108 protein-coding genes, 1 tRNA gene and 1 pseudogene (2 of these 110 only partly in view) are annotated in these 110,891 nt (G+C 69.7%); 29 read left to right on the forward strand and 81 right to left on the reverse strand.

Going from position 1 to position 110,891, the window contains the following annotated elements; translation table 11 throughout:
• From VGU03_RS04060 to VGU03_RS04095, 8 genes are all read right to left on the reverse strand, one after another.
• On the reverse strand, window positions 1–1,078 hold the 5' portion of the coding sequence (locus tag VGU03_RS04060; protein ID WP_327478840.1) for a chemotaxis response regulator protein-glutamate methylesterase. Its footprint begins 20 nt before the window's first position; the window shows 1,078 of its 1,098 coding nt (coding positions 1–1,078); its start codon is at window positions 1,076–1,078; its stop codon lies beyond the left edge, outside the window.
• 145 nt (window positions 1,079–1,223) lie between these two features.
• Window positions 1,224–1,874, reverse strand: a complete 651-nt coding sequence (gene cheD, locus VGU03_RS04065) for a chemoreceptor glutamine deamidase CheD (RefSeq protein ID WP_327478841.1) — start codon at window positions 1,872–1,874, stop codon at window positions 1,224–1,226.
• Window positions 1,871–2,743: a protein-glutamate O-methyltransferase gene (locus VGU03_RS04070; RefSeq protein WP_327478843.1), complete on the reverse strand. Its 873-nt coding sequence runs from the start codon at window positions 2,741–2,743 to the stop codon at window positions 1,871–1,873. Before VGU03_RS04070 ends, cheD begins: the two co-directional genes overlap by 4 nt.
• Before the next feature lie 2 nt (window positions 2,744–2,745).
• Window positions 2,746–4,473 (reverse strand): methyl-accepting chemotaxis protein, encoded by a 1,728-nt coding sequence (locus VGU03_RS04075; protein ID WP_327478845.1) that lies wholly within the window; start codon window positions 4,471–4,473, stop codon window positions 2,746–2,748.
• 12 nt (window positions 4,474–4,485) lie between these two features.
• Window positions 4,486–4,989 (reverse strand): chemotaxis protein CheW, encoded by a 504-nt coding sequence (locus tag VGU03_RS04080; protein WP_327478847.1) that lies wholly within the window; start codon window positions 4,987–4,989, stop codon window positions 4,486–4,488.
• Between the two features lie 498 nt (window positions 4,990–5,487).
• A complete protein-coding gene (locus VGU03_RS04085) occupies window positions 5,488–7,452 on the reverse strand; it encodes a chemotaxis protein CheA (RefSeq protein WP_327478849.1) in 1,965 nt (654 codons plus the stop codon).
• A gap of 24 nt (window positions 7,453–7,476) precedes the next feature.
• The gene (locus VGU03_RS04090) at window positions 7,477–7,839 is read right to left on the reverse strand and encodes a response regulator (protein ID WP_327473095.1); all 363 of its coding nucleotides are present in this window, start codon (window positions 7,837–7,839) and stop codon (window positions 7,477–7,479) included.
• 18 nt (window positions 7,840–7,857) lie between these two features.
• On the reverse strand, window positions 7,858–8,172 hold the full coding sequence (locus VGU03_RS04095; protein WP_327478851.1) for an STAS domain-containing protein: 315 nt from the start codon (window positions 8,170–8,172) through the stop codon (window positions 7,858–7,860).
• Between the two features lie 187 nt (window positions 8,173–8,359).
• Here VGU03_RS04095 and VGU03_RS04100 point away from each other — a divergent pair, with 187 nt between their 5' ends.
• The 5 genes from VGU03_RS04100 (at window position 8,360) to VGU03_RS04120 (ending at window position 12,238) form a co-directional block, all read left to right on the forward strand.
• The gene (locus tag VGU03_RS04100; protein ID WP_327478853.1) at window positions 8,360–9,517 is read left to right on the forward strand and encodes a flagellar hook-length control protein FliK; all 1,158 of its coding nucleotides are present in this window, start codon (window positions 8,360–8,362) and stop codon (window positions 9,515–9,517) included.
• Entirely contained in the window at window positions 9,514–9,771 is a 258-nt protein-coding gene (locus VGU03_RS04105; RefSeq protein ID WP_327478855.1) for a flagellar biosynthesis protein, read from the forward strand. The genes VGU03_RS04100 and VGU03_RS04105 overlap by 4 nt, the downstream gene beginning before the upstream one ends.
• Before the next feature lie 152 nt (window positions 9,772–9,923).
• A complete protein-coding gene (locus tag VGU03_RS04110) occupies window positions 9,924–10,565 on the forward strand; it encodes a c-type cytochrome (protein ID WP_327478857.1) in 642 nt (213 codons plus the stop codon).
• Window positions 10,562–11,476, forward strand: a complete 915-nt coding sequence (locus VGU03_RS04115; RefSeq protein ID WP_327478859.1) for a c-type cytochrome — start codon at window positions 10,562–10,564, stop codon at window positions 11,474–11,476. The genes VGU03_RS04110 and VGU03_RS04115 overlap by 4 nt, the downstream gene beginning before the upstream one ends.
• A 129-nt stretch (window positions 11,477–11,605) precedes the next feature.
• A complete protein-coding gene (locus VGU03_RS04120; protein WP_327478861.1) occupies window positions 11,606–12,238 on the forward strand; it encodes a DsrE family protein in 633 nt (210 codons plus the stop codon).
• A gap of 80 nt (window positions 12,239–12,318) precedes the next feature.
• Here VGU03_RS04120 and VGU03_RS04125 read toward each other — a convergent pair whose 3' ends face one another.
• From VGU03_RS04125 to VGU03_RS04365, 49 genes are all read right to left on the reverse strand, one after another.
• Window positions 12,319–12,822, reverse strand: coding sequence for a type IV pilin protein (locus VGU03_RS04125; protein ID WP_327478863.1), 504 nt, complete (start codon window positions 12,820–12,822; stop codon window positions 12,319–12,321).
• Window positions 12,823–12,830: 8 nt separating this feature from the next.
• A complete protein-coding gene (locus VGU03_RS04130) occupies window positions 12,831–16,547 on the reverse strand; it encodes a pilus assembly protein (protein WP_327478865.1) in 3,717 nt (1,238 codons plus the stop codon).
• A gap of 15 nt (window positions 16,548–16,562) precedes the next feature.
• Window positions 16,563–17,078, reverse strand: coding sequence for a pilus assembly PilX family protein (locus VGU03_RS04135; protein WP_327478867.1), 516 nt, complete (start codon window positions 17,076–17,078; stop codon window positions 16,563–16,565).
• On the reverse strand, window positions 17,075–18,154 hold the full coding sequence (locus VGU03_RS04140) for a PilW family protein (protein ID WP_327478869.1): 1,080 nt from the start codon (window positions 18,152–18,154) through the stop codon (window positions 17,075–17,077). The genes VGU03_RS04135 and VGU03_RS04140 overlap by 4 nt, the downstream gene beginning before the upstream one ends.
• Complete coding sequence (gene pilV / locus VGU03_RS04145; protein ID WP_327478871.1) at window positions 18,151–18,642, reverse strand: type IV pilus modification protein PilV; 492 nt, start codon at window positions 18,640–18,642, stop codon at window positions 18,151–18,153. The genes VGU03_RS04140 and pilV overlap by 4 nt, the downstream gene beginning before the upstream one ends.
• Window positions 18,643–18,653: 11 nt before the next feature.
• Window positions 18,654–19,223, reverse strand: a complete 570-nt coding sequence (locus VGU03_RS04150; protein WP_327478873.1) for a GspH/FimT family pseudopilin — start codon at window positions 19,221–19,223, stop codon at window positions 18,654–18,656.
• Between the two features lie 532 nt (window positions 19,224–19,755).
• A complete protein-coding gene (locus VGU03_RS04155) occupies window positions 19,756–20,217 on the reverse strand; it encodes a chemotaxis protein CheW (RefSeq protein WP_327478875.1) in 462 nt (153 codons plus the stop codon).
• Between the two features lie 31 nt (window positions 20,218–20,248).
• Window positions 20,249–21,292 carry a flagellar motor protein MotD gene (motD, locus tag VGU03_RS04160; protein ID WP_327478877.1) on the reverse strand — a complete coding sequence of 348 codons (1,044 nt, stop codon included), beginning with the start codon at window positions 21,290–21,292 and terminating at the stop codon, window positions 20,249–20,251.
• A complete protein-coding gene (locus VGU03_RS04165; RefSeq protein WP_327478879.1) occupies window positions 21,289–22,029 on the reverse strand; it encodes a flagellar motor protein in 741 nt (246 codons plus the stop codon). Before VGU03_RS04165 ends, motD begins: the two co-directional genes overlap by 4 nt.
• A gap of 1 nt (window position 22,030) precedes the next feature.
• A complete protein-coding gene (locus VGU03_RS04170; RefSeq protein ID WP_327478881.1) occupies window positions 22,031–23,989 on the reverse strand; it encodes a chemotaxis protein CheA in 1,959 nt (652 codons plus the stop codon).
• A gap of 12 nt (window positions 23,990–24,001) precedes the next feature.
• Window positions 24,002–24,643 carry a protein phosphatase CheZ gene (locus VGU03_RS04175; protein WP_327478883.1) on the reverse strand — a complete coding sequence of 214 codons (642 nt, stop codon included), beginning with the start codon at window positions 24,641–24,643 and terminating at the stop codon, window positions 24,002–24,004.
• Window positions 24,640–25,047 (reverse strand): chemotaxis response regulator CheY, encoded by a 408-nt coding sequence (locus tag VGU03_RS04180; RefSeq protein ID WP_327478884.1) that lies wholly within the window; start codon window positions 25,045–25,047, stop codon window positions 24,640–24,642. Before VGU03_RS04180 ends, VGU03_RS04175 begins: the two co-directional genes overlap by 4 nt.
• Before the next feature lie 91 nt (window positions 25,048–25,138).
• Complete coding sequence (locus tag VGU03_RS04185; protein WP_327478886.1) at window positions 25,139–25,906, reverse strand: RNA polymerase sigma factor FliA; 768 nt, start codon at window positions 25,904–25,906, stop codon at window positions 25,139–25,141.
• Window position 25,907: 1 nt separating this feature from the next.
• Complete coding sequence (locus VGU03_RS04190) at window positions 25,908–26,834, reverse strand: MinD/ParA family protein (RefSeq protein WP_327478888.1); 927 nt, start codon at window positions 26,832–26,834, stop codon at window positions 25,908–25,910.
• A 14-nt stretch (window positions 26,835–26,848) separates the two neighbouring features.
• Window positions 26,849–28,300: a flagellar biosynthesis protein FlhF gene (gene flhF / locus VGU03_RS04195; protein ID WP_327478890.1), complete on the reverse strand. Its 1,452-nt coding sequence runs from the start codon at window positions 28,298–28,300 to the stop codon at window positions 26,849–26,851.
• Window positions 28,301–28,492: 192 nt separating this feature from the next.
• The gene (gene flhA / locus VGU03_RS04200) at window positions 28,493–30,586 is read right to left on the reverse strand and encodes a flagellar biosynthesis protein FlhA (RefSeq protein ID WP_327478892.1); all 2,094 of its coding nucleotides are present in this window, start codon (window positions 30,584–30,586) and stop codon (window positions 28,493–28,495) included.
• Between the two features lie 12 nt (window positions 30,587–30,598).
• Complete coding sequence (gene flhB / locus VGU03_RS04205; RefSeq protein ID WP_327478894.1) at window positions 30,599–31,735, reverse strand: flagellar biosynthesis protein FlhB; 1,137 nt, start codon at window positions 31,733–31,735, stop codon at window positions 30,599–30,601.
• Window positions 31,736–31,742: 7 nt separating this feature from the next.
• Complete coding sequence (gene fliR / locus VGU03_RS04210; protein ID WP_327478896.1) at window positions 31,743–32,525, reverse strand: flagellar biosynthetic protein FliR; 783 nt, start codon at window positions 32,523–32,525, stop codon at window positions 31,743–31,745.
• A gap of 9 nt (window positions 32,526–32,534) precedes the next feature.
• Entirely contained in the window at window positions 32,535–32,804 is a 270-nt protein-coding gene (gene fliQ / locus VGU03_RS04215) for a flagellar biosynthesis protein FliQ (RefSeq protein WP_327478898.1), read from the reverse strand.
• A gap of 73 nt (window positions 32,805–32,877) precedes the next feature.
• Window positions 32,878–33,690: a flagellar type III secretion system pore protein FliP gene (gene fliP / locus VGU03_RS04220; RefSeq protein ID WP_327479043.1), complete on the reverse strand. Its 813-nt coding sequence runs from the start codon at window positions 33,688–33,690 to the stop codon at window positions 32,878–32,880.
• A gap of 17 nt (window positions 33,691–33,707) precedes the next feature.
• Window positions 33,708–34,094: a flagellar biosynthetic protein FliO gene (gene fliO / locus VGU03_RS04225; RefSeq protein WP_327478899.1), complete on the reverse strand. Its 387-nt coding sequence runs from the start codon at window positions 34,092–34,094 to the stop codon at window positions 33,708–33,710.
• A gap of 32 nt (window positions 34,095–34,126) precedes the next feature.
• Window positions 34,127–34,462 carry a flagellar motor switch protein FliN gene (gene fliN / locus VGU03_RS04230; protein ID WP_327478900.1) on the reverse strand — a complete coding sequence of 112 codons (336 nt, stop codon included), beginning with the start codon at window positions 34,460–34,462 and terminating at the stop codon, window positions 34,127–34,129.
• Window positions 34,459–35,472: a flagellar motor switch protein FliM gene (gene fliM / locus VGU03_RS04235; protein ID WP_327478901.1), complete on the reverse strand. Its 1,014-nt coding sequence runs from the start codon at window positions 35,470–35,472 to the stop codon at window positions 34,459–34,461. The genes fliN and fliM overlap by 4 nt, the downstream gene beginning before the upstream one ends.
• A 13-nt stretch (window positions 35,473–35,485) precedes the next feature.
• Window positions 35,486–36,004 carry a flagellar basal body-associated FliL family protein gene (locus tag VGU03_RS04240; RefSeq protein WP_327478902.1) on the reverse strand — a complete coding sequence of 173 codons (519 nt, stop codon included), beginning with the start codon at window positions 36,002–36,004 and terminating at the stop codon, window positions 35,486–35,488.
• 424 nt (window positions 36,005–36,428) lie between these two features.
• On the reverse strand, window positions 36,429–37,436 hold the full coding sequence (locus VGU03_RS04245; protein WP_327478903.1) for a flagellar hook-length control protein FliK: 1,008 nt from the start codon (window positions 37,434–37,436) through the stop codon (window positions 36,429–36,431).
• 77 nt (window positions 37,437–37,513) lie between these two features.
• On the reverse strand, window positions 37,514–37,945 hold the full coding sequence (gene fliJ / locus VGU03_RS04250) for a flagellar export protein FliJ (protein WP_327478905.1): 432 nt from the start codon (window positions 37,943–37,945) through the stop codon (window positions 37,514–37,516).
• The gene (fliI, locus tag VGU03_RS04255) at window positions 37,942–39,285 is read right to left on the reverse strand and encodes a flagellar protein export ATPase FliI (protein WP_327478907.1); all 1,344 of its coding nucleotides are present in this window, start codon (window positions 39,283–39,285) and stop codon (window positions 37,942–37,944) included. Before fliI ends, fliJ begins: the two co-directional genes overlap by 4 nt.
• A complete protein-coding gene (locus VGU03_RS04260; RefSeq protein ID WP_327478909.1) occupies window positions 39,282–39,890 on the reverse strand; it encodes a FliH/SctL family protein in 609 nt (202 codons plus the stop codon). The genes fliI and VGU03_RS04260 overlap by 4 nt, the downstream gene beginning before the upstream one ends.
• Window positions 39,890–40,894, reverse strand: coding sequence for a flagellar motor switch protein FliG (fliG, locus tag VGU03_RS04265; RefSeq protein ID WP_327478911.1), 1,005 nt, complete (start codon window positions 40,892–40,894; stop codon window positions 39,890–39,892). Before fliG ends, VGU03_RS04260 begins: the two co-directional genes overlap by 1 nt.
• A 6-nt stretch (window positions 40,895–40,900) precedes the next feature.
• Window positions 40,901–42,580 (reverse strand): flagellar basal-body MS-ring/collar protein FliF, encoded by a 1,680-nt coding sequence (gene fliF / locus VGU03_RS04270; RefSeq protein WP_327478913.1) that lies wholly within the window; start codon window positions 42,578–42,580, stop codon window positions 40,901–40,903.
• A gap of 62 nt (window positions 42,581–42,642) precedes the next feature.
• Entirely contained in the window at window positions 42,643–42,966 is a 324-nt protein-coding gene (gene fliE, locus VGU03_RS04275) for a flagellar hook-basal body complex protein FliE (protein ID WP_327478915.1), read from the reverse strand.
• A gap of 198 nt (window positions 42,967–43,164) precedes the next feature.
• On the reverse strand, window positions 43,165–44,589 hold the full coding sequence (locus tag VGU03_RS04280; protein WP_327478917.1) for a sigma-54-dependent Fis family transcriptional regulator: 1,425 nt from the start codon (window positions 44,587–44,589) through the stop codon (window positions 43,165–43,167).
• Between the two features lie 374 nt (window positions 44,590–44,963).
• Entirely contained in the window at window positions 44,964–45,518 is a 555-nt protein-coding gene (locus VGU03_RS04285; protein WP_327478918.1) for a PilZ domain-containing protein, read from the reverse strand.
• 87 nt (window positions 45,519–45,605) lie between these two features.
• A complete protein-coding gene (locus tag VGU03_RS04290) occupies window positions 45,606–45,911 on the reverse strand; it encodes a flagellar protein FliT (protein WP_327478919.1) in 306 nt (101 codons plus the stop codon).
• Entirely contained in the window at window positions 45,908–46,327 is a 420-nt protein-coding gene (fliS, locus tag VGU03_RS04295; RefSeq protein ID WP_327478921.1) for a flagellar export chaperone FliS, read from the reverse strand. Before fliS ends, VGU03_RS04290 begins: the two co-directional genes overlap by 4 nt.
• A gap of 11 nt (window positions 46,328–46,338) precedes the next feature.
• The gene (fliD, locus tag VGU03_RS04300) at window positions 46,339–47,736 is read right to left on the reverse strand and encodes a flagellar filament capping protein FliD (protein WP_327478923.1); all 1,398 of its coding nucleotides are present in this window, start codon (window positions 47,734–47,736) and stop codon (window positions 46,339–46,341) included.
• A gap of 60 nt (window positions 47,737–47,796) precedes the next feature.
• The gene (locus VGU03_RS04305) at window positions 47,797–49,215 is read right to left on the reverse strand and encodes a flagellin (RefSeq protein ID WP_327478924.1); all 1,419 of its coding nucleotides are present in this window, start codon (window positions 49,213–49,215) and stop codon (window positions 47,797–47,799) included.
• Window positions 49,216–49,431: 216 nt separating this feature from the next.
• Complete coding sequence (flgL, locus tag VGU03_RS04310) at window positions 49,432–50,622, reverse strand: flagellar hook-associated protein FlgL (protein ID WP_327478925.1); 1,191 nt, start codon at window positions 50,620–50,622, stop codon at window positions 49,432–49,434.
• Between the two features lie 11 nt (window positions 50,623–50,633).
• Window positions 50,634–52,505: a flagellar hook-associated protein FlgK gene (gene flgK, locus VGU03_RS04315; RefSeq protein ID WP_327478926.1), complete on the reverse strand. Its 1,872-nt coding sequence runs from the start codon at window positions 52,503–52,505 to the stop codon at window positions 50,634–50,636.
• Between the two features lie 117 nt (window positions 52,506–52,622).
• A complete protein-coding gene (flgJ, locus tag VGU03_RS04320; RefSeq protein ID WP_327478927.1) occupies window positions 52,623–53,720 on the reverse strand; it encodes a flagellar assembly peptidoglycan hydrolase FlgJ in 1,098 nt (365 codons plus the stop codon).
• 17 nt (window positions 53,721–53,737) lie between these two features.
• Complete coding sequence (locus tag VGU03_RS04325) at window positions 53,738–54,805, reverse strand: flagellar basal body P-ring protein FlgI (RefSeq protein ID WP_327479045.1); 1,068 nt, start codon at window positions 54,803–54,805, stop codon at window positions 53,738–53,740.
• Between the two features lie 188 nt (window positions 54,806–54,993).
• Window positions 54,994–55,674, reverse strand: a complete 681-nt coding sequence (gene flgH / locus VGU03_RS04330; RefSeq protein ID WP_327478928.1) for a flagellar basal body L-ring protein FlgH — start codon at window positions 55,672–55,674, stop codon at window positions 54,994–54,996.
• Window positions 55,675–55,678: 4 nt separating this feature from the next.
• Window positions 55,679–56,464 (reverse strand): flagellar basal-body rod protein FlgG, encoded by a 786-nt coding sequence (flgG, locus tag VGU03_RS04335; protein ID WP_327478929.1) that lies wholly within the window; start codon window positions 56,462–56,464, stop codon window positions 55,679–55,681.
• Between the two features lie 18 nt (window positions 56,465–56,482).
• Window positions 56,483–57,223, reverse strand: a complete 741-nt coding sequence (gene flgF, locus VGU03_RS04340; RefSeq protein ID WP_327478930.1) for a flagellar basal-body rod protein FlgF — start codon at window positions 57,221–57,223, stop codon at window positions 56,483–56,485.
• Between the two features lie 21 nt (window positions 57,224–57,244).
• On the reverse strand, window positions 57,245–58,465 hold the full coding sequence (gene flgE / locus VGU03_RS04345) for a flagellar hook protein FlgE (protein ID WP_327478931.1): 1,221 nt from the start codon (window positions 58,463–58,465) through the stop codon (window positions 57,245–57,247).
• Window positions 58,466–58,499: 34 nt separating this feature from the next.
• Window positions 58,500–59,150, reverse strand: a complete 651-nt coding sequence (locus VGU03_RS04350; RefSeq protein ID WP_327478932.1) for a flagellar hook assembly protein FlgD — start codon at window positions 59,148–59,150, stop codon at window positions 58,500–58,502.
• Between the two features lie 9 nt (window positions 59,151–59,159).
• Window positions 59,160–59,582, reverse strand: coding sequence for a flagellar basal body rod protein FlgC (flgC, locus tag VGU03_RS04355; RefSeq protein ID WP_091339302.1), 423 nt, complete (start codon window positions 59,580–59,582; stop codon window positions 59,160–59,162).
• A complete protein-coding gene (gene flgB / locus VGU03_RS04360) occupies window positions 59,582–59,986 on the reverse strand; it encodes a flagellar basal body rod protein FlgB (protein ID WP_327478934.1) in 405 nt (134 codons plus the stop codon). Before flgB ends, flgC begins: the two co-directional genes overlap by 1 nt.
• Before the next feature lie 198 nt (window positions 59,987–60,184).
• On the reverse strand, window positions 60,185–61,114 hold the full coding sequence (locus VGU03_RS04365) for a chemotaxis protein (protein WP_327478936.1): 930 nt from the start codon (window positions 61,112–61,114) through the stop codon (window positions 60,185–60,187).
• A 218-nt stretch (window positions 61,115–61,332) separates the two neighbouring features.
• On the opposite strand from VGU03_RS04365, the gene VGU03_RS04370 reads away from it, so the two are divergent.
• The 5 genes from VGU03_RS04370 (at window position 61,333) to VGU03_RS04390 (ending at window position 65,565) form a co-directional block, all read left to right on the forward strand.
• Window positions 61,333–62,637, forward strand: coding sequence for a methyl-accepting chemotaxis protein (locus VGU03_RS04370; RefSeq protein WP_327478937.1), 1,305 nt, complete (start codon window positions 61,333–61,335; stop codon window positions 62,635–62,637).
• Window positions 62,637–63,332, forward strand: a complete 696-nt coding sequence (gene flgA / locus VGU03_RS04375) for a flagellar basal body P-ring formation chaperone FlgA (protein WP_327478938.1) — start codon at window positions 62,637–62,639, stop codon at window positions 63,330–63,332. Before VGU03_RS04370 ends, flgA begins: the two co-directional genes overlap by 1 nt.
• A 97-nt stretch (window positions 63,333–63,429) precedes the next feature.
• Window positions 63,430–63,756 carry a flagellar biosynthesis anti-sigma factor FlgM gene (gene flgM, locus VGU03_RS04380; RefSeq protein WP_327478939.1) on the forward strand — a complete coding sequence of 109 codons (327 nt, stop codon included), beginning with the start codon at window positions 63,430–63,432 and terminating at the stop codon, window positions 63,754–63,756.
• Between the two features lie 7 nt (window positions 63,757–63,763).
• Window positions 63,764–64,213 (forward strand): flagellar protein FlgN, encoded by a 450-nt coding sequence (locus VGU03_RS04385; protein WP_327478940.1) that lies wholly within the window; start codon window positions 63,764–63,766, stop codon window positions 64,211–64,213.
• Window positions 64,214–64,302: 89 nt separating this feature from the next.
• Entirely contained in the window at window positions 64,303–65,565 is a 1,263-nt protein-coding gene (locus tag VGU03_RS04390) for an EAL and HDOD domain-containing protein (protein WP_327478941.1), read from the forward strand.
• A 39-nt stretch (window positions 65,566–65,604) separates the two neighbouring features.
• Here the strand turns inward: VGU03_RS04390 and VGU03_RS04395 are convergent, their stop codons facing one another.
• The 7 genes from VGU03_RS04395 to rsmD all read right to left on the reverse strand — a co-directional run bounded on the left by VGU03_RS04395 (window position 65,605) and on the right by rsmD (window position 71,518).
• A complete protein-coding gene (locus VGU03_RS04395) occupies window positions 65,605–66,654 on the reverse strand; it encodes a TMEM43 family protein (protein ID WP_327478943.1) in 1,050 nt (349 codons plus the stop codon).
• Window positions 66,651–67,517, reverse strand: a complete 867-nt coding sequence (locus VGU03_RS04400; protein WP_327478945.1) for an MBL fold metallo-hydrolase — start codon at window positions 67,515–67,517, stop codon at window positions 66,651–66,653. The genes VGU03_RS04395 and VGU03_RS04400 overlap by 4 nt, the downstream gene beginning before the upstream one ends.
• A gap of 269 nt (window positions 67,518–67,786) precedes the next feature.
• A complete protein-coding gene (gene ggt, locus VGU03_RS04405) occupies window positions 67,787–69,511 on the reverse strand; it encodes a gamma-glutamyltransferase (RefSeq protein WP_327478946.1) in 1,725 nt (574 codons plus the stop codon).
• The gene (locus VGU03_RS04410; protein WP_327478947.1) at window positions 69,508–69,768 is read right to left on the reverse strand and encodes a YfhL family 4Fe-4S dicluster ferredoxin; all 261 of its coding nucleotides are present in this window, start codon (window positions 69,766–69,768) and stop codon (window positions 69,508–69,510) included. Before VGU03_RS04410 ends, ggt begins: the two co-directional genes overlap by 4 nt.
• Before the next feature lie 120 nt (window positions 69,769–69,888).
• On the reverse strand, window positions 69,889–70,386 hold the full coding sequence (locus VGU03_RS04415) for a hypothetical protein (RefSeq protein WP_327478948.1): 498 nt from the start codon (window positions 70,384–70,386) through the stop codon (window positions 69,889–69,891).
• Window positions 70,379–70,912: a pantetheine-phosphate adenylyltransferase gene (gene coaD / locus VGU03_RS04420; protein ID WP_327478949.1), complete on the reverse strand. Its 534-nt coding sequence runs from the start codon at window positions 70,910–70,912 to the stop codon at window positions 70,379–70,381. Before coaD ends, VGU03_RS04415 begins: the two co-directional genes overlap by 8 nt.
• A 30-nt stretch (window positions 70,913–70,942) precedes the next feature.
• On the reverse strand, window positions 70,943–71,518 hold the full coding sequence (gene rsmD / locus VGU03_RS04425) for a 16S rRNA (guanine(966)-N(2))-methyltransferase RsmD (protein ID WP_327478950.1): 576 nt from the start codon (window positions 71,516–71,518) through the stop codon (window positions 70,943–70,945).
• On the opposite strand from rsmD, the gene ftsY reads away from it, so the two are divergent.
• The 10 genes and pseudogenes from ftsY (at window position 71,487) to VGU03_RS04475 (ending at window position 80,251) form a co-directional block, all read left to right on the forward strand.
• Window positions 71,487–72,782: a signal recognition particle-docking protein FtsY gene (gene ftsY / locus VGU03_RS04430; RefSeq protein ID WP_414655929.1), complete on the forward strand. Its 1,296-nt coding sequence runs from the start codon at window positions 71,487–71,489 to the stop codon at window positions 72,780–72,782. The two genes, rsmD and ftsY, sit on opposite strands and share 32 nt — an antisense overlap.
• A 12-nt stretch (window positions 72,783–72,794) precedes the next feature.
• Window positions 72,795–73,844, forward strand: a complete 1,050-nt coding sequence (locus tag VGU03_RS04435; protein ID WP_327478952.1) for an AsmA family protein — start codon at window positions 72,795–72,797, stop codon at window positions 73,842–73,844.
• Entirely contained in the window at window positions 73,841–74,902 is a 1,062-nt protein-coding gene (mutY, locus tag VGU03_RS04440) for an A/G-specific adenine glycosylase (RefSeq protein ID WP_327478953.1), read from the forward strand. The genes VGU03_RS04435 and mutY overlap by 4 nt, the downstream gene beginning before the upstream one ends.
• Window positions 74,903–75,036: 134 nt before the next feature.
• Entirely contained in the window at window positions 75,037–75,315 is a 279-nt protein-coding gene (locus VGU03_RS04445; protein WP_327478954.1) for an oxidative damage protection protein, read from the forward strand.
• Window positions 75,316–75,384: 69 nt separating this feature from the next.
• Window positions 75,385–75,460: transfer RNA gene (locus VGU03_RS04450), tRNA-Phe, on the forward strand.
• Between the two features lie 150 nt (window positions 75,461–75,610).
• A pseudogene (locus VGU03_RS04455) lies at window positions 75,611–75,826 on the forward strand (phosphoglycerate dehydrogenase); the annotation flags it as partial.
• A gap of 1,045 nt (window positions 75,827–76,871) precedes the next feature.
• A complete protein-coding gene (locus tag VGU03_RS04460) occupies window positions 76,872–77,786 on the forward strand; it encodes a hypothetical protein (RefSeq protein WP_327478955.1) in 915 nt (304 codons plus the stop codon).
• A gap of 228 nt (window positions 77,787–78,014) precedes the next feature.
• A complete protein-coding gene (gene chrA / locus VGU03_RS04465; RefSeq protein WP_327478957.1) occupies window positions 78,015–79,412 on the forward strand; it encodes a chromate efflux transporter in 1,398 nt (465 codons plus the stop codon).
• Between the two features lie 296 nt (window positions 79,413–79,708).
• Window positions 79,709–79,918 carry a hypothetical protein gene (locus VGU03_RS04470; RefSeq protein WP_327478959.1) on the forward strand — a complete coding sequence of 70 codons (210 nt, stop codon included), beginning with the start codon at window positions 79,709–79,711 and terminating at the stop codon, window positions 79,916–79,918.
• Window positions 79,919–79,927: 9 nt separating this feature from the next.
• On the forward strand, window positions 79,928–80,251 hold the full coding sequence (locus VGU03_RS04475; protein WP_327478960.1) for a lipocalin-like domain-containing protein: 324 nt from the start codon (window positions 79,928–79,930) through the stop codon (window positions 80,249–80,251).
• Window positions 80,252–80,255: 4 nt separating this feature from the next.
• Here the strand turns inward: VGU03_RS04475 and VGU03_RS04480 are convergent, their stop codons facing one another.
• Both VGU03_RS04480 and VGU03_RS04485 read right to left on the reverse strand, forming a co-directional pair.
• Complete coding sequence (locus VGU03_RS04480) at window positions 80,256–81,119, reverse strand: LysR family transcriptional regulator (protein ID WP_327478961.1); 864 nt, start codon at window positions 81,117–81,119, stop codon at window positions 80,256–80,258.
• A gap of 147 nt (window positions 81,120–81,266) precedes the next feature.
• A complete protein-coding gene (locus VGU03_RS04485) occupies window positions 81,267–84,860 on the reverse strand; it encodes a hybrid sensor histidine kinase/response regulator (RefSeq protein ID WP_327478962.1) in 3,594 nt (1,197 codons plus the stop codon).
• Between the two features lie 136 nt (window positions 84,861–84,996).
• Here VGU03_RS04485 and lexA point away from each other — a divergent pair, with 136 nt between their 5' ends.
• The 4 genes from lexA (at window position 84,997) to VGU03_RS04505 (ending at window position 90,892) form a co-directional block, all read left to right on the forward strand.
• Window positions 84,997–85,596: a transcriptional repressor LexA gene (gene lexA / locus VGU03_RS04490; protein WP_327478963.1), complete on the forward strand. Its 600-nt coding sequence runs from the start codon at window positions 84,997–84,999 to the stop codon at window positions 85,594–85,596.
• A gap of 124 nt (window positions 85,597–85,720) precedes the next feature.
• Window positions 85,721–86,392, forward strand: coding sequence for a translesion DNA synthesis-associated protein ImuA (gene imuA, locus VGU03_RS04495; RefSeq protein WP_327478965.1), 672 nt, complete (start codon window positions 85,721–85,723; stop codon window positions 86,390–86,392).
• A 10-nt stretch (window positions 86,393–86,402) separates the two neighbouring features.
• Window positions 86,403–87,806, forward strand: a complete 1,404-nt coding sequence (locus tag VGU03_RS04500) for a DNA polymerase Y family protein (protein ID WP_327478966.1) — start codon at window positions 86,403–86,405, stop codon at window positions 87,804–87,806.
• Window positions 87,803–90,892: an error-prone DNA polymerase gene (locus VGU03_RS04505; RefSeq protein ID WP_327478968.1), complete on the forward strand. Its 3,090-nt coding sequence runs from the start codon at window positions 87,803–87,805 to the stop codon at window positions 90,890–90,892. Before VGU03_RS04500 ends, VGU03_RS04505 begins: the two co-directional genes overlap by 4 nt.
• A 135-nt stretch (window positions 90,893–91,027) precedes the next feature.
• On the opposite strand, the gene VGU03_RS04510 is transcribed toward VGU03_RS04505, so the two are convergent.
• Complete coding sequence (locus tag VGU03_RS04510) at window positions 91,028–91,690, reverse strand: UdgX family uracil-DNA binding protein (RefSeq protein ID WP_327478970.1); 663 nt, start codon at window positions 91,688–91,690, stop codon at window positions 91,028–91,030.
• Window positions 91,691–91,800: 110 nt separating this feature from the next.
• Complete coding sequence (locus VGU03_RS04515; protein ID WP_327478972.1) at window positions 91,801–92,676, reverse strand: LysR substrate-binding domain-containing protein; 876 nt, start codon at window positions 92,674–92,676, stop codon at window positions 91,801–91,803.
• Window positions 92,677–92,770: 94 nt separating this feature from the next.
• Between VGU03_RS04515 and VGU03_RS04520 the strand changes: the two genes are divergently transcribed.
• Window positions 92,771–93,805 (forward strand): YeiH family protein, encoded by a 1,035-nt coding sequence (locus tag VGU03_RS04520; protein WP_327478973.1) that lies wholly within the window; start codon window positions 92,771–92,773, stop codon window positions 93,803–93,805.
• 12 nt (window positions 93,806–93,817) lie between these two features.
• On the opposite strand, the gene VGU03_RS04525 is transcribed toward VGU03_RS04520, so the two are convergent.
• On the reverse strand, window positions 93,818–94,678 hold the full coding sequence (locus tag VGU03_RS04525; RefSeq protein ID WP_327478975.1) for a class I SAM-dependent methyltransferase: 861 nt from the start codon (window positions 94,676–94,678) through the stop codon (window positions 93,818–93,820).
• A 34-nt stretch (window positions 94,679–94,712) separates the two neighbouring features.
• Window positions 94,713–95,402, reverse strand: a complete 690-nt coding sequence (gene tsaB, locus VGU03_RS04530; protein ID WP_327478976.1) for a tRNA (adenosine(37)-N6)-threonylcarbamoyltransferase complex dimerization subunit type 1 TsaB — start codon at window positions 95,400–95,402, stop codon at window positions 94,713–94,715.
• Window positions 95,403–95,553: 151 nt separating this feature from the next.
• On the opposite strand from tsaB, the gene VGU03_RS04535 reads away from it, so the two are divergent.
• Window positions 95,554–97,002 (forward strand): DHA2 family efflux MFS transporter permease subunit, encoded by a 1,449-nt coding sequence (locus tag VGU03_RS04535; protein WP_327478977.1) that lies wholly within the window; start codon window positions 95,554–95,556, stop codon window positions 97,000–97,002.
• 38 nt (window positions 97,003–97,040) lie between these two features.
• Here the strand turns inward: VGU03_RS04535 and VGU03_RS04540 are convergent, their stop codons facing one another.
• On the reverse strand, window positions 97,041–97,364 hold the full coding sequence (locus tag VGU03_RS04540; RefSeq protein ID WP_327478979.1) for a hypothetical protein: 324 nt from the start codon (window positions 97,362–97,364) through the stop codon (window positions 97,041–97,043).
• A gap of 187 nt (window positions 97,365–97,551) precedes the next feature.
• Here VGU03_RS04540 and VGU03_RS04545 point away from each other — a divergent pair, with 187 nt between their 5' ends.
• Window positions 97,552–97,836 (forward strand): 2-hydroxyacyl-CoA dehydratase, encoded by a 285-nt coding sequence (locus VGU03_RS04545; protein WP_327478981.1) that lies wholly within the window; start codon window positions 97,552–97,554, stop codon window positions 97,834–97,836.
• Window positions 97,837–97,903: 67 nt separating this feature from the next.
• Here the strand turns inward: VGU03_RS04545 and VGU03_RS04550 are convergent, their stop codons facing one another.
• The 4 genes from VGU03_RS04550 to VGU03_RS04565 form a co-directional block, all read right to left on the reverse strand.
• Window positions 97,904–98,674 (reverse strand): isocitrate lyase/phosphoenolpyruvate mutase family protein, encoded by a 771-nt coding sequence (locus VGU03_RS04550; RefSeq protein ID WP_327478983.1) that lies wholly within the window; start codon window positions 98,672–98,674, stop codon window positions 97,904–97,906.
• A 148-nt stretch (window positions 98,675–98,822) separates the two neighbouring features.
• Window positions 98,823–98,978, reverse strand: a complete 156-nt coding sequence (locus VGU03_RS04555) for a hypothetical protein (RefSeq protein ID WP_327478985.1) — start codon at window positions 98,976–98,978, stop codon at window positions 98,823–98,825.
• A gap of 79 nt (window positions 98,979–99,057) precedes the next feature.
• Window positions 99,058–99,888 carry an AraC family transcriptional regulator gene (locus tag VGU03_RS04560; protein WP_327478987.1) on the reverse strand — a complete coding sequence of 277 codons (831 nt, stop codon included), beginning with the start codon at window positions 99,886–99,888 and terminating at the stop codon, window positions 99,058–99,060.
• A 132-nt stretch (window positions 99,889–100,020) separates the two neighbouring features.
• Window positions 100,021–100,173, reverse strand: a complete 153-nt coding sequence (locus VGU03_RS04565; RefSeq protein ID WP_327478989.1) for a hypothetical protein — start codon at window positions 100,171–100,173, stop codon at window positions 100,021–100,023.
• A 129-nt stretch (window positions 100,174–100,302) separates the two neighbouring features.
• Here VGU03_RS04565 and VGU03_RS04570 point away from each other — a divergent pair, with 129 nt between their 5' ends.
• Window positions 100,303–101,160: a helix-turn-helix domain-containing protein gene (locus VGU03_RS04570; protein WP_327478990.1), complete on the forward strand. Its 858-nt coding sequence runs from the start codon at window positions 100,303–100,305 to the stop codon at window positions 101,158–101,160.
• Between the two features lie 202 nt (window positions 101,161–101,362).
• On the opposite strand, the gene VGU03_RS04575 is transcribed toward VGU03_RS04570, so the two are convergent.
• Window positions 101,363–103,300: an ATP-dependent DNA helicase gene (locus tag VGU03_RS04575; RefSeq protein WP_327478991.1), complete on the reverse strand. Its 1,938-nt coding sequence runs from the start codon at window positions 103,298–103,300 to the stop codon at window positions 101,363–101,365.
• A 93-nt stretch (window positions 103,301–103,393) separates the two neighbouring features.
• Between VGU03_RS04575 and VGU03_RS04580 the strand changes: the two genes are divergently transcribed.
• Entirely contained in the window at window positions 103,394–103,783 is a 390-nt protein-coding gene (locus VGU03_RS04580) for an MAPEG family protein (RefSeq protein WP_327479047.1), read from the forward strand.
• Window positions 103,784–103,837: 54 nt separating this feature from the next.
• On the opposite strand, the gene VGU03_RS04585 is transcribed toward VGU03_RS04580, so the two are convergent.
• The 5 genes from VGU03_RS04585 to VGU03_RS04605 form a co-directional block, all read right to left on the reverse strand.
• Window positions 103,838–104,359 (reverse strand): tetratricopeptide repeat protein, encoded by a 522-nt coding sequence (locus VGU03_RS04585; protein ID WP_327478992.1) that lies wholly within the window; start codon window positions 104,357–104,359, stop codon window positions 103,838–103,840.
• A gap of 2 nt (window positions 104,360–104,361) precedes the next feature.
• Window positions 104,362–106,674, reverse strand: coding sequence for a penicillin-binding protein 1B (gene mrcB / locus VGU03_RS04590; RefSeq protein WP_414655930.1), 2,313 nt, complete (start codon window positions 106,672–106,674; stop codon window positions 104,362–104,364).
• Window positions 106,675–106,994: 320 nt separating this feature from the next.
• The gene (locus VGU03_RS04595; protein WP_327478997.1) at window positions 106,995–107,822 is read right to left on the reverse strand and encodes an SDR family oxidoreductase; all 828 of its coding nucleotides are present in this window, start codon (window positions 107,820–107,822) and stop codon (window positions 106,995–106,997) included.
• Window positions 107,823–107,832: 10 nt separating this feature from the next.
• Window positions 107,833–109,581: a hypothetical protein gene (locus VGU03_RS04600; protein WP_327478998.1), complete on the reverse strand. Its 1,749-nt coding sequence runs from the start codon at window positions 109,579–109,581 to the stop codon at window positions 107,833–107,835.
• A gap of 75 nt (window positions 109,582–109,656) precedes the next feature.
• Window positions 109,657–110,891: the 3' portion of a bifunctional (p)ppGpp synthetase/guanosine-3',5'-bis(diphosphate) 3'-pyrophosphohydrolase gene (locus VGU03_RS04605; RefSeq protein ID WP_327478999.1), read on the reverse strand. 880 nt of this gene lie beyond the right edge of the window; only the last 1,235 of its 2,115 coding nucleotides appear in the window; the start codon falls outside the window, past its right edge — the gene reads right to left on this strand; the stop codon is at window positions 109,657–109,659.

Genomic DNA, 110,891 nt, shown 5'->3' on the forward strand with positions numbered 1-110,891 from the left:
CGCTGTCGATGGGTTGGCGCGCGAGCCTGAGCAGGCGCGCGGCGATCTGGTCCAGCGGCAGCGCCTCGCGGGCCGCGCCGAGCTTGAAGGCGGCGCCGGGCATGCCCCACACCACCGAGGAATCCTCGTCCTGCACCAGGGTGGCGGCGCCGGCCTGGGAAAGTTCCAGCAGGCCGCGCGCGCCGTCGTCGCCCATGCCGGTCAGCAGCGCGGCGATGGTGGCCTTGCCCACGCTCGCCGCCATCGAGCGGAACAGCACGTCCACGCTGGGCTTGTGGCGGTTCACCGGCGGGCCGTCGTGCAGGCGGCAGACGTGCCTGGCGCCGTCCCACATCACCAGCAGGTGCTGGCCGCCGGGCGCGATGTAGGCATGCCCCTGCTGGATCGGCTGGCCGTCGCGCGCCTCGCATACGCGCATGGCCGAGCAGCTGTCCATGCGTACGGCGAACGGCCCGCTGAAAGCCGCCGGGATGTGCTGGGTGATCACGATGGGTGGCGCGTCCGGCGGCATGGCTTCGAGCACCACGCGGATGGCCTCGGTGCCGCCGGTGGAGGCGCCGATGGCGATGATCGGGCTGCCACCGCGTGTGCCGGCCGACTGCGACAGCGGCAGCACGGCGTCGGCCGACAGCCGCGGTGCCACGTCCAGCTTGCGCACGGCCGTGCGCGAGCGCGGCCGGGAGCGCGCCGCGGCCTTCACCTTGGCGCAGATGTCGTGCGCGCTGTCGGCGAAGGTGCTGGCCAGGTCGCTGGAGGGCTTGGTGAAGAAATCCACCGCGCCCAGTTCCAGCGCGCGCAGAGTGACGTCGGCGCCCTGCTCGGTCAGCGAGGACACCATCACCACCGGCATCGGCCGCAGCCGCATCAGGTTTTCCAGAAAGGTCAGCCCGTCCATGCGCGGCATCTCGACGTCCAGCGTGAGCACGTCGGGATTCAACTGCTTGATCTTGTCGCGTGCGATCAGCGGATCCGGCGCGGTGCCGACCACCTCGATGCCCGGATCGGAGGCGAGCATGGTCGACAGGAGCTTGCGCACCAGTGCGGAATCGTCGATTACCAGAACGCGCACGCTCGTCATTTCTTGCTTCTCTCGGATTCGGGGATGGGCTGCTCGCGGCCCGCCCGGTCGTCATTCCCGCAAAAGCGGGAATCTCTTGCCCTGATGCACAAGGCGAAGTGGATTCCCGCTTTCGCGGGAATGACGCCGGGGAGCAGGACGCGCTCTAGAACAGCTCCACCTCTCCCTTTATCGGATCGTTTGCCAAACGCTTGAGGTAGTACCGTTCGCCGTCGACCAGCGCCGCATCGCGCGTGCCGCGCAGCTGGCGCACGCGCACCTTGCCGCTGGCGGGAAAGAACTGGACCTGGCGCGGGTACACGTCGCCCAGGTCCGAGGCCGCCACGTCCAGCTTCTCGGTGGCCAGGTAGCGCTCGACGAACTCGATGTTGCGCCGGCCGATGTCGGTCATCTGCGCCAGCACGCGGCCGCCGCCGAACACTTTCACCTCCAGGTCCTGGCGCTGGCCGCCGGCCTTGAGGATGGCGTTGATCAGCTGCTCCATCGCGTCGGAGCCGTAGCGCGCGGCGCGGCCGATCGCGGCCGACCAGCCATCGCGCTCGCCGACCGGCTCGGGCAGCATGAAGTGATTCATGCCGCCTACGCGCCGGCGCTTGTCGCGGATGCAGGCGGCGATGCAGGAACCGAGCACGGTGGAGATCATCTCCTCCTGCGTGCTCACGTAGTACTCGCCGGGAAGCACCTTGGCGGTCACGCATTGGTGGGTCGGATCCCAGAACCTGCGCAGATGCTCGAAACCGGGTAAGGCGGGTGCGATGGCCTGGCGGAAGGGCAGGCTCGCGACAACCTGGGTCATGCGGTCTTTTTCCGGTAGATGGTGCGGCCGATCAGTTCGAACTCGTCGGAGAGACCGTGCATGGATTCGGAATGGCCCAGGAACAGCGGGCCACCCGCGGGCAGCAGCCGGGCGAAGCGCTGGAACAGCTTCTGCTTGGTCGGCTGGTCGAAATAGATGATCACGTTGCGGCAGAAGATCGCGTCGAACGGTCCCTGCATCGGCCACTCGTGCAGCAGGTTGAGCGGCAGGATGGTGGTCAGCTCGCGCAAGCGCGGATGCACGCAGGCCAGGCCCGCGTACTCGCCTTCGCCGCGCAGGAACCACCGCCGGCGCCGCTCCTCGCTGACTCCCTCGATGCGCTCGAGCGGGTAGACGCCTTTCCGGGCCGTGGCCAGCGCCGCAGGCGAGAGGTCGGTGGCGAGGATCTTGGCGTCCACGCTGCGGCCGCAGCGTTCCAGCGCCTCGGCCAGGACCATGGCCAGCGAGTAGGGCTCCTCACCGCTGGAGCAGCCGGCCGACCAGATACGCAGGCGGTCGCCCTCGCGGCGCTTCTGCTCCAGCCAGCGCGGCAGCAGCTCGCTGGCCAGCGCCTCGAAGTGATGCACCTCGCGGAAGAACGCCGTGACGTTGGTGCTGATCGCGCTGGCCAGTTCGCCCAGCTCGCTGTCCGGATCGCTGCGCAGCAGCTCGCAATAGGCGCCGAAGCTCTTCATGCCCAGCGCGCGCAGGCGCCGCACCAGACGCCCCTGCACCAGCTGGCGCTTCTGCTCGCTGAGCGCGATGCCGCAGTGCTCATAGACGAAACCGCGCAGGAACTGGAAGTCGCCGTCGCCGAGCACCGGGCCGGCGAGGCCGGCCACACTGTCCTGGTCGGCGACCGCGCTCATGCTCAGAACTCTTTCCAGGCGCCCGCGTCGGCCACCGCGGCGACCGGCTCGGCCGCGCGCGCCCGCAATGGCGTGGTGTTGCGCACCGCGGCGAACACCGCCTCGGCCTCGGCCACCACCGTCGAACGGGCCTGCGCCGGAGCGGGAGCGGCCGGCGCCGCGTCGCCCTCGAGCCTGAAGAACGCCACCTGGCGGGCCAGCTCGCCGGCCTGCTCCTGCATGGCGCGGGCGGCGGCGGCGGCTTCCTCGACCAGCGCGGCGTTCTGCTGGGTCATCTCGTCCATCTGCGAGACGGCGTTGTTGACCTGGTCGATGCCGGCGGACTGTTCCTGGCTGGCTGCGGCGATCTCGGCGACGATGTCGGTGACCTTCTTGACGCTGTCGACGATCTCGGCGAGCGCCTTGCCCGACTGGTCGACCAGCTCCGAGCCGGTGCGCACCTTTTCCGCGCTGTCGTTGATCAGCGCCTTGATCTCCTTGGCCGCGCCGGCCGAGCGCTGCGCCAGGTTGCGCACCTCGGTGGCGACCACCGCGAAGCCGCGACCCTGCTCGCCTGCGCGTGCCGCTTCCACGGCCGCGTTCAGCGAAAGCAGGTTGGTCTGGAAGGCGATCTCGTCGATCAGGCTGACGATGTCGGAAATCTTGCGGCTGGAGGCGTTGATCTCCTTCATCGCCACCACCGCCTGCGAGGCCACCTCGCCGCCGCGCTCGGCCTGTTCGCGGGCGCCGCGGGCCAGCTGGTTGGCGTGGCTGGCGTTCTCGGCGTTCTGCTTGACGGTGGAGGTCATCTCCTCCATCGAGGAAGCGGTTTCCTCCAGGCTGGAGGCCTGCTCCTGCGTACGCTGGGACAGATCGTCGTTGCCGCGGGCGATCTGCTGGGCGGCGGTGCTCACCGCGCCGGAACCGTGGCGGACCTCGCCGACGATCGCCGAGAGGCGCTCGTCCATGGTGCGGAAGGCTTCCAGCAACTGGCCCAGCTCGTCGTTGCGCTTGACCTCGATGGCGTGACCGAGCTTGCCTTGGGCGATCTCGCGGGCGATGCGGCCGGCGTAGGTGAGCGTGCTGATGATCGAACGGCTGAGCGAGAGCGCCATGAGGACGGCGATCAGCAGGCCGGCGGCAAGCGCGCCGATGCTGATCGCTCGGATGATCCCGAAGCGTGCCACCTGGGCCTGATAGGTGTCCCGCGCCTCCTCACCCTGCATCTCGATCAGCTTGCTCAGCACGTCCAGGCGCATGAGCATCAGGGGCCGCACTTCCATTTCCAGCACATCACGTGCGCCGGCGTCGTGCTGGGCGAGAGCATCGGACATGTCCTTCATCGCGGCCACGTAGTCCGACTCTTCGGCCATGTACTTCTTGTACTGCGCGGCGACCTTTTCGCTCTTGGGGAAGGCCTCGAACTTCTTCTTCGCATCGGCGAAGGACTTCTCGTAGGTCCCGTGCTCGGCGATCTTCTGCTGGAGCAGGGCGGGGTTGTCCACGTGCGAAGCGGCCTCGCCCAGGACGATGAACTGCATCAGCGACGTCGAGCGCATCACGGCCGCCGTCTGCGCCGGCAGGATCTCCTGCTCGTACATCGCGGCCATGCCCTTGTTCTGCATCTGCATCGAGCCGATACCGATGATGGCGCCGGCAACGAGCATGGCCATCAGCATGCCCAGTACCAGCCGAAGCCGGTTGCGCAAGGTCAGTGCGGGAATCTTGAACTTCACTTTCGGGAGTTTCATCGGTCGGTCCTGTCAGGCCACGGCTTTAACGTCGACGGCCGCGGGCAAGGCGGCTTCCAGCATCTGCGCGTCCTGCGGCTGCAACAGCTTGTCCACGTCGAGCAGGAGCACCATGCGCTCGCCGAGGGCGGTCAGTCCCTTGAGGTATTCGGTATCTACGGTGGTGCCCATGTCCGGCACCGGGCGAATCTGGTCCGCTTCCACGTCCAGCACGTCGGAGACCGCATCCACGACCACGCCGAACAGTCGGCCGGCCACGGTCACCACGACCGTCACCGTGGTCGCGGTGTACTCCTCGCGCGGCAGTCCGAAGCGCAGGCGCAGGTCCAGCACCGGCACGATCGCGCCGCGCAGGTTGAGCACGCCCAACACGTAGGAAGGCGCCTGCGGAATGCGGGTCACCGGCGTCCAGCCGCGGATCTCGCGCACCGCGAGGATGTCGATCCCGTACTCCTCGGCGCCCAGCCTGATGGTCAGTTGCTGCACCGCGAGCGTGGCGTTGGTTTCTTCGTGCATGGGAGCTGTTACCTGGGATGGCGGACGCCTCGGACGCGTCCTCTTCGTTCAAGGATGTCGGCGTCCCGGGCCGGAACTTGAGCCGTGAGCCCGTCCCGGGCGGGACCGACCCGGACCACGCCGGCGCCCCCGGGCGCTCCTGCGCCCTGTCGGGGGCCATGGCCACGGCGAGGCGCGCGGAAACCGTCCGGGGCGGCGCCCGGGATGCCTCGGCCGCCCGTGGCGCAGGCCGCGCCGCCGAGACGGAAGTCCCGCACCGCGCCGCGGCGCAAGCCTCCTCGACCAGCGAAATGCTCCTGGCCGGGAAAGACCGTCGTTGCCCTTGGCGATCTGCTGCGCCGCCTTGCTCACCGCCGTCGAGCCGCGTTGCTGGCCACCGGCCGCGCGCTGGCGGAAGGGGGCGGCGATGGCCACGGCCGACTCGCCTTCATGGCGCATCGTGTATCGCCGGGCGCCGGCCTGCCGAAGGCAGCCGGTCCGCGGTCACGCCAAGGCGGCTCAGGCCGCCTTGCTGCGGCGGGCCAGGCGGGTCGCGCCGGCCACGTCCACGATCAGCGCCACCGAGCCGTCGGCCAGGATGGTCGCGCCGGAGACGCCCTGTACGCGTCGGTAATTGGCTTCCAGCGACTTGACCACCGCCTGCTGCTGGCCGACCAGCCCGTCGACGAACAGTCCCACGCGGCCGCCGTCGCCCTCGACCACGATCAGCAGGCCATCCTCGATCGCCTGCCGGGCACCGGCGCAGCCAAACAGCTGATGCAGGCGCAGCAGCGGCAGGTATTCGCCGCGGAAGCGGAACAGCTCGCCGCCGCCGGGCATCGTCCTGAGGGCGTCGGCCTTCGGCTGCACGCTCTCGACGATGGACACCAGCGGCACGATGTAGCGCTCCTCGCCCACCGCGGCGGTGAGGCCGTCGATGATCGCGAGCGTGAGCGGCAGGGTGATGGTGAACACGCTGCCCTGCCCGGCCTTGCTGCGGATGGTCACCGTGCCGCCGAGGTTGGCCACGTTGCGGCGGACCACGTCCATGCCCACGCCGCGGCCGGAAACGTCGGTGGTGACCGCCGCGGTGGAGAAGCCCGGCTGGAAGATCAGCTCGGCCACCGCCTCGTCGCTCATGCCCTCGCCGCTCTTGACCAGCCCGCGCTCGATCGCCTTGCGCACGATCGCGTCGCGGTTGAGGCCGGCGCCGTCGTCGGACACCTCCACCACGATGGTGCCGCCGCGGTGGAAGGCGTCCAGCTTGAGCGTGCCGGTCTCGTTCTTGCCGGCGGCGCGGCGCTTCTGGGGCGACTCCAGGCCGTGGTCGATGGCGTTGCGCACCAGGTGCACCATCGGGTCGCCGATCTTCTCCAGCACCGTCTTGTCCAGCTCGGTCTGCTCGCCGTGCAGTTCGAGCTTCACCTGCTTGCCGAGCTTCTGGCTCAGGTCGCGCACCAGCCGCGGGAAGCGATTGAACACCGAGGCGATCGGCAGCATGCGGATGCCCATCACGCTTTCCTGCAGCTCGCGCGCATGGCGTGCCAGCTGGGTCAGCCCCTGTTGCAGCAGCGCCACGCGCGAGGGGTCGAACTCCTCGCGGAAGGTGTCGAGCATGGCCTGGGTGATGACCAGCTCGCCTACCAGGTTGATCAGGCCGTCGATCTTGTCGATCGCCACGCGCACCGAGCTCGATTCGGCATTGGCCTCGCGCGTGCCGCGCGCGGCCGCCTCGGCGATGCTGGCCGGCGCCGGCGGTGCGGCTGGCGTCACCACGGCGCTGGGCCTGGGTTCGATGGCCAGGTCGCACTCGTCCTCGACCCAGTCGAATACCGCTGCGATGTCTTCGCGCCGGACCGGCGCCTTCAATTCGATCGACCAGCCCAGGTGGCATTGCGCCGGATCGAGTTTGGCCAGCGTCGGCAGGCGCGACAGGTCGGCCTCGACCACCAGCTCGCCCAGCCCGGCCAGTTCGCGGATCAGGCGCAGCGGATCGTTGCCGCCGGCGAGCATGCCCGCGTGCGGATGGAAGCGGATGATCCAGGCCTCGGCCTGGTCGCTGGCGCGGCGCCCCTGCGCGGCAGGCGCGGGCGCGGCCCGCCCCATCATCGCCGCCAACTCGCCGCGCACGCCGTCGGAGGTGGCGTCGTTGAGCGGCGCCCCGGCCTTGGCGCGGTCGAACATGCCGCGCAGGCAGTCCACCGAGCGCAGCAGCAGCTCGATGATCGGCTTGTCGATGGCGCGCTTGCCGCCGCGCACCTCGTCCAGCAGCGACTCGGCCTCATGGGTGAAGGAGGCCATCTCCGGGAAGCCGAAGGTGGCCGCGCCGCCCTTGATTGAATGGGCCGCGCGGAAGATGGTGTGCACCAGCTCCCCGTCGCCGCCCTCGTCCAGCGCGAGCAGCGAGGATTCCATCGTGTCGAGCCCTTCCAGGCTCTCCTCGATGAAGACTTGTTGGAACTGCGCCAGGCCGCCCGTGCTCATCGCCTACTCTCTCTGCTCTTCGGATCAGCCGAGCACGCGCTTGACGGTGGCCAGCAGCTGCTCCGGGTCGAACGGCTTGACCAGCCAGCCGGTGGCGCCGGCGGCCTTGCCTTCCATCTTCTTGTCCGTGTGCGACTCGGTGGTCAGCATCAGGATCGGCACGCCCTTGTAGTTGGGCCGCGTGCGCAGTTCGCGCACCATGCTGATGCCGTCCATCACCGGCATGTTGACGTCGGCCAGCACCAGGTCGAAGCCATTGGCCGAAGCCGCGTCCAGCGCGAGCTGGCCGTTCTCCGCCTCGGTCACTTCGTGGCCGGCCCCGCGCAGGGTGTAGGCCACCATGCCGCGCATCGAAGCCGAATCGTCCACCGCAAGAATCTTTGCCATCGTCTTTCCTCGTTTGCGTTACGCCGGCATCGCTGCCGGAAGATCCAATGCCTTGACCAGGCCCAGCGTGTCCGCCGCCTCGCACAAGGTCGCGCTGGCGCCGCGCCAGCTCACCGCGCAACCGCGCGCGAGCGCCTCGCGGCGGAACAGCGTCAGCAATTGCAGCGCCGCGGTATCCACGCGTTCGACCGCGCGGCCGTCGATCCGGGTCGCCGGTGCGTCCAGCGCACCGAGCAGATCGCCCAGCAATGCCGTCTGTGCCGCCATGCGGCAGTCCGCCGGCAGGCCGATCTCGACCGTGGCCGGCGCGCCGTGTTCTCGTTTGCTGCCCATGCTTGCCTCCGCTACGTACCGGCCCCTGCGTAGGGCTTTATCGGCGCGATGCCGGGGGGCTTTAGCCGGTTTCAGCGATGGCCCGCCATCCGCGCATGGCCGCCGCATTCAAGTTATCGTCCGCCCGGCCGATGCCTTTACCGACTGCACGGAACCGGCCCTTCCCGGCCGGCAGGCAGGAGAGCGCGTGATCATCCAACCCACCAGCCTCGCCGCGATGACCTGGGCGGGTGCCGCCTCCGGCACCGCCGCGGAAAGCTGGCGCGTGGGCGCCATGCTGTCCGCGCGCCCGCTGGGCATGGGCGAGCAGGGCCGGATGGTGCTGCAGATCGGCGCGCTCACGGTGGAAGCCGATCCGCTGGGCATTCCGCTGCCCTCGCAGTTCCAGGTGCGCGTGCTCGCCATGGGCAACCCACCATTGCTGGAGATCATCGCCGGCGCGGGCGCCGATCCACTGGTACAGCGCGCCCTGCGCGAACGCCTGCCGCAGCAGAACGGCTATGCGCCCCTGCTGGCCACGCTGGGCGCACTGGCGCAGCGCCCGGTGGTGCGCCAGTTGCCGCCGGAGGTGCGTGCCGCGCTGGCGTTGCTGGACCAGGGCGTGCGCACGCCGCAGGACCTCACCCGCGCCGACGGCTTGCGTGAAGCGATCGCGCGCAGCGGCCTGTTCCTGGAATCCGAGCTGGCCCAGCCGCGCGCCAACCCGCTGCCGCTCGGCGAGGAGGACTTCAAGGGCGTGCTGCTGCGCCTGGCGGCCCTGCTCGACCGCCAGCCGCGCCTGCCTGCCCACGTGCCGGCCAGCGGCGCCGACACGCCGCCGCCGCTGCGCCAGCGCGGCCTGCAGGCGCAGCCGCGCGCTCCCCTGCCCCTGCCGTTGGCCGAAGCGCCGACCGAGGATGACGTCGGCCAGTTGCTCGCCCGCCTGCGCGGCGACGTCCATGCCGCGCTCGCCCGGATCGAAATCGCCCAGCTCGACGCCGCCGCGGCACAGGCGTGGATGATCGAGATTCCCCTACAGGGCGCGCACGGCCGCGACGTGCTGCAGATCCACCTCGAACATGGCCAGGACACGGAGGCCGGCGGCCACACCTGGACCCTGGGCTTCGCCCTCGACCTGCCCGCGCTGGGCCCGGTGCAGGGCGAGCTGCAACTGCGCGACCTGCGCCTGAACGTGCGCCTGTGGGCCGAGCGCAGCGCGACTACCGAGCGGCTCGAACGCCAGTTCACCCCGCTGCGCCAGCGCCTTGCGGCCAGCGGCCTGCAATTGGACCAGCTGAGCTGCCAGACCGGCCTGCCGCAGGGCCACGGCCAGGCCAGCGCGCTGCTGTTGAAGGCCACCGCGTGAACCCCGGCCTTCCTGCGCCGCAGCGCCGCGTCACCCTGCGCCTGGCCGGCCCCGAAACCAGGACCGCCCCGCTGCCGCCCGAGGCGCTGGAGCTATTGCTGGCCCGCGCCCGCGCGCTGGGCCTGTCGCTGCACCACGACCCCCAGGTCGCCTCGATCCTGGCTACCCTGCGCCTGCGCGACGACGTGCCGGTGCTGCTCTACGCGGCCGCCGCCGCGGTGCTGGCCAGCGTCTACGACGCGGCGCAAGAATAGGCCGCCAGGGCGCGGGGGCGGCAATCGCTGCTCGTCCGGCAAGGCGGCTGTCAGCGCGAAGTCAGGACGCTCCTGACGTTTCGTCCACGTCGCGTTCGCTATTTGTCGAGCCCGGTGTTCCAGGGGACGAACTTGCGATGTGCAGCAGAGGCATGAGGCGTCTGGCGGTGACCGCTTGGTCCGTGCTGGCGTGTCCTTTGGTGGCGCACGCCACGACGGCACAGGCGCTGGCCAGCCAGGGCAACGGCCACGGCGTGCCGGCGTGCCAGTCGTGCCATGGCGCCGACGGCGGCGGCCAGGCGGCTGCGGGATTCCCGCGGCTGGCCGGGCTGGATGCCGCTTACCTGCGCAAGCAACTGGCCGACTACGCTGCCGGCACGCGGCTGCATGCCGTGATGCAGCCGATCGCGCGCGCGCTGTCGGCGGACGAGCGCGCCGCGGTGGCGGGGTACTACGCGCAGCTGCCGGCACCCCGTCCGCCCGCGGCGCCGAAGCTTCCGGCGGACGGACCCGGAGCGATGCTCGCCATGCGCGGCCGGTGGACCGACCGCGTACCCGCCTGCGAGCAGTGCCACGGCCCCGGAGGCATCGGCGTGGGCGCGCATTTCCCGCCGCTGGCCGCACAACCGGCCGCCTACATCGCGGCGCAGCTCACGGCCTGGCAACGGGGCGAGCGCCGCAACGATCCGCTGGAGCTGATGCGGCACCTGAGCCGTGCGCTGAGTGCGCAGGACATCGCCGCCGTGGCGCAGTGGTTCGCCGCACAACCAGCCACGCGCGGCGACACCCCATGACGCGCCTGCCGGCCCTTGCCCTGCTCGCCCTGGCTGCGCTCGGCGCCGGCGTCGGCCATTGGCTGCCGCTGGCCCGTGCCGCCGATGCGCGGCCAGCCGCCGAGGGGCGCCAGCCCGCCTTCGTGCCGCCGCCGGAGTCGGCGATCCCGCCGGGCCCCTATGGCGACATGGTGCGCCTGGGCCGCGAGATCTTCCGGCACACCCGCCAGAACGCGCCCGCCTACGTGGGCAACGGCTTGGACTGCGCCAACTGCCACTTGGACGCCGGTCGGCTGGCCGGCTCCTCGCCGCTGTGGGGCGCCTACGGCATGTACCCGCAGTACCGCAAGAAGAACGGACACGTGAACAGCTACGGCGAGCGCCTGCAGGGCTGCTTCATGTACAGCATGAACGGCAAGGCGCCGCCGCTGGACGACAAGGTGATCGTGGCGCTGGAAACCTATTCCTACTGGATGGCGCAGGGCGCGCCGCTGGGCGTGAAGCTCCCGGGCGCCGGTTATCCGCGCGTGCCCGCGCCGGCCAAGGCGCCCGACTACGCCCGCGGCCAGGCCGTGTTCGACCGCGACTGCGCGCTCTGCCACGGCGCCGACGGCCAGGGCCAGCAGGTCGCCGGCCGCTACGTGTTCCCGCCGCTGTGGGGCAAGGACTCGTTCAACTGGGGGGCCGGCATGCACGAGCTGGACAAGGCCACCGCCTTCATCAAGGCCAACATGCCGCTGGGGCGCGGCGGCATGCTGAGCGACCAGGACGCCTGGGACGTGGCGATGTTCATGGACGCCCACGAGCGCCCGCAGGATCCCCGCTACACCGGCGACCTCGCCGCCACCCGCAAGGCCTTTCACGATACCCCCATGTCGCTCTACGGCCGGCGCGTCAACGGCCACCTGCTCGGCTCGCAGCCCGCACGCTGAGGGAGACGTCAGCCATGCACCTGGCGTCCTACCGGCCAGCCGCGGCCGCCAGCCTTGTCCGGTGCTTCACATACCTTTCCTACACTGGACGGGCGCCTTTCGCAGGCAACCGTTCGAATGGAGGTCGAAATGTCCTACAGCAAAGCCACCGCCATGTCTGATGAGCTCGCAACGTCACCCGCTCGCAAGGTATTGCTGTGGAGCGGTACCGCGCTGTTCCTGCTGGCCGCTTGCGCCATCGCCGTGGTGCTGGCCAACCGCAGTCCGACGCCGGACCCGCGCCTGGCTTACCCACGCATCCAAGCCGCCGGCGGCGTGCTGCCGGTGGGTCCGCACGCACTGATGCCCTCGACCACCACCGACCATCGCCTGTATGTGGACGTGGACGGCGACGGCCGCGAACGCGGCGGCGTCAACGCGCGCCTCCACACCGCCGCCAAGCTGCTCAACCTCTACGCGCTCGCCGGCGTGCCGGACGACAAGGTGCACCTGGTCGTGCTGTTCTACGGCAAGGGCGTGGACCTGGCCCTGTCCGACGAGGCCTACCAGGAGAAGTTCGGCCACCCCAACCCCAACGCCGACGTCATCAAGCAACTCCGCCAGGCCAACGTGTCGATGGTGGTCTGCGGGCAGGCGCTGGGCCACCAGAACTTCGTCACCTCCGACATCCGCCCCGGCATGACGCTGGCGCTCTCGGCCCTGACCGCACGCGAGGAACTGCAGGCCGTGGGCTATGGCGAGGTGCCCAAGGAGCCCGAGTAGCGCTCGCCCGCAGGGCCTGCTGCGCCAGATGACAGCCGGAGGGCCCGTCCGGCGGGCGCCGGGGCTTGTCCGCCCCGTGGCTATTGTTGCCAGCAGGTGGCGGTCTGATCGTTGCCGCCGGCGTCGGACGCCGATTTGACGTTTTCGCTGGTCACGCTGATCGATGCGCAGGTGGTATCCCGCGCCTGCGGCGATCCCGACGCGGGGCTTGCGGTGAGCTTGTACGAAGTGGACAGCGCGCCGGACGTGCCTGCGGCCAGGGCGATCGCGTAGAACCCCCCTGGCGAGGTAGCCGGCAGGGCGTTGCAGCCGGCCGGCGGCGACGTGGAGTTGACCTTGCTGTAGTCGAACGTCTGCGCGTAGCAGCGCTCCAGTATCCCCTGGTCCAGGGAAAACGCCGCGTAGGCGTCGGACCGCCGGCTACGCTGGGCGTAGCGCAGGTAGTTCGGAATCGCGATCGCCGCGAGAATGGCGACGATCGCGACCGTAACCATCAGTTCTATCAGGGTGAAGCCGCGCCGGCCGGGTCTGGCCGTCGGGGCCAGGACCAGCGTGTCGAGGGCGCATGGGGTTGTAGCGGTCATCGTCTGCCTCACTGGATCTGCCACCAGCCGACGCGGCCGGACTTGTCGCCAATGGTCGGTACGGCCTTCAGCCCGTTGGCGGTACTGATGATCTGAAGGTTCGCGCCACTGCCGGTCCGCATGGTCGTCGGGGCGGCCGCATAGGCGTTGGACACGAACACGCCCGTGGGATTCTGCCCGTTCACGGTATTGCCCGGTCCCACGCTGGCGCCGCCGTTGAGCCCGATCGCGGCCCGGGAGAACGGGCCACCGGTGCCGTAGGCCACGTTCATCAGGTAGGACGTCGGCAGGCCGCATATCGAGCCGGTGCCGCCCGGAGGTACGTTGATGGTAAAGAGCACGCCACCGCTTTCCACCTGCGAGTCGGTATACGACCTGGCGCCGCCACCCAGCGGCGTGAGATCGAAATACCAGCCCTCCTGCGGCGACAACGACAGCGTGGCCGGCGGCGGCGAGGGATTGTTGATGGTGATGGGCGAATAGGTCAGGTTGACCGTGTTGTTGCTCGACAGGATCACCGGCGTGCTGGTCGAGCCGCTCGTAAAGGTACTGAGCGACAGGGTCTGTGCCTGCAAGTTGCTGCGCGTGTAGGGCATCGTCGGTGCGGTGCCCGAGGGATAACTGCTCAGGTCGCTGCTGTTGTCCCACACGCCGTAGAAGCTCTGCGGGTTGGTCGTGGTGAGGTCGCCGGTGACGAAGAAGCGCCCTGTGCCGAAGTAGACCATCAGGCCGAGTTCGGTCGGGAAATTGGGATTGGGCGTCAGCGACGGCGTGGAGGTGATGGGCTGCGGGTTGCCCGAGCTGTCGCGTGCCTGGAACAACAGCTTGACGGTCCAGTTGGACGGGTTGGCGTCGCTGATGTTGATGGCCCACAGGTTGCCCTGCAGGTCGCCTGCGTAGGCCATGTCCGCGGGCACGCCCACCAGCCCGCTGGAATTGGCGGCCGCCACGCCCGACAACCCGTTCGGCAGGCTGCTGCTGCAGGCGCTGGCCGGCACGCCGGAGGCCGAGCACAGGTTGATCTTGGCGATCACGCTGCCGTCGGACGCGTTGACGGCATAGAAGATCGGCTGTTCGCTGGCGCTGTTGTAGCCGTTGCCGAACAGCACGGCGAAGCCGTTCACCTTGGCGTTATTCGAGCTATCGGTCACCGTGACGGCATTGGAGCGCACGATGACGGGCGTGCCGTAGCTGAGGCCCATGCCTGCGTCGGTGAATTCCCACTTCACCGCGCTCGCGACACTGGTGTCGGAGGTGAAGCCCGCAGGGTTGGTGACGTCCAGCGCGTAGACGCTCTTGCCGCCGGCGTTTTCCCCACCCACCAGCAAGGTGTGCCAGTTGCCGTCGGAGAGCAGCGCATCGCCCACCTGCGGCGAGCCATCGACGAAGAACTGGTGGTGGTAGTAGTAGAGCGGATCGGTGAGCGCATAGAGATTTCCGAACACCGCGTTCGGGATGAAGGCCATCTGCTCGTTGCCGGTCGCCGCCGAAACCCCGTGGAGCATGCCGTCGTTGGCGCCGAAATAGAGCATCGGCGTGCGGCTGGCGTTGTTGGTCACGAAGGTCTGGTAGGAACCGTCCGGGAAATAGCTGGACGGCGGCCCGACGAAGGCGGGCGAACTGTCGACCACGTCGCCGAGCAGGTGCGCGCGGTTCCGGAACGGGCCGCCGCTGGTCTGTTCCTTCGCGTGGCTGCCCCTGAGGTAGTCGACGCGTATCTGTCCGTTGCTGTCGGAGGGTTGCAGCTGCCCGCGCAGGGTGGTCGAGAGGTTGCTCCACTGGAATGGCACGCCGACCGGCGCCACGGTGCCCGAACTGTCCGTGTGATAGGGATCCCAGGTGGCGATGTTGCGTGCGGTTCCCTGGATGTCCAGTTGGGCCTGCACGCTCCAGGTCGGCGTGCTGCTGATCACGGCGCCGGTGCTGATGCTGTATTCGTCCAGGTCGCCGATCCACGCGTTGCCGGTGGAGGCGCCCGGGGTGAACGTGGCCTGGTAGACCATCGAGTTCGCGTTCAACGAGGTGGAATTGGCCGCCGCGGAGCTCGAGGAACTGTTCTGGCTGGACACGTTGGCCAGGATCGCCTGCAGGTCGGTCACCAGCGCGGCCGGGCTGGTGGCCTTGAAATACTTGTCCGGGCTGGCCGAGGCGGTGCCGCCGGCTACGGCCATCGCCGCCAGCGTGGCAGCCGCCTGCGGGTTCTTGCTGGGGTCGACGCCGGCGCCCAGGCCGATCACGTAGGTCTGGATGCCGGCCTGATTGAGGGCCTGCAACTGGCTGATGGTGTCGGTCAGCGCCTGGTCGTTGGTGGTCTTCAGCGACCCGTCCGTGTTGAACGTGGCCGTGACGCCGTAGCCGCTGGCCGATGCGCTGCCGAGGGGCGGCCAGAGCTTGTTGGCCAGGTCCTGCGTGGGCAGGCCATCGGTGATCAGGACCACGTACTGCTTGGGCTGCGCGCATCCATTGCTGCTGGTGGGCAGGCTGCTTTTCAGCGTCGCCTGGGCGCCCTTCAGCAATCCCGCCAGCGGCGACTGCACGGTCAGCGCCTTGATTTCGCTCGAGGAGCCGCTGTTCGTCTCGGGCTTCAGCGACGGCGTGAAGGCCGCCACCGCCGTATTGACCGAGCTGGTAGTGGGCGACAGGCCCGCCGTGGTCATTTTCACCACGGTAGTGCCGGTGGTGGCCGAGGCGGTGGAATAGAAGCCGAAGCCACGCTCGGCATAGATCACCTGCGTCGAATAGGGAACGTAGCCCGCGTTCGTCGGATTGGTGGAGAAGCCGCCGTTGTTGGGCGAGCTGCTGTCGTAGCCCACCGAAATGCTGCCGCTGTTGTACTGGGCAAGCGTGAAATTGGGCGGGAACGGCGAACTGGGATCGCCACCGCTCCTGTTGTAGGTGTCGAAGACGCCCGACAGCCCACTGGCGTACAGGACGTCGTTGATGCTCGGATCGTCGCTGGAGGCGGCGATCAACATATAGGGGTAGCCGCCGATGGTCCCGCCATACAGGCTGTCGATCGATGAGCAATTGCTCCGGACGCTGGACGAAGCACTGCTGTACTTGTAACAGGGATTGGCGATGTAGCGCGTCCCCAACGGCGGATTCGTGTTCGAGGCCGAAAATTTGAACCCGCCCTCGGGCGACATCAGGTACACCCACGTGGTGTAGGTGGAGGAACTGGGCGCGCTGTAGTCCATCAACGCGAAGTCGGTGCTGGGCATGTACTGCTGCAGGATCGCGCTGATGCCTGCCTTGGCCACGTTGAGCCGGCTGGCGCTGTTGTCGTACTGCGTGCCGCCGCTGCTGGTGTCGTACTCGGCGCCGCTGCTGTTGACGGTATAGGGCGCAAGGACCGTGCTGCTACCGGCCGGTACGGCGCTGCCGGCATTGAGCGGCGGTGTGAAACCGCTGGGCACCGTGTAGTCGACCGGTGAACTGGACGAGCTCAGCGAGGACAGGCCCGTGCTGCTGCCGAAGGCGCCCGAACCGGTCATGATCGCGCCGCTCAGGTCGCCGTCCATCGACTGCGAGTTGCCGAGCGCGAACAAGACCTGTGGATGCACCGGCTGCGCGACGGTCAACGGGATCTGCGAGATCGGCAGTGGCGAGGCGGTCGCCGCGCGGGCGGCCGGCGAAAGGCTCAATGCGCCGCAGAAGAACACGCCCACAGCCGCAACGAACACGGTGTTGAGCGGACGAAGGACGCGGGGCTTAGCGATGGTCATGGCGATGATCCGCAGTCATGGTTTCTGGTAGAGCGCCTGCAGCATCACCACACCGTGGTTACCCGGACCCACGACGCGAGCGGTAATGCGGAAAACCCTCACGACACTGCCGCCCTTGGCGCGGACCGAGGGCAGCATTTCGATCATGTACTTGCACTCGCTGACTGCCGGCACCGAGGCGCCGCACAGCGTGGAAGAAGACGCAAAATTGGACGCGCTCTTCCAGGGCAACGGCTTGCTGGCGCCGTAGTTGCTGGCGTTGAAGAAATACATGCCCCCGGTGTTGCCGTAGTACGCAGACGGCGCCGAGGAAATCGCGCCGCTGTTCAGTCCGCTGATGACGCCGGTCAGTTCGCTCTCGGCGGCCTGCAACGCGATCTGGCTGACCGCGGCGTTGGTGGCCATGCGCGTCTGCGAGCTGATCTGCTCGATGATGAGCAACGACGCGATCGTGAGGACCAGGAGCAGGATCAACACCACCGGAAGCACGATGCCGTCCTGCCGCGGCGCATGCCCGCGCGAAATGCTCATAGCGTGTCGTTCCGGGGGTTGATGGTCATGCTGAACACATGGCGCAGACGCGTGTCGGCCGGCACCGTGATCGCAGCGTTGAGCAGCTGGTAGGTCTGCGGTCCGCTGGGCATGGGCGCGGACCCGAGGGGCCCCTCGACCAGGAAGCCGAGCCTGACCGTGGTGACGGCGGTCCAGTCGGTGACGCCGCTGGCGTCGAAGTACTCGGTCGCCTGCGACGCAGGGCCGGTGCCGTACAGGGCCTTCATGGCGATCACGCCCGGCACCATTTCGGTGACGGTCCAGGTAGCGCCGGAGGCCGCGCCGCTGGCCGGCAGCGTCATCACGCCGCGGAACAGGGCGCTCTGGCCGGAATCGCCCTTGCCCACGAAAAACACGGTCTGCTGCAGCGGAATGATCTGGGAATCCTTCGGATAGGCCGGCGTGCCGTTCGGCCCGCTGCTGAAGGCCAGGCTGGTGCCACTGATGCTGGTGATCTCGAAGGCGGAACTCTTGCCGCAGTCCGAAATGGCCACCATCTGCGGACCGCCGCCGTTAATCTTGCTGAGCTGGCTGACATCGTTGACGAGGATCGGGCTGCCCAGCACGGGAGCCTGTACGCCGATGGGCGAGGCGCCCGGGGCCGCCCCGATCATCGAGATCACGTCGCTGCCCTGCTCCGCACCGCCAGCCTTCACCAGCGAGGCGTCCAGGGTGGGCGTCCAGTCCTTGGCCGTGGTGTCGTTCGCGCTGTTGTCCACGACCTGCGTGGGGACGGTGCCTGTGAAACCCTTCACGCTGCTGGTGGTATCGAAGGTCAGGGGCGTGGCATGCGTGCCGATGTAGGAGACGATGCCGCTGCTGATCGCGCCGCAGCCCACGAAACCCGTGCCGCGCGCCACCGGCGAGATGACCGCCGAAATCGCATTGTCGGCGTCCTGGATCAGCGCCTGCGCGGACGAGTTGCTGTAGACCTGCCGTTCGGCCACGAAGATCACGATTACGCCAGCGGCAACGACCAGGCCGATCGCCATCGCGATCATCAGCTCGATCAGTCCGAACCCCTTTACACGGCGGGTTGTGGGTTTCGCTCTCATAGCACGGTAACCAGCGTGAAGGTCGGGTTTGCCGCGGTCTTGCTTGCGCCGAACGCGGACTGCGCGGGCCGGTCGCTCCATTGCACCAGCACGGTGACCGTGCTGCCTCCGGTTCCGGTGGCGACGCTGACCGAGCCCAATCCCGAGGGAAGATCCTTCTTCAAGCCGGTCTGCCACTGCCAGATGTCGTAGGCGGCCATCTGTGCCGATGTGCAGAGCTTCACGCCACAGTCCGGCGACGGGGCGGTGGTCGACGGCGCGGTCAAGCTGGCCGTATAGGCGCTGGAGGTCTGCGCAGCCACGGCGTTCGCGCGAATGCGATCCACCATGTCATAGGCGTATTGCACGGCCTGCTGCTTGAGGTAGTTCGAGCTGGCGCTGCGGGTAGCCGTGAGCAGGGTGCCGGCGACGCCCAGCATGCCCAGCGAAACGACCACTACCGCCACCAGCACTTCGATCAGGGTGAAACCGCGTTGGGCTCGTTGCATGTTCACACCGCTCAGGGACAGGTCAGCGCCGAGCCGTCGGGCGCGGCGCCGGGAACGGAAGACGACTGGATGTATCCGGTGGCGTTGATCTGCACCGCCCTGGCCTTGGACGCGCCGCGCGAGTCGCACACCACCAGGGTCTCGTTGCCGGTCGTTATGCCCGGCACCAAACCCAGCGCATTGAAGTCGAAAGACGTGCTGCCGTGCACGGCAGTGATGGTCGGCGTCGTCCCCGAGGATTTGAGCGCATGCGTGGACAGCTGCGTCGCCACGGAGGCACTGCTGGGGACCGTGATGGCCTCCCAACCGCTCGCCCAACTGCCGGAGGGACAGGAGGTACCCGTCGGACTGGCGGTTCCGGCGCACAGGGATGCCGGCTGGTCCAGATCCAAAGCCTGATTCCGGGTGTAATGGAGTGCCGCGACCAGGCCGTCGACGAGGCTGTCGCGGCGCCCGTTCATTACGTAGGTTCGCAAACTCGGCAGCGCAATGGCTGAAAGAATGGCGACAATGGCGATTGTCACCATCAATTCGATAAGCGTAAAACCGTAAATCGGCAATCGCCATTGGCGGCCGGGCATTTTCATCGATCCCCCCATTTAATCGACCCAGGCCGGTATCTGCCTTTCTGGGCGCGCCTTTTGCGACCTTGGAGCGCCATGGGCGCCGGTGGCCAGCGAAGGCGGAGTCATTATGCATGGCGGGTACATCGCGACTGCCGACCATTCGTCGGAATTTCGCTACCGCTGGTCGGGCAGGAATTTACGCACGCAAAATCATGGAGGACTCGCGCGAAATTGTTTGCGATTTACGTATTTTCATACGCAAGATCGAATGCCAAGGCGGCCGAGGCTGGCAAGCCCGTTCCAGCGAACAGCATGCGAACCGTGACGTTCGATTCTTCCCCGTCGGAGGTTGCCCAGGGTGGCTTGGCCGGAGGTTCGGTCGTTCCGCCCAAGAGCGCCTCCGCCTGCCGGCGCCTTCCCCCGGCGTCCGCGGGGAAGGATTCGCGCCTTGGGAGCGCCGATACCGGACGTCGCCGGTGTCACGCCCGCCGGAGCGGCGCGGATACGCGTGGCGGCAGCGGAAGGATTCGGCCGCCGTATCGACCGGTCAGGCCGTCTCGGTCTGCGGCAACCGGCACAGGCGCCGTACGTCGAGCAGCGCGACGAAGCCGCCTTTCCACGGCAGCACGCCGGTGACCGGGTCGTCGGTGCGTACCGCGCGCCCGGGCGGTGGCGGGGCGACGGCGACGTCCGGGACGAGCAGTTCGCCCACCGCGTCCACGCGCAGCCCGATCCAGTACGTGGCATGGGTAAGCATCACCACGCGAACGTCCTCACTGTCCGCGTCGCAGGGAGGCAGCCCGAGGCGGCGGCGGCCGTCGAGCACCGGCACGACGCGGCCGCGCAGGTGCCGTACGCCGAGCAGGTCGGCGGCGGCGCCGGGGACAGGGGTCACCTCGCCCATGCGGATCACCTCGCTCACCTGCGCCAGCGGCGCGGCGTAGGCCTGGCCGTCCAGTTGGAAGGTCAGCCAGTGCGCGGCGGTCGAAGAGATGGCCGGAGAAGTCATGGCCTTGAGGCTCCAGGAGGGTGGCGCGGGCTCATTTGCCGCGCTCCGGGGTGACGATCAGCGGGGGCTCGGCGATACGGATCGGGCGGGCCTGCGCGGAAGCATCGCGCGGCGCGCCGGCCTCGAGCAGGTTGGCCGCCGGCAGCAACGCGGTATCGGCCGCGGGCATCGCCGGAGCGGTGGACGCCGCCCCGGCGAGCTGGCCGGCCTGCTCGGCGTCGCCCGAATAGCGCACCGGTGTCGCGTGGTCGCTCAGCACCACCACCAGCACGCGGCGGTTGCGGTTGCGCCCTTCCGCGGTGGCGTTGTCGGCGGCCGGGCGGAACTGCCCCCAGCCGATGATCCCCAGCCGGTCGGGGCTGACCCCGCTCTCGCTGAACAGCCGCGCCACGCTGGCGGCGCGCGCGGCGGAGAGTTCCCAGTTGGACGGATAGACGGCCGTGTTGATCGGCTTGTCGTCGGTATAGCCCTCGACACGCAGCGGATTGCCGAACGGCGCGAGGATGCCGGCGAGGCTGCTCAGCACGGCATCGGCCGGGCGCGAAAGCTGCGCCACGCCGCTGGGGAACAGGATGTCGGTGCGGATCTCGATCTCCAGCCAGTTGGGGTTGCGCCGCACCACCACCTGCTGTTTGTCGATCAGCGGCTGCAGCGCCTTTTCGACCTGGTTCTGGATGCGCGTGAGGTTGGCCTGGCGCTGTGCCTCCTGGGCGGCCTGCACCTCGCGCAGGGTTTCGTGCGGCGCGCGCTGCGCGACCGCGCGCAGCGGCGCCGGACGCAAGGGGATCGGCACCGCGATCGGCGCGGTGGCGGCACCGGGCTGGCCCGGCGGCGTGGCGATGGCCGGGTCGACGTTGTGCGGCTTGGCCCGTTCGGCCGGCATCGGCGCGATCACGTGGCTGGAGCCGTTGAACGCCTCGATGATCGACTCGGACATCACGCGGTACTTGCCCTCGTTGACCACCGACACCGCGTACATCACCACGAAAAAGGCGAGCAGCAGGGTCATCAGGTCGGCATAGGGGATCGCCCACGCCTCGTGGTTGATGTGGTCCTCGTGATGCTTGCGCTTCACGACAGGTAGCCTTGCAGCTTGGCCTCGATCTGCCGCGGGTTGTCGCCCTCGGCGATGCAGACCAGCCCTTCGACGAGGATCTCGCGCATCTGCGTCTGCTTGCGCACCAGGCCCTTGAGCCGCGCGGACATCGGCAGCATCAGCAGGTTGGCCAGCCCGACACCGTAGATGGTGGCGACGAAGGCGGCGGCGATACCGTGGCCGAGCTTGCTCGGGTCGGCCAGGTTCTGCATCACCGCCATCAGCCCCATCACGGCGCCGATGATGCCCATCGTGGGCGAGTAGATGCCGGCGTTCTCGAACACCTTGGCGGCGACCAGTTCGTTGTGCTCGCGCGCCTCCAGTTCCACTTCGAGCACGCCGCGGATGGCGTCGGGCTCGCCGCCGTCGACCAGCAGCTGCAAGCCCTTGCGCACGAATCCGTCGGATTCCTGGTCGATCTGCGGCTCCAGGCCGAGCAGGCCCTGGCGGCGCGAGATCTCGCTCCAGTTGACGATGCGCCCGATCAGGTCGGACGGATGGAACAGCGGCGGCCGGTAGACCATCGGCAGCATGCCCAGCGCGCGCCGCAGCACGGCGCCCGGGGTCTGCACCATCAGCGCGGCGACGGTGCCGCAGAACACGATCACGAACGCGGCCGGATTGATCAGCGCGCCGACGGTCGAGCCCTTGAGGATGGTGCCCACGATGATGACCAGGAAGGCCAGGATCGTGCCGATGAGGCTCACCACATCCATGTCAGCCCGCCGCCCTCAGGGATGGAAGCAACTGCCCGCCCTCGTCGGCGAGGCCTGCAAGGTCGAGCACCAGCGCCAGGCGGCCGTCGCCGGTCACGGTGGCGCCGGCGATGCCGGGCACGCCTTCGAACAGCGGGCCCAGCGGCTTGGCCATGACGTCTTCGCGCCCCAGGACTTCGTGCACCAGGCAGCCCATGCGCTGGTGGCCGATGTGCAGCACCACCACGTGCCGCGCCGGCGCGCCCAGCACGCCGGCCCAGCCGGCCAGGTCGCCCAGCGGCAACGCGCGGCCCCGGTGGTTGGCGACCAGGCGGCCATCGAGCATGCGGTCCTGCCCGGCGGCGAGCTCGAAGACCTCCTCCACGTTGGAGAGCGGCAGCGCGAACAGGCGCGGTCCGACGCGTACCATCAGCACGCGCAGGATCGCCAGGGTCAGCGGCACGGTCAGCTGCAGTTCGCTGCCCTGGCCGAGCCTGGAATGCACCTGCAGGGTGCCGCCCAGCTCGGCCACGCGCGTCTTGACCACGTCCATGCCGACGCCACGGCCGGAGATGTCGGAGATCTGCGCGGCGGTGGAAAAGCCCGGGCGGAAGATCAGCTCGTAGCACTCGCCCTCGGACAGGCGCGCAGCCTGGGCCTCGTCGATGACGCCCTTCTCCACCGCCTTGCGCTTGAGCACCTCGGGATTCATGCCGCGGCCGTCGTCGGCCACGGAAATCACGATGCGCTCGCCTCGCTGGCTGGCCGACAGGCGCACCGTGCCGCGGCGGGACTTGCCCGCCTTGAGCCGCTCCTCGGGCATTTCCAGGCCGTGGTCCAGCGCATTGCGCAGCAGGTGGATCAGCGGATCGGCCAGCGCCTCGACCAGGCTGCGGTCCAGGTCGGTGCCCTCGCCCTCGGTGACCAGGTCCACTTCCTTGCCCAGCTGGCGGGCGAGGTCGCGCACGATGCGCGGAAAGCGCTGGAACAGCCGGCCGACCGGCTGCATGCGCATGGAGAGCACGGCGCCCTGCATCTCGTCGGCGACGCGGTCGAGTTCGGCCGCCGCCTGCGCGAGTGTCTCGTCGCCGCTCTTCTGGGCCAGGCTCTGCAGGCGGTTGCGCACCAGCACCAGTTCGCCGGCGCGATTGACCAGCGCGTCGAGCCGGCCGGTGTCCACGCGCACGCTGGTTTCCGCCGGGGCGGCGGCGCGAGCGGGGGCGGGGGCGGGTGCCGGAGCAGGAGCAGGAGTAGGAGTAGGAGTAGGAGCATGTCCCGATGTCTGCGCGGCGCCGGGCGCGCCGTCCTTGCCGTGCAGGCCATCCAGCAGCGCTTCGAATTCGTCATCGGCGATGGTGTTGCTCGCCGCCGGCGTGGCCACGCCCGGCGCGGCCTTGCCATGCAGGTTGTCCAGCAGCGCTTCGAATTCGTCATCGTTGATCGTGGCCGGTGCGGGCGCCGCCGGCGGCACGGTGCCGGGCGCGGCGGTGCCGTACAGGCTGTCGAGCAGCGCTTCGAATTCACTGTCGTCGATGCTGCCGTCGGCCGGCGGGGCGGCCACGGGCGCGGCCACCGGCGGCGCGGCCGGTGCCGGCGCCGCGGCGCCCGGCGTCAGCCGCTTGAGCAGCGCCGGCGGCGGCATCGCCATGGAGGCGCCGCTGCGCAGCGCGTCCATCATCGCGTTGAGCAGGTCCAGCGCCTCCAGCAGCGCGTCCATCCGGCCCGAGTCCAGCACCAGCGCGCCGTTGCGGGCGACGTTGAGCAGGTCCTCGGCATGGTGGCACAACTGCACCATCGGTTCGATGGCGAGGAAGCCGGCGCCGCCCTTGACCGTGTGGAAGGCGCGGAACACCGCATTGAGCAATTCGGCGTCGCGCGGATTGGCCTCCAGCTCGACCAGCTGTTCCGACAGGCGCTCGACCAGTTCTCCGGCCTCGACCAGGAAATCGTCGCGCAGTTCGGCGTCGAGCGAGGGATCCATCGCCGGTCGCCCTTAGAAGCCGAATTCGCTGAGCAGGCGGTCCGCCTCGTCCTGGCCGGAGATCTTCTCCACCACCGGCGGCGGCTCGCGGCCGGCCAGGGCGCCGGTCAGGTGCACCAGCTCCAGCAGCGAGGATTCGACCGACTCGATGAAGTTGACCACCTTCTTGATACGCTGGCCCGAGAGGTCCTGCCAGGACTGCGCCATCACCATGTCGTTCAGGCCCTCGCGGCAGTTCGCGGCGAAGGCCACGGCCTGGTTGGCCAGCACTGCGGCGGGATCGCCGGGCTTGGCCCAGGCGGCGACCTGCTCGGCGTTCTGCGCCAGCGCATCAGCCTCGGGGCTCATGCGCTCGGCGAAGTCGATGCTGCGGTGGGCGGCCTGCGCGCTCATCTCCAGCACGTCGTTGAGATGCTTGCGCACATCGGCGACGCGGCCAGGCACGCCCTCTTGCGCCAGGTCGTTGCCGAGCCGGCTGACCGCGCCGTGCAGGTCGCGCGCGAGCAGGCCCAGCGCGCGGAACAGGTGCTGCTCGCGCTGGCGCACCAGCGCGTCCAGCGCCTGCTCGAAGGCGGCGCCGTCGGTGCTGTTGAGCAGGTTCTTCAGCTCCGCGGGCATCGGCCCTTCATGGATGGTCGAAAGCACGGCGCTCATGCGCTGGCTCCCGCGGCGGCGATGCGCTCGAAGATCTTGGTGAGCTTCTCCTTGAGCGTGACCGCGTTGAACGGCTTGACGATGTAACCGTTCACGCCGGCCTGCGCCGCGGCGATGATCTGGTCACGGTTGTTCTCGGCGGTGACCATCAGCACCGGCATGCCCTTGAGCGAAGGCTCGGCGCGGATCGCGCGCAGGAGGTCGATGCCGGTCATGTTGGGCATGTTCCAGTCGGTGACCACCAGGTCGAACGGCTGGCTCTTCAGCATGGTCAGCGCGTTGTTGCCATCGTCGGCTTCCTGGATCAGCGGATTGCTGAAGCCGAGCTCCACCAGGAGGTTCCTGACGATGCGCCGCATGGTGGAGAAGTCGTCCACCACGAGGATCTTCATGTTCTTGTCCAACGCTTTTTCTCCGTTGCGAGGGTTGCCGCGAACGCCCGCTTCTTCGTGGCGCCGTCCCTGCCTTCGCAGGAGCGACGTCCGGTGTGTTCTGTCATTGCCGCCGTGATGCCTTCTTCTTCGGTGCCGCCTCGCCGTCGCGCCAGTCGCCCAGCCGCGCGCGCAGGCGCACGATCGCCTGGCCGTGGATCTGGCACACGCGCGATTCGGTCACACCGAGCACCGCGCCGATCTCCTTCAGGTTCAATTCCTGCTCGTAGTACAGCGACATCACCAGCTGCTCGCGTTCGGGCAGGCCGGAGATGCCGTCGATGAGCGCCTGGCGCAGCCCGTCCTGCTCGATGCTTTCCGAGGGCCCGAGGCTGGCCTGGTCGGCCACGTCGAAGGCGGGCGAGCCGTCGCCGTCGTCCGGCGCGGTGAGGCTGAGCAGCCGCGCGCTGGCGGCGTCCGCGAGCACCTGGTGGTATTCCTCGGCACTGATGCCCAACCGCTTGATGATCTCGGCGTCCTCGGCGTCGGAGCCGGTCTCGATCTCGATCTGGCGCACCACCTCGGCGACCTCGCGCACCTTGCGATGCACCGAACGCGGGGTCCAGTCGGTCTTGCGCAGCTCGTCCAGCATGGCGCCGCGGATGCGGATGCCCGCGTAGGTCTCGAAGCTGGCGGCGCGGTCGGTGGCATAGTGCCGCGCGGCCTCCAGCAGGCCGATCATGCCGGACTGGATCAGGTCGCCCACGTCCACGCTCGGCGGGAGGCGGCCCATCAGGTGATAGGCAATACGACGCACCAGTGGCGCGTGCTGACGCACCAACTCATCTGCACTCTGTTTCTGCAGTTGAAGGTATTCCGATGCCACGCTCATCTCACCACCCCGCAGCCGGTACGGCCTGGCCACCGAAGAAAGCGATGCGGTCCAGGCCCGCGCGCGCGGGTTCTTCCCAGTTATCGACCGCACCGGCCAATTGCTTGAATGCCTGCGACGACCGGGCGGCCGGCCACAGGTCCACCACCGCGTTCTGACGGCGGATCGCCTGCTTGAGGCGCTCGTCCTGCGGCACCATGCCGAGGAAGTCGAGCACCACGTCCAGGAAGCGGTCGCTCACCTTGGCCAGCTTCTGGTGCAGCGCGCGGGCTTCGCCCAGGTTGCGCACCAGGTTGGCGACCATGCGGAAGCGGCGCACCCCGAAATCGCGCGAGAGCACCTTGATCAGCGCATAGGCGTCGGTGAGCGAGGCCGGCTCGTCGCAGACCACCAGGATCACGTCGTCGGCGGCGGCCGCGAACATGGCCACGTTGTCCGAGAGGCCCGCGGCGGTGTCCACCAGCAGGTAGTCCGGCGGCCTGGGCAGCTCGTCGAAGGCGCGGATCACGGCGGCGTGCTCGCCGTTGCCCAGCTGTGCCAGGCGGCGCGCGCCGGAGCCGCCGGGGATCACTTTCAGCCCGTGCGGCGCCTCGAGCACCAGTTCCTCCAGCGTGGCGCTGCCGTCGAGCAGGTGGCCCAGGTGCCGCGAGGGCGCCAGGCCCAGCAGCACGTCGACGTTGGCCAGGCCCATGTCGGCGTCCAGCAGCATCACGTCGCGGCCGGCCATGGCCAGGCTCATCCCGAGGTTCACCGCCACGGTGGTCTTGCCCACGCCGCCCTTGCCGCCGGCCACCGCGATCGCGCGGCAACGGCGGCGCGGCGCGCCGAGCTGGACCGCCTGGTGCGGGCGGTGCGGTGCGGGCGGTGCATCGTTTCGGTCGCCCGTGATCGCGTTGAACATGTCTTTCAAGCCCCACGCCTGATTCATTGCAAGGATTCCGCTCATGCCTGGGCCACCATCGTCCCGAAGCGTTCGGCCAGCAGCGCCTCGTCGGCCGCCGGCGCATGGCCTTTGAGTGCCTGCGCGGCGCGGCACACCAGCAGGCGCGCGTCGGCGGCGGCGATGTCCTCGGGCACGCGCTGGCCGTCGGTGGTGTAGTCCAGCGCCAGCCGATGGCGGATCAGCACCGACAGTGCGCCGCCGAGGCTCGGCGCCTCGTCGAGTTTGGTAAGGATGGCCGCGTGCGGCTTGATCGGCAGGTAGGCGCGCACGGCATCCTCCAGCGACTGCGCCTGCGCGTTGGCGGCCAGCACCAGGCAGGCGCGCAGCTCGCCGGCCTCGCGCAGCGCATCGAGCTGCTCGGCCAGGCGCGGGTCGTTGCCGGCCAGCCCCGCGGTGTCGACCAGCACGGTGTGGCAGCCCTTCAGCAGCTGCAGCACCTGGCGCAGGCTGTCGGCGTCGTAGGCCGGGTACACGCGCACGCCGAGCAGGCGGCCGTAGTGTTCCAGCTGCGCCGCGGCGCCGATGCGGTAGTGGTCGGTGCTGACCAGCGCGACCTGCGAGGCGCCGTGGCGCACCACCGCCCTTGCCGCGAGTTTCGCAAGCGTCGTGGTCTTGCCCACGCCGGTCGGGCCGACCAGCGCGGTCACGCCGGCTTCGTCCGAGCGCCCGCGGCCGCTCACCGCCAGGCCGCGGCTCAACATGCCCAGCGGCAGGTAGCGCGCCTGCTCGGGCGTCATCTGCGCCGGCAATTCCTCGGCCAGTGCGCGGGCGACGTCGGCGTCGATGCCCAGGCGGGTCAGTTCGCGCAGCACGCGGGCGTGCATCGGCTGGCGCCGCTCCATGTCGTTCCAGGCGAGGCTGGAGAGCTGCATTTCCAGCATCTCGCGCAGGCTGGAAAGCTCGGCGCGCATGCGCACGGTGTCGGCCGCGGCGCGCTCGATCAGCGGATGCACCGGCGCCGCCTCGGCCGGCGCCTCGGCGGCCGGCTGGCTCTGGGCACGGGCCTCGGCCTGCGCCTGGATTCCCGCCGGCACCCCTTCAGCCTGGGCGCGGGACGCAGCGTGCGCGGAACGCGCTTCCGGGCGTGCCGGCGTCGGCTCCCTTTCCGGAGCAACGGGCCGGGACGAGGCCTTGGCGGCATGTTCGGCCGGCGTCGGACGATTGGCGTGCGCCATCGTTTCGACACGAGCCTCCCGCACCGGCGGCGGAGGCGGCGTGGCCGAAGCGGCGGCGTGCGCCGGCAGTGCCGGCGGCACCGATGCCGGTTCCGGCGCCGCGCCGTGCCGCGCGGCCTCGCGTACCAGCGCCTCGTCGTAGTCGACCGCGGCGATGATCTCGATGCCCTCGTCCAGCCGCCGCGTGGACAGGATCACCGCATCGGGCCCTTGCTCCTCGCGCACTTCGCGCATCGCCTGGCGCATGTCCGGCGCCACGAAACGTTTGATCTTCATGGGCGCGGGCTCCGCGCGCGGGGAACGGCAGGAGAGCGGGGAACGGGGAACGGGGAACGGGGAACATCACCACCGAGGCAGGCATGGGGAGCACGTTCCAACCGAGCGCCCGCAAGCACTCGGCGAACTGCACGTTCCCCGTTCCCTGTTCCCTGTTCCCGCTGCACAAGAGCCATCACGCTTCTCCTAACCTCAACGACCCAGCGCCTGGACAAGCCGCACCCTGCGGTTGTCCGGCACCTCGTTGTAGGCCAGTACGTGCAGGTTCTGTGCCACGTGGCGGGTGAAGCGCGCGAGCCACGGCCGCAGCTGCGGCGGCACCAGCAGCACGGCCGGCTCGCCGCCCATTTCCTGGCGTCGCGCCGCGTCGGCGACGCTCTGCTGCAGGCGGTCGGCCAGGCCCGGCTCCACCGCCGCGCCAGCCACGCCGCCGCCGGCGAGCGAGTTCATCAGGATCTGCTCCAGCTCCGGCGCGAGCGTGATGACCGGCACCTCGGTGCCCAGCCCGGTGATCTCCTGCACGATCTGCCGGCCCAGCGCCACGCGCACGGCGGCGGTGAGCATGCCGGGATCCTGACTCTGCCCCGCGTTCTCCGCCAAGGATTCGACGATGGTGCGCATGTTGCGGATCGGCACCCGTTCGGCCAGCAGGTTCTGCAGCACCTTGACCACCACGCCCAGCGAAAGCCGCTTGGGCACCAGGTCCTCGACCAGCTTGGGCGCCGTCTGCGCCAGGCGGTCCAGCAGCTGCTGCACGTCCTGGTGGCTGATCAGCTCGTGCGCATGGGTCTGCAGGATGTGCGACAGGTGCGTGGCCACCACGGTGGCCGGATCGACCACGGTGTAGCCCAGGCTCTGCGCCATCTCGCGCTGGCCCTGATCGATCCATACCGCCTCGAGGCCGAACGCCGGGTCCTTGGTCTGGATGCCCTGCAGCGGGCCATGCACGCGGCCAGGATTGATCGCCAGCAGCCGCTCGCTATGCACCTCGGCCTCCCCCATCGGCACGCCCATCAGGGTGATGCGGTAGGTGTTGGGACCCAAGTCCAGGTTGTCGCGGATGTGCACCGCCGGGACCAGGAAGCCGAATTCCTGCGAGAGCTTGCGCCGCACCGACTTGATCCGGCCCATCAGCTCGCCGCCCTGGTGGGTGTCCACCAGCGGGATCAGCCGGTAGCCCACTTCCAGGCCGAGCGGATCGACGCTGGCCACGTCGTCCCAGCCCAGTTCCATGCGCTCGGGCGGCACCGCCGCTGCGGCGGCCGGCTCGGCGACGGCCTCGGCCAGCTTCTCGCGCGTCTCGCGCTCGCGCTTGATCATCAGGTAGGCCGCGCCGCCGCAGCAGCCGCCCAGCAGCAGGAAAGCCAGGTTCGGCATACCGGGGATCAGGCCCATCACGCCCAGCACCGCGCCGGCCACCGCCAGCGCGCGAGGCTGGCCGAACACCTGGCCGATCACCTGCTTGCCCATGTCCTGCGACTTGGACACGCGGGTGACGATCACCGCCGTGGAGATCGAGAGCATCAGCGCCGGCACCTGCGCGACCAGGCCGTCGCCGATGGTCAGCAGCGTATAGGTCCTGGCCGCCTCGCCGGCGCCCAGGCCGTGCTGCAGCATGCCGACGAAGAAGCCGCCGATGATGTTGATGAACAGGATCAGGATGCCGGCGGTGGCGTCACCGCGGACGAACTTGGAGGCGCCGTCCATCGAGCCGTAGAAGTCCGCTTCCTCGCGCACTTCCTGGCGGCGCTCGCGGGCCTGTTCCTGGGTCAGCAGGCCGGCGTTGAGATCGGCGTCGATCGCCATCTGCTTGCCGGGCATCGCATCCAGGGTGAAACGGGCGGTCACTTCCGACACGCGGGTGGCGCCCTTGGTGACCACCACGAAGTTGATGATGGTCAGGATCGCGAACACCACCAGGCCGACGGCGAAGTTGCCGCCGATCACGAACTCGCCGAAGGCCTCGATCACCTTGCCTGCCGCCGCCGGGCCGTCATGCCCGTGCAGCAGCACCACGCGGGTGGAGGCGATGTTCAGGGCGAGACGCAAAAGCGTCGCCATCAGCACGACCGTCGGAAAAGCGGCGAATTCCAGCGGCCGCATGACGTAGATCACCGCCAACAAAATGACGAGCGACAGCGCGATGTTGAAGCTGAAGAGCATGTCCAGCAGGAACGGCGGCAGCGGCAGCATGACCATGGCCAGCATGGCCAGCATCACCACCGGCGCGCCGACGCCGCGGCGCCCGAGCTGCTTGAGACTTTCCATTGCGCCTGCGGCGGCCATCTACGCTTCCTCTTAGAGCTTGTATGGGCCCATCAGGTCCGGATCGACCTCGGGCCTGGGCGCCGGCGGCGGCTCGTCGCCGCGTGCCGTCGCCTGCTTCAGCTGGTAGACGTAGGCCAGCACCTGCGCCACCGCCACGTACAGCGAAACCGGGATTTCCCGGCCCAGCGAAGTGGTGGCATACAAGGCGCGTGCCAGCGGCGGGGCCTCGACCATGGGAATGCGGTGGCCATCGGCGACCAGGCGGATCTGCTGGGCCAGCACGTCGACGCCCTTGGCGATCACGCGCGGCGCGCCGGCGCCGCTCTCGTCGTACTTGAGCGCCACGGCGAAGTGGGTGGGGTTGGTCACCACCACGTCGGCCTTGGGCAGCTCCTGCATCATGCGCCGGCGCGACATCTCGAACTGCACCTGACGGATGCGGCCCTTGAGCTCCGGGTTGCCCTCGGTCTCCTTGGCCTCGTCCTTCAGTTCCTGGCGGGTCATGCGCAGGCGCTTGGCGTGGTCGAACTTCTGGTAAAGGGCATCCGCACCGCCGACCAATGCCAGCAGCGCGCCGAACAGCAGCGCGGAGCGCCCCAGCAGCGACATCGCGCGCGCCACGCCCAGGGCCACGTCGGCACGGCCCAGCGCCTGCAGCTCGTCCACCGAATGCTTGAGCAGCAGCGCCAGCGCCGCGCCGATGAAGAGCAGCTTGAGCAGCGTCTTGCCCAGCTCCACCAGGCCGCGCATGGCGAAGATGCGGCCCAGTCCCTGGACCGGGTTCATCCGCTCGAACTTCGGCTGCAGCGCCTGGCCGCTGAAGCTGATGCCGCCCAGCAGCATGGGGCCCGCGAACACGGCCAGCAGCGTGGCCAGCGCCACCGGCGCGACCAGCATCAGCGCCTCGTGCACCGCCAGGCCCAGCACGCGGCCCGGCAGCGCATCGGAGAACAACGCCTCGCGGCTGTAGGAAAGGCCCAGCCGATAGATGATGCGCGCGTGACCCATCGCGCGCTCGCCGCCCGAGAGCAGCGCCGAGACGCCGGCCAGCACCACCAGTGCGCCGGAGAGATCGCGCGATCGCGGGACGTCGCCCTTTTCGCGCGCCTCCCTGAGCCGTTTTTCGGAGGGTTGTTCTGTGCGTTCCTGGTCGTCGTTCTCGGCCATGGGAGAATCAGCCTCCCACCAGCTCGTGCATCAGCGACCAGGCGCTGTCCTGCAGGGTCTCGAACGCCCCGGGCAGCGCGCGCAGGCCCAGCCACAAGGCGATCGAGCCCAGGCACAGGGTGATCGGGAAACCCACCGCGAACAGGTTCATCGACGGCGCCGCGCGGCTGATCGCGGCAAAGCCGATGTTGACCACCAGCAACGCGGTGACCGCCGGCAGCGCCACGCGCACGGCACCGGCGAACAGGTGCGCGCCGAACAGGACCACCGCGTGCAGGCCATCGGCATTGATCGCCAACGGCCCCGGCGGCAAGGTCTGGAAGCTGCCGGCGAGCAGCTCGATCAGCCGCAGATGCCCGTTGAGCGCCAGGAACAGCAGCGTCACCAGCACGGTGTAGAACTGGCTGAGCACCGGCGTGCTGCCGCCGCCGGCCGGGTTGACGATCTCGGCGAAGCCCAGGCTCATGCCCTGCCCCACCAGCTCGCCGCCGAAGGCCACCGCCTCGAACACCAGCTTGAGCACGAAGCCGACCGCGGCGCCCAGCAGGACCTGGCTAAGCATCGTCGCGATGCCGGCCGCGCTCAGCGGATCGATCGCCGCCGGCGCGAGCGGCGCCAGCACCAGGGTCAGCATCAGCACCAGGCCGACGCGGATGCGTGCGGGGATCATCGGCGCACCCAGCACCGGCGCGACCAGGCACAGCCCGCCGACCCGGCCCATCGCCCACAGCAGGCCGCCCAGCCACTGCTCGAGCTGGACGAGGTCGACCGACGCCACGCCGCCCATCATGCGGCCCCGCTACTTGACGGCACCGGGCAGCCCCTCGATGAGCTGCCGCGTGAACTGCACCAGCGTGCGCAGCATCCACGGCCCGGTGATCAGCGCCACCACCGCCATCGCGATCAGCTTGGGAATGAACGACAGGGTCATCTCGTTGATCTGCGTAGCGGCCTGGATCACGCCGATCAGCAGGCCCACGGCCAGCGCGGTGAGCAGCAGCGGCGCCGCGACAAGAATCGCCACGTAGAGGGCGTGCTGGCCGAAGGCGATGACGGATTCGGGGGTCATGGTTCGAAGCTGGGGAATCGGGAATAGTGAATAGGGAATCGGAAGAGCTACGAGCGTCAGTGCCCTTGGCGCGTCATGTGTAGAAGCTCCCTGCCAGCGTGCCGATCAGCAGCGTCCAGCCGTCCACCAGCACGAACAGCATGATCTTGAAGGGCAGCGAGATGATCATCGGCGAGACCATCATCATGCCCATCGACATCAGCACGCTCGCCACCACCAGATCGATGATCAGGAACGGGATGAACAACAGGAAACCCATCTGGAACGCGGTCTTGAGCTCCGAGGTCAGGAACGCGGGCATCGCCACGCGGAAGGGCACGTCGTCCCTGCTCGCGTAGGGCTTCTCCTTGGCCAGCCGGGTGAACAACTGCAGGTCGGCGTCGCGGGTCTGGTCGAGCATGAAGCGCTTGAACGGCGCGCTGGCGGCCGGCAGCGCCTGCTCGGCGGTCATCTGGCCGTCCATGTACGGCTTGACGCCGTCGCCGTAGGCCTTGTTGAACACCGGGCCCATGATGAACATCGTGAGGAACAGCGCCAGGCCCAGCAGCACCTGGTTGGGTGGCGTCGACTGCGTGCCCAGCGCCTGGCGCAGGAATCCCAGCACGATGATGATTCGCGTGAACGAAGTCATCATCAGAAGGATCGCCGGCAGCAGCGTGAGGACCGTCATCAGGCCCAGCAGCTGCAGCGACAGCGTCCAGTTCTTCGCGCCGCCCGGCGCGTCGTGCACGGTCAGCACGGGGATGCCGGCGCCCGCCAGGCTGGGGCTCGCCGGCATCGACAGCGCCGGAGGCGGCGGGGCGGCCTGGGGCGCGGCGAAGGTGACCAGCGGCAGCAACATCAGCGCGAGTGCGAGCCACCAGCGCGCGCCGCGGAACGACATCATTTTCACGACCTGCACTTTCACGACTTGCCTTTCCAGCGCGACAACAGTTGCGCGAAATTCGGAGCGGCCGGCGGCGGAGCCGGCGGGTTGGCGTCGGCCGGCGCCGCGCCCTCGTAAACGTGCAGGGTGCGCATGCCGCCCTGCCCCACGCCGACCAGCAGGCGCTTGCCATCGGCGTCGATCAGCAGCACGCGTTCGCGCGCACCCACCGCCATGGATTCCACGCAGCGGATGCGCCGCCCGCCCGGCAGGCTGCGCGCCTGCAGGCGGCGGCTCATCCAGCCGGCCACGAAGATCAAGGCGATCACCGCGGCCAGGCTGAGCAGCACACGCAACAGCTCGCCGCCGACGTTGATTTCGGCTGAGGAGACCGCTGGCGCCAAGGCGCAAGCCCAGCGCTGCACGTTCCCCGATTCCCGGTCCCCGTTCCCCTGCATCACCGCAGCTTGCGCACGCGCTCGGCCGGGCTGACCACGTCGGTCAGGCGGATGCCGAACTTCTCGTTGATCACCACTACCTCGCCGTGCGCGACCAGCGTGCCGTTGACGAACACGTCCAGCGGCTCGCCGGCGGCGCGGTCCAGCTCCACCACCGAGCCCTGGTTCAACTGCAGCAGGTTGCGGATGCTGATGCGGGTGCGGCCGACCTCCATGGCCAGGGTCACCGGCACGTCGAGGATCATGTCCAGGTTGACGTCGCCGCCCTCGACGGCAAAGCCGTTCAGGGCGTCGGATTCGATGCGGTCTACGACCGCGGCGTCGTTGGCAGTCATGCGCTTTTCTTCTCTGTGAACTCGCCGGACGCGCGCATCTCGCGGCGGCCGACATGGGCCTGGAACTGGATCGCCGTGTGGCCGTTGGCCTGGCCGAAGCGGCCGCGGAACACCGGCACGTCCTCGGCGAAGACGGTGCACAACTCGGGCAGCGTCACCGGGATCACGTCGCCGGGGCGCAGGCCGAGGAAATCGCCGATGGAAAGTTGCGCCTCGAGCAGAAGCGAACTCAGCTCGACCTCGGCGTCGAGCACCTCCTCGTGCAGGTGCTCGGTGAAGCGGTCGTCGCGGTCGGCCAGGTCGCTCTGCACGCCGGCGTCGAGCAGCGTGCGGATCGGCTCGACCATCGCGTAGGGCAGGGTCAGGTGGATCTCGCCGCCGCCGCCGTCGAGCTCGACGTGGAAGCGCGAGACGACCACGGTTTCCGTCGGGCTGACGATATTCGCGAACTGCGGATTGATCTCGGAGTTCAGGTACTCGAACTCCAGCGGCAGCACCGGATTCCAGGCCTCCGTCATCGCTCCGAACAGTTCCGAGAGCATGATCTGGATCACGCGGTTCTCGATCGCGCTGAAATCGCGGCCCTCGATGCGGGCGTGGAAGCGGCCGTCACCGCCGAAGAAATTGTCGATCACGGTGAACACCAGCCGCGGCTCGAACACCACGAGCGCGGTGCCGCGCAGCGGCTTGATCTTCACCAGGTTCAGGTTGCTCGGCACCGCCAGGCTGTGCACGTATTCGGCGAACTTCACCATCTTCACGCCAAGCACCGACACCTCGCAGCTCTTGCGCAGCACGTTGAACACGCCCAGGCGGAAGAAGCGCGCGAAACGGTCGTTGACCATCTCCAGCGTGGGCAGGCGACCGCGCACGATGCGGTCCTGCTGGGTGAAGTCATAGGACTGCACGGCATCGACCGGCAGCGGCTCGTCCTCGCCGGTGGCGACCGAACCGCCTTCCACGCCGTCCAGCAGCGCGTCGATTTCGTCCTGGGAAAGAAGATCGCTCATGGGCGCGATGGCCTCACTGCATCACGAAGCTGGTGAAGTACAGCGCGTCGATGCCGGGCTTGCCGGTGCGCGCCTCGACGATCTTGCGCACCGCCGCCAGCGCGTCGGCCTGCAGCTTCTGCTTGCCGGCGGGATCGCTGAGGATGGTGTAGTCCTGGCGGCTGAACAGCATGACGAGGGCGTTGCGCACGACCGGATCGACGCTCTTGACGGTGTCCAGCGCGGCCTGGTCGTGAGCCATCAGGGTCACGCCGACCTGCAGGTAGCGCATGGCTTCGTCGTCACGGAAATTGACCACGAAGGCGGGCTCGAGCGGCAGGAAGAGCTCCGGCTGCGGCTTGGCCGGCTTGGCCTCGCCGCCGTCCTTGTCGGCCACCGCGGCGCTCTTGTCGTGCCCGCGCATGCCGGTCAGCGCATAGGCGCACACGCCCGACACCGCCAGCAGCGCCACCACCAGGCCGATCACCAGCGGGGAGCGGCGCTTCTTGGCCGAAGCCACGGCTACCGCTACTTCGTCTTCCGTCATTGCCATGCCTTACCTCGATCCGTTTTTTTGTCTGTCGCAACGCCGGGCGCTGCTCTGCCAAGCCCATGTAGCAATCCGCATGCCACGACCGGAGGCCTTGGCCTGGCTAGGTTTGCGGCCGGCGCGGCGCTTTCTTGACGCGCGGCGGCCGGCAGGCGCGTCGCGATCACGGCGGGCGTCCGGAAGTCGGCGCGGGAAGATGGGAATGAGTGGACGACCGCTATTGAGGACTGCGGTGCTCGTGTTTCACAGGAGCCTCCAGGCGAAGGCCGCCCCCTCTCCCCAACCCTTCCCCCGGCGCAGCCGGGGGAGAGGGGGGCACAAGCCCACCTCGCCCTGGACCGCCGCGAGACACAAGCTCCCTCTCCCCCGGCGCAGCCGGGGGAGAGGGTTGGGGAGAGGGGGCGGCCTTGGCTCTAAGGCAGCCAGATCACGCGAACGTATCGAGCATTCCCAGCGCGGCGACCGGGGCACTGGCCACGGCGGCCGGCTCGAGGTCTGTGTCGCTGCGGGCACTGCCCGCTTCACCGCCGCGGGCGCCCTCGCCCTGCTGCTGGCGCTGCCCCACGTCAGCCTGGCCCAGGGTCAGGCCGTGGTGGGCGAGCAACGTGTCCAGCTGTGGCAGCGTCTGCTGCAGGGCGTGGACGGCCGCAGGGTGTTGCACGGCGAAGCTCACGTCGACGCGGTCCTGGTTGATGCTCACCTTGACGTCGAGCGCGCCCAGATCCTCCGGATGCAGGCGGATGCGTGCCTGCTTGACGTCCTGCGAACCCAGCCAGGCGATCTGCTGGCCCAGTTCCTCGTTGAAGGCCGGCGTACCGACCGGGCTGGCGATGTCGAGGCGGTGCGCGGGCGCCGCCGCGACGGGGGCGTTGTCGGGGGTGGCCAGCGGTGCGTTCGCCAGGCCGGCCAACCGGGCGGCATCCAGCGGTGCGTCCTTCTGCTCCGCGGGCTTGGCCAGCATCGGCGCGAGCGCGCCGGTATCCACGCCGACGGCCGGCTTGGCGGCCGTTGCTGCGGCGGCGGCACCGGCCAGCAGCACGAGGGCGGCCGGCGTGGCGCCCGCCTGGGCGCCGGTGACTGCCTTGGCCTGCACATGCGTCGCCGCGGTGGCCTGGGCGAGCGGCTTGGCCGGTGCGGCCTGGCCGATCAGCGCGAGCATCGCCGCCGCCAGCGCGGCGGCATCGGGGTTGACGGGTTCCTTGCTGGACTCCTCGGCCTGCGGCTTGTTGGCCACGGGGGCCTCCGACGCCGGCTTGGACTGCGCCTCGTGGTCGTCGTCGTGCGCGGGAGCGTCGCTCGAATCGCCCTGCTGCTGGCGCGCGGCATCCAGGTGGCGGTCGAAGCGGCGATCGCCGGCGGAGGTCGCCTGGTCGGCGGCCGGCCGCGCCGGCGGCGGCGTGGCGACGGGGTTCACGGCGGCGGTGGTCGCGCTCATGGGCACTTCCTCGGGGTAGCGTCAGGCAACGGGCGTCATGCGGGGACCAGCAAACATCGCGCCAAGCATGTGCGTGGTCAGCGCGCAGGCCGGCGGTACTGCATGCGCTCGTCGACCTGGTTCTGCTCGTGCCGTTCCTCGGCCTTGCGGTCCTGCTCGCGGTAGCGGTCGATCACGTTGTCCAGCGCGGCCTCGCGGGCATGCGCGTCACGCCATTGCGCCCCCGCCTGATCCAGCAGTCGGCGCTGGCGCTCGATTTCCAGCACCTGCTGGGCGATCGCGCGATCGATGCGTTCGACGAATTGCTGGCGGTTCATCAGCGCGGTGGCCGTCAAACCGCCGACGCTCGGCGGTGCGGCGTAGTCCTGGCGGTAGCCGCGCAGCTCGGCGAGCTGGCGCTCGGCCTTGGCCAGGCGCTGCTGCTGCTCGGCCAGCCTGAGCACGGCATCTTCGCTGCGCTGCTTGGCCTGGTCGGCGGCCGGCTGCAGGCGATCGGCGCGCTTGTTCATTGCGCGGCCTCGGCGGCGAGGGCGTTCAGCGCGGCGATGCCGGCGACGAGGTCCATCGGTTCGTCCACTTCCTGCTGCAGGAACGCGCGCAACTTGGGCCACATGACGATGGCCTGGTCGATCTGCGGGTCCGAGCCCTTCTGGTAGGCGCCCACCGCGATCAGGTCGCGTTGCTGGCGGTAGGCCGAGTAGACCTGGCGGAAGCGCTGCGCGGCGCGCTGGTGCTCGCGTTCGGTCACCGCCGGCATCACGCGGCTGATCGAGGCTTCGATGTCGATCGCCGGATAGTGGCCGGCCTCGGCCAGGTCGCGCGTGAGCACGATGTGGCCGTCCAGGATGGCGCGCGCGGCATCGGCGATCGGGTCGTGGCGGTAGTCGTCGCCCTCGGTCAGCACGGTGTAGAACGCTGTGATCGAGCCGACGCCCTCGGCGTCGTTGCCGGCGCGCTCGACCAGCGCGGGCAGCATGGCGAACACCGACGGCGGGTAGCCCTTGGTCGCCGGCGGCTCGCCTATGGCCAACGCGATCTCGCGCTGGGCCTGGGCATAGCGGGTCAGCGAGTCCATCAGCAGCAGCACGCGCTGGCCGCGGTCGCGGAACCACTCGGCGATCGCGGTGGCGTACTGCGCGCCGCGCAGGCGCTTGAGCGGCGGCGCGTCGGCCGGTGCGGCGACGATCACTGCGCGGCGGCGCCCTTCCACGCCCAACGTGTGCTCGACGAATTCCTTCACCTCGCGCCCGCGTTCGCCGATCAGGCCGACCACCACCACGTCGGCGTCGGTGTACTTGGTCATCATGCCCAGCAGCGTGGACTTGCCCACGCCGGAGCCGGCGAACAGGCCCAGTCGCTGGCCGCGGCCGACGGTGAGCAGCGCGTTGATCGCGCGCACGCCGGTGTCCAGCGGGGTGTCGATGGGCTTGCGCTGCATCGGGTTGATCGGCTCGGCCTTGAGCGCGGCGTGCTCGCCGGTGTCCAGCGGGCCCTGGCCGTCCAGCGGCACGCCGTCGGCGCCGATCACGCGGCCGAGCAGGCCGGCGCCCACCGGCAGGCCGCCGGCATGGGCGAGCGGGCGCACGCGCGCGTTGGGCAGTACGCCATGCATCTCGCCGACCGGCATCAGCAGCAGGCGCTCGTCGGCGAAGCCGACCACCTCGGTGTCGAGCTGGCTGCCGTCGGTGGTATCCACCAGGCAGCGCGCGCCGAGCGCCGCCTCGCAGCCCTCGGCTTCGAGGGTGAGGCCGACCACGCGGCGCAGACGACCTTCGACGAAGACCGTGGACGCGGTCTCGGCGCGCTGGCGGCGACGGGCCAGTTGCTCGGTCCAGGCGGCGCGGGTCATGCCTCGTCGCCCAGCACCGCATCGACCATCGCGGCCAGACGCGTTTCCACGCGGCCGTCCAGGCGTGAGCATCCGCTTTCGAGCAGGCAATCGCCGCGCGCGAGCGTCGGGTCGGCGAGCAGCTGCCAATGCGCTTCGGCCGCATCCAGTTCGCGCATCAGCACCAGATCGTCCGGGTGCAGCCGCACCCGCAGCTCGCGGGTGGCGGAGGGCAGCGCGGCGGCGGCCTGGCGCACGGCCCGGACGACGAGTTCCGGGCGCGCGGCCAGCTCGTGCGCGATCACACGGCGTGCGACCAGCATGGCGAGCTGCGCCAGCTCCTGCTCCACCGCCGTGTCCAGCGCATTGAGCGGGCGCGCGGCCTGGGCGCAGATCGACTCCAGCCGCGCCAGGTGCTCGCGCCCCTGCGCGCGCGCCTCGGCCAGGCCCTGGGCCAAGCCGGCGGCATGGCCTTCCTCATGCGCCTGCCGTTCGAGCGCTTCCAGGTCGCTGACGGTGGGATGGGCGGGGGCCTCGGACGGCGTGGGCGCCGACGGCTGACCCATCTGCGGCGGCTCCCAGCGCTGGTACCCGGCGACGGCGTCGCGGTTGAGCACGGCGCTCATCAGACCAGGTCATCCGAGCCGCCGAGGTTGATCTGGCCGGCGTCGGCCAGGCGCCGGGCGATGCCGAGGATCTCCTTCTGCGCCGCGTCCACCTCGGACACGCGCACGGGACCGGCCACTTCCAGGTCGTCGCGCAGCATGTCGGCGGCGCGCTTGGACATGTTGGCGAACATTTTTTCGCGGATCGAGGGCTCGGCGCCCTTGAGCGCCACGATCAGGCGCGGCGAAGGCACTTCGCGCAGCAGCGCCTGCATCGAGCGGTCGTCCAGCTCCACCAGGTCGTCGAAGACGAACATCAGGTCCTCGATCTTGCTGCCCAGGCCCGGGTCGTGGTTGCGGATGGCGGCCATCAGTTCGGCCTCGCGGCTGGTTTCCATGGCGTTGAGGATGTTCGCCGCGGCCTTCAGGCCGCCGACGCTGGCCGACTTGAGCTTGTTGGTGTTGCCGGAGAACTGGCGCTCCATGATTTCATCGAGCTCGTTCAGCGCGTGCGGCTGCACGCCGTCGAGCGTGGCGATGCGCATGATCGCGTCCGAGCGCGTGCGCGCCGGCAGGTAGCCGAGCACCTCGGCCGCCTGGTCGTGCTCCAGGTGCGCCAGCACCAGCGCGATGATCTGTGGGTGCTCCTGGCCGATCATCTCGGCGATGGCGCGCCCTTCCATCCACTTGAGCGATTCGAGCCCCTTGCTGGAGCGGCCCAGCAGGATGCGGTCGATCAGGTTGCCGGCCTTGGTCTCGCCCAGCGCGTTGGTGAGGATCTTGCGGATGTACTCCTCGGTGCCGACGCCGAGCGCGGTCTGGCGGCCCATGTCGTCGTGCAGCTTGGTGAGCACCTGGTCGACCTGCTCACGCGAAACCGAAGTGAGCACGGCCATGGCCTGGCCCACCGCCTGCACGTCGCGCGCGGACAGGTGCTTGAGCACCTCGGCGGCGTCCTGCTCGCCCAGCGTGAGCAGCAGGATGGCGGCGCGCTGGGCGCCCGTGATGTGGGTTTCCTGTTTCATCGACGCTTAACCGCCATCCTCGCCAACCCAATTGCGGACCACCTGGGCGACCTGCCTGGGATCGTCGCTGACCATGCGCCGGGCCAGCCCCACCTTCTGTTCATAGCCGATGACCTGTGTCGGTGCGGCGAGCCGGCTGCGCTCGTCTTCTCCGTCATCGGCCACGCGCACGGAAACCGTAGGCACGCGGCCGGCCGCGGCCAGCGCCGGTTGCGGCGCACCGCGCAGCAGGCCCTTGAGCAACGGGCGCAGCAGGCCGAAGGCGACGATGAGCGCGATCAGCACGCCGATCGCCTGTTTGATCAGGTCCAGCATGCCGGGTCGCTGCCAGAACGGCTGCTGCTCGGGCGCGTCGGCCGAGGGCGCCTGCTGGAAAGCCTGGTTGACCACGCTGACGCTGTCGCCGCGCGTGGCGTTGAAGCCCACCGCGTTCTTGGTCAGCTCGGTCAGATGGGCCAGTTCCTGCGCGGTGAACGGCGTGCTGGTGCTGCCCTTGGGCCCGGCCTCGTTCTTGTTGTCGAGCACCACGGCCACGGTCAGCCGCGCCAAGCGGCCGGCCGGGTCGCTGGTGTGGCTGATGGTGCGGTCCAGCTCGTAGTTGCGGGTGGCGCTGGAGGAACTGTCGCCGCTGTCGGCCTGCGCCGTGGCGGCGGGCGCGGCGGGCTTGCCGCCGGCGTTGGGGTTGGCGGCGGTCGGCTGCGCCGCCATCACCGGCGGCTGGTTGCTGAGCGCGCCGGGCACGCCGCCGTCGGCGGCGCCGCCGTTGCCGCGGCGATCGCTGCTGGTCTGCTCGCTGCGCAGGGCCGGATGGTCGTGGTCGAAGGTCTCGGTGGCCTTTTCGGTCTGGCTGAAATCCAGATCGACGAACACCTGCGCATGCACCTTGCCCGGGCCCACCAGCGGCGTGAGCAGCTGCTCGACGCGCTGGGCGTAGGTATTTTCCATCCGCGTGGCCAGGCGCAGGCGGCTGTCGCCCACCGCGGCGGCGCTGTCCGGGTCGGTGCCGGTCAATAGCTGGCCCTGCTGGTCGACCACCGAGACCTGGCGCGAGTCGAGGTCCGGCACCGAAGCGGCGACCAGGTGCACGATCGCCGCCACCTGGCTCCCATCCAGTTGCCGGCCGGGATAGAGCGTGACCAGCACCGAGGCGCTGGCCTGGCGGTCGTCGCGGATGAAGGCCGAAGGCTTGGCCAACGCCAGGTGCACGCGCGCCGAGCGCACGCCCTGCAGGCTGCCGATGGTGTTGCCCAGGTCCGCCTCCAGCGCCTGCTGGTAGCGCGTGCGCTCGGCCAGGTCGCTCATGCCGAAGGGCGAGTCGGCCTGCGGCACCGAACCGCTGGCGGCGGTGCCCTGCGGCAGCCCCTGCCCGGCCAGGCGCAGGCGGGTGGCCGCCAGCTCCGATGCCGGCACCATGATCGAGCCGCCGTCGTCGCCCAGCTTGTAGGGCGTGTTGGTCGATTGCAGCGCCTGCGTGATGGCGGCGGCGTCCTGCTGGCCCAGGCCTGCGTAGAGCAGGCCCCAATTGGGGCCGCGCGACCACAGCACCACCGCTACGCCCAGCGCCACGGCCGCGGCCATGCCGACCAGCAGCAGCAACTGGCGCGAAGCGGGGCTGCGCGCGAGCTGCTTGAGGTCGAAGCGGTTGGCGGGACTGTCGGTGGTGGTCGCGATGGCGTTGTCGGCCATGGGGAAGAGTCATCCGTAAAACTTGAAGAGGGAAACGCGCGGCCTCTAAAGGCCGGTCGTCGTCAGACCGGCATGTTCATGATGTCCTTGTAGGCATCGACCAGCTTGTTGCGCACTTCGGTCATCGCGCGCAGCGAGAGGTCGGCCTTCTGGATCGCCACCATCGTGCGGCCGAGGTCGGCACCTGCATCGCCGCGCTCGAAGCTGGCGGCCATCTGCCCGGCCTGCTGCTGGGTGTCGCCCACGCTCGCGATCGATTGCTTGAGCAGCGCGCCGAAGTCCGCCGTGGCGGCGGGCGCGGCCTTCAGTGCCGTCTCCGTCGGGCGCACCTGCGCGGAAAGCTGGCGCATCTGGGCGAGCAGGTTGTTGACGTCGATGGTGGTCATGTCGGGATTCCGGCGCGTGGCGGCTTTCGAGGGTGTGATTGCACGAGCTGTGCCATTGAGGGCGGGGAACGGGGAACGGGGAACGTGTGGGTTCAGGCGGAGGCCGGCAGATGCTGGAGGTGGTGCTGGCTGATGCGGCGTTGCCAGGCGTCGCCGCAATGTCGACGTTCCCCGTTCCCCGTTCCCCGTTCCCCGCCCTTACGCCGCCAGGCTGTTCTGCAGCCCGTACTTGCGCAGCTTCTCCACCAGCGTGGTGCGCTGCATGTGCAGCAGCTTGGCGGCGTGCGCGACCACGCCACCGGTGACGTCGAGCGCCTGGCGGATCAGGCCCACCTCGATGTCGGCCAGGTGATCCTTCAGGTCGATGCCGCCCTCGGGCAGCAGGGTGGCGTCGCCGGCATGGGCGGCGGCGTCCATCGTCGTGGGCGCGGCGGCGCCTTCCATCAGCGCCAGCAGCGAAACGCCCGGCGCCTCCTCCACGGCCTGGCGGCCGCGGTATTTCTCCGGCAGGTCGCTGCCGCGGATCTCACCGTGCGGGTAGAGGATGGCCAGGCGCTCGACCAGGTTGCACAGCTCGCGCACGTTGCCCGGCCAGGCGTACTGATGCAGCGCATGGAGCGCGCCGGCGGAGAAGCGCACGCTGGACAGGCCACGGCGCGCCAGGCGCTGGTTGAATTCGTTGATCAGCACCGGCAGGTCGTCCAGGTGCTCGCGCAGCGCAGGCATTTCCAGCGGGAACACGGACAGGCGATAGAACAGGTCCTCGCGGAACTGGCCGCCGGCGATCGCCTGCTCGAGGTTGCGGTGGGTGGCGGCGATGATGCGCACGTCGCAGCGCTGGCTCTTGGTGCCGCCGACGCGCTCGAACACACGCTCCTGCAGCACGCGCAGCAGCTTGACCTGCATGGTCAGGCTCATGTCCCCGATCTCGTCCAGGAACAGCGTGCCGCCCTCGGCCAGCTCGAAGCGCCCCTTGCGCGCGCTGATCGCGCCGGTGAAGGCGCCCTTCTCGTGGCCGAACAGCTCGCTTTCCAGAAGCTCGGCCGGGATCGCACCGCAGTTGATCGCCACGAACGGCTTGTCGCGGCGGGGCGAGCACTCGTGGATGGTGCGCGCGACCATTTCCTTGCCGGTGCCCGATTCGCCCAGCACCAGCACGCTGGAGTCGAACGGCGCCACCTGGCGGATCAGCGCATTGACGCGGCGCATCGGCCCGGATTCGCCGACGAAGCGCAGTTCGCCGCGGCGGCCGCCCAGCAACCGCGCGTACAGGCTGCGCATCACTTCGGCCAGCTGCTCGTAGCGCAGCGGGAACTCCACCATGCCGATGCGGGAGGCGAACGGCGAGCTGGCAGCCGTCAGGCGCGTGGCCCAGGCCGAATCGCTGGCCAGCAGCACCGGCACGTGCCCGGCGGCGTCGCCCAGCAACGCAAACTGGCGCTCGGCCTCGGCCGTGTCGCCGACGGTGCCCACGTAGACGGCGCGCCAGGCGTGGGTCGATTCGTCCGCGGCGATGCAGCTTTCGCCCCGCTGCGGGTGGTAACCGAGGAAGTGCAACGCGGACAGAATGGACTCGGCCCGCGCCTCGTTCGATTCGATCACCAGGAAATCGACCTTGCTCATGTAGTGCCTCCGCTTTGACGCCCAATCCGACGAACCGCCGACCGTCCCGCAGTGTTCGCGATGCTCGATGCCGACTTTCCGTCGTCGGCTGCGCAGAGGAGGGAGCAAGAAGAAGGCCAGCGCAGGGGGCGTACCGCACTGTCCGCGGACGCGTGGATGGCCCTAAAGCGTCACCTGTGAAAAAAATGTCGACGCGCCGTGATGCGCGGATGGTGCAACGGCGACGGTTTGCCGGCGCCATCGGTTCGACGGCGAGTGACCTTGCGTGACACCGCCGCGTCGTCGATCGTCAAACGGACGACGCGCGAGCCTGCAAAAGTGTGAAGCCCTTCACGTGCCGGACGCGGACCAACTCACATGGCCCCAGAGCGGACTCATGCGTTGGCTTGGCGCGCACCTGCCACTTTGCGTCGGTGGTGACGAAACACGAAACGTTCGAGTGACGCAGCGACGCCATCGCCCAGTCCCCGGAAGGCGATGAAGGTGCGGCCGTCACCGAGCCGGCGGTCGACGCGCGCGGGCAGTTCAAGCGGCACGCTGGGACAGGCATCGAAGCGCAGGCGCAGCAGCAGCTCTTCCCCCACGCTTGCCAGGGCATCGGGCACCACGGCGCCGATCGCGTTGAAGCTGAGCTCCTGGCGCGGCGCCAACGCGTCGGCGGACAGCGACAGGCGGCTGACCATATCGATCAGGGCGTTGAGCTTGGCATCCAGCCGCATGAGCTCCTGCATCACCGGGTCATCGTCGTCGGCGTTGTCGGCGCGGCGTTCCTCCAGCGCGGACACGGTGGCGAGCGCGGCGGCATTGCGCTCGGCCAGGCGCTGCGACAGCGCTTCGGGTACCGGCCAGGCAAGCGCCTGGCTGTCCGCATGCCAGCTGCCCTCGCAGGCAAGCCGTTGCTCGAACTCGTTCCAGGCGCTGGCGGTCATGACGGGTTTCCGGCGGGCAGTTGCGTGGACCGTGAGTATGCAAGCACCGGGCCCAGGCCGCCGATCGGGTTCGCCGCAGGATGAACGCTACGGTCCGTCCCGTAGGAGGCATTCACCATAGGCGGCGACGGCACGGGCGCCGTCATGCGCGGCCTGCCACTGCCTGGCCGCCGCATCGCGCGCCTGGACCACCAGGGCCTGCAGTTCGCGGTCGAGCGTAAGCAGTTCGCCGAGCTGGCGCACACCGTCTGCATCCCTGGCCAGGGGTTGCTTCGCCAACGGATGGCGTTGATCTTCCAGCGCGAGGACTTGTTCCCAGTCGCCCGCGCGCGCGGCCTCGAGCATGGCGCACGTCAGCGCCATGGCCAGGGCCAGCGGCTGCGGCGTGCTCATGCGGCGGCGCCGGCGGCGCCGGCGGCGCGGCGCGCCTCCATCGGCACCTGTACCCAGCTGGTGCGGATCTTCTGCAGCAGCGCGCTCACCTCGTCCAGCGCGGCGACGTCGTTGCGCAGGTTGGCGTGCAGCAGGCGCCGGCTCATGTAGTCGTACAGCGCGTCGAGCTGGCTGACCAGCGGGGTCTCCACCGCGGGATCCAGCGCATCGCGCAAGCCGCCGATGATCTCGATGCAGCGCCCGATCACCTCGCCCTTGGCGGCGATCTCGCCGCGCTGCATGTGGCCGCGTGCGGTGATCAGGCGCTCCAGGGCGCCGTCCATGAGCAGCGTGATCAGGCCATGCGGGTCGGCCGACTCCACGCCGCCGTGAGAGCGGATCTGCTGGTAGGCGCTGGCGCCCTGTCCGAATGCCATGGCGTTCTCCGTTACTTCTTGCTCGAGCCGTTGAGCGCGTCGAACTGTTGGGTCAGATAGCTGCTGGTGCTGTTGAGCTTGGCCAACATGGCGTCCAAGGCGTTGAACTGCGCCTGGTAGCGCGCCGTGAGCGCAGCCATGCTGGCGTCCAGGGCGGTTTGCTGGTTGGCCAGGTCGCTCAGCTGCTGGTTGATGTTGCTGGTTCGCGTGCCGAGGATGCCGCTGCTGCCGATCCATCCATCCAGCGGCGTGCCGAACTGCGCGGCGAAACCGCCGGTGCCGCTGAAGAAAGCCTTGACCGTGCCGCCACCGCCGCTCATGGCGGTAGCCAGCTTGCCGCTGTCGAGCTGAAGCGTGCCATCCACCTGCAGCGATATGCCCACCGAAGCGAGCGTGTTGCCGTTGACGGCACCGCCGACGAGCTTGGAAAACGTGCTCTGGATGCCGTTGAGCGTGGCATCGCCAATCAGGGCGCCGGCCGTGCCGCTGGTGGGGTCGTACTGGGTGAGGCTGTTATATATCCCCACGAAACTGTTGTACGTGTTGACGAAGTTGCCGATGGCCGTGGTAGCGGCGGTGGTGTCGTTGGCAACGGTGACGGTCGTCGTGCCGACCGCGGTGAGATTGAGCGTCACGCCATCGATCGCGGTGGTGACCGTGTTCTGCGAACTGCTGCCTGCCAGGCCATCGATGGTGTAGGTGGCGTCCTTTGCGGCGGTAACGACGCTCAGCTTGTTTCCCGTGGTCGCATTCGGATCATAGTTGAGCGCAGCCAAGCCACCGTCGCCGCCGCTGCTGGTCACCTTGAAAACGTTTGCCGTGCCGGTCTGGGTGCTGCTGATGCTCAGGTGCGCACCGTCGGTTCCCGTCACTATCGTGGCGCTGACGCCGGGATTGTTGCTGGCGTTGTTGATCGCGTCGCGAATCGAGGCGAGCGAGGAATTCGTGCTGTCGATCGACAGGCTCATCTGCTGGCTGCCCACGCTGATGGTGAGCGTGCCGGTGCCGAGGTTCGCGGTATCGCTCGCAAAGGCTCCCGACGAGGCTTTCAGTGCCGTGGCCAGCTGCGTCACGTTGACTGAATAGTTGCCGGTGGTCGCCGTGCTGCTCGCGCTGGCGCTCAGCAGGGTGCTGTCGCCCACGCTCGTCTTGCGCACCGTGAACGCGCTGCCGTCGTTGAGCGATGACAACGACGATTGCAGGGCCGAAAGCGCCGCCGTCACCTGGCCCAGGGCGGACAACTGGGTCTGCGCAGAGGCCTTTTGACTGTCGATGGCGCTCTGCTGGGGCGCCCGCTTTGCGGCGACGAGCTGGCTGACCAGGCCGTTTACGTCCAATCCCGATCCAACGCCCGCGGCGGTGAGAATGCCCGAAGTCGGAGTACTGGTGGAGCCGACGGTGACAGCCATGGTCGCAAACCCTCAATGAAGAGGGCGGCCATGTCGCCATGGCCGCCCGATACCGCACTGTTACTGGAGCAGCTTCAGGACGCTCTGCGTGCTGGAGTTGGCCTGGGCCAGAACCGAGACACCCGCCTGCTGCAGGATGTTCGCGCTGGACATGTTCGCGGTCTCGGCAGCGAAATCGGCGTCCTGGATCTGGCTGCGCGAGGCGTCCAGGTTCTGCGAGATCGTCTGCAGGTTGGCGATGGTGGACTGGAAGCGGTTCTGCACGGCGCCCAGGTTGCTGCGCATCGAGCTGATCGTGGCGAGCGCCGCGTCGATACGGTTCATCGTGTCGTTGGCGCCGGCCACGGTCTTGACGCTGGTGGACGCCAGCGTGTTGGTGTCCTTGGTGATGGTGTTGGAAGCGAACCCAAGGTCAGCATAGGCGCCGGTCATGGTGATGTTGTCCGCCGCACTCAGGGTCACGTCGCCCTGGTTGTTCTTCACGATGCCTGCGGCAACGCCGCCGGTGGCACCGCCGCCCAGGGTCTGGGCAATGTTGATGTCGCGGCCGTCGGAGGTGGAGAAGGTCAGGTTGCCGCCGGTGAAGCTGGCGGACACGCCGGTCTGGGTCGAGTACAGGTTGACCTGTGCGGCTACGGCACTGCCGGTGAGCGCGGCGCCGCTGGTGTCCGTGGCGTTGTAGATGCTGACGCCATTGATGCTCAGCGTATAGGTGTTGCCCGCGGCGCCGCCGGTGCTGGTGAAGGCGCCGGTCACGCTGTTGGAGGCGGTCGCGGTCAGGCCAGCCACGCCCGAAGCATTGATCGCGGCGGCCTTGGCGAAGGCGCTGCTGGCGGTCTGGCCGGCGCCGCCGCCGGCGGTGGATGCCCCGATGGAAACGGCCGCACCGCTGCCCACGGCGATGGTGACGCCACCGCTGGTCAGCGCATTGCCGGTGACCGCGCCGCTGGTGGACGTGGCGATCTGGCCCAACTGGTCAGCCCGCGAACCCTGGCTCAGGTTCACCGAGATGGTCTCGCCGACGTTGGCGCCGACCTGGAATGCAGCCTGGCCGAAGGTGCCATCGAGCACGTGGCGGCCGTTGAAGGTGGTCTGGCTGGCGATACGGGTGATTTCCGCCAGGCGCTGCTGCACTTCGGCGTCGAGCGCGGCGCGGTCGCTGTCGGAGTTGGTCGCGTTGGCCGACTGCACCGCCAGCTCGCGGATGCGCTGCATGTTGTTGGTCACCTCGTTCAGCGCCGACTCGGTGGTCTGCGCCAGCGAAATGCCGTCGTTGGCATTGCGCACGGCCTGGTTCAGGCCGTTGATCTGGGTGGTGAACCGGGTGGCGATGGCCAGGCCGGCGGCATCGTCCTTCGCGCTGTTGATGCGCATGCCCGAGGACAGGCGCTGGATGGCGGTGGCCAGCTTGCTCTGCGTCGTGGACAGGTTCTGCTGCGCATTGAGCGACATGATGTTGGTGAGAACGCTCATGACCATGGGAATGTCTCCGTTAGGGTCTTGGGTGCCGTTGGTCGGCGGTGGTAGTCAGCGGGATGCCGATTGGAACACCGCCGCCTCAGACCCTTTTTCGACCCTCACCATGGAAACTTGAGCGGGTCAACTGCTTTTTCTGCATTTCCCTGTTTTGCGCCTTCCGCGCCGCCCCTTCACTTCCGGACGGCGCAAGTCGCGCGGGGGGACCATCGGACCGCATCACTTGAGATAATCGAACAACGACATGTTCTGCAGCTTGCTGAAGGTCAGCTGCGCGGCCTGCAGCGCGGAGCTCTGCAGGCTCAGTTTGCTCACCGCGTCGTAGTAGTTGAGGTCCTGCACGTCCGACAGCGCGGTCTTGTACTGCAGGGTGAGGTCGCCGTTGAGCGAGCCCTGCTGGTCCAGCGCATTCATCCGGGCACCCACTCCCGCGCGCGTCTGCGTGAGCGTGCCGATCGCCTGGTCGAGGTTGGCAAGCTGGCCGCCGAGCGCGTTCTGCATGCCTGCCTCACTCGTGGACTGGCGCAGCGCACCGATGATGCCGTCGAGCGTGTCGAACATGCTCTGCTTGGACGAAGGCGCCACCGCGAAGCTGTCGTTCGTCGCCGGCGTGCCGCTGAAGGCGACCTGCACACCCTTGAAGGCGATCGTGCCGCCCTTCTCCGGATCGTAGGCGCCGCTGCTGACCACGGCGCCGCCGCTATCACGCACCTCGTAGGCGTTGGGCGCGGTGAACACGATCTGGTAGTTGCCGCCATTCCACGCGCTCGGGTCGGTTACGCCGGTGGCACCGGCCAGCGCGCTGCCGGTGTTGCCGGCAGCCGCGCCCACGGCGAAGCTGCCGTTGCCGGTAGGAATGTCCATGAACACCGCGCTGCCCGGATCGCCGGTGGCGACCTGCAGACCGGGGCCGGCCGCGACCATGCGCTGGCCCTGGTCGCCCACATAGCTCACGCCGCCAGATTGCGAGAGGAACGGCACGGCGCCCGTGCGGTTGCCGGCGAAGATGTAGTCGCCCTGCGCATCCTTGCTGTTGGCCATGCCCAACAACTGGCCGCGCAGCTGCACCATTTCGGCGGCGATGTCGTTGCGCGACTCGGCCGTCTGGCTGGGGTTCATGCCCTGCAGCAGCAGCGTGCGCACGCGGCCCAGCACGTTGCCGACCGAGGACAGCGTCGTGTCCTCCAGCCCCAGCCGCGCGTTGGCCGAAGTGATGTTGCGCTGGTACTGGTCGGTGTCGGCGCCAAGATGAGTCAGTTCCACGGCGCGCGTCGCGCCCACCGGATCGTCCGAGGGCTGGTTGATGCGCTTGCCAGTGCCCATCTGCGTCTGGATGCCGGACAGGTCGCCCTGCCGCTCCATCATCGTGTTAACCGACTGCTGTTGCATCCAGCTGGTGGAGACTCTCATGACGGTGGCCCTTAGCTCTTGACCGCGCCGAGCAATGCGTTGAACACGGTGTTGGCGGCGTTGATGACCTGCGCCGACGCCTGGTAGGCCTGCTGGAAGCGCACCAGATTGGCCGCCTCCTCGTCGACGTTGACGCCGCTGACGCTCTGTTGCGCGGCCATCGCCTGGTTGTAGACGGCGGTCTGCGTCTTGGCTGCGTCGTCGGCCAGCGAACCGGCGCTGCCGACCTGGCCGACCAGCTGGCCATAGGCGCCGCCTACGCTGGTCGCGCCGCCATCGAGCACGCCCAGGTTGGCCACCGCGCCGAGCTTGAGCGCGTTTGCGTTGTCGCCGCGCGCGTTGGTGTTGGCCTTCACGGTGAAGCTGTCGCCATTGGCGGGCGCGCCCGAGAGCACGAGGCTCCAGCCGTTGTGCACGACGGGCGTGCCGGCGGTGAAGGTCTGCGCCGGACCACCGTCGATGCTGTAGCTGGTCGGCGAGGAGAACACGATGCTGGAGGCGGTGAACAGGTTCGGATTGCTGCCGTCGGCGACGCTGAGCGCACCGATGGCAGCGTTGCCGGTGTTCGCGCTGGCCGCGCTGCCTACCAGCGGCGCGGCTGCAGCCACTTTGTTCGGATCGGTGATCGCCACGGCTATGCCGCCGGCTGCATTGCGGCTGGGTTGGATGCGGAAGCTGTCGCCGGCGTTGGCGGCACCGCCACCCAGGGTGAAGCTCAGGCCGCCGGCCTTGAACGGATCGGCCCCTGTGCCGGTGCCGGTCATCGCCACCGTAGCGCCGCTGCCGTCACGCAGGCTCCAGGCGCTACCGTCGTAGCTCAGCACGTAGTCCTGGCTGCCGAGCGCGCCGATGTCGCTGATGCTCGCCGTGAGCGTGGCGATGCCGGTATTGCTGCCGGCCGCCTGCACGGCGGGGCCGGCGACGTTGAAAAAGGTGCCGCCGAGCTGGCCGTTGAGGTCCACGCCCTGCGCGTGCTGCGCGTTGAAGGCGCCAGCCAGCGCCAGCGCGGCGCGACCGAGCTGATTCTGCGCGGGGTCGAGCACGTTGCTGCGGAAATCCAGCAGCGCGCCCAGCGTGCCTCCGCCGATGCGGCTGCTCAGCACCGCGCCGGTACCTTTGTCGACCACTTCCAGCCGGGTCGCGTCATAGGTGTTGGCCGCGGTACCCAGGTCGTAGGATTGCGTGCCGCTGACCAGCGCCTGCCCATTGCCGACGAACACGCTCAGGGTACCGTCGTTCTGCGGCGCCACGCTGATGCCGACCTCGCCCGAGAGCTTCTTGATCAGCGCGTCACGCTGGTCGAGCAGGTCGGACGGCTGCTGGCCGGTGGAGGCGCGGATGCGCTCGTTGAGCTTGGCGATCCCCGCGCTGTCGCTGTTGATGGCGGCGACCGTATCGGCGAGTTGACGCTGCACTTGCCCGCCCAGGCTGTCGAACTGGCCGGACAGTGCCTGAAAGGTGCTGGTCAGGCCGCCGGCGCGGGCCAGCAACACGCTGCGGGCGGAGGCGTCCGCCGGGGCATTGGCCACGTCCTGCATCGAGCCGAAGAAGGTGTCCAGCGAACTCTGCAGGTTGCTGCTGCCGGAAAGCTGGTTGTTGAGCTGGCCGGTCAGGCCCTGGTAGGCGTTGGCGCGTCCCTGGGCGGAGGCGGCCGACCACAGCGCGCTGTTGAGGTACTGGCTGTAGGCGCGCTGCACCGCCTGGGTGTCCACGCCAGTGCCGACGTAGTAATTCCCTTCCTGCTGCGGCGCGCGCGCGGCGAAGCTCACCTGCTGGCGGCTGTAGCCGTCGGTGTTGGCGTTGGACACGTTGTGGCCCACGGTGCTCAGGCCCACTTGCGCGGCGAGCAGGCCGGAGACGCCGGTGGAAAGCAGGTCAGCCATGATGATTTCCCGGACGGATGGCACGCGGGCGGGCGGACCGCGGCAAGCGGCCCGGCCAAGACCCGATCGGCGGAATCAGGGCATGCGTCATGCCCCCTTTGACGGCAACTTGGCGTCTCACTTGAACGCCCCCGCATCCAGCGCAGCCAGCGCCTCGCGCATCTGCGGGCTGTTGGCGATGGCGGTGAGCTTGGCCGCGTAGCCCGGATCCGTGGCGTAGCCGCCGCGGCTCAGCGCATGCGCGAAGCCGGCGACGTTCTCGCCCTTGCCCAGTGCCTGCGCGTAGCGCGGGCTGTCGGTGAGCATGCGTGCGTAGTCGGCGAAGGCGTCGGCCGGGCTGGCGTAGGCGCGGAAGTTGTCCCGCTTGCGCACCGCCACGCCGTTCTCGTACTCGAGCGTGGGCACGCTGACCTTGTCGCCGGCCCAGCCACCGCCGGCCTTGATGCCGAACAGGTTGAAGCTGCTGGAACCGTCGTGGCGCTGCGGCAGGTGCTTGCCCCAGCCGGTTTCCAACGCGGCCTGCGCCAGCAGCGCGCGCACCGAGACGCCCAGCTTGGCGGCGGCGGCCTGCGCGTGCGGCGCCATCGCCTGCACGAAGCCGACCGGGTCGCCCGGGACGAACTTGCTGGCCACGTTTACCGCGCCCTGCGCCAGCTGGCCGAGCGTGGCCCGCCAGTCCTTCGCGGCGAGAGCGTCGCTGGTCAGCGGCAGCAGCGCGCCGTCCTGTGCGTCCGCGCCAGAGCCCAGGTTCAGCAAGGCACGGGTGCCCGCCTCGGCGCCCGCGGCAAGCGGGGCGAACAGGCCGGAGACGGCGCCGCCGGGCAGCGCACCGGCAGCGACGCCGGCGAGCAGGGTCTTGTCGTCGGTGGCCGGTGCCGGGGCGGACTGCGCGTCCTTGCCGCCGAGCTGGCGCACCAGCATGCGCGCGATCCCAAGGCCGTTGTTGCCCTGGGACAGCGAGAGCGAAAGCTGCTGGTCGAACAGGTCGCGGTAGGCCTTGCCCTGCTCGCTGTCGCCCACGTCGTTGTCGCCGAAGCTGGCGTTCGCCTCGCGCATCGACTTCAGCATCATCTGGGTGAAGATCGCCTCGAACTGCCTGGCGACCTTCGGCAGCGCCGCCTTGTCGTCGCCCTTGGCCTGCGCGCGCAGCTGGTTGAACCCGGACAGGTCGGTCCAGGTGTCGAGCGCGGGCGTGGCGGGCGTGGCGGGCGTCATGTTTCCGTCGCGTGGAGCTAGATCACGACGAGCTCTGCATGAAGCGCGCCAGCCTGCTTGAGCGCCTGCAGGATCGAGATCAGGTCGCTCGGCGCCGCGCCCACCTGGTTCACCGCGCGCACGATGGTGTCCAGGCTCACGCCCGGGCCGAACTTGAACATGTGCGCGCCGCTTTCGCTGACCTGCACGTCGGAACTGGGCACCACCGCGGTCTGGCCGCGCGAGAACGGCCCCGGCTGGCTGACCTGCGGCTGCTCGCTGATGGTGACCTGGATCGCGCCGTGCGCCACTGCGGCGGCGGAGACCTTCACGTCCGAACCGATCACCACGGTGCCGGTGCGCGAGTTGACCACCACGCGCGCGGGCGCGTCGCCCGGGGTGACGTCGAGGTTCTGGATCATGCCCAGCCAGGCCACTTTCTGCGCCGGGTCCTGCGGGCCGCGCACCGAGATCGTGCCGCCGTCGACCGGCGTGGCGGTGCCCGCGCCGAAGGCGCCATTGACCGCCTGCGCGATGCGCGCGGCGGTGGTGAAGTCGGGCGTGTTGAGGTTGAGCATCAGGTCACCGCCGCCGGCGAACGCGGACGGCACGCTGCGCTCGACCGAGGCGCCGTTGGGGATGCGCCCGCTGGCGGAGATGTTCACCTGCACGCTGGAGCCGCTCTTGCCCTGCGCACTGACGCCGCCGACCACCACGCTGCCTTGCGCGATCGCATAGACGTTGCCGTCGGCGCCGCGCAGCGGCGACATCAGCAGCTCGCCGCCGCGCAGGCTTTTGGCGTTGCCGATCGAGGCCACGGTGACGTCGATCTGCTGGCCGGGCTTGGCGAAGGGCGGCAGCTCGGCGGTGATGGTCACCGCCGCGGCGTTCTTCAGCTGCGGCCGCGCGTTGGGCGGCACCGTGATGCCGAACTGCTGCAGCATGTTCTCCAGGCTCTGCGTGGTGAACGGGGCCTGGGTGGTCTGATCGCCCGAGCCGTCCAGGCCCACCACCAGGCCGTAGCCGATCAGCTGGTTGGAGCGCACGCCGCCGACGGAGGCCAGGTCGCGGATCTTGTCCGCGTGCAGCGGCGCGCAGGCGAGCATCGCCACGAGCGCTGCCACCACGTGCAGGCCGAAGCTGCGCCAGCGCTGCAGCGCGCGGCGCAGCGCGGCGCGGCGGGTTTCCTCGGCACGCGAGTGGTCGTATGGCTCGGCGGCGGTGGACGCCGGCAGGGGGGAAACCTCGCGGGTTTCCCCGGCGGGCTGCGACGGCTCGGGAAGCTGCGGCTTCATCAGAACGGCATCCACTTGGAATTGAAGAAGCGCGACAGCCATCCGCGCGTATTGGCGTCGGCCAGCGTGCCGCGGCCGGTGTAGCTGATGCGCGCGTCGGCCACGCGGGTGGAGGGCACGGTGTTGTCCTGGCCGATGTCCTGCGGGCGCACGATGCCGGCGATACGCACCAGCTCCTGCCCCTGGTTGATGGTCAGCCACTTCTCGCCGCGCACCATCAGGTTGCCGTTGGACAGGCGCTGCGCCACGGTCACGGTGATCTGGCCGGTGAGCTGGTTGGACTGGCTGGACGAACCGTTGCCGTCGAACGTGCGCTCGCCGTCCAGACCGATGTCCGCCGCCTTGCCGCCGATGGAGACGCCCTGGCCCAGGATCGTGGGCGAGGCGATCTTGGCCTTGTCGGTCTTGCTGGTGCTGGTGCTGGCCTTCTTGCTCGCCTGCGTGCTTTCCACCAGCACGATGGTGAGGATGTCGCCCACGCGGTGCGCGCGCGGATCGGAGAACAGCTCCATGCCCTGCGAATCGTGGTAGATCGCGCCATCGGACGGCGCGGCGGCGACGTCCGGCTGCATTGGCGGCGTGGCCGCCCATGCCGCGTCGTCGTGGCTGGGCTGCATGGTGGCGCAGCCGGCGAGCGCGAGCAGCGCGGCGGCGGCGAGGAAACGGAAAGCGGCGTGCATGGAATCAGGTCTTGTTGGTGAGGAACTGCAGCATCTGGTCGGCCGCGGAGATGGCCTTGGAATTCATTTCATAGGTGCGCTGGGTCTCGATCATGTCGACCATCTGCTCGACCACGTTGACGTTCGAGCTCTCCAGCGCGCCTTGCGAGAGCGTGCCCAGGCCGTTGAGCCCCGGCTGGCCCGGCTGCGGCGTGCCGCTGGAGGCGGTTTCCAGGTAAAGGTTGTCGCCGTTGGGCTGCAGACCCGCCGGGTTGATGAAGTCGGCCAGCTGCACGGTGCCCACCTGCTGGGGCGCTGCCTGGCCCGGCAGCGTGATGCTGACCGTGCCGTCGCTGCCGATGGTGATCGACTGGGCGTTGGCCGGAATGGTGATGGCCGGTGCCACCGCATAGCCGTTGGCCGTGACGACCTGCCCGTTCTGGTCCATGTGCAGCGAGCCGTCGCGGGTGTAGGCGGTGGTGCCGTCGGGCATGGTCACCTGCAGGAAGCCGCGGCCCTGGATGGCCAGGTCCAGCGAATTGCCGGTCTGCTCGATGTTGCCCTGGGTGAACAGCTTCTCGTTGCCGACCACGCGCACACCGGTGCCCAGCATCAGGCCCGAGGGGGCGGCGGTCTGCTCGGTGGTCTGCCCGCCGGGCTGGCGCAGGTTCTGGTAGACCAGGTCCTGGAACGCGGCGCGCGAGCTCTTGAAGCCGGTGGTGTTGGCGTTGGCCAGGTTGTGCGAGACCACGTCCATGCGCGTCTGCTGCGCATCGAGGCCAGTCTTGGCGACCCACAGGGAAGAGAACATGGGTGTCTCCTGTAAAACTTAGGTGAGTGACAGCAGGCGGGTCGCCGACTGCGCGTTGTCGTCGGCGTTCTTGATCGCCTTGACCTGGAGTTCGTACTGGCGCGAGAGCTCGATCATCTGCACCAGCGTCTGCGACGGGTTGACGTTGCTGGACTCGAGCACGCCCGATTTCACGGTCACGGCCGGATCGGCGTCGGCGGTGCCGCCGCCGGCCAGGTGCATCAGCCCGTCGCTGCCCAGCGCCAGTTGGTTGGCCGGCGGGTTGACCAGCTTGAGCTTGCCGACCGAGGCGATCGTCTGCGGGCCCTGGCCGGTCGGCACCACCGAGATGGTGCCGTCGTTGCCGATGCTCACCTGGCTCGCCGGCGGCAGGCTGATCGGGCCGCCGTCGCCCAGTACCAGGTTGCCGCGCGCGTCGGTGAGCAGGCCATCGGGGGTGAGCTGCAGGTTGCCGGCGCGCGTGTAGGCTTCGCTGCCATCGGCCGCCTGCACCGCGATCCAGCCATCGCCCTGCACCGCAACGTCGAACTCGCGGCCGGTCTGGATCTCCGCGCCCGAGCGCAGGTCCACGCCCTCGCCCTGCGCCACGCCGTTGATCCGCGTGGGCATACCGGGCCCCTGCACCGGCAGCGCCTGGAAGGCCGACATCTGCGCCTTGAAGCCGACCGTGTCGGCGTTGGCCAGGTTGTGCGCCACTTCGGTCTGCGCCCGCATCATCTGCGTGGCGCCGGTCATGGCGACGTAGAGCGAACGATCCATGGGATTGCCTCAGCCCCCGCGTCAGTTGCGGATGTTGATGATGGTCTGGGTCAGCTTGTCGTCGGTGGAGATCACCTGGGCGTTGGCCTGGTAGTTGCGCTGCGCCTTGATCATGTTCACCAGTTGCGCGGTGAGGTCGGCGGTGTTGGAAGCCTCCAGCGCGCCCGACTGCACGGCGCCGAAAGTGCCCTGGCCGGCTGCGCCCATCACCGGCGCGCCCGAGTCGAACGAGGCCGCCCAGTTGGTGTTGTCCAGCTGGCGCAGACCGTTCAAGTTGCTGAAGTTGGCCAGCGCGAGCTGGCCCAGCGCAGTGGACTGGCCGTTCGAATACTTCGCCTGCACCACCCCTTGGCTGGACACGTCGATGCTCGAGAGCGTGCCGCTGGGATAGCCGTCCTGGTTGATCGCGCTCAGCGAATAGCTGTTGCCGAACTGCGTGGCCTTGGAAAGGTCCAGCGAGAGCGTCAGCGGGTTGGCGCCCGGGCTGACCGACATCGCCGGGAAGTTGAGCTTGCCGCCGGCCGGCGTGGCCAGCGCGCCGCTGCTGGTGAAGGAAACCGCCTGCGGCGCGCCGGCCGAGACGCCATCGACGTACAGGTAGGCGTTCCAGGTGTTGGCAGCGGGCTGCTTGACGAAGTAGACGGTGCCATTGTGGCTGGCGCCCAGCGAGTCGTAGGCGGTGAACGGCGTGGCCTGGTTGTAGCTCTGCGCGTCGGTGGGACTGAACGGCGTGGTGGTCGGCCCGGTCGCATCGGAGGGCAGGTTCAGCGACATCTGCACGCTGCCGGTGGCCTTGGCCGCGCTCTGCGCAGTGGTCATCTGCAGGTCGACCAGCGTGCTGGTGTCGAAGCCGTTGCCCGCGGGCGGAAACACCTGCAGGTGCTGGCCGCTGGCATTGACCACGTAGCCGTTGGCGTCCTGCTGGAACGCGCCGGCGCGGGTGTAGGCATAGCCCTTGCCGTCGCGCAGGGTGAAGAAGCCGTCGCCGTTGAGCGCGAAGTCCAGGCTGTTGCCGGTGTTCTCCACGTTGCCGGCGCCGAACTGCTGCGCCACCTCGGCCAGCCGCACGCCGCTGCCGATGGCGGTGGCCGACAGGTTGCGGCCGGCGGAGTTGTAGAGCTCCGCGAACTCCGCGCGCGAGCCCTTGAAGCCGGTGGTGCCGGTGTTGGCGATGTTGTTGGCGGTGACTTCCAGGTCCTTGGAAGCCGCGTTCAGGCCGCTCAGCGCGATATTGAAAGCCATCGGTGTTCCCCGTTGGGTGGGATGGATTGATGTTCTAGTTGACGCGCGCGACCTGGCTCAGCAGCACGCCGCCGAAGCCATCCACGTCCAGGTAGGCGCCGTCGGCGCCGGTCATGCCCACGCCGGCGACCTTGCCGCTGACGTAGGTCGCCGCCGCGGCGGTACCCACCTGCGCGGACAGGCCATAGGTACCCGGCGGCAACGGCTGGCCGTCGTCGCCCACGCCGTTCCAATGGAAATCGGCCAGGCCCGCTATCTGCGTGCCGAGATCCATCGTCCGCACCACGTTGCCGGCGGCGTCGGTGATGCGCACGAAGGTGCGCCCGCCGCCGTCGGGAATGTTGACCGCCCCGTCCAGCGCCCCGCCCTGCAGCTTGCCGACCGCCGAAGGCACGGTGACGCTGTGGCCGACCATGCTGGAGGCCTGCAGCAACTGGTTGCCCTGCATCGACTTGGAGAGTGCGTCGAAGGAGGTCTGCAGGTTCTGCGTGGCCGAGACCTGGTTGATCTGGGCGAGCTGGCTGACCATCTGCGAGGAATCCATCGGCTGGGTCGGGTCCTGGTTGCGCATCTGCTGGATCAGCAGGCTCAGGAAGTCCGCCTGGCTGAGCGTCTTGTTGTCCTTCTTTGCGGACTGCACGTCGGCGCCGGCGGAGCCCGAGGAATTGACTGCGATGTCGCTCATGGCCGTTCCTTATTTCCCCAGGTCCAGCGTCTTCTGCATCAGCTGGCGCGCGGTGTTCATCACTTCGACGTTGTTCTGGTAGGAGCGCGAGGCCGAGATCATGTTGACCAGCTCGTCCACCGGGTTGACGTTGCTCTGGTAGACGTAGCCGTCGGCGTCGGCCATCGGGTTGCCCGGCTCGTAGCGACTGGTGATCGCGTTGGGGCTTTCGGTGACACCGAGCACCTTGACGCCCTCGCTGCCGGCCTCGGCCGGCTTGCCGTCCAGGCCGTTGCGGATCGCCGCGAACAGCGGCTCCTTGGCGCGGTAGGCTGCCTGCGGCGTGCTGGCCACGCTGTCGGCGTTGGCCAGGTTGCTGGCGACCGTGTTGAGCCGGGTGGATTGCGCCGCCATGCCTGAGCCGGCGACGTTGAAGATATTGAAGAGGGACATCAGCCCTGGCCTCCGGTGATCGCCGTGCGCAGCATGCGGATCTGCGCGGTGATGAAGGCCAGGCTCGCCTGGTAATGCACGCCGTTGGCGGCGAAGGCGGCCTGCTCCTGCTGCGCGTCGACGGTGTTGCCGTCCATGCTGGGCTGGGTGGGCACGCGGTAGGCAAGCGTGTCGCGCGCCTGGGCGACCGGGTCGATCTGGCCGGGCGTGGGTGCGGCCAGCGGCAGGCTGCCGTCGCCGCTGCCGCCGGCGGCGGCCAGTGCCTTGCGGAAGTCGACGTCGCGGGCGAGATAGCCGGGGGTGTCGGCATTGGCCAGGTTGCTGGCCAGCACCTCGGTACGGCGCTGCCACAGCGCGAGCGCGCCGGTGTGCATGCCGAACAGGTTGTCGATGGGTTGGCTCATCGCTTGCCTCCGCGCGGGTCGATACGTCCGCACGGGGCTGGAGGCAAGTTGTGTGCCATGGGCGCGCTAAGCCTTGCCGCAGCAGGCTTTGCGCGTGGTCCGGGTTTCCACCCTTACGCGGCTTCAAGGGCGGAGACGGATTTCCGACGCCGCCGTGGGCCTACCCTTTCCTCCGGCCGCGTCGGAGGAGAGGGGGCGTCAGTCCGTCGCCTCGTCCGGCAGCAGATCGATCACCGCCTGCGCCAGCAGATCCGGCTGGAACTTGGCGACGAAGCGGTCGGCGTTGACCTCGCGCACCATCGCCTCGTTGAACAGGCCCGAGAGCGAGCTGTGCAGCACCACCTTCAGGCGGCGCAGCGTGGGCGTCTCGCGGATCGCGCGGGTGAGCGCGTAGCCGTCCAGCTGCGGCATCTCGATGTCGGACACCACCAGCCTGACGCCTTCCTCCGGCGGTAGCGCGGCCAGTTCGTGCAGGCGGTCCAGCGCCTCGCGGCCGTCCTGCGCCACCACGCACTCGATGTTCATCTGCTTGAACAGGCTGACCAGGCGGCGACGTGCGATCAGCGAATCGTCCGCCACCAGCACCCGGCGCGGGCTCAGCGGATGGGCGCCGGCGGCGCGCTGCATCTGCGCCGAGAGCTCGTGCGGCGAGGCGTCGATGCTGGCCAGCACGTGCTCCACGTCGACCACCGCGACCAGCGCGCCGTTGATGCGCGTCACCGCGTTGACCCGCGAGCCGAAGCCCAGCGCGCTGCTGGGCGCCACCAGGGATGCGCCCTCGCAATGCACCATGTGCTGCAGGTCCGACACCAGGAAACCCTGCATCGAGCGGCTGAACTCGGTGACCATGAGGTGCGCGGAGGGCTCGTCGATCAGCGGCGGATAGCCCAGCGCCGCGGCCAGGTCGATCACCGGAATGGTCTGCCCACGGTAGTCGCAGCTGCCGGCGATCAGCGCGTGCGCGCCAGGCATGCGTTCCAGCGGCGGCCGGCGCAGCACCTCGCGCACCTTGAATACGTTGATCGCGAACAGCTGTGGCTCGCCCAGGCGGAACAGCAGCATCGCCACGCGGTTGTGCCCCGCGAGGCGGGTCTGGCGTTCGACGTTTTCCAGCAGGGCGCCGGCCATGCATCACTCCAGTTGAATAGGCGGGCCAGGCCCGTCCCCGCGTATCGGCAGGAGGCCCCTGGCCTTGAGCAATTCGTTCCCCATTCCCCATTCCCCATTCCCCATTCCCCATTCCCCGTTCCCCATTCCCCGCCCCCACTGGCACACGCGTTGCTTGTTCAAGTTTCGACGCATCCAGACGATGTCCTGAACACTCATTCGCAGGAAACCGCATCTCCATGAGCCTGATCCGTAGCCAGTCCCTGGCCGCGCTGGTCCAAGCGGCCGCCGCTGGCGACGAGGCACGCCTCGAACAGTTGTCCCTCCAGCATCCGGCGGCGGCCCGCGTGCTGTCGCCGCTGCTGGCCCGCCTCCATGCCGGCCAGCCCGCGGCGTTGGCGCTGCAGACCCTCGAACAGCAGGGCCTGGTGCTGGCAGCGGCGCAGATGCTGGGACGCGAGCAGTCCGCCCTGGACAAGGCCAGCCAGGAAAGCCGCGACGGCGTCGGCCGCTTGACGGACGCCAGCGCCGGAATCTCGACGGCGCTGCAGCAGGTCGCCGCCGCTTTGACGCAGGTCGAACAGACGCGCCAGAGTGGCAGCGCCGGCGTGCGCGAACTCGATGGCCAGCTGCGCCTGCTGCGCAGCGCGCTGTCGGCGATGAACCGCAACCAGGCACGCCTGGCCGAGCAGGTGGAGCAGATTCGCAAGCTCACCGGCGTGGTGCAGGAGATCGCCCACCAGACCAACCTGGTCGCGCTCAACGCCGCGATCGAAGCGGCCCGTGCGGGCGAGGCCGGCCGCGGTTTCGCGGTGGTCGCCGACGAGGTCAAGCAACTGGCCGAGAAGACCACCCAGGCCACCACCGAGATCGAGACCGTCACCGGTTCGATCGGCGAGTTCTCGCAGCAACTGGACGGCGACGTGCAGCAGGGCATGCAGCGGCTGGAGCAGGCGCAGGCCGGCGTGAGCCAGGCCGATGGCGCCATGCGCCAGAGCGGCGAGGCGCTGGCCGGCGCCAGCGAGAAGGTCGCCCAGCTGCGCCAGGGCCAGGACGTGCAGCAGGCGCGCGCCGCCGCGGCGCAGGCCTCGCTGGGCGCGCTGCAGCGGCGCAGCACCGAGGCGCGCCGGCAGAGCGAGGCGCTCAGCCGCGCCGCGCTGCTGGCCCATCGCCTGGCGCTGGGCTGGCTGGAACACGAGGCCGGCAACGACCCGGCCAGCCTCAGCCTGACCGTGCGCGAGTCGGCGCAGGGCATTCGCCAGGCGATGGAACTGGCGTTGCTGGAGCCCGGCGCGCTGGACCGGCGCTGGTTCGACACCGAGGCGCTGGACCGCACCGTGCGCCGGCTGGCCGCGCAGCATCCGCAGCATCCGGCCGCCAGCGCGCTGAGCGAGGCGGGCACGCGCCTGTCCGAGCACGGCAACGCCTTCGTCGGCCTGCTGGTCAACGGCCAGCTCGACCAGGCCCGGCAGATCAGCCAGCGGCTGGAGGCCGACCGCGAGGCGCTGGTCGGCCAGCTGGCCGCCTTGCTGGCACAGGCCTGATGACGCTGCCGCGCCGCTGCCTGCTGCTCGCGCTGCTGGGGACGGCTCTCCCGGCCCTGGCCGCGTCGCCGTCGGAAGCGGATGTGCGCGGCCAGGCCGAGCGCTACGTGCAGCAGCACTTCGCCGCGCCGGGCAGCCGCATCGAAGTGAAGTCCGACCCGCTCGATGCACGCCTGCGCATCGCCGACTGCGCCGCACCGCTGCAGGCGAGCCTGCCCGGCGGCGACCGCATCGCGCCCCGGCTGAGCGTGCTGGTGCGTTGCCCGGCGGCCGACGGCTGGAACGTGCGCGTGCCGGTGACGTTGTCGGTCTGGCGCCAGGTGCTGGTGGCCAGCCGGCCGCTGGTCCGCGGCGACGGCATCGTGGCGGCCGACGTGCACGCCGAGGAGCGCGACGTCGCGCGCCTGCCCTACGGCTACATCGACAACATGGACCAGATCGCAGAGCGCAGCCTGTCGCGGCCGCTCGCCGCCGGCAGCGTGCTCACGCCCGGCGCGCTGGGCGGGCGGCAGATGGTGCGCGCCGGCGACCACGTGCAGCTGGTGGCCGAACTGGACGGCATCGCGGTGCGCGCCGAGGGCACCGCGCTGGGTGGCGGCGATTCGGGCGCCCGGCTGCGCGTGCGCAACGGCAGTTCCGGGCGCGTGGTGGATGCCGTCGTACGCGCCCCCGGCGTGGTGGTGGCGCTTCCCTGAACGAACCGCAGGAACCGAAACACTGGAACGGACTAAAGTTTCCCGCGCCCCGGCCGATTCCCCTAGGGACAGGGCCTAACCGACTCGAGAAGGACCGATGAACACGACCATTTCCAACAACGGCTTGCCGCTCCTGCCCCAGGCACCGGGCAGCCAGACCAACAGCACGGCTACCGGCACCGGCGGCACGGCCAGTGACGCTCCCGCCAGCGTGCCGGGCACGGACGACAGCGTCCGCCTGACCGATTCGGCGCGCGCCCTGCAGGACGCCGCCAAGGTCGACGGCAACGCCGCGATCGACACCAAGCGGGTCGAGCAGATCCGCAAGGCGATCGCCGACGGCAGCTACCAGGTAAACCCGACCCGCATCGCCGACAAGATGATCGCGCTCGACACGCAGATCGCCGGCGCCGCCAAGCCGTAATCCAGCCATGGGCAAACTGCTGCATCACGAGCTCGAAGCCGCGCTGGCCGCGGTGGTGGAGGACCTCGGCCGGTCCGTCACCGAGCTTGCCGCGACCCTGGCCGACGAACGCGAGGCGCTGATCGCCGCCGACGCGCTCGCGCTGGATCGCGCCGGGGAGCGCAAGCAGGCGTTGATGCGGCAACTGGAACAGCTGGATGCCGAGCGGGTGCAGATGCTCAAGCTGGAGCCGGCCGCCGCCGCGCGCGTGGAAGCGCGCTGGCGCGAAGTGCTCGAGGAGCTCAAGCGCTGCCATGAACTGAACCAGCGCAACGGCAGCCTGGTCAGCCAACGGCTGACCCAGGTGCGCGAAGCGCTGGCCGTGCTGGCCGGCCAGGGCGGCGACGCCAAGGGGCTCTACGGCCCGGCTGGCGAGGTGCGCATGGCGCTGCGCTCGCACCACCTGGCCTCGGCCTGACGAACGAACGACAAGCCTTACGGACACCGGGCCGCAGGGCCGGTGGCGATCCAACCCAAGGCGGGCCCGCCCGCAAGCAGATCAAAGCCATGAGCGATACCGCCGCTTCCGCCCAGTCCCGCCTCGCCGGCAACCGCGAAATGCCCCTGCCGGTGGTGCGGGTGCCGATGCTGGACCAGAAGCGCGAGCTGTTCGCCTACGAGGTGATGTTCCACCGCCACGCCGGCGACGAGCAGGAGCTGATGCAGCGCGTGCTCTCGACCCTGGCCGATGGCGCGCTGACCCGGCTGGTGCGCGGCAACCGCACCTTCCTCACCCTGTCGCGCGAGCTGCTGCTGGAGCAGACCGACGTCCTGCTGCACCAGCCGCGCTTCGGCGTGGTGCTGCAGCCGGCCATGGCCGAGGACGCCGAGCTGATGGAGCGCCTGCAGAAGATGGCCCAGCGCGGCTGCCTGCTGATGTACGACGCCGGCGCGACCGACCTGCACGGCTCCGTGGCGATCGAGGCGCTGGTCCAGATGGTGCAGTTCGTGCGGCTGGACGCCAAGGCGCTCACGCCCGAGCAATTGCGCGAGCGCGCCGAACACCTGCACGAGCGCGGCATCTGGGTGGTCGCGGGGCAAGTGGACGACCACGCCACCTACCAGCGCTGCCTGGAGCTGCCGCTGCAGGCGATCCAGGGCCGCTACCTGCTGATTCCCGACCAGGTCGAGGTGCCGGTGCTCTCGGCCAACCGCCTGTCGATGCTGCGCCTGATGCGCGAGCTGCAAGAGAACAGCCCCGGCCCGGTCGAACTGGGCGACATCATCCGCAACGACGCGATCCTTTCCTACAAGCTCCTTAGCTGCGTGAACTCGGCCTATTTCGGCCTGCCCAAGCAGCTGAAATCCGTGCAGCAGGCGGCGATCTTCTTCGGCGTCACGCGCATGCGCAACTGGATCTACACCATGTCGTTGGGCGGCATGGACGACCGTCCGCCGGAGCTTTTGCGCACCGCGCTGATCCGCGCGCACATGTGCGAACAGCTGGCCGGCAACATGCCGCGCCAGCAGAAGGAAATGGCCTTCACCGTCGGCCTGTTCTCGCTGCTGGACACGCTGATGTGCGCGCCGATGGAGTTCGTGCTGGCGCAGCTGCCGCTGGTGCCGGAGATCCGCGACGCGCTGGTCGGCGGCGGCGGCCCGTTCGGCCCGCTGCTGGAGCAGATCCACGCCTGGGAGGCGGGCCAGCTCAGCGGCCAGGTCCAGCCGCAGCAGATCCAGCGCATGGCCGCGATCTACCTGGAGGCGACCCAGTGGGCTGACCAGGTGTACGCCTTCGCCGACCCGAAGGCGCCGGCGGCCGCGGCCTGACGGCGCCACCCGCGAGCGTTCCGCCCTCTTGCGGCAAGGCTACGCCCGGCCGGCCCGCCCGGTGCGCCGGTGCAGCAGCGCCACCACCAGCACGCCGGCCGCGGTCACTGCGAACCAGTTGAGCACCGGCGGCCAGTCGCCGCCCAGCCAGGAAGCGCAGGACACCGCGCCGATCGTGGTCACGCCCACGGCCAGCGCCAGCAGCGGATCGCTCACGCGGCGGCGACGTTCCCACAGCAGCAGGAACGATCCCAGTGCGGCCAGCACGATCGCCGCGCCACGGCGCGCCATGGTGAATTCGGGCGGCTCGGGCACGTCCGGCAGCACGTCGCTGAGCGAACGCACGCCGACCTGCACCTGGTAGCCCTGGCCGTCGTCCGCCTTGCTGGCGCGCACCAGCCGGTCGCCGTCCAGCCGCGCCAGGATCGTCACCGGCTGCAGCGGCACCGCCTGCCAGCTCACCCGGATGTCGCCCAGCCGCGGCGAACCGGGATCCGCGCTGGTGGTCAGGTAGTCGTGGTACAGGCTGAAGCTCGCCGCCAGGTTGGCCGGAAGCTTCGACGGATCGGGAGCCACCGCCTGCGAGCCGGGCAGCGCGTGAACCAGCAGCGGCCCCAGCGCGAAGCCGCCGACGCGCACCATGCCCGCCTCGAAACGCTCGCTCTTCAGCGGCATGGTGCCGGGGTTGGCGTGGCCGCGCGGCTGCCGGAACTTGCCCGGGTCCTGCAGCTCTTCGGACCAGTCCAGTTCGTAGTGCAGGTCGGTGCTTACCCGCACCTCGCGCCACTGGAACATTTCCACGTGGCGCTCCAGCACCGGCGCCGGGACGCTCAAGTTGAAGTCGGGATCGCGTGGCGCCTCGACCACCTCGGGCGTGCCCGATACCAGCACCATGCTGCCATGCAGCCCCGGCTGCGGGCCCTGCGAGCCGGCTTCGACGATATCGCCGCCATGGCGCGCCGCGGCCAGGTGATGCACCAGCAGGCCGCGCTCGGTGATCGCAGCCGTGCCCAGGCCGGCGATGAGCAGCACCGCGCCGCTCCCGCGCAGCAGCAAGGCACGCGTGCCGATACGCGCAGGCCGGTTCACCCGGCGGTCCCAACGGCAGGCTCGCCGCGCAGGCGCGCCTTCTCGTCCGCGGTACCGAAGCGCCCGCGCTCGTCGCGGGTCACCCGCGCCAGCGCACAGGCGTGGTCATGCGTGAAGAACAGTTGTACGCCGCGGGCCAGCTTGTCCTCGAGGAACGCGCGCTTCTCGTCGATCAGGGTTTCCGGCGCGCGGTCGTAGCCCATGGTGATCGGCAGGTGCACCCAGGAGCGGCCGGGAATCAGGTCGGCGCAGAACACCACGCCGCCGACCTCGGCCAGCATCAGCCCGGGCGTGTGGCCGTCGGAAAAATGGAAGCGGACCGCGCGGCCCAGCGTCCGCGAATGCTCGCCCTCGACCCGCTCCAGCCGCCCGCTCGCCTCGAGCAGGCCGGCCAGTTCCGGGATGAACGAGGCGCGGTCGCGCGGATGCGGCGACTGCGCGCGCCGCCAGTGCTCGGCGCCGACCAGGAAAGTGGCGTTGGGGAACAGCAGCCGTGGCGGTTCGCCTTCGGCCCACGTCGCCAGCAGGCCGCCGGCGTGGTCGAAATGCAGGTGCGAGAGCACCACGGCATCGATGTCCTCGTGCGAGAGGCCGGCTTCGGCCAGCGATTCGAGCAGCACGTGGCGGTCCTCCACCACGCCGTAGCGTTCGCGCAGCTTAGGCTCGAAGAACGCGCCGATGCCGGTTTCGAACAGCACGTTGCGGCCGTCCAGGTCCCTGACCAGCAGGCAGCGGCAGGCGAGCGGGATGCGGTTTTCCGCGTCCGGCTCGATCCAGCGCGCCCACATGGCCTTGGGCGCGTTGCCGAACATCGCGCCGCCATCGAGTTTCTGCGTGTTGCCCTCGAGGGACCACAGCTGCATGGGTGTCGCCCTGTACCTGAAGAATGCCCCTGGGGATTCTACGCAGGGGGGCCGGCAATGTCTGCCGAGGCCCTTCGCAGGGCCTCCCCATCCGCCCTCGGGCGCCTGCCCCGGCAAACGAGGGCAGGGTCGAGCGAGATGCCCCCTGAGCGAGCCTGCCCCGTAAACGGGGAAGGATCGAGCATGACGCCCCTGAGCGAGCCTTCCCCCGTTTACGGGGAAGCTGCCGACAGGCGAATGGGGGAGGTCTTGCGAAAAGCCAGCCCGCCCTACTGCACCTTACCCAGCCCCGACGGCCTGCGTGGATCGCTGGCCGCGTCGAGCTTGTTGTCGCGGTGGTCCCAGGTGACCACGTTCATGAAGCCCCAGGGCTCGCGCGGATGCAGCGTGTAGCCCATGCGTTCGAGCTCTCCGGTGGTGGCCGCGTCGAACACGCCCGGCTCCACGTCCACGCGGTCGGGCATGAACTGGTGGTGGTAGCGCTTCTGCGCCACGATGTCGCTGGCGTCCCTGCCGTCGATGAAGGCGAGGATGCCCTCCAGCACCTGCGTGATGATGGTCGAGCCGCCGGGCGAGCCGATCACCGCCGTGCGGTCGGCGCCGATCACCAGGCTGGGCGTCATCGAGGAAAGCATGCGCTTGCCCGGCTTGGGCGCGTTGGCCGTGCTGCCGAGCAGGCCGTACACGTTGGGCTTGTTGGGCACCAGCGCGAAGTCGTCCATCTCGTCGTTGAGCAGCACGCCGGTGCCGGCGGCCACGAAGGTGGAGCCCAGCGTGTAGTTCACCGTCGAGGTCACGGCGATCATGTTGCCGTCCTTGTCGATGATCGAAAAATGGGTGGTGTGCGGGCCCGGGTCGCGCGCCGCGCTCGAGGGCAGCATCGAGGAAGGCGTGGCCTTGTCGGGCAGGATGCTCTGGCGCAGGCCGTCGGCGTAGTACGGCGAGAGCAGCATGTCCAGCGGCATCTTCACGAAGTCCGGATCGCCCAGGTAGTCGTTGTGGTCGCGGAAAGCGCGGCGCATCGCCTCGATCACGTAGTGGATGCGGTGCGCGCGGTCGAGCTTCTCGGTTTCCACGCCACGCAGGATGTTGAGGATCTCCGCGACCGCGACGCCGCCGGAAGACGGCGGCGGCGCGGTGACGATGCGGTAGCCGCGGTAGTCCACGCTGATCGGCACGCGCTCCTTCACCCCGTAGGCGGCGAGGTCGGCCTCGCTCCAGTTGCCGCCGGCGTCGCGCACGGCGGCGACCAGTTTCCTGGCCACCTCGCCCTTGTAGAAGCCGTCACGGCCGTGCTCGGCCAGCAGCTCGATCGTGCGTGCCTGGTCCGGGTCGCGCCAGAGCTTGCCGGCCGCCGGCGGCTTGCCGTCGACGAAGTACTTTGCCGCCGAGGCGGGCCAGCGCCTGAGGTCGTCGGCGCGCGCGGCGATCGAATCGCGCAGGCGGCCGTCCGGCTCGAAGCCGTCGCGCGCGGTGCGAATGGCCGGCGCCAGCGACTGCTTCAGCGGCAGCCGGCCATAGTGTTCGGCCAGCCAGGCCAGGCCGGCCGGCTCGCCCGGGATGCCGGCCGACAGCGGTCCGTTGAGCGCGGCGTCGCGGTTGGGCGTGCCGTCGGCCTTGAGATAGTCCTTGGCGTTCACTGCCCCTGGCGCCACTTCGCGCGCGTCGATGAACACCTCGCGCCCGTCGCTCGCGCGTCGCAGCACGGCCATGAAGCCGCCGCCCATCCCCGAACTTTCCGGTTCGACCACCGACAACGTGGACGCCACCGCCACCGCGGCGTCGAATGCGTTGCCGCCGGCGGCGATCACTTCCAGCCCCGCATGGGTGGCCAGGAAATTCGCGCTGGCGATGGCCGCGTGGCCGGGCCTCTGCGCCTGCGCGGCGGCGGTGGGCGCATGGGCCGCCGCTACCGGCCGGTCCGCGGCGAATGCACCGCCGCAGGTCAGCAACAGGCTCAGCAGCAGGATGCGCCAACGCGGATAAAGACTCATTCGGTGGTCTCCTTGGCCATCAACTGGCGGTATCTGAGTTCGAGCTGCTCGCGCGTCTCGGCCAGCGCGTCGTCCACGACGATGCATTCGACCGGGCACACCAGCATGCACTGCGGCTCGTCATGATGGCCCACGCACTCGGTGCACAGCGCCGGGTCGATCACGTAGTAGTCCGCGCCCATCGAGATCGCCTTGTTCGGGCACGCGGGTTCGCAGACGTCGCAGTTGACGCAGGTGTCGAGGATTTTCAGGGACATCGGAGCATGGTAGCGCGGAGAGGCCGTCCTTACTTCCTGTGGCGCTCTTTCGTTGCGCCCAAAAGAAAACGCCCGCGATGCCGTCGGCATCGCGGGCGCATCGAGCGGTTCGCGCGTGGCTTACATCGCCACGAAGCGCACGTTCGCGCCGGTCGGCTGCAGTGCGGTCGTCACGCGGTCCTTGTCGGCCTGGTCGCCGATGAACAGCACGATCACGTCCTTGAAGGAGCCGGGCTTGGCGTCCTTGAAGGCGGCGATCACGAAATCGGCGGTCTTGGCCGAGCTCGGGCCGGCGAAGGCGAGCAGGTTGCCCGGCAGCACGCCGCGGGCGATGGTGTCCTGCACGTTCTGCATCTGGCGGTCGTACTTGGCCTTGGCGTCCGCGTCGTCGCCGGCCGGCACCAGGTAGGCATACGGACGCTCGGCGGTCATGCCCTGCATGTTGTTCTGCACGATCTGGCCGAGGTAGGCGTTCCAGGCCTGGGCGTCGTTCGGGTTGGTCGGCTTGGCGGCGGCGGCCTGCTGGGTGGCCTGCTGGTTGTCCTCCTGCTTGTTGCAGGCGGAGAGGGCCAGGGTGCCGGCCATGGCCAGCGTTGCGGCGATCAGGTACTTACGCATGGGTGTCTCCCTGTGAGTGGATTTGGGTTTTACGCCAGCGCTGCCGCATGGCTTGTTGCACCGCCGGATGGACGAAGCCGGAGATGTCGCCGCCCAGGCGGCCGATCTCGCGCACCAGCGACGACGAAATGAAGCTGTACTGCTCCGCGGGCGTGAGGAACAGCGTTTCGGCCTGCGGGATCAGGTGGCGGTTCATGCTCGCCAGCTGGAACTCGTATTCGAAGTCCGACACCGCGCGCAGGCCGCGGATGATCACGCCCGCGCCGATCTCGCTGACGAAGGTGGCCAGCAGGCTGTTGAAGCCGCGCACTTCCACGTTGGGCAGGTCGGCCAGCGCCAGCCGCGCCAGCGCGATGCGCTCGTCCAGGCTGAAGCCCGGCCCCTTGCCGGAGCTCTCCGCCACCGCGACCACCACCCGCTCGAACAGCGGCGCGGCGCGGGTCACCAGGTCGGCGTGGCCGTTGGTGATCGGGTCGAAGGTCCCTGGATACACGGCCAGGCGCTTGTTGACCGGAGCTTTGTTCACTTAGGAGGCGCTGCACCGCGAAGGTTGCCGCTAGCTTAACGGAAGCTCCGAGCAGCGGCGATAGAGCGCATGGCGCACCTCGCCCGCGCGGCCTTCGCGGTGCAGCGCCCAGTGGCGCGGCAGCACGGGTGCGTGGTCGCGTGGCGATTCGACATAGATCCACGCCTGCGCGGCGAGCCAGCCGTTGTCCTCCAGCCGCCTCGCGAGTGCAGCCCAGAGATCCGCGGCGAACGGCGGATCCATGAATACCAGGCCGAACGGCTCGGGCGGACCGTCGAGGAAGACCTGCGCATCGGCCACGGCAACCGTACCGCCTTCGGCCTTCAGCCGCGCCAGATTCTGGCGCAATGCCTGCGCCGCGTGCGGATCGCGCTCGACGAAACGCACGGATGCCGCCCCGCGCGAAAGCGCCTCGATGCCCAGCGCGCCGGTGCCGGCGCACAGGTCCAGCGCCCGCACGCCGGCGAGCACCGGAGCCAGCCAGTTGAACAGCGTCTCGCGCACCCGCTCGGGGGTCGGACGCAGGCCCGGCAGGTCGGGCACGTCCAGGCGCGAATTGCGCAGCGTGCCGCCGATGATGCGGATGCGGCCGGGCGTTCCCTTCATGCCCTTGCCGCTCCCGGCAGGGCGGCCGCGCGCCGGCCGGCCGATGGCGGTCGCGCACGGATGGATGGGCCCTCAGCGGGCAGTCTGGTTGCCGGTGCTAGCATCCGTGCATTGTCTTAGAAGCGCCGCCGCGATGCTCAAGTTCTGGAAGAAAAAGACCACCGAAACGATTTCGGAGCAGCCCGCCGAGCAGGCCACGACACCTCCCGCCGACGCGCATGCCGCCGACGTCGTCGCCCTGGACAACGCCAGCCCGGTCCTGGACGAGGCGCGTGCCGAGCTTGTCGCCGCCGAGCCGGATGTGGTCGACGAACCGCCGCCGGCCGCCGTGGCCGCGCCCGCGCCGGCCAGGCGCAGCTGGCGCGAACGGCTTGCCGGCAGCGGCTTCGCCAAGGGTCTGAGCTCGCTGTTCGTGCGCCATCCCAAGCTCGACGATGACCTGCTCGACGAGCTGGAAACTATCCTGATCACCGCCGACGTCGGCGTGGAGGCCAGCACCACGCTGGTCGAGGGCCTGCGCAAGCGCATGCACAAGCGCGAGTTCGCCGACGCCGACGCGCTGCTCGGCGCGCTGCGCGAAGCGCTGGTGGCGATGCTGCTGCCGGTGCAGCAGCCGCTGGAGGTCGCGGGCCACAAGCCCTTCGTCGTGCTCACCGTAGGCATCAACGGCGTGGGCAAGACCACGACGATCGGAAAACTGGCGCGCCGCTGGCGCGACGAAGGCCGCCAGGTGCTGCTCGCCGCCGGCGACACCTTCCGCGCCGCGGCCGTGGCGCAGCTCAAGACCTGGGGTGAGCGCAACAACGTGCCGGTGATCGCCCAGGGCCAGGACGCCGATGCGGCGAGCGTGATCTTCGACGCATTGCAGGCGGCCCGCTCGCGCAACGCCGACGTGCTGGTCGCCGATACCGCCGGCCGTCTGCACACCCAGGGCGGACTGATGGACGAGCTGTCCAAGATCGCCCGAGTGATGAAGAAGCTCGACGCCGACGCGCCGCACGAGGTGCTGATGGTGATCGACGGCACCACCGGCCAGAACGCGGTCAGCCAGGTGCGCCAGTTCCAGCAGATCGTGGGCGTGACCGGGCTGGTGGTCACCAAGCTCGACGGCACGGCCAAGGGCGGCGTGATGTTCGCGCTGGCGCGCGAGTTCGGCCTGCCGATCCGCTTCGTCGGCCTGGGCGAGAGCGCCACCGACCTGCGCAGCTTCGATGCGCGTGCCTTTGTCGATGGCCTGCTGCCGGCGACGCTGGCGCGTGGTTGAGCGCGCGCGGCGATGACGCGCCGGTTGCGCCTCGCGTTGCTGGGACTGGCCGGGGTGCTCGCCGCCGGCCTGGTCGCGCTGCTGGTCACGGTCTACCTGCTGCTGCAGCCGGATCGCTTCACCGCGATGTTGCGGCAGCAGGCGCAAGCCGCCGGTCTGGAGCTCAGCCTGGCCAGCCCGGCCAGCCCTACGCTGTTCCCGCGCCCGGCGCTGGAACTGCAGGGCCTCACCCTCACCGGTCAAGGCGCCAGCATGCCGATCCTGCTGGCCGCCAGCGGACGCCTCGCCCTGCCCTGGCGCACGCTTTTCGGCGGCCCCACGGTGATCTCGCGCCTGGAGATCGATGCGCCGCGGGTCGACCTGGACGCGCTGCAGGCGTGGCTGTCCAGCATGCCGCCGCGGCCGGCCAACGCCCCGCCCAACATTCCGCGCATCGACACCGGCGTGCGCATCGCCCGCGGCACGCTCGTGCGCGGCAACCAGCTGCTGCTGCGCGATTTCTCGCTGGACGCCGGCAGCCTGCTGTCGGGGCGGGCGTTCCCGCTGATGGTTTCGGCCAAGGACGCCGAGGGCACGCCCATGCAGCTGCGCCTCACCGCCACGCCGCGCATCCAGGGCAACGCGCTGCAGCTCAACGACATCGACCTGGACTTCACCCATGGCGCCACGTTGTCGATGCGCCTGACCGGCGAGGCGCACTGGCACGGCGCCGCCGACGCGTCGGCCACGCTGGCCGGCTCGCTGGAGCACGCGGACGCCGGCCGCTACGAGATGTCGCTGCGCCTCACGCCTGCCAACCAGAACGATCCGCTGCTGCTGGCGCTCAAACTTGACGGCCCAGGCGATCACATCGACCTGCGCCTGCCGCCGCTGGGCATCGCGCAGTGGTGGACGCACATGCACGACGAGCATGGCCCGCAGCTGGCGGCGCCGCCGGGCAACGGCAGCCTGGACGCAACCACCCTCGACCTGGGCGGCGTGCGCGTGGAAGGCCTGCAACTGGAACTCACGCCCTCGCCCGCCGCCAGCAGTCCCGCCCCCGCCGACAGCGCGTCCCGATGACCTCCACGCTCGCCGCCCACCTGCTGCCCTGGTTCGACCGCCACGGGCGCCACGACCTTCCCTGGCAGGCACCGGCACCCGAAGGACACCGCGACGCCTACCGCGTGTGGCTGTCGGAGGTGATGCTGCAGCAGACCCAGGTCGCCACGGTGATCCCCTACTTCCTGCGCTTCACCGAGGCGCTGCCGACCCTGCCCGCGCTTGCCGCCGCCTCGGAGGACCAGGTGTTCGCGCTCTGGTCGGGCCTGGGCTACTACCGGCGCGCGCGCTTCCTGCACCGCGCCGCGCAGCTGTGCGTGGAACGCCATGGCGGCGAACTGCCGCGCGAGTTCGACGCGCTCGCCGCGCTGCCGGGCATCGGCCGCTCCACCGCCGGCGCCATCCTCGCCCAGGCGCACGGCCTGCGCTTCCCCATCCTCGACGGCAACGTCAAGCGCGTGCTTGCGCGCTTCCATGGCATCGAAGGCCATCCGGGCACGAGCGCGGTCGAGAAGCAGCTGTGGGAGCACGCCGAGGCCCACACCCCGCGCGAACGCGTGGCCGATTACACCCAGGCGATCATGGACCTGGGCGCCACCCTCTGCGTGCGCTCGCGCCCGCTGTGCCTGGCCTGCCCGCTTTCCGAAGCCTGCATCGCGCGCCGCGAAGGCCGCACCGCGCAGCTGCCCACGCCCAAGCCCGGCAAGGCGCTGCCCACGCGCCACACCACCATGCTGGTGCTGCGCGATGCCGGCGGGCGCGTGCTGCTGCAGCGGCGCGGGCCGCAGGGCGTCTGGTCCGGCCTGTGGAGCCTGCCCGAAGCGCCCGACCACGACGCCGCTTGGCGGCTGGCGCAAGGCCACGCACAGCTGGACGACGCGCAGGTGCTCGCGCCGTTCGTGCACGTCTTCAGCCATTACCGCCTCGCCGTGGAACCGCTGCTCTTCGACGGCGCGACAGCCCACCCCGCCATCGCCGATAATCAGACCCTGCGCTGGTGCGCCCACGACGAATTGCCGGGCCTGGGACTGCCCGCCCCGGTGCGCAGCCTGCTCGACGCGCTGGCGCACCCGCCCTGAAACCGCCACCGTTCGGAAGCCCGAACCGTTCGTCCTGAGCGTAGGCCGCAGGCCGAAGTCGAAGGACCCGCCGCCGCAGACCGTGCGCTCGCCGACGCAAGCGCCGGGGAACACCACAGCCACCGGAAACCGCCATGCCCCGCATCGTCCACTGCGCCAAGCTCGACATCGACGCCGAAGGCCTCGACTTCGCCCCCTGGCCCGGCCCGCTCGGCCAGCGCGTCTACGAACAGGTTTCCAAGCAAGCCTGGCAGCAGTGGCTCGCTCACCAGACCATGCTGATCAACGAATACCGCCTCAACCCGCTGGAGGCCAAGACCCGCCAGTTCCTCGCGGGCGAGATGGAGAAATACTTCTTCGGCGGCGGCGAAGTCGCCCAGCCGACCGGCTACGTCGCCCCCGACAAACCTTGACGCCCGCGCCCGCATCCGCTTAAATGCGCGGCTCCACGCAGCACGCCACGCGCGCGCTGCCCTCTTCCCGGCCGGGTAGCTCAGTTGGTAGAGCAGGGGATTGAAAATCCCCGTGTCGGCGGTTCGATTCCGTCCCCGGCCACCAGTAGTATCAAGGGCTTGCAGCGATGCAGGCCCTTTTACTTTTTCGTCTTAAGCCTCTGGTGCCCGCTTGGTGCCCACTCCGCTCATGCAAGGACGTTCGGAGTGGCAGCCACCTGGTCGAAGCGCTGCCCAGCATCCGCACAATCGCTGTCTGCTGAACATCGATCGCAACGTGCCGGGCATGCTGTCGCGCATCAACGAGTTGTTCTCAGCCGGCAACATCAACATCGACGCGCAGTTCCTGCAGACCGACGCCGAGGTGGGCTACGTGGTGATCGACGTGGCTGCCGACGAGGTGCAGGCGCTGGAGTTGAAGGAGCGCATGGCGGCGATTCTGGGAACCCTACGCAGCCGCGTGCTTTATTGATCGGGGCTGGGCCCGAGTGGTCGCATGTCTGGGTCAGCTCTTTCTCATCTGCAACTCCCGTCAGCTGTCAGCACCATGGCGCCAGACCTCAAATTGCTCCGCCAGGCGGTGACGCATGAAAGAGTGAAGTGTTTCCATCAAAGTGGCTAAAGCGCGGCTTTTGGCCAGTTCCGTCGTGCTTCGGAAAGCCCCTTGCTGACCTTGGCCACGAACAAGGCAGCGTCAATCCTTGGCATGCTTAAGGGTGCACCCCGTCACGAACAACTTCAAACATTTGGCCCATGACTTGATTTTCACAGGCAATACTGTTAGTAAGCGGACCTGGGGTGAGGGTGCCATCACGTCTTACGGAGGAGATTGTAAATGGCCACCTTGAAAATGAAACTGTTACTTGCGGCTGCAATTACCGTGTCTCTGTGCGGAGCTAATTTGTATGCAGAAACGTCGCGAGGGTCCTCCAGCAATCCGCAAATAGTCCCCTCAAGCCTCCAGATAAATGCGCTATTAAAACGAGATAGGCTTGAGCGTGAACGTGATTATGCTGCCGCCGCCATTAAGTCCCAAGCCGATTTGATCTGGTATGTGGGCAACCTACCAGCAAGCTCTCCCCTCAAACAACTGTCTGACCAGGGGCGAGCGCGATTCCTTAATAGCCTCACGTTTGGAGACCATGGGCTCGCCAGCTTTAGTTATGCGGACTTGCAAGCTGAATTGACTGCATCTCAGATCTATCGCGTTTTGAGCCTATTTGGCGTTCAGCGTAGCACGTCATTAATCAAAGGCGCACTTGTTAGCACGCCAGAAGACAAGGCGATAATGGCAGTACCCGACGCTATCCCAACGGGAGACTCCGTAAGCCCTTCGCTCTACGCAGATCACAACGATTATCGTTGTCAGAGCAAAGGTACTTGCGAAAGCGCATACACGTACATCTGCACGTCTAACTGCTAGCGCTCCTCGAGCGGGCCCAAACTGTTGGGCCCGCTCTAGCACTCGCACACGGGGTCCCACAGTATGGGATCCGACTTAACGAAGCGCTCTGGTTATGAAAACACAGATTCTCGTATGCGCCTTTCTGGCTGTTTTTGCGGCACAGATTGCTGAAGCACACTCCACTGAAGCGAGTGATATTGATTCGGCCTACTCCAGACTTCGCGCGAATATTGATCAAGTCTTTGCGAGCGCACCTTTGGACTCGACTGGCGGCCAAACTAGATCAAGAATAGCGGAGATATATAATCACCAGATCCACAAATATCAGACCAATAGCACCATAACGAAGGTCCCAGGCACAGACCTGGAGCTACTGCGGCGAGCGGCCATGGAAGCTTACGCCGACACCAACGAAAGCTACATTCTTAACGATTATTTGCTTGATGTTGACGAGCTAGCTCGACGAGGCATAGCATCTAGGAGAGCTTACCGCGACGAGGTTTACGCGTTTATTCAAGCGCGAATGTTTGGAAGAGCTCAGCGCGTTGCACTCGAACACCCCGAGGCAGGAATATCACCAATTCCGGAAGTGACGCTAGCCAAAGGCTTTCGTGATGATGCCCCAGCCGTTTTGGTTTGGGACAAAAAAGGCAACAGGTTTATAGCAAAAAACATAGATCTGAGAAATTTTCGTCTAGTTATTGTGGGGCATCCTTTATGCCATTTTACGCAAAGAGCCGTGTCCGACATATCTAATAATAATAAGCTTAAGCAGGTTACCACGGGTGCGCTTTGGATCCTTCCTCAGGACGGGACGTTGGATCCAACCGTTATTGCCCAATGGAATGCGACCCATCCGGCACAACCCATGGCTATAGCTTATTTGGAATCCAAGTGGCCGGGATTCAGTTATTGGGGAACGCCAACATTCTATTTTCTGAAGAACGGAGCGGTAATCCGGTCTGTAATAGGATGGCCGTCTAATGGCAATGCTGGAGCTTTGATACAAAGTGCTGACACTCACTGAGGCGACCAACCGCGGCAATATCCTGGCACAGTGGTCAACTGGCCTCGCCGGCCAGCGGGCGCACGTTTGATCAGCTACTACTAGCCCCCTCGCGCTCTATAAGGATTGGCCGGAGCATCGCGGACTTCGAGACACCATTGGCACGCGGCTTCCCCGCGGCACTGGGTACGCCAGCCAGCGCCACGGTGCATTGAGCGCAGAGAAGGCGTGGCCTCGCGGATATCTCCCATGAACGATCAAGCCGCTTCCCTTCGAACCAGCCCAGCCGAGGCGGAATCCACGTCGATTTCATTGCGCGAAGCCGCCCGGGTCTGGGCCAAGATCGGTCTGCTCAGCTTCGGCGGGCCGGCCGGGCAAATTGCGCTGATGCACCGCGAGCTGGTCGACACGCGGCGCTGGATCAGCGATGCGCGTTTCCTGCATGCGCTCAACTACTGCATGTTGCTGCCGGGGCCAGAGGCCACCCAACTGGCGATCTACATCGCGTGGCTGCTGCACCGTACCGTCGGTGGCCTTATCGCCGGGGTGCTGTTCGTGCTGCCGGGCTTCTTTACGATCCTGGCCCTGAGCATCGTCTACGCCCTCTACGGCCAGGTCCCGCTGGTGCTGGCCGTGTTCGTCGGGCTGAAGGCCGCGGTGCTGGCCGTGGTCGTGGAGGCGGTCATCCGGATTGGCCGCAAGGCGCTCAAGAACCGCACGATGATGCTGATTGCCGCGCTGGCCTTCGGCGCGATCTTCCTCTTCCGCGTTTCGTTCCCGCTGATCGTGCTGGGCGCGGGCCTGTGGGGGCTGCTGGGGCGTTGGTGGATGCCCGCCAGCTTCCCCTCGCCCGCCTCGTCGGCGGCCGATGCCTCCTCTGACTTCTTGATCGATCGGCTGCTCGGCCAGGGGCGACTGACCCACACCCGACCGTCCGCGGCTCGTGCGCTGCGCGTCCTGCTGATTTGGCTGGCCATCTGGTGGACACCCGTATTGGCCGTCATGGTGCTGTTCGGCCGGCATAGCGCGCTGGCTCGCGAAGGCTTGTTCTTCAGCCAAACTGCGGTGGTCACTTTCGGCGGCGCGTACGCGGTGCTCGCCTACATCGCGCAACGCGCCGTTGCCAGCTTTCACTGGATCACGCCCGGACAGATGCTCGATGGCTTGGCGCTGGCCGAAACCACGCCGGGGCCGCTGATCATGGTGGTCCAGTTCGTTGCTTTTCTGGGTGCCTACTACCACCCGACCGGCCTATCCCCGATGGCGGCCGGCGTGGCCGGATCGGTGTTGACCACCTGGGTAACCTTTGCACCATGCTTCCTATGGATCTTCCTAGGCGCCCCCTACATCGAGGCGCTACGCAGCAACCGCGCGCTACATGCCGCATTGTCGGCCGTGACCGCTGCCGTGGTGGGGGTGGTTCTCAACCTCTCGGTCTGGTTCACCCTGCACACCATCTTTGGTCGGGTGGACGAGCGTACGTGGGGATGGGCATACCTGGAGGTGCCGGCATGGGCCACGGTGCATTGGCCTTCGGCGCTGATCGCCATTGCTGCGATGCTTGCCATGTTGCGTTTCAGAGTCGGCATGGGCTGGGTGCTACTGGCCAGCGGCTTGGCCGGCGTGGGAACCCATCTGCTCCACTAGCTGCAAGAGCGCCGTGGTCCATCCACCTTGCTCGCGATGCTTCACCGCCAGTCGCGCGAGGTGGATGCGATCGGATAACGCAACGTTTGGAGCGCATGTCGGCGGTTCGATTTCGCGCCGGCCGCCATCGAAGATGACTCAGCCCGCCTTTACGGCGGGCTTTGTTTTTTGGCCGGCGCCCAGCAGGACAGCGAGCCATTCGACTCGACCATGGCTGAAATACGGTTCGGCCCCCTGTTGGCCGGCTTGGTGCGGCGACTAGGCTGCGCGTGCTCTCCCAACCCAAGAGGATTGCCATGCGAGCTTATCGAAATCTCGTTCTTTCCTGCCTCGCGGCCCTAGCGCTGGCCACCACGGCGGCGCATGCAGCGCCGCAGGCCAAGCCGGCCGCCGGCGCGATGTCCGCATCGGTGCCCGGCTGGCTGGTCGGCGCGTGGAAGCTGGTCCGCTGCGATAACGTCTATCCCGACGGGCGCCGCGTCGAGCTGTATGGCCACGACCCGTAAGGCCGCTGGATGATCGACGCGCAAGGCCATTACATGATGCTGATCGCCCGCGCCAAGCGCATGCCGTTCGCCGCGGGCGACAAGTCCAAGGGCACGCCCGGGGAATACCGCGCCGCGTCGCTGGATGTGAACGCGCACTACGGCAGCATCGCCATCCGGGGCGACCGGATGACCACGCACATCGAGCAAGCCTCGTTCCCCAACTGGAACGGCCGCGGCGCAACCACCCACTACACCCGCGACGGCAACCAGCTCACCTACATCGTCGCCAAGCCCAGCAGCGGCGCGTCGGAAGGCGCCCACGGCGAGGTGGTGTGGCAGCGGCTCGACTGATCCGCTAGCCCTGGGCCAGTTGCCTGAACGCGCCGGCCAGCGCGTGCAGCGCCTGGCGCGAACGCTGGTCGTTGAGCGCCGTATAAAGCACCACGTCCTGGCTGGGCAGCGGCGGCAGCGACAAGGCCGGCCCCAGGTCGACGGTACCGCCCGGCGCGGCGCGGCGGGCGAGCACCGCGATGGCGAGCCCGGCCGCGGCAGCCGCCCCGAGCACCGCGGCGCCCTTGCCGATGAAGACTTCGGTCCAGGCCACGCCGGCCTGGTCCAGCGCACGCACGGCGGCGGCACGGATGGAACAGGATTCGCCCTGGGTCGACAGCGGCAGCGGTTCGCCAGGCCGCGGCCGCCAGCCGGCCGCGCCGATCCAGGCGAACTGCTCTTTGTAGATCGTTTCTCCCTGGGCATGCCGGCCTTCCGGTTGCACTACCAGGGCGGCATCGAGCGTGCCCTCTTCGTAGGCCTGCATGAGTTCGCGCGACCCGGCCACGCGCAACTCCAGCAGCAGCTGCGGATCGTGCTCGCTCATGTGGCACAGCAGCGCCGGCAGCTCGCTGCCGACGATGAGCTGGCTGAGGCCAACGGTGAGACGGCGCCGTTCGACCTGGAACGACGCCACCGCCCGCTCGTGCGCACCGACCAGCGAGCGGGCCGCCTCGAGGAACAGCGCGCCCTCGGCGGAAAGACGCACCTGCCGCGGCGTGCGCTCCAGCAAGCGCCGGCCCAGTTGGTCTTCCAGTCGCCGCAGCTTGAGGCTGATGGCCGACTGCGTGGTAGCCAGGGCGGCTGCCGCGCGCGTGAAGCTCTGCAGGTCGGCGGTGAGGACGAACGCCTTGACCGCATCCAGATCGAGCGCTTTGGAAGGCTTCATCGCGGAAGGCCCGGGGGAGAAGGATGGGCTGCTTGCCGAAGCGGTTTCAGGGGCGCCGCCTTTTCCATGATCCGGATGTCGCCGCCGAATACAAGCTCCCGCGCGGGCGCCGAGCGGAGCGCGGCCCGCCCCGTTGCTGCGCGCCGGTCAGGCGGGCGCGCTGGCCTCGAGGGCAACCGCCTGCGGCACCAGCCGCACGAACAGTTCGGCAAGCGCCTCGCCGCTGAACGGCTTGCGCAGGAACGCATCCATCCCCGCCTCGTGTGCGCGCGCCTCTTCGTCGCCGCCGGCGCGGGCGGTGATGGCGAGGATCGGCATGCGCTGGCCGGGCTCCTCGCGCTGGCGGACCAGGCGGGCGACCTGGAAGCCATCCACGCCGGGAAGATCCAGGTCCAGCAGCATGACGTCGAACGAGGACTGCTCCAGTTCGGCCAGCGCGCCCAGGCCGTTGGCGACGTAGCAGACACGGTGGTGCTGCCGCTCGAGCTGGCCGCGGATCACCGCCGCGACGATGGCGTCGTCTTCCACCAGCAGCACGCGCAGCGCGCGGCCGATCGGCGCGTGCGCGGCGGGCGGCGCAGCGGCGGCCCCTTCGGGTGGCTGCAGCGGCAGGCGCACGCGGAAAGTGCTGCCGTAGGCCAGGCGCGATTCCAGCTCGATGCTGCCGCCCATCATGCCGACCAGCTCGCGGCAGATCGCCAGACCCAGGCCCGTGCCGGCCCGCCGCTGCGGTCCGTCGACCTGCTCGAAACGCTGGAACAGGCGTGCCCGCGCCGACTCGGGGATGCCCGGACCGGTATCGGTGACGCTGAAGAGCAGGCCCTCGCTGCAGCGCAGCGCGCGCAATTCGACGCTGCCGTACTCGGTGAACTTGAGCGCGTTGTGGGTGAGGTTGAGCAACACCTGCTTGATGCGCACCGCGTCGCCGACCACCCGCGGCGGCAGGTCCTCGGCCACCTCCACCAGGAAGCCCAGGCGCTTGGCCTGCGCATGGCCCAGCTGCAGCTGCGCCACGTCCTCGACCAGCTGGCGCGGATCGAACGGCGCAGGCTCGAGGTGGAGCCGCCCCGCCTCGATGCGCGCGACGTCCAGCGCATCGTTGAGCAGCTTGAGCAGCATGCCGCCGGAACGCTGCATGGCCAGGGTGTATTCGCGCTGCTCGGGCTTGAGCGGCGTGGCCAGCAGCAGCTCGGCCATGCCCATCACGCCGGTCATCGGCGTGCGGATCTCGTGGCTCAGGGTGGCCAGGAACTGGGTCTTGGCGGCGCTGGCCTCCTCGGCCAGGCTGCGCTGCTGCTCGGCCAGGGCGATGCGGTGGCGCTGCGCGATGCGGCGGCGCCATACCCACAGCACCAGCCACACGGTCAGCGCCAGCGTGAGGGCGTAGCCCAGCCAGGCCCACCAGCGCGCCCACGGCGGCGCCTCGACGTGGATGCGCAAGGGCGCGTCCAGGTGCGCCCAGGCGCCGCCCGCGCCGGCGGCCATCACCTGGAGCGTGTAGTCGCCGGCACCCAGGCCGGCGAATTCGCGTTCGCCGCGGCTGTCGACGTCCACCCAACTGCTGTCCAGGCCATCGAGCCGGAACCGGTAGCGGTTGGCGGAAGGGTCAACATAGGAAAACACCCGCGCCTCGATGCCCAGCTCGCGGTCGCGCCAATCCACCTCGATCGGACCCGGACCCAGCGGCAGATCGACCAGGCGACCGTGGCGACGCACCCGCACGCGGGTCAGCGCCAGCTGCGGCACGGCCGCCTGCTCGCACACGCGGTCGGGATTGAAGGCGACCACGCCGCCCAGCGTCGGCGAGTACAGGTTGCCGTCGGGCATCAGCGCATAGCCGCGGGCGAACTCGGTGTTGCTCAGGCCGTCCTGCAGGCCGAACGAGCGGAAGTGGCCCGTATCCGGATCGAAGCGCCACAGACCGCCGCTGCCGAAGATCCACACGCGCCCGCGCGCGTCCACGCGCATGTCGACCACGCCGACGGAGGGCCAGCCTTGCGCCATGTCCACGCGCCGCGCCAGCGCCAGGCCGTCGCCGCGGTAGCGGTAGTGCTCCAGCCCGTCGGGGGTCGCCAGCCACAGGCCGTCGGGCGAGAAGCTGAAGGCCTCCACCGAGACCCCGGTCGGCCCGCCAGGCACCGGCTCGAAGAAGGTGTGCGTGGGGTCCAGCCGCATCAGGCCGCCTTCGCTGGCGTAGAAGAACGCGCCGCGGTCGTTCAGCGTCATCTGCGCGCCCCAGAGCATCTTGTCGTCGGCGTGGCGCATCGGCACCGGGGCGACGGCGAGGGTGTCCGGGTCGACCCGGAACAGGCCCTCGCCGAAGGTGCGCACATACAGGCGGTGGTCGGGGCCGGGCTCGACCTCCAGCGGATGGCGGATCATCGCCCCGTCCGGATCGACGCGATCGGCCTGGTTGCCCTGGGCGCGGTAGAGCGCGCCCTGCACGGCCACCCAGAGCTTGCCGCCGTCGCCCTCGGTCATGCCGACCACGTCGCCGCGCAGGCCCGAGAGCACATGCTCGACCGCGCCGGTATAGGGATCGAGCCGGTCCACGCGGCCGCCGCGCTCGCCCACCCAGACGTGCCGGCGGTCGCGCCCGCGCGCCATCGCGGTGGCGACCGAGTCGCGCAGGCTGGCGGGATCGTCCGGGATGTGCGTGTAGCGGCTGAAGCCGTACCAGCCCGGCGCCAGGTAGGCCACGCCGCCGTCGAGCATGGTCACCCACAGGCCGCCCTCGCGGTCGACGTAGAGCTGCCAAACCCAGGTGCCGGGCAGGTTGCCGTAGAGGACCGGCCGGTCCATCACCGGGATCACCGGGTCTTGCGGCCGCTGCTGCAGGAACAGCCCGCGCTGGGTGCCGATCCACAACCGGCCGTCGTGATCGCGGGTGCTCACCATCACGTTGGTGTCGGGCAGCTCGTTCTCGGCGAAGCGGTGCGCCAGGCCATCGGCGCCCACCACGAGCAGCCCGCGCACGGTGGCGATGCGCACCTCCTCGCCGTTGCCGTCGATGTGCCAGGCATCCACGGTCTGCTCCGGGTCGGCCGGCAGCACGCGGTGCCAGCTGCCGTCAGGATCGCGCCGGAACAGGCCGTGGCTGCTGCCGGCCCATAGCCGCTGGTGCGGATCGACGTAGAGCGAGGCCACTTCGCCGAAATCGGCCGGCGTGGACCCGAGCAAGGGGTTGACCACGTGTTCGAACTGTCCGTCGGCGCGCATCCGGTCCAGGCCGTAACGCGTGCCAACCCAGAGGCTGCCGTCGGCCGTCTGCGCCAGCGCCCAGACCTTCTCGCTCACCAGGCTGGCCGGATCGGCCGGGTCGTGGGCCCAATGCCGGAACGTGCCGCTGGCCGCATCGAAGCGGTTGAGGCCCGCGTCCAGTCCGCCGGCCCACAACCGGCCCTGCATGTCGATCAGCAGCGAGGAGATGCCATTGCCGTACAGCGACCCGGGATCACCGGCCACATGGCGATAGGTCTTGAACTCCACGCCATCGAAGCGGGCGATGCCGTTCTTGGTGCCGAACCACATGGTGCCGTCCGGCGCCTGCACCGCGGTGTAGACCAGGCTGCTGGGCAGGCCGTTGGCGCTGCCGTAGCGGCGGAACTGCGGGGTCGGCAATGCGCTGGTCGAGAGGGTCCCGGCCGGCAGCGAGGTGGGCGCGTCCACGCCTGCCGCGGGCGCGCCGAACAGCAAGCCAACGCCCAGCAGCAAAGCGGACACCATGAGTTTCCCCCACATGCTTGAAGTCCGTCGTGGACGTACCGCGTCCCCTTGGGTCTTCACGCCTTGGCAAGCCGCCAATTCCCCTTCACGAAATGATGCCAAAAGCGCCCCCCTGCCGCGACCTTCCCCGATGTACTAAGATTAGTAAACCATGACCCCGATCCGCCAGGCTCTGCTCGATTACCTGCACCGGCACATCGCCGCGCACGGCTACCCGCCCTCGCAGATGCAGATCGCCGCCGCGCTGGGGCTCAAGCAGAACCGTTCCGCGCGGCTGCACCTGGAGGCGCTGGCGCGCGAGGGCCACATCGAGCTGGTGCCCGGGCAGGCGCGCGGCATCCGCCTGCGCCAGAGGCCGGCCGTCGAGGCGCTGCAGGTGCCGCTGCTCGGCCGCGTGGCGGCGGGGCGGCCGATCGGCTCGGACGCGCAGGTGCGCCGCGAGGTCGCGCTGGACGCCTCACTGTTCCGGCTCAGGCCCGACTATCTGCTGGAAGTGGTCGGCGACTCGATGCTGCTCGACGGCATCCTGCCCGGCGACCTGATCGGCGTGCACCGCACGCCCGAAGCGCGTCATGGCCAGACCGTGGTGGCGCGGCTGGAGGGCGAGTTCACCGTCAAGCGGCTGGAACGCAAGGGCGCCCGCATCCGCCTGCTGCCGCGCAACCCCGCGTACGCGCCCATCGAGGTGGACCCGCGCGCCGGCGACTTCGCCATCGAAGGCCTGTTCGCGGGGCTGGTGAGGCCAGGCTGATGAACGCCCGTGCAGGCCGTGGCGGGCGCATGCGCCTCCCGGTAGCAGCCCGTAGGGAAGGCCGCGTCCCGTTCGCTTCTGACAGGAAGACCCCATCGCGCGCCGCCCGATGGAGTGTTCGCGCATGAGCAACGTGGTCGCCCTCGACAGCCTGCTCGACGCCCGTCGCCTGTGGCGTGGCCAGCCGCAGGCGCGCCCATCCTCGCGCCAGCCGACCGGCTTCCCCGCGCTGGATGCCGTACTGCCCAGCGGCGGTTGGCCCGAGGCCGCGCTGAGCGAGGTGCTGCTGCCGCTGGACGGCATCGGCGAGCTCGTTCTGCTGTGGCCCACGCTGGCGCGGCTCACGCAAGCGGGAGGCCTGGTTGCGCTGGTCGCTCCGCCCTACCTGCCCTTCCCTGCCGCCTGGGCCAACGCCGGCGTGCGGCTGGACCGCCTGCAGGTGGTGCGCGCCGAGCCCCGCGATGCGGCCTGGGCCACCGAACAATGCCTGCGCTCGGCCGCCTGCGCCGCCGTGCTGTGCTGGCCGCAGCAGCCGGACGACCGCACGCTGCGCCGGCTGCAGCTGGCGGCGGAAACCGGGCAGTGCCTGGGGCTGGCGATGCGCCCCTCCTCGGCCGCCGCGCATGCCTCGCCGGCGGCGCTGCGCCTGGCGCTCGAAGTCCGTCCGCCGCAGTTGCGCGTGCTCAAGTGCCGCGGCGGCAACCCGCCGGCGCGGCCGCTGCCCTGGCCGCTGCCGATGGGCGAATCGCCGGCTATCCCGGACGGCCCGCACACGGCCGTGCCGGATCGCGCCTGAGGCACGCGCCGTGCTGTGGGCCTGCATCCTGCTGCCGCAACTCGCGCTCGACGGCGTGCTGCGCCGCCATGCCGTACCGGACGAGCCGCTGGTGCTGGTCGAAGGTCCGGCGCAGCGGCGCGTGCTGCGCGCGGCCAACGCCGCGGCGAAGGCGGCGGGCCTGCGCGCCGGCATGCCGCTGGCCACCGCGCAGGCGATCGGCGCGCGCTTCGCCGCGGTCGAGCACGATCCGGCCGAGACCGCGCGCTGGCACGACTTCCTCGCCGCCTGGGCGTATCGCTATGGCGCCCAGGTCAGCCGGCAGATGGCCGCGTCGCTGCTGATCGAGGTGGAGGCGAGCTTCCGCCTGTTCGGTCCGTGGCCGCGCATGCAAACCCTGATGCGCGAGGAACTGGCGGCGCTCGGTTTCCGCCATCGCATCGCGCTGGCGCCCAACCCGTGGGCCGCACGCGCCCTCGCCGGCGTGCACGACGGCCTGGCGATCACGCACGAGGCGCCGCTCAGGCAGGCGCTCGGGCAGTTGCCGGTGGAACGCGCGGGACTTCCCCCCGAGGCGGCCGCCAGCCTGCGCCGCATGGGCCTGCGCAGGCTCGCGCAGGTCTACGCGCTGCCGCGCGCGGCGCTGGGCCGGCGCGTGGGCGCCGGCACCCTCGACCAGCTCGACCGCCTCGCCGGCGCACTGGCCACGCCGCTGGACTGCTACCAGCCGCCCGACCATTTCGAATCGCGCATCGAGTTCAACTACGAGGTCGGCGCCACCGGCCAGCTGCTGTTCCCGCTGCGGCGCATGACCGGCGATCTTGCCGCCTACCTCGCCGGCCGCGACGGCGGCGTGCAGCGCTTCGTGCTGAAGCTCGAGCACGACCGCGGCGCCGCCACCGAAGTGCCGGTCGGCCTGCTCGCGCCCGAGCGCGATGCCGCCATGCTGTTCGAACTGGCCCGCGGCCGGCTCGATCCCGTGCAGCTGGCCGCGCCGGTGCGCGCGCTGCAGCTGATCGCGCGCGAGCTGCCTCCGTTCGTGCCCGCCGGACGCGACCTGTTCGACGTGCGCCCGCAGCAGGCGGTGCCGTGGGAGCAACTGCGCGAACGCCTGCGCGCGCGGCTGGGCGACGAGGCCGTGCATGGCCTGGCGATCCACGCCGACCACCGCCCCGAACGCGCCTGGCGCGACCACGGCAGCAGCGACGTGCCGCCGTCCCTGCCGCGCCCCGGCTGGCTGCTGCCCCAGCCGATCCCGCTGCGCGAACGCATCTCGCGCATCCTGGCCGGCCCCGAGCGCATCGAAAGCGGCTGGTGGGACGGCGAGGTGCGGCGCGACTACTACGTGGTCGAGACGGCAGCCGGGCAGCGCGCCTGGGCGTTCTGTCCCGCCGGCGAACGCACCGGCTTCATGCTGCACGGGTGGTTCGCATGAACCTCCCCGACTATGCCGAACTCCACTGCCTTTCCGCCTTCAGCTTCCAGCGTGGCGCGTCGGTCGCCATGGAGCTGTTCGAGCGCGCCAGGGAGCAGGGCTACGCCGCGCTGGCGATCACCGACGAATGCACCCTCGCCGGCATCGTGCGCGCGCTGGAGGCCTCGCGCGAAACCGGCCTCAAGCTGATCGTCGGCAGCGAATTCCGGTTCGACGGCGGCCCCAGGTGCGTGCTGCTGGTCGAGAACCGGCAGGGCTACGCGCGGCTGTGCCAGCTCATCACCGCCGCGCGCCGTCGCGCGCCCAAGGGCAGCTACCAGTCGCTGCGCGAAGACCTCGGCGACACCGAAGGCCTGCTCGCACTGTGGCTGCCCGGCCCGGAGCCGGACGAAAGCGAAGCCGCGTGGCTGAAGGAGCGCTTTCCCGGCCGCTGCTGGCTCGCCGTCGAGCTGCATCGCGGTCCCGACGACGACGCGCGCCTGGCCGCGCTGCGCGCCCTGGGCGAGCGCCTGAGCCTGCCGCTGGTCGCCGCCGGCGACGCGCACATGCACGTGCGCGCCCGCCGTCCGCTGCAGGACGTGATGACCGCGATCCGCCACCACACCACCGTGGCCCAGGCCGGCCATCGCCTGTTCCCCAACGGCGAGCGCCACCTGCGCACGCGCCGCGCGCTCGCGGCCATCTATCCGTCCGAACTGCTGGCCCAGAGCGTGGCGATCGCGCAGCGCTGCGTATTCGAGTTGGACAAGATCGAGTACACCTACCCGCACGAACTGGTGCCGGAGGGCCACACGCCGACCACCTGGCTGCGGCAACTGGTCGAGGAAGGCATGCGTTGGCGCTGGCCGAACGGCGCGAAGGCGCAATGGCGCGAGCAGATCGAGAGCGAACTGGCCCTGATCGGGACCAAGCAATACGAGTCCTACTTCCTCACCGTGCAAGACATCGTGCACTTCGCGCGTTCGAAGGAGATCCTCTGCCAGGGCCGCGGCTCGGCGGCCAACTCGCTGGTCTGCTTCGTGCTCGGCATCACCGAGGCCGATCCAGAAACGAGCAACCTGCTCTTCGAGCGCTTCATCTCGGCCGATCGCGACGAGCCGCCGGACATCGACGTCGACTTCGAGCACGAGCGGCGCGAGGAAGTGCTGCAGTACGTGTTCAACCGCTACGGCCGCGACCGCGCCGCACTCACCGCGGTGGCCACCGAGTACCGCGGCCGCGGCGCGGTCCGCGACGTGGCGCGCGCGCTGGGCATGTCGCCGGAGCTTGCCGGCGAACTGTCCGCCACGCTGGACCGCTGGAGCGGCGAAGTGCCGCCCATGGACCGCCTGCGCGAACGCGGCTTCGATCCGGACACGCCGCTGATGCGGCAGGTGCTCGCCCTCACCGCGCAGCTGATCGGTTTTCCGCGCCACCTCTCCCAGCACCCGGGCGGTTTCATGATCTCCGAGCACCCGCTCTCGACGCTGGTGCCGGTGGAGAACACCGCGATGGACGGGCGTACGGTGATCCAGTGGAACAAGGACGACCTGGACACCATGCGCATGTTGAAGGTCGACTGCCTGGCGCTGGGCATGCTCACGGCGCTGCGCAAGACCTTCGACCTGCTGCGCGAGCACGGCCGAGGCGACCACACCATCGCCGGCATCAACAAGGACCACAAGGACGACAAGCCGACCTACGACATGATCAGTCGTGCCGACACCATCGGCGTGTTCCAGATCGAGTCACGCGCGCAGATGGCGATGTTGCCGCGCCTGAAGCCCCATGAGTTCTATGACCTGGTGATCGAGGTGGCGATCGTGCGTCCTGGCCCCATCCAGGGCGACATGGTGCATCCCTACCTGCGCAGGCGTAATGGCGAGGAGCGGGTCGACTATCCATCGGAGGCTTTGAAAGACGTCCTCAAGCGCACGCTCGGCGTCCCGCTGTTCCAGGAACAGGTCATGCAGATCGCCATGAAAGCCGCCGATTTCAGTGGCAGCGAGGCCGATGCGCTTCGCCGCTCGATGGCAGCCTGGAAGCGCCAGGGAGGACTGGAGCCGCATCGCGACAAGCTGCTTGCCGGCATGCTCGGGAACGGCTACACCCGCGACTTCGCCGAGCGCCTGTTCGAGCAGATCAAGGGCTTCGGCAGCTACGGCTTCCCCGAATCGCACGCGGCGAGCTTCGCCCTGCTCGCCTACGTCAGCAGCTGGCTCAAGTGCCACGAGCCGGCGGCGTTCGCCTGCGCGCTGATCAACTCCGCGCCGATGGGTTTCTACTCGCCCGACCAATTGCTGCAGGACGCGCGGCGGCATGGCGTGCGCACGCTGCCCATCGACGTGCGCCACAGTGACTGGGACTGCACGCTGGAGCCCGAGCGTGACGCGCGCATGCAGCCGGCGATCCGCATGGGGCTGCGGCTGGTGCGCGGCTTCTCCAAATCGACCGCCGGCGCCATCGCGGCCGCCCGCAAGCAATGCCCGTTCGCCGACGTGGCGGATCTTTGCGCCCGCGCCAAACTCGACCGTGGCGACCAGGCCCTGCTCGCCGATGCCGGCGCCCTGCGCGCGCTGGCCGGCCATCGCCATCGCGCGCGCTGGGCGATCGCCGGCGTGGAGCCGCAGCTGCCGCTGTTCCCCGGCTCCACGCCCGAGAGCGAGCCGGTCGCGCTGCCGTTGCCGACCCGCGGCGAGGACCTGCGTGCCGACTACGCGCTCACCGGCACCACGCTCGGGCCGCATCCGCTGCGCCTGCTGCGATCACGGCTGCGCGCGCAGCACTACCGGGCCTCCAACGAACTGCCGGGCCTGCCCAACGGCCGCCCGGTGCGCGTCGCCGGGCTGGTCACCCTGCGCCAGCAGCCGCAGACCTCCAGCGGCGTGGTGTTCGTGACGCTGGAGGACGAGCACGGCCTCACCAACGTGGTGATCTGGCGCCGCGTGGTCCTGCGCCAGCGACGCGTGCTGCTCGCCTCACGGCTGCTCGCGGTGGAAGGGCACCTGGAGAGCCAGCATGGCGTGCAGCACCTGATCGCGCGCGAGCTCGAGGACCTGACGCCGATGCTGGGGGAGCTGGACGTGCGCTCGCGGAATTTCCACTGATCCGGAGCAAAGGCCTCCCCCTCTCCCCCGAGCAAGCTCGGGGGAGAGGGAGCCCATCGGGCGAGCTGGTGGTTTGCTCCCTCTCCCCCGGCCCCGCCGGGGGAGAGGGTTGGGGAGAAGGGGAGGCCTTTCGCCCTAGCCCAACTCTTCCAACGCCCCGGCCACCGCCCGCAGGTCCGCCACCAGCTCGTCGAATGCCTGGTGCCGCTTCTCCTCCTCCGGCATGCGCAACACGGCCGATGGATGCCAGGTCGCCAACCCTTGCGTACCCTCGCCCAGCGGCCGCCATACCCCACGCTCGGCGGTGATGCGGAAGGTGTTGCCGAACATCGTCTGCGCCGCCATCGCCCCCAGGCCGACCACCAGCTTCGGCTTCACCCGCAGCAGCTCGGCCGCCAGCCACATGCGGCAGGCGGCCTGCTCGGCGGCGTTGGCGCGCTTGTGCAGCTTGGCGGTGCCGCGCATCTCGTACTTGAAATGCTTGACGGTATTGGTGAGGTAGAGCATCGCGCGGTCCAGCCCCGCCTCGCCCAGCGCGCGGTCGAGCAGTTGCCCGGCCGGCCCCACGAACGGCACGCCTTCGCGATCCTCGTGCAGGCCCGGCTGCTCGCCGATCAGCATCACCGATGCGCTGGACGGCCCCTGGCCGAATACGGTCTGCGTGCCGTAGCGCCACAGCGGGCAGGCGTGGCAATCGCGCGCCTTGCGCCGCAGCGTGGCGAGCGCGCCGGCCGGCACCTCGTCCACCGGCTTGGCCAGCGGGACGCCTAAGGGGTTCTTGACCGGACGCGTGGGCATGCCCACCGGACGCTAGCGGCGCCCGGGTGAACCCACCGGCAAGAGCTGCCGTTGCCTCGATCCGCACGAGTGAGCGCCACCCCGCCAATGCCGGGTAGGAAGGGATCCGGCTAGATCGTGCGCAGGAAGGCTTCCAGCAACGCGCCGCGGTACTTCTGCCGGTGCAGGAGCAGCGACAGCGTGCGCTTCAGATCCAGGAACGGCGTCTTCAGCGCCACCAGCCGCCCGGTGGCCAGCGCATCGGCCAGCGCCACCTCGGGCAGGCAGGCCAGTCCGAAACCCGCGGCGACCGCCTGCTTGATCGCTTCGATCTGATCCAGCTCCAGCACCGTCTCGCCGGGCGGCAACTGCGCCAGCACACGCTCGCTGGTAGCGCGGGTGGCCGAGCCCGGTTCGCGCAGCACCCAGCGCGCGCCGGCGAAGTCCGCCGGCTTGAGCGAACGCCTGCGCGCCAGCGGGTGATCCGGCGCCGCGCACACGCGCAGCCGGTCTTCGCGCCAGGGCTTGAGCTCCAGTTGCGGATGCGCGACCAGGCCCTCCACGCAGCCGAGGTCCAGCGCGTGGTCAAGCAGCGACGCGGCGATGGTGTCCGTGTTCGCCACGCGCAGGCGGATCGCCACCCGCGGCTGTGCCCGCACGAAGTCGCCCAGCAGTTCGCCTACCAGGTAATTGCCCACCGTGTTGCTGGCACCGATGCGCAATTCGCCCGCCAGCGCATCGGCGTCGCCCTGGCCGATGCGGGCCAGCTCCGCATGGCGTTCCAGCAGCTCCTGCGCGCGCGGCAGCAGCTCGCGGCCGCGTGCGTTGAGGTGCAGCCGCCCGCGCTCGCGGTCGAACAGCGGCGCGCCGAGCTGCCGCTCCAGTTCCGCCAGCGCCATGCTGGCCGCGGGCTGGGTCAGGTGCACCCGCTCGGCGGCGGCACGCAGGCTGCCGTGCAGCGCGGTCTGCACGAACACGTCGAGCTGGCGGGGCGTGATGTTGAGCATCAGCCGATCTTATAGCAGCGATCAGGAATGCAAAGTTTTCCTGATCCTTTGCAGCACCGACAATGCACGCATTCTTTCCAGTACGCGTATTCCGATGAGTGCCCTTGCCACCCCCGCCGCTCCCACCCTGTCCGACCGCCTGCCCGGCCTGGGCCTGGCGCTGGCCATCGCGCTGGCGGCCTGGTGGCTAGGCCGTCGGGCGCCGCTGATCGGCGGCCCGGTGATCGGCATCGTGCTGGGCATGCTCGTGCGCAACACCGCCGCGCCCGGGCCGCGTTTCGCGCCGGGCATCCAGTTCGCCGGCAAGCAGGTGCTGCAGTGGTCGATCATCGCGCTGGGTTTCGGGCTCAGCCTGGACCAGGTGGCGAAGACGGGGCTGGAATCGCTGTCGGTCACCCTGGTCACGATGAGCACCGCCTTCCTCGCCGCCTGGGGCCTGGGTCGCGCGCTCGGCGTGCACGACCAGCTGAAGGTGCTGATCGGCGTGGGCACCGCTATCTGTGGCGGGTCGGCCATCGCGGCGGTGACGCCGATCATCAAGCCCGACGAGCACGACACCGCGTTCGCCATTTCCACCATCTTTCTGTTCAACGTGGTGGCGGTGCTGCTGTTCCCGCTGCTGGGCCACCTGATGCACCTGTCCGACCTGGGCTTCGGGCTCTGGGCCGGCACCGCGATCAACGACACCTCCTCGGTGGTCGCCGCCGGCTACAGCTACAGCCACGCGGCCGGCGACTACGCCACCATCGTCAAGCTCACCCGCGCCACTTTGATCATCCCCGTGTGCATCACGCTGGCGGTGATGGTGGCGATGCGTGAGAAGCGCAGGCTCGATAAGAGCGGAGGCGCCAGCGACTTCAGCCTCAAGCGCATCTTCCCGTGGTTCATCCTGTGGTTCCTCATCGCCTCGGCGGTGCGCACCGCGGGGCTGGTGCCGGTGGCGATCCAGCCGGCCATCCACGGCGCGGCGGAGTTCCTGATCATCGTGGCGCTCACCGCGATCGGCCTGTCGGCCAACCTGCGCAAGATGATCGCCAGCGGCCCGCGGCCGATCCTGCTGGGGCTGGGCGTGTGGGCGGCGGTGGCGGTGAGCAGCCTGCTGGTGCAACTGGTGATCGGGCGGCTCTAGACCGGGCGGCCGTCAGCCGTTGCGGAACACCGCCGGCCGATGCGGCTCCCAGGCGCCGGCCGGCTGCAGCCAGGGTTCCCGCGCGACGGTCGCGGTGCACGGCCCCAGCGTGCAGATGCGCAGCTCGCGCGTGGACGCCTCGGCTTTTAGCCGGTCCAGCACTTCGCGCAGCATCGCGCCCTCGAAGGGCGTGTACAGGTAGAACACCGTGCCGGCCGAAAGATCGGCCGTCCGCGCGTCGCCCTGCACGAAGCTCACCCGGTCCAGGTGGAGCGCCTGCGCGCAGCGCCGGGCGCTTTGCACGTAGGACGCTTCCCACTCGATGCCGATGCAGCGTGCGCCGCTGCAGATGGCGGCGATCAGCGCGACCTGACCCAGCCCGGAACCCAGGTCGATCAGCACGTCGTCCGCGCCCAGCCCGGTGCGGGCAAGCAGGTCGAAGAGGTGCCGCGCCGGCGTGGGCTGGTAGAACACCATCTCCCGCGCAAGTCCGGCGAGCCGGCCCACGGGCGCCTCGATCTGCAGGACGCCGCTGACCAGCGTGTCCAGATGGTCGTAGCTGTCGCCCGCAGCGGCGGCGCCTGCCGCATCCCGATCCGGGCCGGCCGCGCGCGCATGCCCGAGCAGCGCCTGCGCACCGGCGCCGCGCCGGATGTCCTGGCGGATGCTGCGGTGGAGCTCGCCGTCGACGGCTTCCAGGGCGGCGCACAAGGCTTCGATGCGATCGCGCAGGCCCGCTTCGGCGGCCGGCGCACCGATGCGAAGCGTTTCCAGCCGGTCGAGCGCCGCGCCGCGCTCGCGCAGCCGGCCGGGTTCGAGCAGCGCGCGGTCCCGTTCGATCTCCCCCAGGAGGTCGTGCAGCGCCCGGCTCACCTCTCGCCTCTGGCGGCGGCGGTTGGCCGCACGCTCAAGCCCTGCCCTGCTCCGCCAGCGTCAGCGCCACCTTGTCGCGCAGGTACACCGGCAGCGCCTGCTCGGCCGATACGGCGCGGCCGGCGCGGAATTCGCGCACGGCGAGCTCGGCCACATGGCGGGCCTGCGGATAGCGCTCGCTGTCGGCCTGCACGAGCGTGCCGGTGAGGCGTGCGCGCAGTACCTCCGCATAGGTCGCCCAGCCGCTGCCGACGACGTTCCAGCGATCGGCTTCGGGAAGCTCCAGCGCCTGCGGCAGGCACACCCGCTCTTCGTCCAGCGCGACCAGCCCGCCGGCGGCGTCGCGGCGGTAGCAGGCGGCATAGACCTCGCCCATGCGGGCATCGATCACCGCCAGGATCGCCGGCTCGTCTTCCGGCGCCTCCAGCGCCAGGGCAGCGAGCGAGGACACCGGCACCACCGGGCGATCCAGGGCAAGCGCCATGCCCTGCGCCAGCGCCACGCCCAGGCGCACGCCGGTGAACGCGCCGGGACCGCGGCCGACCGCGATGGCGTCCAGTGCGTGCCGGCCGATGCCGGCTTCGGCGAGCAGCGCGTCGGCCATCGGCAGCGCGAGTTCGGCATGTCTGCGGGGTGCCAGTTCGCTGCGTGCAATCACTTCCTCGCCATGGACGAGGGCGACGGAGCAGGCTTCGGTGCTGGTTTCGAGGGCGAGCAGGTTCATGGGCGCAGATTCTCGCATCCGCGCCGGCCTCGCGGGAAAAGGCCGCCGACGCGGCATGTCGATCCGCCGGCCGCTCGCGCGTCGTGGGAGCACGAGCGTGATTCCCCCACCCGTCCCTGCCATGCTGCGCGCCTCGTCCAGGAGCCCGAACATGCCGACCGCCTCCACCGCTTCACGCGACAGCCGCTGGCTCGCACTCACCGTGCTTTGCCTGGGCGTGCTGATGATCGTGCTGGACACCACCATCGTGAACGTCGCGCTGCCTTCGATCCGCGCCGACCTCGGCTTCTCCGAGACCACGTTGGCCTGGGTGGTGAACGCCTACGTGCTGACCTACGGCGGCTTCCTGCTGCTGGGCGGGCGGCTGGGCGACCTGTTCGGGCACCGGCGGCTGTTCCTGCTCGGGCTCACGCTGTTCACGCTCGCCTCGCTCGCCTGCGGCATGGCGCACTCGCGCGAATGGCTGGTGATCGCGCGCGGCATCCAGGGCCTGGGCGGCGCGGTGGTCACGGCGGTGGCCTTGTCGCTGATCATGGACCTGTTCACCGAACCGGCCGAGCGCGCCAAGGCGATGGGCGTGTACGGCTTCGTCTGCGCCGGCGGCGGCAGCGTGGGCGTGCTGCTGGGCGGCCTGCTGGTGAGCACACTGAGCTGGCACTGGGTGTTCCTGGTGAACCTGCCGATCGGCCTGGCGGTATTCGCCGCCTCGCTCAGGCTGCTGCCGGCGATGCATGGCAGCAGCGGCATGCGCCATCTGGACGTGGGCGGCGCGCTGGCCATCACCGCGGCGCTGATCCTGGCGGTGTACGCCGTCGTGGGCGGCAACCAGGCCGGCTGGCTGTCGGCGCGCACGCTGGGCATGCTGGCCGGCGCGGCGGCGCTGTTCGTGCTGTTTCTCGCCATCGAGACGCGCGTACGCGCGCCGCTGGTGCCGCTGGCCCTGTTCCGCCTGCGCAACCTGGCGATCGCCAACGTGGTCGGCGTGCTGTGGGCCGGCGCGATGTTCGCCTGGTTCTTCCTCTCGGCGCTCTACCTGCAACTGGTGCTGGGCTATGGGCCCATGCAGGTCGGCCTGGCCTTCCTGCCGGCGAACCTGGTGATGGCGGCCTGCTCGCTCGGTCTGTCCGCGCGCATCGTGATGCGCTTCGGCATCCGGCGCCCGCTCGCCGGCGGCTTGCTGGTGGCGGCGATCGGCCTGGCACTGTTCGCGCGGGCGCCGGCGGACGGGCATTTCCTCATCGACGTGCTGCCGGGCATGGTGCTGCTGGGGCTGGGGGCTGGCATCGCCTTCAACCCGGTGCTGCTGGCGGCGATGGGCGACGTCGAGCCGCGCGACTCCGGCCTGGCCTCGGGCGTGGTCAACACCGCCTTCATGATGGGCGGCGCGCTGGGCCTGGCGGTGCTCGCCAGTCTCGCGGCCGCGCGCACCGGGGCGGCGCTGGATGCCGGCGCGGCGCAGGCGGTGGCGCTGAACATGGGCTATCGCACGGCGTTCCTGGCCGGCACCGGTTTCGCGCTGCTGGCGGCGCTGCTGGGCGGCACGCTGCTGCGTCCTCGCCCGGCCCTGGCGTCCGGCGATGCGCCTGCAGCGGCGCACTGAACGAGCCGCGACGGAGCCCTACCCGCGCCGCGGAGCGGTCAATGGTCGCCCCTGTCCTCGGTCGGGTCTTCGGGACCGAGCGTAGGCGTCACGCGGTTGGCCTCCTCGCGGTAGTCCGCGTCGGCCAGCCGGCCCTCCAGCAGATCGTCGATCGGATCCTGGTCGACGCCGCCGCGGTTGGGGTCGAGGGCGGCGGTGCGGTCGTCGGCCCGCTCGATCGTGTCCAGCCGCTCGCGCCGGATGTCATTGAGGCGGCCGCCGTCTTTGTGCGGCGCGTCGGCTGCGCGGGTGGGTTCCGCAGCGCCGGTCCGCGATGGCGTGTCGCGAAGCCCACGACCGCCCTGTTTCGGTTGCCTGTTCATGGCCGTGCTCCTTCGAAGTGGAGCAAGCATCCCGCGCACGGCGTCGCCACCGCGAGAAGCCGGGAGCCGGACCTGGGGCATCCGCCCGCTGGCGATGCAGTGGCCTCAGGCCCAGGCGCATGGCGGCTGGGCTGGCGGCACGGCCACCGGGCCCATGCAAGAATGCAGCATATTGACCCGTGCGCCTATGAAGCCCAGCAACTACGACTTTCGCCAGTTTCAGGAAGACCTCGCCGCACTGGACCGCAAGAGCGAACCACACCCGAAGGAGAGGCCCATGCCAAGGAATGCATCATCCGCAAACCGTCTGGCCCAGGCCAGGGCGGAGTTCATGCTCCTGTGTGAGCGCTACGCGCTGACCGTGGCCGACGTGGTGGCCTTCTTCCCGGAAGAGCAAGGGATCGCCTACCTGCAAGGCCTCATCGCCGGGCAGGAAGCCAAGGGCAAGCGTCGCCCTAAGAAGCCGGGCTAGCCGGTCGAGCTTGGCCTCGTGCCACAGCGTCCCTTGGTGGAAAGATCTGCCAGTCGGCGCGAGGCGCCTACCCGGCCATTGCGGCCCTGGCAGCCTCGGTCAGCCAGTGCATGGCGCCGCGATAGGGACCGGGGCCGTGGCTGATGCGGGCCACGCCCAGCACGGCCAGGCGGGCGCGGCCGGGGACGCCGGGCATCGCCATCACGTTGACCGGCAGCGGCGAGGCTTCGGCCAGGCGGCCGATGAGCGGCGCGGCGACCACGCCGGGCACGAACAAGCCGTCGGCGCCGGCGTCGGCATAGGCCCGCGCACGCTCGAGCGCGTCCTCGACCATGGCCATGTCGTGCGCCTCGGCCGGCTTCTGGAAGAACACGTCCGTACGCGCGTTGATGAACATCGCCACGCCCGCGTCCTGCGCCGCGCGACGCGCCGCCGCCAATCGCGCGGCCTGTTCGCCGGTATCGCGCAGGCGGCCGTCCGCGGGAAAGCTGTCCTCCAGGTTGCAGCCGATCGCGCCGGCCGCCAGCGCCGCCGCAACGGTGGCGCCGACCTCGCCGGGCGTTTCGCCATAGCCGCTTTCCAGGTCGATCGTTACCGGCAGCTCCACCGCGGCGACGATGCGGCGAAGGTTGTCCAGCGCGAACGCAAGCGGCAGGCATTCGCCGTCCTTGAAGCCGTTGGCGGCGGCCACCGACCAGCTGCCGGTGGCAATCGCCCTGGCATCGGCTTCGGCGACGGCACGCGCGCTGCCGGCGTCCCATGCGTTGAACAGCACCAGCGGCTCACCGCGCACGTGCAGGGAATGGAACAGCCGGGCCTTGTCGTTTTGCGTGGTCACTGTGGTCTCCAGGGTCGGAAGGGCAGGTCGGCCCAAGCGCGCACAGGGGGCGTTACGGCCCGCTGGCCCCCGCCGCAAAGGCAGCGCTGGCTCAGGTTCGACTTGGAAAGCTTCCCGGCTCGCGCAGCAGGCGAGCGGGACGAACGGTTCAGCCTCGCTGCGATGCGATGGCCGAGGCGTGCGCCTCCTTGAGTTTCACGGCGCAATCGTCACAGCACACTTCCACGGCCTTTCCGCCGATGCGTACCTGGATGGCGTTCTCGTCCAGGTCGCAATCGCAGGCCGCGCAGGTCTTCTCGCTCATGTCGTTCTCCTCGAGCCCCCGATGGGCTGGAGACAGTAGACCCTGCAGCGGACCCGCGCGCTGTCGAAAACTTTAGCGATCAGCGGTGCAGCGCCACCTGGCGGAACTCGGTGGGCGTGCGTCCGTACATCTTCTGGAACGCCGCGCTGAAATGGCTGTGGCTGGAGAAGCCCAGGTCGGTGCCGAGCGCGGCGAGGTCACCGCAATCGCGCAGCAGGTCCAGCGCGCGCGCCAGCCGCAGCCGCAACTGGTAGCGGTAAAGCGGCACGCCTTCGACCTGGCGGAAGGCCTGGGTGAGGTAGACCGCCGAAACGCCGACTTCCGCCGCCACCTCGGCGAGCGTCCAGCGCCGCGCCAGGTCGCTCGAAAGCACCAGCTTGGCGCGATCGACCAGCCGCTGCCGGCCCTGGCTGGAGCCGGCCGCATGCGTGGTGCGCGGCGCCAGCGCGCGGTGCACCAGGGTCAGCGCCAGGCTCTCGCCCTCCAGCGGCTCGGCGACGCCCTCTTGCAGCGAATGGCGCAGCAGCGCGACCAGCACCTGCGCGCGGGGGTCGATGCGCAGGCGCGACCGGACGAAGCGCAGCGGCTCCTCCGGCGCCAGCAACGCGGCCGGCGCGAGCTCGCGCAGCAGCGCCTCGTCCACCGTCATCGACAGACTGGCGTCGCCGCCCGGGTTCGGATGGCTGATCTGGTAGCCCTCGCCCGCATTGAAGAACAGCACCTGGCTGGCGTCGGCCACCGCCTCCTCCGCGCCGACGTGGCGCACGTAGGTGCCGCGATAGGGAAAGACCAGATGCGTGCGATCGGCCCGCTCGATCGCGCTCCGGTGACGGCAGTTGCCCGCGCACGCTACGTCGCGCACCTCGACCAGGGGCGTGGCGAGCAGGCAATCGATCCTGAAATCGGACATGGCGAATGGGACGGTGGACGGCCGTGTCGATTCTGCCTCCATCCGCCCGTCTTCTGTGGAAGGCGGGTTTCGTCCTGGCGCCTGAAAAACCCCCGGGCGGCGTACGCAACGCACGCCGCCCGGAAGCCGGGCTCAGGCTTCCGGCTCGCCGCAGCGGCACGGATGACCGGCGCCGCAGCCGCAACCGCAGCCGGACTGGATGGCGGGCGCGGCCTGGCAGCCGCAGGCGCAGGTGGCGCCGGCGCAGTCGGTGCAACGGCAGGCGAAGGTGTCGATGGCGTTCATGGCGGTGTCCTCGTTGGGTTCGGTAGGGGTACGGAGGCTTGCTCCGTGGCGCCATTCTCGGCAGCTCCCCTACCGGGCGCTTGAACCGAAGGGCTAACCTTCGGTCCTGTCCTGCTGTGGAGACCGGCCATGTCCCCTGCCACGCCCGCCGATGGCGCCGCTCCCCGCCGTGGCCTCGCCGGCGTCGGGCGTGTGCTGCTGTGGAAGGGCGGCAGCGTGTGGATAGGTCGCGACACCGGTCCCGCGCAGCCGCACAGCCACCACGCCATCCAGATCACCCTCGCCTCGAGGCAACCGGTACGTATACGCGGGACCGCAGAAGGCGCCTGGCACGAGACCATGGCCGCCATCGTCATGCCGGACCGTCCGCACCTGTTCGACGGCTGCGGCCATCCGGTGGCGATGGTGTTCGTCGAGCCGGAGACGCTGGCCGGCCGCGCCCTGCTCGCCCGCCATGGCCAACGCGACCTGAGCCTGCTCGACGACGACGGTCTGGCCCAAGGGGCGGCCGCGCTGCATGCCGTGTTCGAGGCGAAAGGAGCCGACGCGGCGCTGGTGGGCGCAGCGCAGCGGGTAGTCGAGCATCTGGCGTCGATCCCTGCCGCGCACGACGCCGTCGATCCGCGCATCACGGTGGTGCTGGAACGCATCCGCGAACGCCCCGAAGCCTCGTTGACGCTGGCGCAGGCGGCCGCGCTGGCGCACCTTTCGCCGGGCCGGTTCCGCCACCTGTTCGTCGCGCAGACCGGCATCTCCTTCCGCGCCTACCTGTTGTGGGCGCGCGTGGGCCTGGCGATGGCGCGCGGCATGGCGGACGTGTCGTGGACCGAGGCGGCGCAACTGGCCGGCTTCGCCGATTCGGCCCACCTCAGCCGTACCTGCCGGCGCATGTTCGGCATCGCGCCGACCATGCTGGTGCCCGAGGGCAGGGAGGGTTCGGGGAAAACAGCGGAAAAGGCCGGACGCAGAGCGGCTGCCGCGGGATAGGCGGAGCGCATCCGACAGGCATGAGGTCGTCGTCGGCCGCGCGCCTGACCCAAGCCTTTGCCGGGATCCAGGTTGATGCGATCGGCAAATACGCCTTGTATGCGCTTGGCCTGGCGACGTCGCCCGTGACCCTTGCCGCAGTGCGGGCGGGTGTCGCCGCGAGATTCGTTTCGCTGGACGTCCCGCCCTCGTGGCCGCCCCTTCAACGGGCGATCGGCAAGGCCGCGTCGTGGAAGAACGCCTGCACGTCGGCCAGTTCGCGCGTGCGCGGCATCGGCGGCAGGCTGGCGAGGAACAGGCGGCCATAGCCCTTGGTCGTCAGCCGCGGGTCGCACAGCATCAGCACGCCGCGGTCGTGCACGTCGCGGATCAGCCGGCCCGCGCCCTGCTTGAGCGCGATCGCGGCGGCCGGCACCTGCCAGCCCATGAAGGGGTTGATGCCCGATTGCTCCAGCGCGTCCAGCCGTGCCTGGAGGACCGGGTCGTCGGGCGCGGCGAAGGGCAGCTTGTCGATCACCACCACGCTGAGCGCATCGCCGGCCACGTCGACGCCCTCCCAGAAACTCGCGGCGCCGAGCAGCACGCCGTGGCCGCTCGAGCGGAAGTCCTGCAGCAGTTGGTGGCGCGGCGCGCTGCCTTGCACGAACAGCGGCCAGGGCACCCGGTCGGCGAGCAGCTCCGCCGCGCGGCGCAGGGCGCGGTGCGAGGTGAACAACAGGAAGGCCCGGCCATCGGAGGCTTCGAGCACCGGCAGCGCAGCGTCGATCACCCGCTCGGTGTGGTCGCGTGCACCGGGATCAGGCAGGCCCGCCGGCAGGTAGCAGAGCGCCTGGCTCGCATAGTCGAACGGGCTGTCCAGGTGCAGCGCCTGCGGGTCGTCCAGGCCCAGCTGGCGGGCGAAGTGGTCGAAGCTGCCCGCCACCGACAAAGTGGCAGATGTATGGATCCACGCGGCCTGGGTGCGCTCGCGCATGGCGCGCAGCGGCCCGGCCAGGTCCAGAGGCGTGGCATGCAGGGCGAAGCCGCGCGGGAACAGCTCGTACCAGCGCACGTCCTGCTCGCCGCCGCCCTCGGCGATGCGGTCCAGCCGCTCGGTGAGCACGGCGGCGCGTTCGTGCGCGTTGGCCAGGCCGCGCGAGCGCTCGGCCTGCGAGGCGAGCAGGTCGGTGAAGGCGGCGAGCAGCTCGCCCAGGTCGCGCAGGCCTTCGTGCGTGGCGGCCAGGCCGTCCAGTTGCCGGAAGGGGCCGCGCGCGGGCAGCGGCTCCATCGCCAGACGCAGGCGGCGCAGCGCGTCCTGCAAGGCTTCGATCGGCTCCAGCAACAAGCCGATGGCGCCGGTGACGCCGTTGCATTCGCGCAGCGCGTCGGCGGCGAGGTCGGCGAGCTGGCGCGCGCTGACGCTCTGGGAGAAGAACTGCCCCGCGAGCTCGGGCACCTGGTGCGCCTCGTCGAGAATGAAGGCGCCGGCGCCGGGCAGGATCTCGCCGAAGCCTTCCTGCTTGAGCGCCAGGTCGGCGAACAGCAGGTGGTGGTTGACCACCACCAGGTCCGCTTCCTGCGCTTCGCGGCGCGCCTTGACGACGTGGCAGTCCTCGAAGAACGGGCATTCCACGCCCAGGCAGTTCTCCGGCGTGGAGGTGACCCGCGGCCACAGCGGCGACTCCTCCGGCACTTCGGCCAGTTCCATGCGGTCGCCGGCGCGCGTGCGCGCCGACCAGGCGCGGATGGCGGCCAGATGCGACGCTTGCGTGTGCTCGAAGGTGCTGCCCTCGCGCACGGTCTGGTCCAGGCGGTGCAGGCAAAGGTAGTTGGCGCGCCCCTTCAGCAGCGCGGCCTTGCCGCGCGTGCCGAGCACCGCGCGCACCTTGGGCAGGTCGCGGAAGTAGAGCTGGTCCTGCAGTGCCTTGGTGCCGGTGGAGACGATCACCCGCTCGCCCGAAAGCAACGCAGGGACGAGGTAGGCGTAGGTCTTGCCGGTGCCGGTGCCGGCCTCGGCGATCAGCGTGTCGCGGTGCTCGATCGCGCCGGCCACCGCGCGCGCCATCGCCTGCTGGGCCAGGCGCGGGGCGAAGTTGGGCAGTTCGCGGGCGAACGGGCCGTCGGCGCCGAGCAGCGCGCCGATGTCGTCGGAATCGGTCATCGCGCAAGTATCGCCGAGGCGCCAGGCATGCGCACTGGCAAGCGCGGCGGCACGGGCGCACCATGGCCGCACTTCGACCTGGGGAGCGTCACGATGGCGATCGAGCTGAAGATGCTGGTGTGGAGCGTGATCCTTGGCCTGCTGCAGATCGGCATCGCGGCCATCGCCTCGGTGGGCCAGCGCAGCCTGGGCTGGGCGGCCAGCGCGCGCGACCAGGAAGGAGCGCCATTGACCGGCGTGGCCGGCCGACTGGACCGGGCGCGCGGCAATTTCCTGGAGACTTTCGCGTTCTTCGCCGCGCTGGCGCTCGCGGTGGTGGCGCTGGGACGGCAGGACGCCAGCAGCGCGCTGGGCGCCCAGCTGTATTTCTGGGCGCGGCTGGTCTACGTGCCGGTGTATGCCGCAGGCATCCCCTACCTGCGCACGCTGGTATGGGCGGTGAGCATCGTCGGCATCGTGCTGTTGCTCAAGGCGGCGCTTTGAACGCCCCGCGCGGGGCGCGCTGACGCCCCTCCCTCGCGGGGGAGGGATCGTCGCTCAGTAGCGCGGCACGCCTTCCTTGTGGCACGCCTGCACGCCCTTGCGGGCGGCGGCGGCGCCCGCCTCGTCGCCGGCCAGCAGGCGCATCTCCACGACGGTCTGCCAGTTGCGCGCGCACAGCGGCCCCAACTGGGGCCCGAGCGACCAGGACTGCCGCGCCAGGCGTTCGGCGGTGGCGTAGTCGTGCAGGCGCACGGCGATCTCGGCGCGGTCCTGCAGCAGGTCGGGCGACTCGGGAGCGAGCTTGAGCGCCTGGTCGAGCTTGGCCGCCGCGTCCGCATAACGGCCGGCGCGCTCGTCCGCCTGCGCGGCATCCTGCATGCCGCCGATGCCGGGGTCGCGCAGCGGCGCCACGTCGATCACCGACTTCTCACGTGCCCCAGCGGCGCGGATCGCCGCGACCCGGTCGTAGCTGGGCGGTGCCGGCTTCTGCTCCTGCGGCGGCGCGTTGAAGCAGCCGGCCAGGAGCAGCGCGGCCAGCGTGGTGGAGGCGAAACGGAAGCGTGCAGCGGCGTACATCGTCAGTGAGTCTCAGGTTGCGTGGTGGCTGCGGGCGCGGGCGCATTGCCGTTGCCGCCGAAGAAGTCGCCGACACGCTGCCAGAAGCAGCCCTCGGTGTCGGCGGGCAGCGAGCCGGCGACGACCGGGAACTGCCGCGCGCCCTGGCATTGCGGCTGCGTGGGCTTGCCGTTGGCCGGATCGATCCAGGCCATCTGCAGGCCCTCGCCGGGCGAACCGGGAAGCGCCTTCGTGGGCAGGTGGCGGAACAGCTCCTGCCAGGCGCGCAGGCCGCCGGTGGCGCCGAACAGGCTGGTCGGCTTGTTGTCGTCGCGGCCCATCCAGAACACCGCCAGGTGAGAACCGGTGAAGCCGGAGAACCAGCTGTCGCGCAGGTCGTTGCTGGTGCCGGTCTTGCCGGCGGCATTGAGCCAGGCCAGCGACGATTCGCCCAGGCTGTGCGCGGTGCCGTACTCGGCCACCTGCTGCATCGCCCAGGTCACCAGCCGCACCGCATCCTGGTATTCGCCCTTGCCGCTCTCGACCTCGTAGCGCTTGATGGTGTGGCCGTTGCCGTCCATCACGCCGCGCACCGCCAGCAGCGGCAGCGCGTGGCCGTCGGCGGCCAGGTACTGGTAAAGCTGGGCGACCTGGAAGGGCGAGAGGTCGACCGCGCCGATCAGCATCGACGGGCTGGGGTTGATGTCGGTGAAGCCGAAGGATTCGAGGAACGCCTTGATCCGCGGCACGCCCACGGCGAGCCCCAGGTGGATGGTGGCCAGGTTCCACGAATGCGCCAGCGCATCGACCATCGGCACCTGGCCGTGCGAGAGGTTGTCGTCGTTGTGCGGCATCCAGGTGCTGCCGTTGGGCTGGCGCAGGGCGATCGGCGAATCGTCCAGCGGCGTGCCCAGGTTCCAGCGCGAAGGATCGGTCAGCGCGACCAGGTAGACGAACGGCTTGACCAGCGAGCCGATCGGCCGGCGCGAATCCAGCGCGCGATTGAAGCCGGTGTCGCCCGGCATCTTGCTGCCGACCACCGCCAGCACGTTGCCGCTGGTCGTGTCGGTGACCACGCCGGCGGCCTGCACCTTCTCGCCGCGCCTGCCCAGGCCCTTGAGCGAGGATGCGATCGCCTGCTCGGCGTAGATCTGCGCGGCCGGGTCCAGCGTGGTGAAGATCGACAGGTTGCCCTGGCCCAGCGTGTCGTTGTCGAAATCGCTGGTGATCTGCGCGCGCACCAGCTGCATGAAGGCGGGGAAGCGGTTGTGCGGCAATTGCGCGTTGGAGGCGATGTCCAGCGGCGCGGCCTGCGCGGCGTTGGCCTGGTTGGCGTCGATCAGGCCGGTGTCGTAGAACTCCTTGAGCACCAGGTTGCGCCGCGCCAGCGCGCGCTCGGGAAAGCGGCGCGGGTCGTAGTAGCTCGGGCCCTTGACCATGCCCACCAGCAGCGCGATCTCCTGCGGACGCAGGTCCTCCATGCGCCGGCCGAAATAGAACTCCGCGCCCGCGGCGAAGCCGTGCACCGCCTGGCTGCCCTGCTGGCCGAGGAACACCTCGTTGATGTAGGCCTCCAGGATGCGGTCCTTGGAGTAGTGCGCCTCGATCAGCAGCGACAGCAGCGCCTCGTTGAACTTGCGCACGATGGTCTGGTTGCGGTCCAGGAACAGATTGCGCACCAGCTGCTGGGTCAGCGTGGAGCCGCCCTGCACGGTGTGGCCGGCGCGCAGGTTGGCGAATGCCGCGCGCAGGATGGCGGTGAAATCCAGCCCGATGTGATGCCTGAAGTCGCGGTCCTCCACCGCCTGCAGACCCTTGAGCAGCAGCGGCGGCACATCGGCCAGGTGCACGATGCGCCGCTCTTCCTGCTGCGCGCCGTACACGGTGGCGATGCGCGCGGGGTCGAGGTGGGCGAGCTTGATCGGCGCGCCGCTGGCCAGATCGGTGACCGATTCGACCTCGCCCTTGCCCAGCGTGACGCGGATGCGCTTGGGCAGCTCGCCGCCATCGGGACCGGCGTAGCCGCGCGAGGAAATCAGATAACGGCTGCCTTCGCGGTTCCAGCTGCCGGGCACCTTGCCGCTGGCGTCGCGGGTGTAGCCGGCGAAGGTCAGCTCCAGCTCCAGCGCCGAGGGCGACATCGGCACGCCCGGCGCCAGCTCCAGCGGGCGGGCATACACGCGCGTGGGCACGGCGAAGACCAGTTCGTTGAAGCGGTCCTGCACTCGCTTGTTGAGGATCAGCGTGTACGGCAGCAGGAAGCCCAACCCGAGTCCCAGCACGACCCAGAACGGGATGCGCAGCCAGCGCCAGCTGTGGCGCGCAAGCGCGCCCATGCGATCGATCAGTGCCAAGGTGGGAGACCTGGATCCTAAGGTGACCCCGATGATAGGGCGTGCTTACCCGCGCGCATCTGAACGCAGGCCTGCGCAAGTGGCTTGCCACGGGCGCGGTGGTGGCTCTGGGCTGGCGGGGATGCGGGATCTCTCGCAAGGCCTCCCCTTCCGCCCTTGGGCACTTCCCGCGCAAACGGCGGAAGATCGAAACCCCGACTCCCACACCCGAGTCCTTCCCCGCTTCGCGGGGAAGGCGCCGGCAGGCGGATGGGGGCGCTCTTGGGCCGGATGTCCGGGCGAGCCTTCCGGCCGGAACTTCGCTACGGCCGCCAGCAACCCGCATCGGGCCGGAACGGACGCGGGTGGATGCCGAGCCATGCCTCCAGCTCGGTGTTGTCGGCCACCAGATCCTGCTCCAGCCGCGCGAGCGGTCCACGCAGGCGCGGCGCGGCATGGCGACCCAGGCGCAACAGCCAGGCCGGCAGCGGCAGCGGCAACGTCGCCACCGGCAGGCTGCGTTGGACGCGGGCGAACATTTCGCCCGCGCTCAGCCGCTCGCCGCCACCGAGCATGAGCACGCGGTCGGCCGGGCGATCGATCGCGGCGATCGCCGCCTGCGCGATGTCGTCGGCATGCACCGGCTGGCGCAGGCCCTGACCGGCCGGACGCGGGAAGATGCGCGTGCGCATCGCCCGCCGCGCGATCGGGGTGAGGCTCTTGTCGCGGCCGGCGCCGTAGATCAGCGTGGGGCGCAGCACGGTCCAGGCGCAGCCGAGCCGGGCGCAGGCCGCGGCCAATTCCTCCTCGCCTTCGGCCAGCTGGCGGGCAATCTCCCGCTCGGCGGGCACGTCCGAGGCGGCCTTGCTCTGCGCGCTCATCGAGCTGGTGGCGACGACGCGCGGCGCCTCCGCCGGCGCCGCCGATGCGAGCCAGCGGGCGAACGGCTGCAATGGACCGAAGCTGACCACCGCGCGCAACGGCGGCAAGGCAGGCACCCCGTCGGGAAGGCTGCCCCGGACCCAGCGCAAGCCGTCTTCGTCGGCGTGCGGGTGGCGGCTCACGGCCAGCACCGGTTCGCCGCGCGCACGCAGGCGCGGCAGCAGGAAATGGCCGATCTGGCCGCTGGCCCCGAATACGGCGACGGTCACGCTGGCGCGCTCAGCGGCCCGACTGCAGCCGCAGCGAAAGCTCGCGCACGCGTGCCTGGTAGGGCGCCAGCTTGCGCGCCTGGTCGATCGACTGCGCCGCGTTGGCGCGGTCGCCGCTGTCGAGTTGCCGCTCGGCCTGGTCGAGCCAGGCGTCGACCAGCCGTCCGCGCAGCACGCCGGCGGTCGAGTCGCCTGGCGAGAGGTCGCCGAGCGCGCCGATCAGCTCATTGGCCTTGGCCAGGTTGCGATCGGCCAGCGCCTGGTTGAACTGCTGCACGACCAGGCCGGGAAGGTCCTGCAGCCCCTGCAGCGCGGCCTGGTTGTTGCCGTCGATGGCCAGCGCATTGCGGTACAGGTCATAGGCGCTTTCGCCGGGCGGCAGCATGATCTGGCCGCTGGTGGCCGCCTGGCGTGCGCGGTGGATCAGTTCGGCGACCTGGTCGATCTGGTCGGCGGTCAACGCGGGGGGCGGCGGTGCCGGGGGTTCGGCCGCCGCTGTGGGCGCCGCAGGCGCGCCCTTCGCAGGCGGATTGGCCGGTGCGTGCGTGTGTGGTGCGCTCGCGCTGCGCAGCCGGGCACGGGCGGCGAGCAGATCGGCGGACTTGGGCGCCAGCGCCTCGGCCTGATCCAGCAAGCTGGATGCCTGCGCCGTGTCATCGGCGTCGAGCGCGGCGTTGGCCTGCACCACCAGCGCCTGCGCGACCTGGCCCAGGCCTTCGCGTACCTGCACGTTGTCCGGATCGATCGCCTGCGCGGCCTTGAAGTGCGCCAGCGCGGTGTCGTCGCCGCTGCCGGCGATGCGACCGTCGCGCAAGGCCTGCTGGCCCTGCGAGATCGCCGCGAGCAGCGCGCCGTTGCCCTGCTGCTGCGCCTGCGCCTGCGCGAGCGCCGCGCGCAACGCCGGCAGGTCACCGTAGGTGGGCAGCAGCGCGGCGAGCTGGTCGACGGTGGCCGACGCGGTGGCCGGGTCGCCGTTGGCCAGCGCAGTGCGCGCCTGCGCCGCCAGGCCGGCGCCGACCTGGTCCAGGCCGTGCCTGGCGACCGCGTTGTTCGGGTCGGCGGCGAGCATGCGCTGGTACAGCGCGCCGGCGCCGTCGGCGCCGGTGAGTTTGCCGGCGGCGAGGGCCTGTTGGGCCTGCGCCACCAGCCCGTCGGCCGGGACGGCGGCGCCGCGCGCCTGCTGGATCATGCGGTCGAGCCGATCGACGTCGCTGCCGCCGCCGAGCAATTCGCGCGCGACGGAGAGTTCCTGCTGCGCCTCGTCCAGGTGGCCGGCGCGGTAGGCGGTGTCGGCGCGGGAGAGTTCGGCCATGCCGACCTGGTGCAGGCCGTCGCGTGCGCGGTCGTTGTCCGGCTCCAGCGCACGCGCGGACTGGTAGAGCTCGCGCGCGCTGGTGCCGTCGGTGCCGTCCAGGTGGCCGTCGCGCAACGCGGCGTCGGCGCGGCTCAGCACGTCATTGAGTTCGGTGCGCGGGACCATGTCGCGCAAGCTGTTCTGGTACTGGCGCAGCGTCCACACGCCACCGGCCAGGGCCAGCACGAGCACCGCCACGACCACGTGCCAGGCACGCAGTCGAGGATGGTGGCGGCGCACCGGAGCGCTGCGCCGCGGCGCCTCGAAACTGATCTGCGGCAGGCGGTCGTCCGGGTCGTCCGCACGCGAGTGCGGTGCGTCCAGGTCGCGCAGATTGCCCAGCGTGGGTTCGGTGCGCCCGTCACGGCTCCCGTCCCGGCTATCGTGGTCTTTGCGTCCGCTCATGGTCCGAAGCTGTCCTGGCAACGCTTGCAGCTTAGCATCGCGAACCCGGCGCGCCGGGCCGCGGCGGCGCAGCGTTCAGCTTGCGCTGACGCGACGCGCGTCCACCACGTTGGGCAGCGCAACCAGCTTGCCCAGCAGTGCGGAAAGCTGCTCGAAATCGCGCACGCGCAGGGTGAAGCGCATCTCCACCTCGCCGGTACGCCCCTCCAGCCGGCTGGAGGACGCCACGATCGGCGTGCCGACATTGCTGATCAGGTTGGTGACGTCCTTCTGCAGGCCCTTGCGATCGAAACCGTGCAGCTCGATGTCCACCTGGTAGGACTGCGCGCTGGCGCGCCCCCACTCCACCTCGATGACGCGGTCCGGGTCGCGCCGCGCCAACCGCGCCAGGCTCGCGCAATCGGCGCGATGCACCGAGACGCCGCGGCCCTTGGTGATGAAGCCGCGCACGCTGTCGCCGGGCAACGGCTGGCAGCAGCGCGCGAGCACCGTGAGCAGGTTGCCCACGCCCTCGATGCGCAAGGCGCCGTGGTCGTGGGCGGCGTGCCGCGCCACGGGCGGCGCCGGCGCGGGCGTCGGCTCGACCGGATGCGCCGCCTCCTGCAGCACGCGGGCGATCTGGCCGGCGCTGACCTCACCCAGCGCGAGCGCGACCAGCAGCTCCTCGTGGGTCTTCAGGTGGAAGTGCGCGGGCAGCCGCGCCAGGTCGGCCGCCGGCAGCGCCAGGCGCTTGAGCTCGCGCTCCAGCAGCGCGCGGCCGGCCGCGAGGTTGGCATCGTGGGCGATGCGGCGGAACCAGCTGCGCGCCTTCTCGCGGGCGCGACTGGTGTTCAAGTAGCCGTGGTGCGGCGAGAGCCAGTCGCGGCTTGGCTCGGCGTTCTTGGCGGTGACAATCTCCACGCGGTCGCCGCTGCGCGGCTGGTGGGTCAGCGGCACGATGCGACCGTTGACCTTGGCGCCCCGGCAGCGATGGCCCACCTCGGTATGCACGTAGTAGGCGAAGTCCAGCACCGTCGCGCCGTGCGGCAGGTCGAACACCTCGCCCTTGGGCGTGAGCAGGTAGACGCGGTCCTCGATCAGTTCGGTGCGCAGCTCGGCCGCCAGTTCCTCGTCGGCGCGCGGCTCCAGCAGCTTGCGCATCCAGGCGATCTTGGCCTCGAACTCGGCGTCGGCGCCGCCGCCCTCCTTGTAACGCCAGTGCGCCGCGACGCCCAGTTCGTTGTCGCGGTGCATGGCGTGGGTGCGGATCTGCACCTCCAGCGTCTTGCCCTGCGGCCCGATCACCGCCGTGTGCAGCGAGCGGTAGCCGT

It is taken from the genome of Frateuria sp., assembly GCF_035944355.1.
In the GTDB taxonomy this organism is placed as follows: domain Bacteria; phylum Pseudomonadota; class Gammaproteobacteria; order Xanthomonadales; family Rhodanobacteraceae; genus Frateuria_A.

What these genes read in the sequence shown, in the direction of transcription:
- VGU03_RS04560 (WP_327478987.1), bottom strand. Translation starts at nt 99,888, where the DNA reads ATGTCCGATTTCAGGATCGATTGCCTGCTCGCCACGCCCCTGGTCGAG.
- VGU03_RS04120 (WP_327478861.1), top strand. Translation starts at nt 11,606, where the DNA reads ATGTCCTACAGCAAAGCCACCGCCATGTCTGATGAGCTCGCAACGTCA.
- flhB (WP_327478894.1), bottom strand. Translation starts at nt 31,735, where the DNA reads ATGGCCGAGAACGACGACCAGGAACGCACAGAACAACCCTCCGAAAAA.
- VGU03_RS04140 (WP_327478869.1), bottom strand. Translation starts at nt 18,154, where the DNA reads ATGAGAGCGAAACCCACAACCCGCCGTGTAAAGGGGTTCGGACTGATC.
- VGU03_RS04095 (WP_327478851.1), bottom strand. Translation starts at nt 8,172, where the DNA reads ATGGGCAGCAAACGAGAACACGGCGCGCCGGCCACGGTCGAGATCGGC.
- fliD (WP_327478923.1), bottom strand. Translation starts at nt 47,736, where the DNA reads ATGGCTGTCACCGTCGGCTCCACCAGTACTCCGACTTCGGGCATTCTC.
- fliP (WP_327479043.1), bottom strand. Translation starts at nt 33,690, where the DNA reads ATGATGTCGTTCCGCGGCGCGCGCTGGTGGCTCGCACTCGCGCTGATG.
- VGU03_RS04565 (WP_327478989.1), bottom strand. Translation starts at nt 100,173, where the DNA reads ATGAACGCCATCGACACCTTCGCCTGCCGTTGCACCGACTGCGCCGGC.
- VGU03_RS04075 (WP_327478845.1), bottom strand. Translation starts at nt 4,473, where the DNA reads ATGAAACTCCCGAAAGTGAAGTTCAAGATTCCCGCACTGACCTTGCGC.
- ftsY (WP_414655929.1), top strand. Translation starts at nt 71,487, where the DNA reads ATGATGCGGATGCGGCCGGGCGTTCCCTTCATGCCCTTGCCGCTCCCG.
- VGU03_RS04240 (WP_327478902.1), bottom strand. Translation starts at nt 36,004, where the DNA reads ATGGCAATGACGGAAGACGAAGTAGCGGTAGCCGTGGCTTCGGCCAAG.
- VGU03_RS04245 (WP_327478903.1), bottom strand. Translation starts at nt 37,436, where the DNA reads ATGAGCGCGACCACCGCCGCCGTGAACCCCGTCGCCACGCCGCCGCCG.
- lexA (WP_327478963.1), top strand. Translation starts at nt 84,997, where the DNA reads ATGACCCCGATCCGCCAGGCTCTGCTCGATTACCTGCACCGGCACATC.
- flgJ (WP_327478927.1), bottom strand. Translation starts at nt 53,720, where the DNA reads ATGACGCCCGCCACGCCCGCCACGCCCGCGCTCGACACCTGGACCGAC.
- chrA (WP_327478957.1), top strand. Translation starts at nt 78,015, where the DNA reads ATGAACGATCAAGCCGCTTCCCTTCGAACCAGCCCAGCCGAGGCGGAA.
- flhF (WP_327478890.1), bottom strand. Translation starts at nt 28,300, where the DNA reads ATGAAGATCAAACGTTTCGTGGCGCCGGACATGCGCCAGGCGATGCGC.
- VGU03_RS04515 (WP_327478972.1), bottom strand. Translation starts at nt 92,676, where the DNA reads ATGCTCAACATCACGCCCCGCCAGCTCGACGTGTTCGTGCAGACCGCG.
- VGU03_RS04540 (WP_327478979.1), bottom strand. Translation starts at nt 97,364, where the DNA reads ATGAACAGGCAACCGAAACAGGGCGGTCGTGGGCTTCGCGACACGCCA.
- VGU03_RS04510 (WP_327478970.1), bottom strand. Translation starts at nt 91,690, where the DNA reads ATGCCCACGCGTCCGGTCAAGAACCCCTTAGGCGTCCCGCTGGCCAAG.
- fliM (WP_327478901.1), bottom strand. Translation starts at nt 35,472, where the DNA reads ATGAGCGATCTTCTTTCCCAGGACGAAATCGACGCGCTGCTGGACGGC.
- VGU03_RS04555 (WP_327478985.1), bottom strand. Translation starts at nt 98,978, where the DNA reads ATGAGCGAGAAGACCTGCGCGGCCTGCGATTGCGACCTGGACGAGAAC.
- VGU03_RS04080 (WP_327478847.1), bottom strand. Translation starts at nt 4,989, where the DNA reads ATGCACGAAGAAACCAACGCCACGCTCGCGGTGCAGCAACTGACCATC.
- flgF (WP_327478930.1), bottom strand. Translation starts at nt 57,223, where the DNA reads ATGGATCGTTCGCTCTACGTCGCCATGACCGGCGCCACGCAGATGATG.
- VGU03_RS04535 (WP_327478977.1), top strand. Translation starts at nt 95,554, where the DNA reads ATGCCGACCGCCTCCACCGCTTCACGCGACAGCCGCTGGCTCGCACTC.
- VGU03_RS04290 (WP_327478919.1), bottom strand. Translation starts at nt 45,911, where the DNA reads ATGAGCACGCCGCAGCCGCTGGCCCTGGCCATGGCGCTGACGTGCGCC.
- VGU03_RS04150 (WP_327478873.1), bottom strand. Translation starts at nt 19,223, where the DNA reads ATGCCCGGCCGCCAATGGCGATTGCCGATTTACGGTTTTACGCTTATC.
- VGU03_RS04460 (WP_327478955.1), top strand. Translation starts at nt 76,872, where the DNA reads ATGAAAACACAGATTCTCGTATGCGCCTTTCTGGCTGTTTTTGCGGCA.
- flgE (WP_327478931.1), bottom strand. Translation starts at nt 58,465, where the DNA reads ATGGCTTTCAATATCGCGCTGAGCGGCCTGAACGCGGCTTCCAAGGAC.
- mrcB (WP_414655930.1), bottom strand. Translation starts at nt 106,674, where the DNA reads ATGGGCGCGCTTGCGCGCCACAGCTGGCGCTGGCTGCGCATCCCGTTC.
- mutY (WP_327478953.1), top strand. Translation starts at nt 73,841, where the DNA reads ATGACCTCCACGCTCGCCGCCCACCTGCTGCCCTGGTTCGACCGCCAC.
- tsaB (WP_327478976.1), bottom strand. Translation starts at nt 95,402, where the DNA reads ATGAACCTGCTCGCCCTCGAAACCAGCACCGAAGCCTGCTCCGTCGCC.
- VGU03_RS04435 (WP_327478952.1), top strand. Translation starts at nt 72,795, where the DNA reads ATGACGCGCCGGTTGCGCCTCGCGTTGCTGGGACTGGCCGGGGTGCTC.
- VGU03_RS04475 (WP_327478960.1), top strand. Translation starts at nt 79,928, where the DNA reads ATGATCGACGCGCAAGGCCATTACATGATGCTGATCGCCCGCGCCAAG.
- fliE (WP_327478915.1), bottom strand. Translation starts at nt 42,966, where the DNA reads ATGACCACCATCGACGTCAACAACCTGCTCGCCCAGATGCGCCAGCTT.
- VGU03_RS04570 (WP_327478990.1), top strand. Translation starts at nt 100,303, where the DNA reads ATGTCCCCTGCCACGCCCGCCGATGGCGCCGCTCCCCGCCGTGGCCTC.
- VGU03_RS04115 (WP_327478859.1), top strand. Translation starts at nt 10,562, where the DNA reads ATGACGCGCCTGCCGGCCCTTGCCCTGCTCGCCCTGGCTGCGCTCGGC.
- fliR (WP_327478896.1), bottom strand. Translation starts at nt 32,525, where the DNA reads ATGATGGGCGGCGTGGCGTCGGTCGACCTCGTCCAGCTCGAGCAGTGG.
- flgK (WP_327478926.1), bottom strand. Translation starts at nt 52,505, where the DNA reads ATGGCTGACCTGCTTTCCACCGGCGTCTCCGGCCTGCTCGCCGCGCAA.
- flgH (WP_327478928.1), bottom strand. Translation starts at nt 55,674, where the DNA reads ATGCACGCCGCTTTCCGTTTCCTCGCCGCCGCCGCGCTGCTCGCGCTC.
- VGU03_RS04365 (WP_327478936.1), bottom strand. Translation starts at nt 61,114, where the DNA reads ATGGCCGGCGCCCTGCTGGAAAACGTCGAACGCCAGACCCGCCTCGCG.
- VGU03_RS04580 (WP_327479047.1), top strand. Translation starts at nt 103,394, where the DNA reads ATGGCGATCGAGCTGAAGATGCTGGTGTGGAGCGTGATCCTTGGCCTG.
- VGU03_RS04175 (WP_327478883.1), bottom strand. Translation starts at nt 24,643, where the DNA reads ATGAGCGCCGTGCTTTCGACCATCCATGAAGGGCCGATGCCCGCGGAG.
- VGU03_RS04185 (WP_327478886.1), bottom strand. Translation starts at nt 25,906, where the DNA reads ATGAGCGTGGCATCGGAATACCTTCAACTGCAGAAACAGAGTGCAGAT.
- VGU03_RS04070 (WP_327478843.1), bottom strand. Translation starts at nt 2,743, where the DNA reads ATGAGCGCGGTCGCCGACCAGGACAGTGTGGCCGGCCTCGCCGGCCCG.
- VGU03_RS04415 (WP_327478948.1), bottom strand. Translation starts at nt 70,386, where the DNA reads ATGCGTAAGTACCTGATCGCCGCAACGCTGGCCATGGCCGGCACCCTG.
- ggt (WP_327478946.1), bottom strand. Translation starts at nt 69,511, where the DNA reads ATGAGTCTTTATCCGCGTTGGCGCATCCTGCTGCTGAGCCTGTTGCTG.
- VGU03_RS04165 (WP_327478879.1), bottom strand. Translation starts at nt 22,029, where the DNA reads ATGGATGTGGTGAGCCTCATCGGCACGATCCTGGCCTTCCTGGTCATC.
- flgG (WP_327478929.1), bottom strand. Translation starts at nt 56,464, where the DNA reads ATGTTCTCTTCCCTGTGGGTCGCCAAGACTGGCCTCGATGCGCAGCAG.
- pilV (WP_327478871.1), bottom strand. Translation starts at nt 18,642, where the DNA reads ATGCAACGAGCCCAACGCGGTTTCACCCTGATCGAAGTGCTGGTGGCG.
- VGU03_RS04385 (WP_327478940.1), top strand. Translation starts at nt 63,764, where the DNA reads ATGGGCAAACTGCTGCATCACGAGCTCGAAGCCGCGCTGGCCGCGGTG.
- VGU03_RS04575 (WP_327478991.1), bottom strand. Translation starts at nt 103,300, where the DNA reads ATGACCGATTCCGACGACATCGGCGCGCTGCTCGGCGCCGACGGCCCG.
- flgM (WP_327478939.1), top strand. Translation starts at nt 63,430, where the DNA reads ATGAACACGACCATTTCCAACAACGGCTTGCCGCTCCTGCCCCAGGCA.
- VGU03_RS04305 (WP_327478924.1), bottom strand. Translation starts at nt 49,215, where the DNA reads ATGGTCATGAGCGTTCTCACCAACATCATGTCGCTCAATGCGCAGCAG.
- VGU03_RS04170 (WP_327478881.1), bottom strand. Translation starts at nt 23,989, where the DNA reads ATGGATCCCTCGCTCGACGCCGAACTGCGCGACGATTTCCTGGTCGAG.
- fliG (WP_327478911.1), bottom strand. Translation starts at nt 40,894, where the DNA reads ATGAAACAGGAAACCCACATCACGGGCGCCCAGCGCGCCGCCATCCTG.
- VGU03_RS04125 (WP_327478863.1), bottom strand. Translation starts at nt 12,822, where the DNA reads ATGACCGCTACAACCCCATGCGCCCTCGACACGCTGGTCCTGGCCCCG.
- fliF (WP_327478913.1), bottom strand. Translation starts at nt 42,580, where the DNA reads ATGGCCGACAACGCCATCGCGACCACCACCGACAGTCCCGCCAACCGC.
- VGU03_RS04190 (WP_327478888.1), bottom strand. Translation starts at nt 26,834, where the DNA reads ATGAATCAGGCGTGGGGCTTGAAAGACATGTTCAACGCGATCACGGGC.
- VGU03_RS04480 (WP_327478961.1), bottom strand. Translation starts at nt 81,119, where the DNA reads ATGAAGCCTTCCAAAGCGCTCGATCTGGATGCGGTCAAGGCGTTCGTC.
- VGU03_RS04470 (WP_327478959.1), top strand. Translation starts at nt 79,709, where the DNA reads ATGCGAGCTTATCGAAATCTCGTTCTTTCCTGCCTCGCGGCCCTAGCG.
- VGU03_RS04585 (WP_327478992.1), bottom strand. Translation starts at nt 104,359, where the DNA reads ATGTACGCCGCTGCACGCTTCCGTTTCGCCTCCACCACGCTGGCCGCG.
- VGU03_RS04600 (WP_327478998.1), bottom strand. Translation starts at nt 109,581, where the DNA reads ATGAGCGGACGCAAAGACCACGATAGCCGGGACGGGAGCCGTGACGGG.
- VGU03_RS04280 (WP_327478917.1), bottom strand. Translation starts at nt 44,589, where the DNA reads ATGAGCAAGGTCGATTTCCTGGTGATCGAATCGAACGAGGCGCGGGCC.
- VGU03_RS04410 (WP_327478947.1), bottom strand. Translation starts at nt 69,768, where the DNA reads ATGTCCCTGAAAATCCTCGACACCTGCGTCAACTGCGACGTCTGCGAA.
- VGU03_RS04155 (WP_327478875.1), bottom strand. Translation starts at nt 20,217, where the DNA reads ATGACTTCTCCGGCCATCTCTTCGACCGCCGCGCACTGGCTGACCTTC.
- VGU03_RS04445 (WP_327478954.1), top strand. Translation starts at nt 75,037, where the DNA reads ATGCCCCGCATCGTCCACTGCGCCAAGCTCGACATCGACGCCGAAGGC.
- imuA (WP_327478965.1), top strand. Translation starts at nt 85,721, where the DNA reads ATGAGCAACGTGGTCGCCCTCGACAGCCTGCTCGACGCCCGTCGCCTG.
- VGU03_RS04135 (WP_327478867.1), bottom strand. Translation starts at nt 17,078, where the DNA reads ATGAGCATTTCGCGCGGGCATGCGCCGCGGCAGGACGGCATCGTGCTT.
- VGU03_RS04505 (WP_327478968.1), top strand. Translation starts at nt 87,803, where the DNA reads ATGAACCTCCCCGACTATGCCGAACTCCACTGCCTTTCCGCCTTCAGC.
- fliI (WP_327478907.1), bottom strand. Translation starts at nt 39,285, where the DNA reads ATGACCCGCGCCGCCTGGACCGAGCAACTGGCCCGTCGCCGCCAGCGC.
- VGU03_RS04545 (WP_327478981.1), top strand. Translation starts at nt 97,552, where the DNA reads ATGAAGCCCAGCAACTACGACTTTCGCCAGTTTCAGGAAGACCTCGCC.
- VGU03_RS04085 (WP_327478849.1), bottom strand. Translation starts at nt 7,452, where the DNA reads ATGAGCACGGGCGGCCTGGCGCAGTTCCAACAAGTCTTCATCGAGGAG.
- rsmD (WP_327478950.1), bottom strand. Translation starts at nt 71,518, where the DNA reads ATGAAGGGAACGCCCGGCCGCATCCGCATCATCGGCGGCACGCTGCGC.
- flgL (WP_327478925.1), bottom strand. Translation starts at nt 50,622, where the DNA reads ATGAGAGTCTCCACCAGCTGGATGCAACAGCAGTCGGTTAACACGATG.
- flhA (WP_327478892.1), bottom strand. Translation starts at nt 30,586, where the DNA reads ATGGCCGCCGCAGGCGCAATGGAAAGTCTCAAGCAGCTCGGGCGCCGC.
- VGU03_RS04325 (WP_327479045.1), bottom strand. Translation starts at nt 54,805, where the DNA reads ATGCTCGCCTGCGCGCCGCTGCACGCGGACAAGATCCGCGACCTGGCC.
- fliN (WP_327478900.1), bottom strand. Translation starts at nt 34,462, where the DNA reads ATGACTGCCAACGACGCCGCGGTCGTAGACCGCATCGAATCCGACGCC.
- VGU03_RS04350 (WP_327478932.1), bottom strand. Translation starts at nt 59,150, where the DNA reads ATGAGCGACATCGCAGTCAATTCCTCGGGCTCCGCCGGCGCCGACGTG.
- flgA (WP_327478938.1), top strand. Translation starts at nt 62,637, where the DNA reads ATGACGCTGCCGCGCCGCTGCCTGCTGCTCGCGCTGCTGGGGACGGCT.
- VGU03_RS04485 (WP_327478962.1), bottom strand. Translation starts at nt 84,860, where the DNA reads ATGTGGGGGAAACTCATGGTGTCCGCTTTGCTGCTGGGCGTTGGCTTG.
- flgC (WP_091339302.1), bottom strand. Translation starts at nt 59,582, where the DNA reads ATGTCCCTCTTCAATATCTTCAACGTCGCCGGCTCAGGCATGGCGGCG.
- VGU03_RS04400 (WP_327478945.1), bottom strand. Translation starts at nt 67,517, where the DNA reads ATGCAGCTGTGGTCCCTCGAGGGCAACACGCAGAAACTCGATGGCGGC.
- flgB (WP_327478934.1), bottom strand. Translation starts at nt 59,986, where the DNA reads ATGAGCCAACCCATCGACAACCTGTTCGGCATGCACACCGGCGCGCTC.
- fliS (WP_327478921.1), bottom strand. Translation starts at nt 46,327, where the DNA reads ATGGCATTCGGACAGGGCGCCAGCGCCTACCAGCAGATCCGCTCTCAC.
- fliQ (WP_327478898.1), bottom strand. Translation starts at nt 32,804, where the DNA reads ATGACCCCCGAATCCGTCATCGCCTTCGGCCAGCACGCCCTCTACGTG.
- cheD (WP_327478841.1), bottom strand. Translation starts at nt 1,874, where the DNA reads ATGACCCAGGTTGTCGCGAGCCTGCCCTTCCGCCAGGCCATCGCACCC.
- VGU03_RS04285 (WP_327478918.1), bottom strand. Translation starts at nt 45,518, where the DNA reads ATGACCGCCAGCGCCTGGAACGAGTTCGAGCAACGGCTTGCCTGCGAG.
- VGU03_RS04390 (WP_327478941.1), top strand. Translation starts at nt 64,303, where the DNA reads ATGAGCGATACCGCCGCTTCCGCCCAGTCCCGCCTCGCCGGCAACCGC.
- VGU03_RS04370 (WP_327478937.1), top strand. Translation starts at nt 61,333, where the DNA reads ATGAGCCTGATCCGTAGCCAGTCCCTGGCCGCGCTGGTCCAAGCGGCC.
- VGU03_RS04130 (WP_327478865.1), bottom strand. Translation starts at nt 16,547, where the DNA reads ATGACCATCGCTAAGCCCCGCGTCCTTCGTCCGCTCAACACCGTGTTC.
- VGU03_RS04260 (WP_327478909.1), bottom strand. Translation starts at nt 39,890, where the DNA reads ATGAGCGCCGTGCTCAACCGCGACGCCGTCGCCGGGTACCAGCGCTGG.
- fliJ (WP_327478905.1), bottom strand. Translation starts at nt 37,945, where the DNA reads ATGAACAAGCGCGCCGATCGCCTGCAGCCGGCCGCCGACCAGGCCAAG.
- VGU03_RS04110 (WP_327478857.1), top strand. Translation starts at nt 9,924, where the DNA reads ATGAGGCGTCTGGCGGTGACCGCTTGGTCCGTGCTGGCGTGTCCTTTG.
- VGU03_RS04520 (WP_327478973.1), top strand. Translation starts at nt 92,771, where the DNA reads ATGAGTGCCCTTGCCACCCCCGCCGCTCCCACCCTGTCCGACCGCCTG.
- VGU03_RS04090 (WP_327473095.1), bottom strand. Translation starts at nt 7,839, where the DNA reads ATGGCAAAGATTCTTGCGGTGGACGATTCGGCTTCGATGCGCGGCATG.